Origin of the sequence: Streptomyces sp. NK08204 (assembly GCF_020400585.1) — a bacterium.
Lineage (GTDB): Bacteria > Actinomycetota > Actinomycetes > Streptomycetales > Streptomycetaceae > Streptomyces.
In genome coordinates, this window is the sequence record NZ_JAINVF010000003.1 from 169,283 (window position 1) to 282,230 (window position 112,948).

The 112,948-nt window shown below is 71.4% G+C and carries 107 protein-coding genes and 2 riboswitches (2 of these 109 cut by a window edge); of the genes, 61 read left to right on the top strand and 46 right to left on the bottom strand.

Annotation, left to right across the window (positions count from 1 at the left end; translation table 11 throughout):
* The 4 genes from lpdA to K7G59_RS06555 form a co-directional block, all read right to left on the bottom strand.
* Positions 1-844, bottom strand: partial view of a dihydrolipoyl dehydrogenase gene (lpdA, locus tag K7G59_RS06540; protein WP_225831029.1) — the 5' portion only. It extends 545 nt beyond the left edge of the window; 844 of the gene's 1,389 nt are visible here — the first part of the coding sequence; its start codon is at positions 842-844; its stop codon lies off the left edge, out of view.
* A gap of 273 nt (positions 845-1,117) precedes the next feature.
* Positions 1,118-2,671 (bottom strand): leucyl aminopeptidase, encoded by a 1,554-nt coding sequence (locus K7G59_RS06545; RefSeq protein WP_225831031.1) that lies wholly within the window; start codon positions 2,669-2,671, stop codon positions 1,118-1,120.
* Between the two features lie 747 nt (positions 2,672-3,418).
* Complete coding sequence (locus K7G59_RS06550) at positions 3,419-4,027, bottom strand: RDD family protein (protein ID WP_225831033.1); 609 nt, start codon at positions 4,025-4,027, stop codon at positions 3,419-3,421.
* A gap of 47 nt (positions 4,028-4,074) precedes the next feature.
* A complete protein-coding gene (locus K7G59_RS06555; RefSeq protein WP_225831035.1) occupies positions 4,075-4,881 on the bottom strand; it encodes an adenosylcobinamide-GDP ribazoletransferase in 807 nt (268 codons plus the stop codon).
* Positions 4,882-4,942: 61 nt separating this feature from the next.
* Here K7G59_RS06555 and K7G59_RS06560 point away from each other — a divergent pair, with 61 nt between their 5' ends.
* On the top strand, positions 4,943-5,707 hold the full coding sequence (locus tag K7G59_RS06560) for a hypothetical protein (RefSeq protein WP_225831037.1): 765 nt from the start codon (positions 4,943-4,945) through the stop codon (positions 5,705-5,707).
* Here the strand turns inward: K7G59_RS06560 and K7G59_RS06565 are convergent.
* From K7G59_RS06565 to cobT, 3 genes are all read right to left on the bottom strand, one after another.
* Positions 5,647-6,405 carry a hypothetical protein gene (locus tag K7G59_RS06565; RefSeq protein WP_225831039.1) on the bottom strand — a complete coding sequence of 253 codons (759 nt, stop codon included), beginning with the start codon at positions 6,403-6,405 and terminating at the stop codon, positions 5,647-5,649. The genes K7G59_RS06560 and K7G59_RS06565 overlap by 61 nt on opposite strands.
* A 10-nt stretch (positions 6,406-6,415) precedes the next feature.
* Complete coding sequence (locus K7G59_RS06570) at positions 6,416-8,212, bottom strand: phosphatidylglycerol lysyltransferase domain-containing protein (protein ID WP_225831041.1); 1,797 nt, start codon at positions 8,210-8,212, stop codon at positions 6,416-6,418.
* Positions 8,213-8,292: 80 nt separating this feature from the next.
* Complete coding sequence (gene cobT / locus K7G59_RS06575) at positions 8,293-9,426, bottom strand: nicotinate-nucleotide--dimethylbenzimidazole phosphoribosyltransferase (protein ID WP_225831043.1); 1,134 nt, start codon at positions 9,424-9,426, stop codon at positions 8,293-8,295.
* 133 nt (positions 9,427-9,559) lie between these two features.
* On the opposite strand from cobT, the gene K7G59_RS06580 reads away from it, so the two are divergent.
* Entirely contained in the window at positions 9,560-10,540 is a 981-nt protein-coding gene (locus K7G59_RS06580; protein ID WP_225831045.1) for a class I SAM-dependent methyltransferase, read from the top strand.
* A gap of 191 nt (positions 10,541-10,731) precedes the next feature.
* Here K7G59_RS06580 and K7G59_RS06585 read toward each other — a convergent pair whose 3' ends face one another.
* Positions 10,732-11,934, bottom strand: a complete 1,203-nt coding sequence (locus K7G59_RS06585) for a bifunctional adenosylcobinamide kinase/adenosylcobinamide-phosphate guanylyltransferase (protein WP_225831047.1) — start codon at positions 11,932-11,934, stop codon at positions 10,732-10,734.
* A 90-nt stretch (positions 11,935-12,024) separates the two neighbouring features.
* Here K7G59_RS06585 and K7G59_RS06590 point away from each other — a divergent pair, with 90 nt between their 5' ends.
* Entirely contained in the window at positions 12,025-12,234 is a 210-nt protein-coding gene (locus K7G59_RS06590) for a hypothetical protein (RefSeq protein WP_225831049.1), read from the top strand.
* 104 nt (positions 12,235-12,338) lie between these two features.
* Here the strand turns inward: K7G59_RS06590 and K7G59_RS06595 are convergent, their stop codons facing one another.
* The 3 genes from K7G59_RS06595 to K7G59_RS06605 form a co-directional block, all read right to left on the bottom strand.
* Entirely contained in the window at positions 12,339-13,448 is a 1,110-nt protein-coding gene (locus K7G59_RS06595; protein WP_225831051.1) for a S1C family serine protease, read from the bottom strand.
* Positions 13,449-13,504: 56 nt separating this feature from the next.
* On the bottom strand, positions 13,505-14,242 hold the full coding sequence (locus tag K7G59_RS06600) for a methyltransferase domain-containing protein (protein ID WP_225831513.1): 738 nt from the start codon (positions 14,240-14,242) through the stop codon (positions 13,505-13,507).
* 83 nt (positions 14,243-14,325) lie between these two features.
* On the bottom strand, positions 14,326-14,952 hold the full coding sequence (locus K7G59_RS06605) for a DUF3043 domain-containing protein (protein ID WP_225831053.1): 627 nt from the start codon (positions 14,950-14,952) through the stop codon (positions 14,326-14,328).
* 246 nt (positions 14,953-15,198) lie between these two features.
* Here K7G59_RS06605 and K7G59_RS06610 point away from each other — a divergent pair, with 246 nt between their 5' ends.
* The 13 genes from K7G59_RS06610 (at position 15,199) to K7G59_RS06670 (ending at position 28,506) form a co-directional block, all read left to right on the top strand.
* Positions 15,199-15,990 carry a PspA/IM30 family protein gene (locus K7G59_RS06610; protein ID WP_225831055.1) on the top strand — a complete coding sequence of 264 codons (792 nt, stop codon included), beginning with the start codon at positions 15,199-15,201 and terminating at the stop codon, positions 15,988-15,990.
* Between the two features lie 33 nt (positions 15,991-16,023).
* A complete protein-coding gene (locus tag K7G59_RS06615) occupies positions 16,024-16,302 on the top strand; it encodes a hypothetical protein (protein WP_225831057.1) in 279 nt (92 codons plus the stop codon).
* Between the two features lie 131 nt (positions 16,303-16,433).
* Positions 16,434-17,666: a sensor histidine kinase gene (locus K7G59_RS06620; RefSeq protein ID WP_225831059.1), complete on the top strand. Its 1,233-nt coding sequence runs from the start codon at positions 16,434-16,436 to the stop codon at positions 17,664-17,666.
* Entirely contained in the window at positions 17,663-18,349 is a 687-nt protein-coding gene (locus tag K7G59_RS06625; RefSeq protein WP_225831061.1) for a response regulator transcription factor, read from the top strand. The genes K7G59_RS06620 and K7G59_RS06625 overlap by 4 nt, the downstream gene beginning before the upstream one ends.
* A gap of 254 nt (positions 18,350-18,603) precedes the next feature.
* Entirely contained in the window at positions 18,604-19,839 is a 1,236-nt protein-coding gene (locus K7G59_RS06630; RefSeq protein ID WP_225831064.1) for a cytochrome P450, read from the top strand.
* Between the two features lie 97 nt (positions 19,840-19,936).
* Entirely contained in the window at positions 19,937-21,262 is a 1,326-nt protein-coding gene (locus tag K7G59_RS06635) for a cytochrome P450 (protein ID WP_225831065.1), read from the top strand.
* Positions 21,259-22,326: a polyprenyl synthetase family protein gene (locus tag K7G59_RS06640; protein WP_225831068.1), complete on the top strand. Its 1,068-nt coding sequence runs from the start codon at positions 21,259-21,261 to the stop codon at positions 22,324-22,326. The genes K7G59_RS06635 and K7G59_RS06640 overlap by 4 nt, the downstream gene beginning before the upstream one ends.
* Before the next feature lie 8 nt (positions 22,327-22,334).
* Positions 22,335-23,426, top strand: coding sequence for a terpene synthase family protein (locus tag K7G59_RS06645; RefSeq protein WP_225831070.1), 1,092 nt, complete (start codon positions 22,335-22,337; stop codon positions 23,424-23,426).
* Positions 23,423-24,787, top strand: coding sequence for a cytochrome P450 (locus K7G59_RS06650; protein WP_225831072.1), 1,365 nt, complete (start codon positions 23,423-23,425; stop codon positions 24,785-24,787). Before K7G59_RS06645 ends, K7G59_RS06650 begins: the two co-directional genes overlap by 4 nt.
* Entirely contained in the window at positions 24,787-25,017 is a 231-nt protein-coding gene (locus tag K7G59_RS06655) for a ferredoxin (protein WP_374114194.1), read from the top strand. Before K7G59_RS06650 ends, K7G59_RS06655 begins: the two co-directional genes overlap by 1 nt.
* 212 nt (positions 25,018-25,229) lie before the next feature.
* A complete protein-coding gene (locus K7G59_RS06660; RefSeq protein ID WP_225831074.1) occupies positions 25,230-25,844 on the top strand; it encodes a response regulator transcription factor in 615 nt (204 codons plus the stop codon).
* Between the two features lie 218 nt (positions 25,845-26,062).
* Positions 26,063-27,304 carry a hypothetical protein gene (locus tag K7G59_RS06665; RefSeq protein ID WP_225831076.1) on the top strand — a complete coding sequence of 414 codons (1,242 nt, stop codon included), beginning with the start codon at positions 26,063-26,065 and terminating at the stop codon, positions 27,302-27,304.
* Positions 27,301-28,506 carry a cytochrome P450 gene (locus K7G59_RS06670; protein ID WP_225831078.1) on the top strand — a complete coding sequence of 402 codons (1,206 nt, stop codon included), beginning with the start codon at positions 27,301-27,303 and terminating at the stop codon, positions 28,504-28,506. Before K7G59_RS06665 ends, K7G59_RS06670 begins: the two co-directional genes overlap by 4 nt.
* Before the next feature lie 64 nt (positions 28,507-28,570).
* Here the strand turns inward: K7G59_RS06670 and K7G59_RS06675 are convergent, their stop codons facing one another.
* Positions 28,571-29,326, bottom strand: a complete 756-nt coding sequence (locus K7G59_RS06675) for an SDR family NAD(P)-dependent oxidoreductase (protein WP_225831080.1) — start codon at positions 29,324-29,326, stop codon at positions 28,571-28,573.
* Here K7G59_RS06675 and K7G59_RS06680 point away from each other — a divergent pair.
* Positions 29,325-30,461 (top strand): 3-oxoacyl-ACP synthase III family protein, encoded by a 1,137-nt coding sequence (locus tag K7G59_RS06680; RefSeq protein WP_225831082.1) that lies wholly within the window; start codon positions 29,325-29,327, stop codon positions 30,459-30,461. The two genes, K7G59_RS06675 and K7G59_RS06680, sit on opposite strands and share 2 nt — an antisense overlap.
* Positions 30,458-31,246 (top strand): SDR family oxidoreductase, encoded by a 789-nt coding sequence (locus K7G59_RS06685; RefSeq protein WP_225831084.1) that lies wholly within the window; start codon positions 30,458-30,460, stop codon positions 31,244-31,246. Before K7G59_RS06680 ends, K7G59_RS06685 begins: the two co-directional genes overlap by 4 nt.
* 62 nt (positions 31,247-31,308) lie before the next feature.
* Here the strand turns inward: K7G59_RS06685 and nadA are convergent, their stop codons facing one another.
* Positions 31,309-32,493, bottom strand: coding sequence for a quinolinate synthase NadA (nadA, locus tag K7G59_RS06690; RefSeq protein WP_225831086.1), 1,185 nt, complete (start codon positions 32,491-32,493; stop codon positions 31,309-31,311).
* A gap of 274 nt (positions 32,494-32,767) precedes the next feature.
* Here nadA and K7G59_RS06695 point away from each other — a divergent pair, with 274 nt between their 5' ends.
* A complete protein-coding gene (locus tag K7G59_RS06695) occupies positions 32,768-33,124 on the top strand; it encodes an iron-sulfur cluster assembly accessory protein (protein WP_028422454.1) in 357 nt (118 codons plus the stop codon).
* Between the two features lie 83 nt (positions 33,125-33,207).
* On the opposite strand, the gene K7G59_RS06700 is transcribed toward K7G59_RS06695, so the two are convergent.
* The gene (locus K7G59_RS06700) at positions 33,208-34,749 is read right to left on the bottom strand and encodes a hypothetical protein (protein WP_225831088.1); all 1,542 of its coding nucleotides are present in this window, start codon (positions 34,747-34,749) and stop codon (positions 33,208-33,210) included.
* 98 nt (positions 34,750-34,847) lie between these two features.
* On the bottom strand, positions 34,848-35,057 hold the full coding sequence (locus K7G59_RS06705) for a hypothetical protein (RefSeq protein WP_225831091.1): 210 nt from the start codon (positions 35,055-35,057) through the stop codon (positions 34,848-34,850).
* Between the two features lie 131 nt (positions 35,058-35,188).
* Between K7G59_RS06705 and K7G59_RS06710 the strand changes: the two genes are divergently transcribed.
* The gene (locus K7G59_RS06710) at positions 35,189-36,163 is read left to right on the top strand and encodes a carbohydrate kinase family protein (protein WP_225831093.1); all 975 of its coding nucleotides are present in this window, start codon (positions 35,189-35,191) and stop codon (positions 36,161-36,163) included.
* Between the two features lie 24 nt (positions 36,164-36,187).
* On the opposite strand, the gene K7G59_RS06715 is transcribed toward K7G59_RS06710, so the two are convergent.
* The gene (locus K7G59_RS06715) at positions 36,188-37,564 is read right to left on the bottom strand and encodes a cysteine desulfurase/sulfurtransferase TusA family protein (protein WP_225831095.1); all 1,377 of its coding nucleotides are present in this window, start codon (positions 37,562-37,564) and stop codon (positions 36,188-36,190) included.
* Between the two features lie 369 nt (positions 37,565-37,933).
* Here K7G59_RS06715 and coxB point away from each other — a divergent pair, with 369 nt between their 5' ends.
* From coxB to K7G59_RS06735, 4 genes are all read left to right on the top strand, one after another.
* Positions 37,934-38,896 (top strand): cytochrome c oxidase subunit II, encoded by a 963-nt coding sequence (coxB, locus tag K7G59_RS06720; protein WP_225831098.1) that lies wholly within the window; start codon positions 37,934-37,936, stop codon positions 38,894-38,896.
* Entirely contained in the window at positions 38,893-40,623 is a 1,731-nt protein-coding gene (ctaD, locus tag K7G59_RS06725; RefSeq protein WP_225831101.1) for a cytochrome c oxidase subunit I, read from the top strand. The genes coxB and ctaD overlap by 4 nt, the downstream gene beginning before the upstream one ends.
* Positions 40,620-41,018 (top strand): cytochrome c oxidase subunit 4, encoded by a 399-nt coding sequence (locus K7G59_RS06730; protein ID WP_225831103.1) that lies wholly within the window; start codon positions 40,620-40,622, stop codon positions 41,016-41,018. Before ctaD ends, K7G59_RS06730 begins: the two co-directional genes overlap by 4 nt.
* 210 nt (positions 41,019-41,228) lie before the next feature.
* On the top strand, positions 41,229-42,488 hold the full coding sequence (locus K7G59_RS06735; RefSeq protein ID WP_225831105.1) for an Ig-like domain-containing protein: 1,260 nt from the start codon (positions 41,229-41,231) through the stop codon (positions 42,486-42,488).
* Positions 42,489-42,566: 78 nt separating this feature from the next.
* On the opposite strand, the gene K7G59_RS06740 is transcribed toward K7G59_RS06735, so the two are convergent.
* Positions 42,567-42,968 carry a hypothetical protein gene (locus tag K7G59_RS06740; RefSeq protein WP_225831107.1) on the bottom strand — a complete coding sequence of 134 codons (402 nt, stop codon included), beginning with the start codon at positions 42,966-42,968 and terminating at the stop codon, positions 42,567-42,569.
* Positions 42,969-43,113: 145 nt separating this feature from the next.
* Between K7G59_RS06740 and K7G59_RS06745 the strand changes: the two genes are divergently transcribed.
* The 6 genes from K7G59_RS06745 (at position 43,114) to K7G59_RS06770 (ending at position 50,211) form a co-directional block, all read left to right on the top strand.
* Positions 43,114-43,734, top strand: coding sequence for a heme-copper oxidase subunit III (locus K7G59_RS06745; protein WP_225831109.1), 621 nt, complete (start codon positions 43,114-43,116; stop codon positions 43,732-43,734).
* Positions 43,735-43,809: 75 nt separating this feature from the next.
* Positions 43,810-44,622 carry a c-type cytochrome gene (locus tag K7G59_RS06750; protein ID WP_225831111.1) on the top strand — a complete coding sequence of 271 codons (813 nt, stop codon included), beginning with the start codon at positions 43,810-43,812 and terminating at the stop codon, positions 44,620-44,622.
* Positions 44,619-45,677: a ubiquinol-cytochrome c reductase iron-sulfur subunit gene (locus K7G59_RS06755; protein WP_225831113.1), complete on the top strand. Its 1,059-nt coding sequence runs from the start codon at positions 44,619-44,621 to the stop codon at positions 45,675-45,677. Before K7G59_RS06750 ends, K7G59_RS06755 begins: the two co-directional genes overlap by 4 nt.
* Positions 45,674-47,308 carry a ubiquinol-cytochrome c reductase cytochrome b subunit gene (locus tag K7G59_RS06760; RefSeq protein WP_225831115.1) on the top strand — a complete coding sequence of 545 codons (1,635 nt, stop codon included), beginning with the start codon at positions 45,674-45,676 and terminating at the stop codon, positions 47,306-47,308. Before K7G59_RS06755 ends, K7G59_RS06760 begins: the two co-directional genes overlap by 4 nt.
* Before the next feature lie 122 nt (positions 47,309-47,430).
* Complete coding sequence (gene trpD / locus K7G59_RS06765) at positions 47,431-48,495, top strand: anthranilate phosphoribosyltransferase (RefSeq protein WP_225831117.1); 1,065 nt, start codon at positions 47,431-47,433, stop codon at positions 48,493-48,495.
* A gap of 83 nt (positions 48,496-48,578) precedes the next feature.
* Positions 48,579-48,695, top strand: a riboswitch (SAM riboswitch).
* A gap of 148 nt (positions 48,696-48,843) precedes the next feature.
* Entirely contained in the window at positions 48,844-50,211 is a 1,368-nt protein-coding gene (locus K7G59_RS06770) for an aminotransferase class V-fold PLP-dependent enzyme (protein ID WP_225831119.1), read from the top strand.
* A 5-nt stretch (positions 50,212-50,216) separates the two neighbouring features.
* On the opposite strand, the gene K7G59_RS06775 is transcribed toward K7G59_RS06770, so the two are convergent.
* From K7G59_RS06775 to K7G59_RS06785, 3 genes are read right to left on the bottom strand one after another with little or no spacing between them, the layout of a single operon-like run.
* Positions 50,217-50,498, bottom strand: a complete 282-nt coding sequence (locus K7G59_RS06775; protein WP_225831121.1) for an Lrp/AsnC family transcriptional regulator — start codon at positions 50,496-50,498, stop codon at positions 50,217-50,219.
* A gap of 40 nt (positions 50,499-50,538) precedes the next feature.
* Positions 50,539-51,825: a hypothetical protein gene (locus K7G59_RS06780; protein WP_225831123.1), complete on the bottom strand. Its 1,287-nt coding sequence runs from the start codon at positions 51,823-51,825 to the stop codon at positions 50,539-50,541.
* Positions 51,822-52,526 carry a TetR/AcrR family transcriptional regulator gene (locus K7G59_RS06785; protein WP_225831124.1) on the bottom strand — a complete coding sequence of 235 codons (705 nt, stop codon included), beginning with the start codon at positions 52,524-52,526 and terminating at the stop codon, positions 51,822-51,824. The genes K7G59_RS06780 and K7G59_RS06785 overlap by 4 nt, the downstream gene beginning before the upstream one ends.
* A gap of 119 nt (positions 52,527-52,645) precedes the next feature.
* Here K7G59_RS06785 and K7G59_RS06790 point away from each other — a divergent pair, with 119 nt between their 5' ends.
* Positions 52,646-53,836: a cytochrome P450 gene (locus K7G59_RS06790; protein WP_225831126.1), complete on the top strand. Its 1,191-nt coding sequence runs from the start codon at positions 52,646-52,648 to the stop codon at positions 53,834-53,836.
* A gap of 109 nt (positions 53,837-53,945) precedes the next feature.
* Here the strand turns inward: K7G59_RS06790 and K7G59_RS06795 are convergent, their stop codons facing one another.
* The 5 genes from K7G59_RS06795 to K7G59_RS06815 all read right to left on the bottom strand — a co-directional run bounded on the left by K7G59_RS06795 (position 53,946) and on the right by K7G59_RS06815 (position 59,930).
* Complete coding sequence (locus tag K7G59_RS06795; RefSeq protein WP_225831128.1) at positions 53,946-55,304, bottom strand: cytochrome P450; 1,359 nt, start codon at positions 55,302-55,304, stop codon at positions 53,946-53,948.
* 74 nt (positions 55,305-55,378) lie between these two features.
* Entirely contained in the window at positions 55,379-56,737 is a 1,359-nt protein-coding gene (locus K7G59_RS06800) for a cytochrome P450 (protein ID WP_225831130.1), read from the bottom strand.
* 11 nt (positions 56,738-56,748) lie between these two features.
* Positions 56,749-57,654 carry a hypothetical protein gene (locus K7G59_RS06805; protein WP_225831132.1) on the bottom strand — a complete coding sequence of 302 codons (906 nt, stop codon included), beginning with the start codon at positions 57,652-57,654 and terminating at the stop codon, positions 56,749-56,751.
* Entirely contained in the window at positions 57,651-58,718 is a 1,068-nt protein-coding gene (locus tag K7G59_RS06810; RefSeq protein WP_225831135.1) for a polyprenyl synthetase family protein, read from the bottom strand. Before K7G59_RS06810 ends, K7G59_RS06805 begins: the two co-directional genes overlap by 4 nt.
* A gap of 237 nt (positions 58,719-58,955) precedes the next feature.
* Positions 58,956-59,930, bottom strand: coding sequence for a cytochrome P450 (locus K7G59_RS06815; RefSeq protein WP_225831137.1), 975 nt, complete (start codon positions 59,928-59,930; stop codon positions 58,956-58,958).
* A 431-nt stretch (positions 59,931-60,361) separates the two neighbouring features.
* Here K7G59_RS06815 and K7G59_RS06820 point away from each other — a divergent pair, with 431 nt between their 5' ends.
* Positions 60,362-61,513 carry an acyl-CoA dehydrogenase family protein gene (locus K7G59_RS06820; protein ID WP_225831139.1) on the top strand — a complete coding sequence of 384 codons (1,152 nt, stop codon included), beginning with the start codon at positions 60,362-60,364 and terminating at the stop codon, positions 61,511-61,513.
* 146 nt (positions 61,514-61,659) lie between these two features.
* Here the strand turns inward: K7G59_RS06820 and K7G59_RS06825 are convergent, their stop codons facing one another.
* Positions 61,660-62,391, bottom strand: coding sequence for a rhomboid family intramembrane serine protease (locus K7G59_RS06825; RefSeq protein ID WP_225831141.1), 732 nt, complete (start codon positions 62,389-62,391; stop codon positions 61,660-61,662).
* 163 nt (positions 62,392-62,554) lie between these two features.
* Here K7G59_RS06825 and K7G59_RS06830 point away from each other — a divergent pair, with 163 nt between their 5' ends.
* The 5 genes from K7G59_RS06830 to K7G59_RS06850 all read left to right on the top strand — a co-directional run bounded on the left by K7G59_RS06830 (position 62,555) and on the right by K7G59_RS06850 (position 67,950).
* The gene (locus K7G59_RS06830) at positions 62,555-62,794 is read left to right on the top strand and encodes a hypothetical protein (RefSeq protein WP_225831517.1); all 240 of its coding nucleotides are present in this window, start codon (positions 62,555-62,557) and stop codon (positions 62,792-62,794) included.
* A 38-nt stretch (positions 62,795-62,832) separates the two neighbouring features.
* Positions 62,833-64,176: an NYN domain-containing protein gene (locus K7G59_RS06835; RefSeq protein ID WP_225831142.1), complete on the top strand. Its 1,344-nt coding sequence runs from the start codon at positions 62,833-62,835 to the stop codon at positions 64,174-64,176.
* A 223-nt stretch (positions 64,177-64,399) separates the two neighbouring features.
* Complete coding sequence (locus K7G59_RS06840) at positions 64,400-65,440, top strand: C40 family peptidase (RefSeq protein ID WP_225831144.1); 1,041 nt, start codon at positions 64,400-64,402, stop codon at positions 65,438-65,440.
* A gap of 240 nt (positions 65,441-65,680) precedes the next feature.
* Positions 65,681-66,718: an NlpC/P60 family protein gene (locus K7G59_RS06845; protein ID WP_225831145.1), complete on the top strand. Its 1,038-nt coding sequence runs from the start codon at positions 65,681-65,683 to the stop codon at positions 66,716-66,718.
* Between the two features lie 29 nt (positions 66,719-66,747).
* Positions 66,748-67,950 (top strand): hypothetical protein, encoded by a 1,203-nt coding sequence (locus K7G59_RS06850; protein WP_225831147.1) that lies wholly within the window; start codon positions 66,748-66,750, stop codon positions 67,948-67,950.
* Here K7G59_RS06850 and K7G59_RS06855 read toward each other — a convergent pair.
* Complete coding sequence (locus tag K7G59_RS06855) at positions 67,931-68,464, bottom strand: PadR family transcriptional regulator (RefSeq protein ID WP_225831149.1); 534 nt, start codon at positions 68,462-68,464, stop codon at positions 67,931-67,933. The two genes, K7G59_RS06850 and K7G59_RS06855, sit on opposite strands and share 20 nt — an antisense overlap.
* Positions 68,465-68,553: 89 nt before the next feature.
* On the opposite strand from K7G59_RS06855, the gene K7G59_RS06860 reads away from it, so the two are divergent.
* Entirely contained in the window at positions 68,554-69,873 is a 1,320-nt protein-coding gene (locus K7G59_RS06860; RefSeq protein WP_225831151.1) for an MATE family efflux transporter, read from the top strand.
* On the opposite strand, the gene K7G59_RS06865 is transcribed toward K7G59_RS06860, so the two are convergent.
* Positions 69,837-71,069 carry a glycosyltransferase 87 family protein gene (locus K7G59_RS06865; protein WP_225831153.1) on the bottom strand — a complete coding sequence of 411 codons (1,233 nt, stop codon included), beginning with the start codon at positions 71,067-71,069 and terminating at the stop codon, positions 69,837-69,839. The two genes, K7G59_RS06860 and K7G59_RS06865, sit on opposite strands and share 37 nt — an antisense overlap.
* A 282-nt stretch (positions 71,070-71,351) precedes the next feature.
* Here K7G59_RS06865 and K7G59_RS06870 point away from each other — a divergent pair, with 282 nt between their 5' ends.
* Positions 71,352-72,494 (top strand): glycosyltransferase family 4 protein, encoded by a 1,143-nt coding sequence (locus K7G59_RS06870; RefSeq protein WP_225831155.1) that lies wholly within the window; start codon positions 71,352-71,354, stop codon positions 72,492-72,494.
* A gap of 443 nt (positions 72,495-72,937) precedes the next feature.
* Here the strand turns inward: K7G59_RS06870 and K7G59_RS06875 are convergent, their stop codons facing one another.
* On the bottom strand, positions 72,938-74,734 hold the full coding sequence (locus K7G59_RS06875; protein ID WP_225831156.1) for a long-chain fatty acid--CoA ligase: 1,797 nt from the start codon (positions 74,732-74,734) through the stop codon (positions 72,938-72,940).
* A 307-nt stretch (positions 74,735-75,041) separates the two neighbouring features.
* Between K7G59_RS06875 and K7G59_RS06880 the strand changes: the two genes are divergently transcribed.
* From K7G59_RS06880 to K7G59_RS06905, 6 genes are all read left to right on the top strand, one after another.
* Positions 75,042-75,839, top strand: coding sequence for a metallophosphoesterase (locus K7G59_RS06880; RefSeq protein WP_225831158.1), 798 nt, complete (start codon positions 75,042-75,044; stop codon positions 75,837-75,839).
* 98 nt (positions 75,840-75,937) lie between these two features.
* Positions 75,938-76,378, top strand: a complete 441-nt coding sequence (locus K7G59_RS06885; protein WP_225831160.1) for an SRPBCC family protein — start codon at positions 75,938-75,940, stop codon at positions 76,376-76,378.
* Between the two features lie 32 nt (positions 76,379-76,410).
* Positions 76,411-77,583, top strand: a complete 1,173-nt coding sequence (locus K7G59_RS06890; protein ID WP_225831161.1) for an ArsA family ATPase — start codon at positions 76,411-76,413, stop codon at positions 77,581-77,583.
* A 57-nt stretch (positions 77,584-77,640) separates the two neighbouring features.
* On the top strand, positions 77,641-78,165 hold the full coding sequence (locus tag K7G59_RS06895) for a DUF5304 domain-containing protein (protein WP_225831164.1): 525 nt from the start codon (positions 77,641-77,643) through the stop codon (positions 78,163-78,165).
* Between the two features lie 66 nt (positions 78,166-78,231).
* Positions 78,232-79,185: an ROK family glucokinase gene (locus K7G59_RS06900; protein ID WP_225831166.1), complete on the top strand. Its 954-nt coding sequence runs from the start codon at positions 78,232-78,234 to the stop codon at positions 79,183-79,185.
* A 69-nt stretch (positions 79,186-79,254) separates the two neighbouring features.
* The gene (locus K7G59_RS06905; protein ID WP_225831168.1) at positions 79,255-79,998 is read left to right on the top strand and encodes an endonuclease/exonuclease/phosphatase family protein; all 744 of its coding nucleotides are present in this window, start codon (positions 79,255-79,257) and stop codon (positions 79,996-79,998) included.
* 9 nt (positions 79,999-80,007) lie between these two features.
* On the opposite strand, the gene K7G59_RS06910 is transcribed toward K7G59_RS06905, so the two are convergent.
* Both K7G59_RS06910 and K7G59_RS06915 read right to left on the bottom strand, forming a co-directional pair.
* Positions 80,008-80,583 (bottom strand): hypothetical protein, encoded by a 576-nt coding sequence (locus tag K7G59_RS06910; RefSeq protein WP_225831169.1) that lies wholly within the window; start codon positions 80,581-80,583, stop codon positions 80,008-80,010.
* Positions 80,576-81,361 carry a carboxylesterase gene (locus K7G59_RS06915; RefSeq protein WP_225831170.1) on the bottom strand — a complete coding sequence of 262 codons (786 nt, stop codon included), beginning with the start codon at positions 81,359-81,361 and terminating at the stop codon, positions 80,576-80,578. The genes K7G59_RS06910 and K7G59_RS06915 overlap by 8 nt, the downstream gene beginning before the upstream one ends.
* Positions 81,362-81,478: 117 nt before the next feature.
* Between K7G59_RS06915 and K7G59_RS06920 the strand changes: the two genes are divergently transcribed.
* The 4 genes from K7G59_RS06920 (at position 81,479) to K7G59_RS06935 (ending at position 85,281) form a co-directional block, all read left to right on the top strand.
* Positions 81,479-82,210 (top strand): 1-acyl-sn-glycerol-3-phosphate acyltransferase, encoded by a 732-nt coding sequence (locus tag K7G59_RS06920; RefSeq protein ID WP_225831519.1) that lies wholly within the window; start codon positions 81,479-81,481, stop codon positions 82,208-82,210.
* Between the two features lie 30 nt (positions 82,211-82,240).
* On the top strand, positions 82,241-83,467 hold the full coding sequence (gene macS, locus K7G59_RS06925; RefSeq protein WP_225831171.1) for a MacS family sensor histidine kinase: 1,227 nt from the start codon (positions 82,241-82,243) through the stop codon (positions 83,465-83,467).
* A complete protein-coding gene (locus K7G59_RS06930; RefSeq protein ID WP_225831172.1) occupies positions 83,464-84,141 on the top strand; it encodes a response regulator transcription factor in 678 nt (225 codons plus the stop codon). Before macS ends, K7G59_RS06930 begins: the two co-directional genes overlap by 4 nt.
* 111 nt (positions 84,142-84,252) lie before the next feature.
* Positions 84,253-85,281: a 6-phosphofructokinase gene (locus K7G59_RS06935; protein WP_225831173.1), complete on the top strand. Its 1,029-nt coding sequence runs from the start codon at positions 84,253-84,255 to the stop codon at positions 85,279-85,281.
* 16 nt (positions 85,282-85,297) lie between these two features.
* Here the strand turns inward: K7G59_RS06935 and K7G59_RS06940 are convergent, their stop codons facing one another.
* The gene (locus tag K7G59_RS06940; RefSeq protein WP_225831174.1) at positions 85,298-87,238 is read right to left on the bottom strand and encodes an anthranilate synthase family protein; all 1,941 of its coding nucleotides are present in this window, start codon (positions 87,236-87,238) and stop codon (positions 85,298-85,300) included.
* A 92-nt stretch (positions 87,239-87,330) separates the two neighbouring features.
* Positions 87,331-87,387 (bottom strand): trp operon leader peptide, encoded by a 57-nt coding sequence (locus K7G59_RS35265; protein ID WP_225831521.1) that lies wholly within the window; start codon positions 87,385-87,387, stop codon positions 87,331-87,333.
* Positions 87,388-87,492: 105 nt separating this feature from the next.
* On the opposite strand from K7G59_RS35265, the gene K7G59_RS06950 reads away from it, so the two are divergent.
* Together K7G59_RS06950 and K7G59_RS06955 are read left to right on the top strand one after the other, a co-directional pair.
* Entirely contained in the window at positions 87,493-88,845 is a 1,353-nt protein-coding gene (locus K7G59_RS06950; RefSeq protein ID WP_225831175.1) for a class II 3-deoxy-7-phosphoheptulonate synthase, read from the top strand.
* 119 nt (positions 88,846-88,964) lie between these two features.
* Positions 88,965-89,189 carry a bacterioferritin-associated ferredoxin gene (locus K7G59_RS06955; protein WP_225831176.1) on the top strand — a complete coding sequence of 75 codons (225 nt, stop codon included), beginning with the start codon at positions 88,965-88,967 and terminating at the stop codon, positions 89,187-89,189.
* On the opposite strand, the gene bfr is transcribed toward K7G59_RS06955, so the two are convergent.
* On the bottom strand, positions 89,186-89,665 hold the full coding sequence (gene bfr / locus K7G59_RS06960) for a bacterioferritin (RefSeq protein WP_225831177.1): 480 nt from the start codon (positions 89,663-89,665) through the stop codon (positions 89,186-89,188). The genes K7G59_RS06955 and bfr overlap by 4 nt on opposite strands.
* A gap of 174 nt (positions 89,666-89,839) precedes the next feature.
* On the opposite strand from bfr, the gene K7G59_RS06965 reads away from it, so the two are divergent.
* A complete protein-coding gene (locus tag K7G59_RS06965; RefSeq protein ID WP_225831178.1) occupies positions 89,840-90,472 on the top strand; it encodes a sulfite oxidase-like oxidoreductase in 633 nt (210 codons plus the stop codon).
* Positions 90,473-90,490: 18 nt separating this feature from the next.
* Here K7G59_RS06965 and K7G59_RS06970 read toward each other — a convergent pair whose 3' ends face one another.
* The 6 genes from K7G59_RS06970 to thiO form a co-directional block, all read right to left on the bottom strand.
* Positions 90,491-91,057: a DUF4396 domain-containing protein gene (locus K7G59_RS06970; protein WP_374114195.1), complete on the bottom strand. Its 567-nt coding sequence runs from the start codon at positions 91,055-91,057 to the stop codon at positions 90,491-90,493.
* Between the two features lie 76 nt (positions 91,058-91,133).
* Positions 91,134-92,048 carry a deoxyribonuclease IV gene (locus K7G59_RS06975; protein ID WP_225831179.1) on the bottom strand — a complete coding sequence of 305 codons (915 nt, stop codon included), beginning with the start codon at positions 92,046-92,048 and terminating at the stop codon, positions 91,134-91,136.
* A gap of 34 nt (positions 92,049-92,082) precedes the next feature.
* Positions 92,083-93,999, bottom strand: a complete 1,917-nt coding sequence (gene pknB / locus K7G59_RS06980) for a Stk1 family PASTA domain-containing Ser/Thr kinase (protein ID WP_225831180.1) — start codon at positions 93,997-93,999, stop codon at positions 92,083-92,085.
* 133 nt (positions 94,000-94,132) lie between these two features.
* Complete coding sequence (locus tag K7G59_RS06985) at positions 94,133-94,927, bottom strand: thiazole synthase (protein WP_225831181.1); 795 nt, start codon at positions 94,925-94,927, stop codon at positions 94,133-94,135.
* 3 nt (positions 94,928-94,930) lie between these two features.
* Positions 94,931-95,143: a sulfur carrier protein ThiS gene (gene thiS, locus K7G59_RS06990; RefSeq protein WP_225831182.1), complete on the bottom strand. Its 213-nt coding sequence runs from the start codon at positions 95,141-95,143 to the stop codon at positions 94,931-94,933.
* Positions 95,140-96,300 carry a glycine oxidase ThiO gene (gene thiO / locus K7G59_RS06995; protein WP_225831183.1) on the bottom strand — a complete coding sequence of 387 codons (1,161 nt, stop codon included), beginning with the start codon at positions 96,298-96,300 and terminating at the stop codon, positions 95,140-95,142. The genes thiS and thiO overlap by 4 nt, the downstream gene beginning before the upstream one ends.
* Positions 96,298-96,408, bottom strand: a riboswitch (TPP riboswitch). It overlaps the preceding gene by 3 nt.
* A 67-nt stretch (positions 96,409-96,475) precedes the next feature.
* Here thiO and K7G59_RS07000 point away from each other — a divergent pair.
* From K7G59_RS07000 to K7G59_RS07020, 5 genes are all read left to right on the top strand, one after another.
* Complete coding sequence (locus K7G59_RS07000; protein WP_225831184.1) at positions 96,476-97,732, top strand: NAD(P)/FAD-dependent oxidoreductase; 1,257 nt, start codon at positions 96,476-96,478, stop codon at positions 97,730-97,732.
* A gap of 98 nt (positions 97,733-97,830) precedes the next feature.
* Positions 97,831-98,196: an Rv2175c family DNA-binding protein gene (locus K7G59_RS07005; protein WP_225831185.1), complete on the top strand. Its 366-nt coding sequence runs from the start codon at positions 97,831-97,833 to the stop codon at positions 98,194-98,196.
* Between the two features lie 90 nt (positions 98,197-98,286).
* Positions 98,287-98,937: a thiamine phosphate synthase gene (thiE, locus tag K7G59_RS07010; protein WP_225831186.1), complete on the top strand. Its 651-nt coding sequence runs from the start codon at positions 98,287-98,289 to the stop codon at positions 98,935-98,937.
* Positions 98,938-99,056: 119 nt separating this feature from the next.
* A complete protein-coding gene (gene metF, locus K7G59_RS07015; RefSeq protein WP_225831187.1) occupies positions 99,057-99,980 on the top strand; it encodes a methylenetetrahydrofolate reductase [NAD(P)H] in 924 nt (307 codons plus the stop codon).
* Positions 99,981-100,036: 56 nt separating this feature from the next.
* Positions 100,037-100,975, top strand: coding sequence for a hypothetical protein (locus tag K7G59_RS07020; protein WP_225831189.1), 939 nt, complete (start codon positions 100,037-100,039; stop codon positions 100,973-100,975).
* Positions 100,976-100,988: 13 nt separating this feature from the next.
* On the opposite strand, the gene K7G59_RS07025 is transcribed toward K7G59_RS07020, so the two are convergent.
* Positions 100,989-102,500: an NAD(P)/FAD-dependent oxidoreductase gene (locus K7G59_RS07025; RefSeq protein WP_225831191.1), complete on the bottom strand. Its 1,512-nt coding sequence runs from the start codon at positions 102,498-102,500 to the stop codon at positions 100,989-100,991.
* A 340-nt stretch (positions 102,501-102,840) separates the two neighbouring features.
* Positions 102,841-103,470 (bottom strand): TetR/AcrR family transcriptional regulator, encoded by a 630-nt coding sequence (locus K7G59_RS07030; RefSeq protein ID WP_225831193.1) that lies wholly within the window; start codon positions 103,468-103,470, stop codon positions 102,841-102,843.
* 427 nt (positions 103,471-103,897) lie between these two features.
* Here K7G59_RS07030 and K7G59_RS07035 point away from each other — a divergent pair, with 427 nt between their 5' ends.
* From K7G59_RS07035 to K7G59_RS07045, 3 genes are all read left to right on the top strand, one after another.
* Positions 103,898-104,470, top strand: coding sequence for an SAV_6107 family HEPN domain-containing protein (locus K7G59_RS07035; RefSeq protein ID WP_225831195.1), 573 nt, complete (start codon positions 103,898-103,900; stop codon positions 104,468-104,470).
* 99 nt (positions 104,471-104,569) lie between these two features.
* Positions 104,570-105,394 (top strand): methyltransferase, encoded by an 825-nt coding sequence (locus K7G59_RS07040; RefSeq protein WP_225831197.1) that lies wholly within the window; start codon positions 104,570-104,572, stop codon positions 105,392-105,394.
* A 251-nt stretch (positions 105,395-105,645) separates the two neighbouring features.
* The gene (locus K7G59_RS07045; protein ID WP_225831199.1) at positions 105,646-106,029 is read left to right on the top strand and encodes a DUF3040 domain-containing protein; all 384 of its coding nucleotides are present in this window, start codon (positions 105,646-105,648) and stop codon (positions 106,027-106,029) included.
* Between the two features lie 484 nt (positions 106,030-106,513).
* Here K7G59_RS07045 and K7G59_RS07050 read toward each other — a convergent pair whose 3' ends face one another.
* The 4 genes from K7G59_RS07050 to K7G59_RS07065 all read right to left on the bottom strand — a co-directional run bounded on the left by K7G59_RS07050 (position 106,514) and on the right by K7G59_RS07065 (position 112,213).
* Complete coding sequence (locus tag K7G59_RS07050; RefSeq protein WP_225831201.1) at positions 106,514-108,910, bottom strand: DUF3488 and transglutaminase-like domain-containing protein; 2,397 nt, start codon at positions 108,908-108,910, stop codon at positions 106,514-106,516.
* A 142-nt stretch (positions 108,911-109,052) separates the two neighbouring features.
* Positions 109,053-110,429, bottom strand: a complete 1,377-nt coding sequence (locus K7G59_RS07055; RefSeq protein ID WP_225831203.1) for a DUF58 domain-containing protein — start codon at positions 110,427-110,429, stop codon at positions 109,053-109,055.
* Entirely contained in the window at positions 110,429-111,460 is a 1,032-nt protein-coding gene (locus K7G59_RS07060) for a MoxR family ATPase (protein ID WP_225831205.1), read from the bottom strand. The genes K7G59_RS07055 and K7G59_RS07060 overlap by 1 nt, the downstream gene beginning before the upstream one ends.
* A 204-nt stretch (positions 111,461-111,664) precedes the next feature.
* A complete protein-coding gene (locus K7G59_RS07065; RefSeq protein WP_225831208.1) occupies positions 111,665-112,213 on the bottom strand; it encodes a carbonic anhydrase in 549 nt (182 codons plus the stop codon).
* Positions 112,214-112,567: 354 nt separating this feature from the next.
* Here K7G59_RS07065 and rsmH point away from each other — a divergent pair, with 354 nt between their 5' ends.
* A protein-coding gene (gene rsmH, locus K7G59_RS07070; RefSeq protein WP_225831210.1) for a 16S rRNA (cytosine(1402)-N(4))-methyltransferase RsmH crosses the window boundary here: on the top strand, positions 112,568-112,948 show its beginning. 576 nt of this gene lie beyond the right edge of the window; only the first 381 of its 957 coding nucleotides appear in the window; its start codon is at positions 112,568-112,570; the stop codon falls past the right edge of the window.

Consider the following 112,948-nt stretch of genomic DNA (forward strand, 5'->3'; position numbering starts at 1 on the left):
CGACCCCGGCCTCCTCGTAGCCCAGGCCCTGGGAGACCGGCCCGCGGCCGACGGCGACGAGGAGGATCTCCGCCTCGAACTCCTTGCCGTCCGCCAGGGTGACCTTCACGCCGTCCTGGGTGTACTCGGCCTTCTGGAAGAAGGTGCCGAGGTTGAACTTGATCCCGCGCTTGCGGAACGCGCGCTCGAGGAGCTTCGAGCTGTTCTCGTCCTCGACCGGGACGAGGTGCTTCAGGCCCTCGATGACCGTGACGTCGGCACCGAAGGACTTCCACGCCGAGGCGAACTCGACGCCGATGACACCGCCGCCCAGGATGATCGCGGACTTCGGCACGCGGTCCAGGACGAGGGCGTGGTCGGAGGAGATGATGCGGTTGCCGTCGATCTCCAGGCCCGGCAGCGACTTCGGCACGGAGCCGGTCGCCAGCAGAACGTGGCGGCCCTGGATGCGCTGGCCGTTCACGTCCACGGAGGTGGGGGAGGACAGCCGGCCCTCACCCTCGATGTACGTCACCTTCCGGGACGCGATGAGGCCCTGCAGACCCTTGTAGAGGCCCGAGATCACGTCGTCCTTGTACTTGTGGACGGCCGGGACGTCGATGCCCTCGAAGGTCGCCTTGACACCGAACTGCTCGCTCTCGCGGGCCTGGTCGGCGATCTCGCCCGCGTGCAGCAGGGCCTTGGTGGGGATGCAACCCCGGTGCAGGCAGGTGCCGCCGACCTTGTCCTTCTCGATCAGGGCGACGTCCAGGCCCAGCTGAGCCCCGCGCAGGGCCGCGGCGTAACCACCGCTACCACCGCCGAGGATCACTAGGTCGAAAACGGTGCTGGCGTCGTTCGCCACGTCACGTCCTCCATGCATGTGCGCCGTGAGCCGGTCTCCGATGACCGGCAGGCGGCTGGTGTCCGGCCGCTTGATGCTTCGGCCCTTCGGTGGGGCCCTGTCCTGCCGGGCTCCATCTTTGCACTTGTCGGACGGGATCGAGACGCCGGGCTGGTGTGTGAGACGTCCCACGTTCCCCTGGAACGGACAGGGCCGGGGCGCGGGGAGCTGCGCGACCAGCCCCCGCGCCCCGGCAGCCGCCGTCCTACGGAACGGACCGCGTTCCCGGGCGGCTCAGCCCAGGTCACCCTCGGCCGTCAACTCCGCCAGCCGGACCAGCGTCCGCACCGCGGAACCCGTGCCGCCCTTCGGTGTGTACCCGAACGGGCCGCCCTCGTTGAACGCGGGGCCCGCGATGTCGAGGTGTGCCCAGGTGATGCCCTCGCCGACGAACTCGCGCAGGAACAGACCGGCGACCAGGCCGCCGCCCATCCGCTCGCCCATGTTCGCGATGTCGGCGACGGTGGAGTCCATGCCCTTGCGCAGGTGCTCCGGCAGCGGCATCGGCCAGGCCGGCTCGCCGACCTCCTCGGCCGCCTCGTACACCGCGGTGCGGAACGCGTCGTCGTTGGCCATGACCCCGAAGGTCCGGCTGCCCAGCGCCAGCATCATCGCGCCGGTCAGCGTCGCGACGTCCACGATCGCGTCCGGCTTCTCCAGCGAGGCCGCCCACAGCGCGTCGGCCAGGACAAGCCGGCCCTCGGCGTCGGTGTTGAGCACCTCGACCGTCTTGCCGCTGTACATGCGCAGCACGTCACCGGGGCGGGTGGCGCTGCCGGACGGCATGTTCTCCGCCAGCGCGAGCCAGCCGGTGACATTGACCTCCAGGCCGAGGCGGGCGGCGGCGACCACCGCGGCGAACACGGCGGCGGCGCCGCTCATGTCGCACTTCATCGTCTCGTTGTGCCCGGCCGGCTTCAGGGAGATGCCGCCCGAGTCGTAGGTGATGCCCTTGCCGACGAAGGCGAGGTGCTTCTCCGCCTTCGGGTGCGTGTACGACAGCTTCACCAGGCGCGGGGCCGCCGCCGAGCCGCCGCCGACGCCGAGGATGCCGCCGTAGCCGCCCTTGGCCAGGGCCTTCTCGTCGAGCACCTGCACCTTGATGCCGTGCTCCTTGGCCGCGGTCTGGGCGACGGCGGCGAACGCCTGCGGGTCGAGGTCGTTCGGCGGCATGTTGATCAGGTCGCGGGCGCGGTTCAGCTCCTCGCCGACCGCGACGGCGCGGGCGACGGCGGCCTTGTGGGCCGCGTCCCGCGGCTTGCCGCCGAGCAGCGTGGCCTCGGCGAGCGGCGCCTTGCCGTTCTTGCCCTTGCCGTTCTTGCCGTTCTTGCCGTTCTCCTTGTACTGGTCGAAGGAGTACGCGCCGAGCAGCACGCCCTCGCCGATCGCGCCGATGGCGCCGGGGCCGTCGACGGGCAGGGCGAACGCGGCCTTCTTGCACCCGACGAGGGCCCGGGCGGCGACGCCGGCCGCCTTGCGCAGCGCCTCGGCGTCGTAGCCGGCGTCACCGTCCTCGGCGGCCTCGTCGTCCGGCTCCGCGCCCAGGCCGACCGCCAGCACGAGCGGCGCCTTGAAGCCGGCCGGTGCGGGCAGCTTCGTCAGCTCGCCCTCGGCACCCGAGGCACCGAGGGTCTCCAGGACGCCGGCCAGCTTGCCGTCGTACGCGTTGTCCACGGCTTCGGCGCCAGGGGCGACGACGGGACCCTTGGCGCCCTTGACGACGCCGATGACGATCGCGTCGGCCCGGAGGCCGGGCGCCGCGGCGGTGCTGAGAGTCAGAGCAGTCACGGTGGTGAATTCTCGCTTCCGATGTGAAGTTGCTGTGGCCGAAGTGGTGTGGGTCGACCGGGCCCGAGAGCCGACCCTAGGTCCAGGCCTGGGGGCGTGTGGCACCGGGGCCTTCACCGTGTCGGCGAACACCCGGGACGAGACTACGCGCGTACGCCCGTTCGCTCATTCCTGCGGGCGTTCACCTGTCCTTGGCGTCGTCGCAACTTCCGCCCCCGGCGCACCGGTTGCCTGCGTCACAGTCGCCACGTTCCGATGGCCCACCGCCCGCCGACACATGTTTTCCACCGGTTGCGCGCGGGTTCACCCCCGGGACCCGTGGCTCACCGTGCGCACCGCTGGTGAGCGGCCACCGTCACCGCGACGGGCGGGACTGATCGGCCTGGGGCTCGCCGCGCCCGGCGCCGGAGCGGCGAAACGAGCCGCGTACCGACCTCGGAGTGCTGGTGGCCGACGACGGCGGCAGTCCGGCCGACGCGATCAGACGCCGTCCGCGCTCCGGCACGGCACCGCGCCTGGTACGGAACCCAGGGTTGCTTCTACGGCCCAGTGGCCTCGGGCACCGGCGACTTCCGGTACTACGGACGGCTGTCCACGGCGGCCCGGACCCTCGGCTGCGGCACCGCCGCCTTCCACCACGGCACCCTGCCGCACCCCGCGTACGCGGCGCTCGCCGGCCTCCTGGTCGCCTTCGAGGGTCCCTGGACGACGTACCCGCGCACCCCAGCGGTGCCCCGGCACGGGCACTCAGCCCTGGGGCGCGCTGCCCCACGGAGTGGATCCGGCCCGCTGAAACGCCCCCTCGACGCAGGTGCCGGCCAGCCGGTCCGCGAGGGAGCGGCGGCCGGGCAGGACGACCGTCAGCGCATTGCCGAGGAACAGCAGCACCGCCGCCGCCCACACCAGCACCGAGAGCACGAGCCGGCCCTCGATCAGCAGCACACAGGCCAGGGCGTAGACGGCGACGTCGGCGGCGGTGGTGACGGCGGCCCGGCGCAGGGCGTGGCGGGACAGCCGCGGGGTGACCCGCAGGCCGAGCAGGCCCTTGCCGAGGGTGCGGCCGAGCAGGCCGAGACAGGCCCACTGGTAGAGGAACGTCACCACGACCAGCGCCCCGAAGGCCTCCTCCACGTCCAGCACCGCCTTGTCCCACAGCGACAGACCGAGCGCCTCGGAGGCGTCGACGACATCGCCGCGCGAGGTCAGCAGGTCCAAGCCGCCCCTCGTCGCCAGCTCCGGCACATCGGTGACGAGGGCGGTGATCCGGTGGAAGGTGAACACGGCGAGCAGCCAGGCCACCGCCACCACCAGCCCGAAGTCGATCAACCAGGCCACGGCACGGCGCAGCTTGAGCACGGAAGTCCCCCGATCCCACCCGTCTTGTCCGTGTACGGCGGAGGATCCTAACGGCCGAAGGAGAGCACCACCAGCGCGGTCGTCGCGGCCGTCTCCGCGAGGGCGCCGAAGACGTCACCGGTGACCCCGCCGAAGCGGCGCGTGCAGTGCCCGAGGAGGAGTTCGGCCGCGCCGATCGCGCCGACCACGGCGAACGCGGCGCGCGCGCTCTCGAACCCGCCGGAGCAGGCGCCAGCCGCCCCGGCCGCTGCGACCACCGCCCCCGCCACGGCCAGCGCCGCGCCCCGGGGCACCACCCCGGCGACCGCCGCGCCCAGCCCCTCCGGGCGCGCCGCGGGCACTCCGGTGCGGGCGGCCAGGGTCAGCGCGAGCCGGGCGGCGGCCGCCGAGACGACGGCGGCCAGCGCGCCCCGCGCCCACGAGTCGCCGTACGCCCGCGCCAGCGCGGCCACCTGGGCCAGCACCACGAGGACGAGGGCGAGCACCCCGAACGGGCCGATGTCCGACTGCTTCATGATCCGCAGCGCGTCCTCGGCGGGCTTGCCGCTGCCCAGTCCGTCAGCGGTGTCCGCGAGCCCGTCCAGGTGCAGGCCACGGGTGAGCACGGCCGGTACGGCGGCGGAGGCGACGGCGGCGAGCAGCGGACCGGCGCCCAGGAAGAGCAGCAGCAGCCCGGCGCCGGCCGCACAGCCGCCCACGACCACTCCGGCCACCGGCGCGCCCAGCATGCCGCCGCGCGCGGCCTCCCGGTCCCAGCGGCGCACCGGGACGGGCAGCACGGTGAGCGTGCCGAAGGCGAAGCGCAGGCCGTCGAGGAGCGAGGCAGAACGCGAGGTCGAAGGGGTCTCGGTCACCGGCGCAGGGTACCGGGCGGTGCGCAGTGCCCCTCCCCGCCCCCGGGGATAAAGTGCGCACATGGGGCACTGGTTGCAGCGGAACATCGTCGAGCCGGGCAAGCTGCCCCTGCTGCTCGCCCTCGCCGCCTTCATGCTCACCTTCCTGGTCACCCGGGTCATCACGCGGCTGATCCGGGCCGGCAAGGGGCCGTTCGGGAACGTCAAAGCGGGCGGGCTGCACATCCACCATGTCGTCCCCGGAGTCGTGCTCACCATCGTGGGCGGCTTCGGTGCCGTCGCCTCCGGCCGGCATGGTCCCGGCGGGGCCGTCGCCGCCGTCTTCTTCGGCATGGGGGCGGGTCTCGTCCTGGACGAGTTCGCGCTGATCCTGCACCTGGACGACGTCTACTGGAGCGAGGAGGGCCGCAAGAGCGTCGAGGTGGTCGTGCTCACCGCCGCCCTCGTCGGTCTGCTGCTCGCGGGGTTCGCCCCGTTCGGCGTCAACGACCTGTCCCAGGAGGAACTCCAGAGCCGCGGCACGGTCATCGGCGACATCGCCGCGAACTTCGTCTTCGCGGTCGTCGCGCTGAGCAAGGGAAAGACCCGCCTGGCCGTCTTCGGGGTGGTCGTGCCCCTCATCGCCCTCGTCGGCGCCGTCCGGCTGGCCCGCCCGGGCTCCCCGTGGGCCCGCCGCTTCTACGGCCGCCGCCCCCGCGCCCGCGCCCGGGCCGTCCTGCGGGCCTACCGCCACGACCTCCGGTGGGCCGGGCCGAGGCGCGCCTTTCAGGACTGGATCGGCGGCAAACCCGACCCGCGCCCGGCGCCCCCGTCCCTCCGCAGGTGACCGATCCGCGGCTGGTGCCCGTAGGGGTACCGGTACCGGTGGCGACATCGGTGGCGGTGCCGCACCGCCACCGCCAGGCACAGGGTGCCCACGGCCATCAGCGCGGCCAGGTGCTCCTTGCCCGCCAGGTTCTCCTTCACCAGCACCTCGACCACCATGGCCGACGTCACCGCACCCGCCGTGACGTAGGCGCCGTACCACCAGCCCAGGAACACCGCGAGACCCACCACGGCCGCCGACGGGCCCGTGTCCACCACCTGCGCGTCCGTCCCGGGCAGCCCGAAGGGGGCGTGCGGGCCGAGCGCGATGCCGACGCGCGCGTACAGCGTCCCGGTGAGCGTGGCGACGTACCCGATGGCCAGCGTCCGCCACCAGCCCAGGCACACCTCGGCGATCCCGAACACGAACAGGATCTGCGCCAGCGCGCCCCACACCGGCAGATCCAGCGCCGGGACGAACAGCGACAGGGGAGTGCGCAGCAGGGCCAGCACCAGCGGGTCCTCGGCCCGTACGGCGCCCAGGTCCTGCACGGCCCGGTAGCCCCAGGGCTGGTTCTGCACGAAGTGCAGCAGCGCCGTCAGGACCACCACCGTGATCGTCATCGGGACCGCACGCGGGCCCCGTTTCGCCAGGGGCTCGCGCACGGTGACGTACAGCAGCCCCCACTCGGCGCGGGCCCACCGGGCGAGCGTCCTCATCGGGCGTCCCTCATCTGTGCGTGTCCAGGTGCCTGCGGTGCAGCCACTTCGGCAGGCCCGGCGCCTCCAGGAACCCCTCGGCGCGGGCCGACGCGAGGCCGATGCGCGGCAGGTCCGCGCTCTTCTCGAAGAGCAGGAACCGCGGCTCCCAGATGGGCCGGTACTTGGCGTTGGCGCGGTACAGCGACTCGATCTGCCACCACCGCGAGAAGAAGCTGAGCAGTGACCGCCACAGCCTGAGCACCGGACCGGCACCGAGGCGCGCGCCGCGTTCGAAGACCGACCTGAACATCGCGAAGTTCAGGGAGACCTGCGTGATCCCGATCTCCTGGGCCCGGCGCAGCAGTTCGATGACCATGAACTCCATCAGCCCGTTGTCGGAGTCCCGGTCGCGCCGCATGAGGTCCAGCGACAGCCCGTGCGGTCCCCACGGCACGAAGGACAGCAGCGCGCGCAGCCGGCCCTCGGCGTCCGCGCACTCCAGCATCACGCACTGTCCGTCCTCGGGATCCCCGAGCCGCCCCAGCGCCATGCTGAAGCCCCGCTCGGTCGCGCCGTCCCGCCAGTCGTCCGCACGCTCGACGAGATACGCCATCCTGTCCGCGGGGATGTGCTCGTGCCGCCGGATCCGCACCTCGTACCCGGCCCGCTTCACCCGGTTGTACGCCTGCCGGACGGTACGCATCGCCCGCCCCTCCAGCGTGAACTCGGCCACCTCCACGATCGCCTCGTCGCCCAGCTCCAGGGCGTCCAGACCGTGCCGGGCGTAGACGGTCCCGGCCTCCTCGCTCGCCCCCATCACCGCCGGGATCCATCCGTGCGCCCGCGCCTGTGCGAGCCACGGCGCGATCGCCCCCGGCCATGCCTCCGGATCCCCGATCGGGTCCCCGGAGGCGAGGCTGACCCCGCCGACGACGCGATAGGCGACCGCCGCCTTCCCGGTCGGCGACCACACCACGCTCTTCTCCCGGCGCAGCGCGAAATAGCCGAGCGAGTCCCGGTCGCCGTGCCGCCCCAGCAGCTCCCGCAGCCGCTTCTCGTCGTCCTCGGTGAGCGGGTCGACGGCGCGCCGGGAGCGGAACGCGGCGTAGAGCACGGCGAGGACGAGGGCCGTGCTGAGCACGTTGATCGCCACATTGGCCCAGTTGGGCGGGTCGATCCCCGGGAAGCGGGACTCCTCGGCGGCCACCGACACCAGCCGCAGGGTGCCGTAGTGCCAGCGCTCCAGGAAGGTCGAACGGCCCGCGTCCGGCGCCTGGTTGGTGACCGTCACCAGCAGCCCCGCCAGCAGCGAGGCGAGCAGTCCGCCGCCGACGGCGACGGACGCGGCGAGTCGCGGGTTGGACCGGTCGCCCTTGGCGTAGAACTCCTGGCGGCCGACGAGCAGCGCGCCGACGAAGGCGGCCGTCAGCGCCAGCGAGATCCAGTTCTGCGCGTACTGCCGGATCTCCGGGAAGGCCATGGCGAACGCGAACAGGGCGAGGAAGGCCCCGCTGAGCACGAGGTTGAGAATCCACGCGGCCCGCTTCCTGCGCCGCATGGTGATCGCCAGGAACGCGGTGAACACACCGGAGGCGAAGCCGGCCGTCAGCAGATACGGCGTGAAGAAGTTCTCCTGGTTGTGCCGGCGCACGTCCTGGCCCAGCGAGACCCATGCCGCGCTGAGGAAGTTGACGAAGGCGACGGCCCGCAGGTACCAGACGGCGACGGCGGCGGCTCGCCGGGAGGCCCCGCCGCGCCGCCGCCGTCGCTCACTCGACCGTTCAGGTTCGGCTCGCTGTTCCACGGCATTTCGGGCATCTCCCATAGGGGAGGATCATATGGGTGCCCTTCTCCCGAACGGTGCTAATTGCCCGGCGGGCCTTGCCGGGACAGCGCACCGCCCGGTTACTCCTGCTCGGTCTCCGGCTTCCGCTCGGTCTCCGGTTCCTGCTCGGCCTCCGGCTCCTTCTCGGTCTCCGGCTCCTTGCCGGTCTCCGGCTTCTCCGGCAGTTCCGCCGCCAACGCGGCGGCGGCCCGCACCAGCGGCAGCGCCAGCAGCGCGCCGACGCCCTCGCCGACCTTCACGCCCTGGTCCAGCAGCGGCTCCAGGGCCATCCGGTCCAGCGCCTTGGCCTGACCCGGCTCCCCGCTGTCGTGCCCGGCGAGCCACCAGTCCGGTGCCCGGAACGCCACCCGCTGCCCGACCAGCGCGCACGCGGCGGCCACCACCCCGTCGAGGATCACCGGCAGCTTCCGTACCGCACACTGCAACAGGAACCCGGTCATCGCGGTCAGATCCGCCCCGCCGACCGTCGCCAGCAGCTGCAACTGGTCCCCGAGCACCGGCCGCGCCCGGCGCAGCGCGTCCCGGATCGCGGCGCACTTGCGCATCCACGTCAGGTCGTCGATCGCGAGCCCGCCCCGCCCGGTCACCACGGACGCGTCGGTCCCGCACAGCCCCGCGACCAGCACCGCCGCCGCCGTCGTCCCGCCCACGCTCACGTCGCCGAGCACCACCAGGTCGGTCCCCGAGTCGGCCTCCTCGTCGGCGATCGCGACACCCGCCCGGAACGCCGCCTCGGCCTCCTCCAGGGTCAGCGCGTCCTCGATGTCGATACGACCGCTGCCGCGCCGCACCCGGTGCCGTACGACATCCTCCGGAAAGGCGTCCGGCGCACAGTCCACGGCCATGTCCACCACCCGCACGGGCACTTCGAGCCGCCGCGCGAGCACCGCCACCGGGCTGCCGCCCTCCAGCACGGCGCGCACCAGCTGCCCGGCGCTGCCCGCGGGCCGCGCGGAGACGTCGAGGGAGGCGATGCCGTGGTCACCGGCGAAGAGGACCACCCGCGGACGTTCAACGGGCCGTACCGGTACGGCGCCCTGCGCGGCGGAGAGCCACTCGCCGAGTTCGTCGAGGCGCCCGAGCGACCCGGGCGGCACCATCTGGCGCGCCCGCCGGGTCTCGGCGTCACGGCGCACGCCCCCGTCCGGGCGCTCGATCAGATCGGTGAAGTCGTCCAGATTAAGCCTGCTCATTCGCCGAACAGTACCGGGCGGTGGACGGCCGTCTCCGCGCACATCGCCACCACACCCGCACGATGTCTTTGCACCCGGGGCGGGTATCCCATACGTTCCGCTTTGCAGCGGAATGTCGCACAGGGAGCCGCCCATGCCCCCCTCGCCCTCCACGCCCTCCGCCCCGCAGGCCGCCGACCCGTTGTACGAGCCGCGCCGCGAGGACTGTCCCTGGTGCGGCTCCGGGCGCCTGCGCACCCGGCGGCGCGGCTCCGACCCCGGCCGGCGCGACCCGGGGTCGCTCGCGCTGGACGAGTGCGGCGACTGCGGGCACGCCTTCCGGAACCCCCGGCTCACGACACAGGGGCTCGCCCTACGCCTCCGGGACCTCCCCGAGGGCCACCCGGAGGACTTCGCCGAACGCCTCCTGCGCGCGGGGGAGGTGCGCCGCCGGCACCGGGCCGCGGCCCGCGCGGTCCTGCCCCTGTGCGAGCCCGAGAGCTGGCTGGACATCGGCACCGGGTACGCCCGCTTCCCCGAGACGGCGAAGGAGGTCTTCGCCTACACCTCCTTCGACGGCCTGGACCCCACCGGACGCGTCGAGGAGGCCCGGCTGGCGGGACGCGTCGAAGAGGCCCACCGCGGCCGGCTCACCGACCCCGGGGTGCGGGCCCGGCTGCACTCCCGCTACGACGTCGTGAGCATGTTCCACCACCTGGAGCACGCCCCTGACCCGCGTGCGGAACTGCACGCGGCCCTCGGCGCGCTGCGCCCCGGCGGGCACCTCCTCGTCGACGTTCCCGACCCGCACAGTGCGTTCGCGACGCTGCTGGGCCCGTGGTGGCCGCCCCACGGCCGGCCGAGCCACCTGCACCTGATGCCGCTGGACAACCTCCACGCGGAACTGAAGACCCAGGGCTGCACGATCGTCACCACCGACCGCAGGGCCGCGCACCTCCCCTACGACCTCTCGGCGGCCCTCTTTCTGGCGCTGGCCCACACCCACCGCGCCGTACGCACGACGGCGGCCCCGGCCCTGGCCGCGGCCGCAGCACTGGACCGCAGCCTGGCCCCGCTCCTGCGCCGCACCCGCTTCTCGAACGCGTACCGGGTCATCGCCCGCAAGCCGGCATAGCCGCCGCCGGCCGCCGCTGGCTGCCGCGGCGGCACCGCGCCGTCGCCGCCGAGCGGCCCCTGCCCGGCACCGCGGCACCGGGCGCCTGTCCGGCGTCGCGGCACCGGGCGCCTGTCCGGCGTCGCGGCACCGGGCGTCTGTGGCGTCGCGGCACCGGGCGCCTGCCCGCCACCGCGGCACCGGGCGTCCGCTCAGCCCCGGAGCACCAGCGCCTGACCCGCCACCACCAGCAGCACCTGCTCGCACTCCGCCGCGAACGCCGCGTTCAACCGGCCCAGTTCGTCCCGGAACCGCCGCCCGGAAGGCGTCGTCGGCACGATGCCCGAGCCCACCTCGTTGGACACGGCGACGACGGTCCGCCGAGTCGTCCGCACGGCCTCCGTCAGCTCCCGCACCCGCACCCGCAGCGCCTTCTCCCCGCCGCCCGCCCACTCCGCGTCGTCCCACGCCCCCACGGCGTCCATGGCGTCCGCCAGCCACAGCGACAGGCAGTCGACCAGCAGCGGCGGCCCGTCCTCGGCCAGCAGCGGCACCAGGTCGGTCGTCTCCGCCGTATGCCACGACCCCGGCCGCCGCTCCTGGTGCGCGGCCACCCGCTGCGCCCACTCGGCGTCCCCGCTGCGCGTCCCCCCGGTCGCCGCGTACAGCACGTCCGGGAAGGCCTCCAGGCGCCGCTCGGCCTCCACCGACTTCCCCGAGCGCGCCCCGCCCAGCACCAGTGTCCGCCGCGGCACGTCCGGCACCTCCTCGTACGCGCCCACCACCAGGGTGGTGCCGTCCGCCACCGCTCGTGCCCCGGCCGCCGCCAGCCGCCGCTGCAACTCCCTTCCCTGCGGCACGTCGTGGTCCAGGTGGACGGCCACGACGTCCGTCGTCGCCGTCAGGGAACCCACCGCGCGCAGCCGGGCCAGCGCGTCCGGGCGGCCCACGACATCGGCGAGGACCATGTGGTACGTCTCCGCGCGTGCCTCCTCCAGACCGGCCGGCGACCCGCCCGGCGGCAGGTACAGCAACCGCTGCCCGTCCGGTCCGGTCACCGCGTACCCGGTGCCGCCCGCGTCCATCGGCACGGCCCGTACCCGATGCCCCGTCAGCAGCGCCAACTCCCGCCCGTCCGGCACCCGCCCCGGCTGCGGCAGCCCGGCCGGCACCTCCACCGCGGGTCCCTCGTGCGGATGCGACAGCAGTACCTGCGCCACCCCGCCCAGCGAATGCCCGGCCCGCGCCGCCGCGAACGCCACGCCGGGCGTGAGGTCGAGCAGCAGCGCCCCGTCCACCAGCACCGCGGTCGACGCCCGCGCGTGGGGCCCGAGCGTCGTCGCGCAGACGGCGCAGGGGCAGTCGGGGCGGGGCAGTCCCGCCGGGGCTCCGGTACCGAGCAGAGTGATTTCCACGAACCGATTTTCACTCGTTTTCAACTGTCCCTGCAGGTCTTGCGCATCCGACTAGGCTCTCAGCAGGCGTTGGATCACAAGGAGGCCCACATGACGGCATGGACGTGGCGGTTCGAGAAGGCCGACGGGACGGAGGTCCAACCCGCGGTGCAGCCGGAGGAGTTCACTACGCAGGGGGACGCCGAGTCCTGGATCGGGGAGCAGTGGAAGGCGCTGCTGGAGGGCGGCGCGGACCAGGTGCGGCTGTTCGAGGACGGCACCGAGATCTACGGCCCGATGAGCCTGCACGCCGATGCGTAGGGCCCGGCCGGGCGCGTGGCGCCGAGCGGGCGTGTGAGGGCCTGACGGGGCCGACGGGGGTGAGGAGGAGGGCCGGGTGCCCCCTCCTCACTGCTCGCCCGGCGTCACTGCTCGCCCAGCGTCACCTGCACCGTCTTGGTGCCGCCGTTGCGCTGGAACGTCACCGAGGTCCGCTGCCCCGGCCGGTCCGCCGCCAGCGCCTCGGAGAGGGAGGTGAGGGTGGTGATGGGGTGGTCGCCGAGCCCGGTGATGATGTCCCCGGGCCGCATCCCCGCCCGGTCGGCCGCGCCGCCGCTCTTCACCTCGACCACGGCCACCCCGGCCGGCCGGTAGCTGTCGTCCACGACCGTCCGCGCGGTGATGCCGAGCGCGGCCCGCCCCGAGTCGACGACCTTGCCCTTCTTGACGATCTGACCGGCGATCGTCCTCACCGTCGACGCCGGGATGGCGAACCCGATGCCGGCCGCGCTGCTGCCGAGGCCGGGGTCGGTCGCGGCCAGTGTCGGGATGCCGATGACCTGCCCGGCCAGGTCGACCAGGGCGCCGCCGCTGTTGCCGGGGTTGACGGCGGCCGACGTCTGCACCATGTTCGCGATGGTGGCGCCCGTACCTCCGTCGGTGCTGGTCTCGCTGACGGTCCGTCCGGTCGCGGAGACGATGCCCTCGGTCACGCTGGACGACAGCCCGAGCGGCGAGCCCATGGCCAGTACGATCTGGCCGACCTCCACCTTCTCGGAGTTCCCGAACACCGCCGGCCGCAGCCCGGCCGGGACCTTGTCCAGCTTGACCACCGCGAGATCCTGCTCGGGGTAGGAGTACACCAGGCTCGCGGTGAACGGCTCCTCGCTGTTGGCCGTGGTGACCTTGAAGGTCTTCTCCGCCCCCACCACGTGCGCGTTGGTGACGATGTGCCCCTTGCCGTCGTACACCACCCCGGAACCCAGCTCGTTGCTCGTCTGGATCTGCACGACCGACGGCAGGGCCTCCTTGATCACCTTCAGGTACTGGCTCTGCAGGTCGCTCGCGGCCATCGGCACGGCCGGCTGGGTCGTCTTCGGGGAGGACTGCCGGGCCGGGGTCGCGGAGGTGCAGCCGGCGGCGAGGGCCGCGCAGCACACGAGCGCGGCGGCCCCGGCGACCCCGCGCGGTGCACGGGTGACCTTCCGTGGGGCACGGGTGACCTTCCGTGGGGCTCGGGCAGGGGAAGCGTCCATGTCCCGAGTCTCACCGCAGAGTGATCGACCGGCCCGCGGTGTTCCCCTGAACGGGCTCAGCCACGCACCCCGCACAGATGCAGCAGCGCGGCCACCCGCCGGTAGGGGTCCGTGCGGCCGGCACGCTCCTCGGCGGCCAGCAGGGTCTCCAGGCAGGCGGGGAGCGGCGCGTCGTCCGGTGACGTGTCGGTGAAGACCCGTACGCCGTACCAGGCGTGCAGCGGGGCCCCGATGCCGTCGAGCGTGGCCGTGAGGGTGGCCAGCCGCTCGGCGCGCACGTCCGGGCCCACGCGGACGGGGGTCTCCCCGTCCGCGTCCGTGCGGGAATGGGGGACACAGGCGGCGGTGCCGAAGCCTGCCAGGGCGCCCGCCCAGTCCCCGGACAGGCCGGGCCGCATCGCGAGCGCGTCGCCGTTGCGCACGAGGAGGGACAGCAGCCCGCCGGGGGCGAGCACCCGGGCCAGACCGGCCACCAGCGCGTCGGGCTCCTCGACGTACATCAGGACGCCGTGGCACAACACCACGTCGAAGCTGCCGGGCAGGAAGTGCACCCCCGTGTCCCGCCCGTCGCTCTGCACCAGCCGCACCCGCTCGCGGATCCCCTCCGGCTCACGGGCCAGAGCCGCACGCGCGGCGGCGATCATCGTCGCGTCCTGCTCGACGCCCGTCACCTGGTGGCCGAGCCGGGCCAGCCGCAGTGCCTGCGTGCCCCGGCCCATGCCCACGTCGAGCACCCGCAGCCGCTGCCCGACCGGGAACCGCGCGGCTATCTGCTCGTCCAGCTGCCGGGCCACCAGCTCCTGCCGCACGACATCACGCAGCCCGCCCAGCCCGTCCAGCCACGCACCGGCCGCGCCGCCCGTGAAAGCGTCTGTGCTCAGGGCCGCTCTCCGCGCTTGACCTGTGGCTTCGGCAGCCGGAGCCGGCGCATCTGGAGGGAACGCATCAGGGCGTAGGCGACCGCGCCCTTCCTCTCCCGGTCCGGGAAGCGCTCGGCCAGCCGCTTCTTCAGCCGGAAGCCGCTGACGGCCGCGTCGAGCACGATCAGCACGATCACGATCAGCCACATCAGCAGCGCGATCGTCTGCACCTGCGGCACCCGCACCACGGTCAGCACGAGGATCACCACGGCGAGCGGCAGGAAGAACTCCGCCACGTTGAACCGCGCGTCGACCCAGTCCCGGGCGAACTTGCGGACCGGGCCCTTGTCACGGAGCGGCAGATAGCGCTCGTCGCCCCCGGCCAGCGCAAGGCGCTGGCGCTGTAGCTCCAGGCGGCGCTCCTCACGCTGACGCTTCGCGGCCTCCTTGCGGTTCGCCGGCGTCACGGCGAGGCTGCGGCGCTGAGATTGGGCCTCACTGCGCTTGGGCGTGGGCCTGCCCTTCTTGGCCTGCGGGTCACGGGGCTGCTTGGAGTCGGTCACCACCGCCTTGTCGGCGGGGGCCTTCTCTTCCTTGGCACGGCTACGGAACACAAAACCCAAGGGTACGGGCTGCACCGGCATGGACCCCAGCCGACCGGGGAACGATCCGGCAACACCGGACGTCTGTAGGGGGACAGAGGGGACGTTCCGGCAAGGGGACCGCAGGGGATCACCTACTCCCTGGGCCGGAGCGGCGCCGTTCGTAGTCGTCCTCGGGGATGAGCGCATCACTCCCCGAACAGTGCGGTAATGGAGGCAGGGCCCGTACTGTGGTCCTGTCGCAGGATCTGTGAGCTGGAGTCCGTCAGAAGGGGGCGCGCGAAGCCCATGAGCGGTGTCATGAAGCGTATGGGGATGATCTTCCGCGCGAAGGCGAACAAGGCCCTTGACCGGGCCGAGGACCCGCGCGAGACCCTGGATTACTCGTACCAGAAGCAGCTGGAGCTGCTCCAGAAGGTGCGCCGCGGCGTGGCCGACGTGGCCACCTCCCGCAAGCGCCTGGAGCTCCAGCTCAACCAGCTGCAGTCGCAGTCCTCCAAGCTGGAGGAACAGGGCCGCAAGGCACTGGCGCTGGGCCGCGAGGACCTGGCCCGCGAGGCGCTGAGCCGGCGCGCCGCCCTCCAGCAGCAGGTGACCGACCTGGAGACGCAGCACACGACCCTCCAGGGCGAGGAGGAGAAGCTCACCCTGGCCGCCCAGCGCCTGCAGGCCAAGGTGGACGCCTTCCGCACGAAGAAGGAGACCATCAAGGCCACCTACACCGCCGCCCAGGCCCAGACCCGCATCGGCGAGGCGTTCTCCGGCATCTCCGAGGAGATGGGCGACGTCGGCCTCGCCATCCAGCGGGCCGAGGACAAGACCGCCCAGCTCCAGGCCCGGGCCGGCGCCATCGACGAGCTGCTCGCCTCCGGCGCCCTGGACGACCCCTCCGGCATGGCCAAGGACGACATCCAGGCCGAGCTGGACCGCCTCTCCGGTGGTACGGATGTAGAGCTGGAGCTGCAGCGCATGAAGGCCGAGCTGGCCGGAGGCGCGCCGCAGCAGGCCATCGAGGGCGGCACCGGCCGGACGCAGTCCCAGCAGCAGCCGCAGGACACCCCGCGCTTCGACAAGCAGTAGCCCGGCGCCGGGACGCGAGCCGAGGAGGCCGACGTGATCGTTCGGATCATGGGGGAAGGCCAGGTGAGACTGGACGACGCCCACTTCGCCGAGCTGAACGAGCTGGACGACGAGCTGCTGGAGGAGGTGGAGAGCGGCGACGAGGACGCCTTCCGGCGCACACTCGGCACGCTCCTGGACGCCGTCCGGCGCCTGGGCACCCCCCTGCCGGACGAGGCTCTGGAACCCTCCGAACTGATCCTCCCGGCCCCCGACGCCTCGCTGGAGGAGGTCCGGGAGATGCTGGGCGACGAAGGACTGATCCCCGGGTAGCGACTCCCCGGCTCACCACCGGCCGGGGACGGACAGCCCGGCCGGCACCAGAGGCCCGGGCTCCTCGCGGGCCGACCGGCGGGGGGGCAACAGCCCCCCGGGCAGCCTCCCAGGCCTTACTGTCGAGGACCGTGAGCACACTCGAAAGAGCCCGGTGCGGCCTGACGGCCCACCCGGCGGCACTGAACGTGGCCGTCGCCGCGGGCGTCCTCGTGTGCATGGTGGCCGGATCCTTCGTGGATCCCCGGGGCGAGAACGGCGTCACCTGGGGCGTACGCACCCCCGATGCGCTCAGCCTCCTGCTGATGGCCGTCGGCGCCGCGGCGCTCGTCTTCCGCCATCGCGCGCCCAAGGCGGTCCTCGCCGTCACCGGCACGGTCTCCGTCGTCGAGTGCGTCACCGGCGACCCACGCGCCCCGGTCGCCATGTCCGCGGTCGTCGCCCTGTACACGGTCGCCTCGACCACCGACCGCACCACCACCCTCCGGATCGGCCTGCCCACCATGACCGTGCTGACGGGCGCCGCCATGCTGGGCGGCCCGCTGCCCTGGTACGCCCAGGAGAACCTCGGTGTGCTCGCCTGGACCGGCATCGGCGCCACCGCAGGGGACGCCGTGCGCAGCCGCCGGGCGGTCGTCCAGGCCATGCGGGAGCGCGCCGAACGCGCCGAACGCACCCGCGAGGAGGAGGCGCGCCGCCGGGTCGCCGAGGAGCGGCTGCGCATCGCGCGTGATCTGCACGACGTCGTCGCCCACCACATCGCCCTGGTCAACGTGCAGGCCGGGGTCGCCGCCCACATCATGGACAAGCGGCCCGACCAGGCCAAGGAAGCCCTCGGCCACGTCCGCGAGGCCAGCCGCTCCGCGCTGAACGAACTCCGGGCCACCGTCGGCCTGCTCCGCCAGTCCGGCGACCCCGCGGCCCCCACCGAACCGGCCCCGGGCCTCGCCCGCCTGGAGGAACTCGTCGGCACCTTCCGCAGCGCGGGCCTGCCCGTGGAGGTGGTCCGCGCCGACCAGGGAACCGAACTCCCGGCCGCCGTCGACCTGGCCGCCTACCGGATCATCCAGGAGGCCCTGACCAATGTGCGCAAGCACGCGGGCCCGGAGGCGAAGGCCGAGGTCAGCGTCATACACGTCGGACCGGACATCGAGGTCACGGTCCTGGACGACGGCTCGAACGACCGCCCGGAGCCCGTGACCGCCCCCGAGGCCGGCGGCGGTCACGGGCTGCTCGGCATGCGGGAGCGGGTCGCCGCCCTCGGCGGCACCCTGACCACCGGGCCCCGGTTCGGCGGCGGTTTCCGCGTCCATGCGATCCTGCCGGTCAAGACCCGCACGACGGCCTCGGGGGAGCCCGTATGACGATCCGCGTTCTCCTCGCCGACGACCAGGCGTTACTGCGCAGCGCGTTCAGGGTGCTGGTCGACTCCGAGCCGGACATGGAGGTGGTCGGGGAGGCCTCCGACGGTGCCGGGGCGGTCCGCCTGGCCAAGGAGCAGGGCGCGGACGTCGTCCTCATGGACATCCGGATGCCCGGTACCGACGGTCTCGCCGCCACCCGCCTGATCAGCGCCGACCCGTCCCTCGGCCACGTCCGCGTGCTGATTCTGACCACGTTCGAGGTCGACGACTACGTCGTCGAGGCGCTGCGCGCGGGAGCCTCCGGCTTCCTCGGCAAGGGCAGCGAACCGGAGGAACTGCTCAACGCCATCCGGGTCGTCGCGGCCGGCGAGGCCCTGCTCTCCCCGGCCGCCACCAAGGGCCTGATCGCCCGCTTCCTCGCCCGGGGCGGCGACGGCGACGGCGACGGCCGCAACCCCGCCCGCTCCGCCCGGCTCGGCGCGCTCACCGGCCGCGAGCGCGAGGTCCTCGTCCAGGTCGCCGGCGGCCATTCCAACGACGAGATCGCCGAGCGCCTGGAGGTCAGCCCGCTGACGGTGAAGACCCACGTCAACCGGGCCATGGGCAAGCTCGGCGCCCGGGACCGGGCACAACTCGTCGTCATCGCATACGAGTCGGGACTGGTACGCCCGCGGCTGGACTGACCTCTCCGACTGACCTCCTCCGCCCGAACCGCGCGCGCGGAAGCGGGCGTTGCTCGCGGAAAGGTGCGCCGTCCCCTGGACCGGCGACCAGGCAGGCGTACCTCCTCGTCTTTGGCCGGGCATACGGATCCTGGCCTCTGGGCGGAAGACAAACCCACAGTCGGTCGGTGATCATTGAGTCCGATCGTGCGGGCGCAGCCTGCCGCCTCCGGCGGAAACGGCGAACGCCCGAAAACAGGAGGACAGCGCTTCCCATGTCGCACGAAACTTCCGCCGCAGAGCTCTTCGACCCCATGTCCCCGGAGTACACCGCGTGCCCGTACGCGGCGTTCGCGCGTGCCCGAAAGGAACAGCCGGTCGCCCACCAGACCGCGCTGGACGAATGGATCGTCACCGGACGCGCGGAGATCGAGGCCGTCCAGCGGGACCACGAGCACTTCACGAGCCGGTACAACCTCGACGGCTCCTATCCCTTCTGCCCCGAGGCGAAGGCGATCCTGGACGACTCCCTGTTCTTCCGGGTCGCCCTCTACAACGTGGACCCGCCGGCCCACACCCGGTTCCGCAACCTGATCAGCGAGTACTTCACCCCGCGCGCCCTGCGGCGCCGTGAGGAGTCGATCCGGGCGATAGCCAAGCGGCTCGTCGCCGGCATCGCGGCGAAGGAAGGCTGCGACCTCCTCAAGGAGTTCGCCTACCCGCTTCCGATGACGGTGATCTGCGACATCATCGGCATCCCGGAGGAGGACCGGGCCACGGTCAAGCAGTGGAACAACGAGTGGCTCGCCCTGCAGGTCGTCCCGCTGCCGCCGGAGCAGCAGGTGCACTGCGCCGGCAACGTGGTCGCCTACGAGAAGTACGTCCTCGGCCTGCTCGAGCAGCGCCGGCAGGAGCCCGCCGACGACCTGCTCACCGAACTGGTGCGGGCCGCCGCCGCGGACGACCCGGTGTGCACGGTCGAGGACGCCGTGGTCGCCCTGCGCGTGATGATCGCGGCAGGCCACGAGACCACCACCAACCTGATCTCCAACGCGGTCCACCAGCTGCTGAGCGAGCGCGAGTTGTGGGAGCAGCTCGTCAAGAACCCGGACCTCGTCGGCGCCGCCGTGGAAGAGGCCCTGCGTTTCGACTCCTCGGTGATGGGCGCGCCCCGCGTCGCCACCAAGCCCCTGCGGGTCGGTGACACCGAGGTCCCCGAAGGAGCCCGGCTGCGCGTGATGTTCGCCGCCGCGGGACGCGACCCGGAGTGGGTCGACGACCCGGACACCTTCCGCCTCGACCGGCAGGGCCCGCCGCGTCACCTCGGCTTCGGCCACGGCATCCACTTCTGTGTGGGCGCCTCCCTCGCCCGCCTGGAGTCCAGGATCGCCCTGGAGACGCTGGTGGAGGCGCTGCCCGGACTGCGCCTCGCGGACGGCTTCGAACCCCGCTACCTGCCTGGTGGCTTCGTCTTCAGGGGTCTCGCCGAGCTGCCCGTCACCTGGTCCTGATCCACGTCCGGCGTCTGGTTCAACCCCCCGTAACCCCCCTAGCACGGAGGCAAGAAGAACCATGGCACTCGCGACCGTTGTACCGTCAGTTCCTCCTATGCCGGGGCGTGTTCCGTTCGCGGGGCACGCCGTGCAGATGTTCCGCAACCCGCTCCGGTTCTTCCAGAACGTAAGTGAGCAGGGCGGCCTGGTGCGGATCTGGCTCGGCACCAAACAGGCCTATGTGGTCAGCGACCACGACATGCTGTACGACATTCTCGTCCGCAAGGCCAAGTCCTTCGAGAAGGGAATGCAGTTCGACCAGGCGCGTCCGCTGCTGGGCAACGGAATCCTGCTGTCCGAGGGCGACTTCCACCGCAGGCAGCGCCTGCTCATGCAGCCGGCCTTCCACCACGAGAAGATCGCCACCTATGTCGACGTGATGCGCGAGTCGGCGAGCGACGTGTTCGGCGCCTGGCGGGACGGCCAGCGCGTCGGCATGTACAACATGTTCTACGAACTCGCCGTGCGCATCGTCATCAAGGCGCTGTTCTCCACCGACATGGTGGAACAGGACGTGGCCGAGGTCTACAAGTCCATGCCGATCGTGATTTCCGGTGTGGAGAAGCGCGCGGCCATTCCGCCCGGCCTGCTCGACCGCGTTCCCAACAAGTCGAGCCGGGAGTTCCACGGCGCGATCGGCCGGCTCTACTCGATGGGCCGGCGCATCATCGCCGACTACCGGGCCAAGGACAAGGGCATCGGCGAGCGGCCGGACGACCTGATGAACCTCCTCTTCACCGCGCGTGACGAGGGAAACAAGTCGATGACCGACAAGCAGATCCAGGACGAGTTCATGACGCTCCTGACGGCGGGGTCCGAGACCACGCCGAGCGCCATGAGCTGGACCTGCATGCTGCTCGGCCGCCACCCCGAGGTGCAGCGCCGGATGCAGGAGGAGATCGACGAGGTGGTCGGGGACCGCCCGGTCCAGGCCGCCGACCTGCGCTCGCTGGACTACACCCGGCGCGTCATCCAGGAGGCGCTGCGGCTGTACCCGCCGGTGTGGGCGCTGGGCCGCAAGTGCGTGAAGGACACCGAACTCGGCGGTCACCAGATCCCGGCCGGCACCGAGGTCCTGTACTCCATCTACGCCGTCCACCACGACCCGAAGGTGTACGACAACCCGGAGGCCTTCGACCCGGACCGCTGGCTGCCCGAGCGGGCCAAGGGGGTGCCGCGCAGCGCGTTCATGCCGTTCGGCGCGGGCGTGCGCAACTGCATCGGCGAGTCCTTCTCCTGGTTCGAGACCCAGACCGTCCTGTCGACCCTGCTGCAGCACTGGTCCGTGCAGCCCGTCACCGGCGAGCCGGTGAGGCCGATCGCCATGGGTGCCCTCGTCCCCGGGGAGCTGCCCATGAAGGTCGTCAGGCGCGACAAGTGACCCTCACCGACGCGCTGACGGAGAACGCGACGGTCACCGCCCGGATCGACCGGAGCCTCGGCACCTTCCTCCGGCAGCGGATCGCCGAGGAGAGCGACCCCGCGGCCGGCCAGGTGCTGGCGCTCCTGCGGGACTTCATCCTGAACGGCGGCAAGCGGATCCGCCCCCTGTTCTGCTACTGGGGCTGGCGCGGGGCCGGCGGATCCGCGGACGACACCGACGTCATCGAAGTGGCCACCGCGCTGGAGCTGTTCCACGCCGCGGCCCTGATCCACGACGACATCGTCGACGACAGCGATCTGCGGCGCGGCCGGCCCACCGTCCACCTGTCCCTCGACAAGTGGCACACCGAACAGGGCTGGCAGGGTGAGAGCCGGGCGTTCGGGCAGCACGGCGCGCTGCTCGCCGGGGACGCCTGTCTGGTCTGGTCGGAGGAGATCTTCCACAACAGCCCCCTCGTGATCCGGGGGGAGCGGGCCCGGCGGCTGTTCGCCCGGCTGCGCACCTCGGCGCTGTACGGGGAGTTCCTCGACCTCGTCGGCGAGGCACGGGGCGGCCGGCTCTCCGACGCGCTCAAGATCGTCCGGTACAAGACAGCGAGCTACACCATCCGTTACCCCCTGCAGATCGGCGGCGCCCTGGCCGGAGCGGACGAGGCGCTGCTCGCGGCCTACGACACCTTCGGGCTGCTGCTGGGTGAGGCGTTCCAGCTGCGCGACGACGTGATCGGTCTGTTCGGCGCCCCCGAACTGACCGGCAAGGAGCCGCTCGACGACGCCCGCAAGGGCAAGCCGACCGCGCTCATCACGGTCGCCCGGAAACTGGCGGACCCCGCGCAGCACGCCCGGCTCGACCTGCTCTACGGATCCGAGCGGCTCGGCCTCGACGACCTCGCCGAACTGCGGGACGTGGTCCGCGCGACAGGGGCGCCCACCGTCATCGAGCGGATGATCGGTGAGCGGCACGCCGGAGCGGTCCAGGCCCTGCGCGGCGCCGGTCTGCAGCCCGCCGCGCAGACCGAGCTGGAGTCACTGGCAGCGGCATGCGTGCATCGTGAAAGGTGAATGACCGGATGTCGACCATACCCAAGCCGTTCCTGGACGGCACGGAAATCTATCTCCCCGAGTTCCCCTACCTGTTGCCGGCGTGCAGTCACCCGCAGACGGAGGACATCCGGCGGGAGTCGGACGCCTGGGTCCGCGAGACCATGGGCTTCGCCATGGACGACCCCGGGCAGATGGACCTCCTCCTGGAGGAGACCGCCTCCCTGTGGACCTGCCTGGTGCTGCCCACGGCCCGCGAGGACCGCCTGCGCCACCTGTGCAAGTACACCGAGTACCTCTCGGTGTTCGACAACGCGATGGTGGACCGCGACAGGATCGGCAAGGATCCGGCCGCGGCCAAGGAGCTGTTCGTCCTGCTGGCGGGCATCCTCGACGAGCGCGCCGACGGCACCGGCATGTGGGGCTCGGTGCTGCAAGGGCTGTGGAAGGAGATGCGCGCCGGCATGCCGGACACGGTGTGGGACCGGTTCCTCGCGGAGGTCCGGCGCTTCCTCGCCGGCTGCGTCCACGAGATCACCTCCCGCGCCGAGGACCGGGTCTTCGACTACGACACCTACATCGATATCCGCAAGGACAGTGTTGGCATGGGCATGTACTTCGTGCTCGGCGAGTACGGGCTCGGCATCGACCTGACCGAGGACCTCCGGTGCCATGCCGCACTGCGCGAGATCATCGACATCGCGCTGGTCCACATCATGCTCACCAACGACATGTTCTCCTTCCGGGCCGAGGCGATGATGGACGACTACGTCAACGCCCTGTCGGTGCTGCGGCTGAGCGAGGGACTCGGTCTCCAGGAGGGCGTGGACCGCCTGTTCGCCCTCATCGACGGCAAGCGGGCCGAGTTCATGACGGCCAGGGCGGCCATCGAGGCGAGCGAACTGGGCCGCCGCGAGGACATCCGCGCCTATCTGGACGCGCTGTGGCACATGATGGCCGGCAACCTGCAGTGGTCGTACCTGACGTCCCGTTACAACGGGACGGGGCACCGCTGGAACGGTGTGCGCTCCGGGGTGCTCACCCTGCACCTGGACCGCACCGTCTACAGCGACCGCGCCTACTGCCGGCTGGCAGCGTCGACCTCGGAGGCCTGCGCGTGAGCGTCTCCTACACGACCGCGCCCGGCCGGGTGCCCGGACTCGGCCACGCGGTGGCGCTGATGCGCAGCCCGCTGCGCTTCCTGACCTCGCTGCGCACCCACGGCGACCTGGTCCGGGTGGACCTGGGCCCGATGCCCGCGCTGTTCGTGACCTCGCCGCCGCTCATCCACACCCTGCTCACGGACCGCAAGGACCTGCTCGACAAGGGCCGGTTCTACGACAAGGTCCGGCCGCTCACCGGCAACGGCGTGATCCACGCCTACGGCGACGAACACCGCCGCCAGCAGGCCATGATCAAGCCCTCGTTCCACCGCGACGAGATCAGCCGGTACGTCGAGGTGATGCGCGAGGTCACCGAGGAGAAGACCGCCCACTGGCAGGCCGGCGCCGAGATCCCGGTGGACCTGGCCATGCGGGACATCACCTTCAACATCCTGGCCCGCACCATGTTCGGCTCCGTCGTGGACCGGGCGGCGCACGAGGAGCTGGCGGCCATCCTGCCCACGGTGCTCGAGGCCATCATGTGGCGCACGGTGTCGCCGGGCGACCTGCTGGAGAAGCTGCCGCTGCCCATGAACCGCCGCTTCGACACGGCCTTCGCGCAGCTGCGCGAGGTGATCAGCCGCGTCATGCTGGCCTACCGGCAGGGCGGCGCCGAACCCGGCAAGGCGGGCATGCTGTCCATGCTCCTGGCGGCCCGCGACCCGGAGACCGGCCGCCCGATGTCCGACGAGGAGCTGTGCAACCAGATCGTCTCGGTCACCATGGCCGGATCAGAGACCGCCGCCACCGCCCTGGCCTGGCTCTTCTACGAGCTGGCCCGGCACCCGCACATCGAGGAGCGGGTGCGCTCGGAGGTCCTGGAGGTCGTCGGCGAACGGGACTTCGAGATGGCCGACGTCGGCGGTCTGCCGTACAACCGGCGGGTGCTGCAGGAGCTGATGCGGGTGCGGCAGCCGATCCTCGTCATCTCCCGGCGCGCCGTACGGGACTTCCCGCTCGGCGGCGGCCAGGTGAGGGCCGGCACCGAGCTGTTCTACAGCCCGTACGCCGTGCACCGCTACCCGGACCTCTTCCCCGATCCCCTGCGCTTCGACCCGGACCGCTGGCTGGAGCGGCCGGTCGCGAGTCTTCCCAAGGGCGCCTACACACCGTTCGGCGCGGGGCCCCGGCACTGTGTCGGCGAGCCGTTCGCCTGGGCGATGATGCACGTGGTGCTGGGCACGATCATCCGCCGCTGGCAGCTGACGCTCGCCGACGGAACCAAGGTCAAGGAGATGCCGTGGGCCACGGTCAACCCCAATCACATGCCCATGACGGTGACGCCGGTCCGGCGCCGGGAGCCGGTGCCTTGCCCGTGATGCTGCGTGTCACCGTCGACCACGAGCGCTGCTGCGGCTCGGGCATGTGCGCCCTGAGCGCGCCGGAGATCTTCGACCAACGGGACACGGACGGCAGAGTGGTGCTTCTGGAACAACTTGTGCCACCGGGCAGCAATGAACTGGTCAGGATCGCGTCGGACAACTGTCCTTGCAGGGCTATTTCCGTGACCGACACGGCAATGCCCGGGCATCGGGAGAACAGTGAATGAAAGTAAACACTGTGACGATGTGATTCGGTCGAGGTGGCTTAACTCTTGTGTGACGCATGGGGATTCGATTAGCCTGCCTGAGTTGTCGGTATCGAGGTAGGGGGACCCCATTGCCGGTCAGTCTCACGGGCAGTACTCGATTCGATTCCATACGGAACCCGATCAATGTCATGGTTTGCGACAGTCATCCGCACGCACGATTCGGTTTAAAAATGCTGCTTTCTCAGGACCCGGGTATTTCCGTGGTCGCCGAAGCGGCAGACGAACGACAGGCGGTGCAGCGGGTCGCCGAATGCCGGCCCGATGTCGTCCTGCTGGAGGCGGGGCTGACCGAACTGGTCCAGGAGCTGGACCGGGCCGTCCCCAACCCCCCGGCCGCCGTGGTCTACGGCATCGAAGCGATGACCCCCGAGCGCCTGGCCGACCTGGTCAGAGGCAATGTGCGCGGGGTCGTCCACCGGGCGGCGGCCCACGACGACGTCATCCACGCCGTCCACGCGGTCCTGCACGACGGCGGCTTCGCCTCCCCGGAACTCACCGGCTGCCTGCTCCAGGCCGTCAGGGCGGGCTCCATGCCCCTCGGTGTCGACCACCGCTTCCGGGAACTGCTCACCGAACGCGAGAACGGCGTCCTCAGCCTGCTCTGCCAGGGACTGTCCAACAAGGCCATCGCGGCGGCCCTGTGCGTCACCGAGAAGACCGTCAAGTTCCATGTCTCCAATGTGCTCGCCAAGTCCGGTGTCAGCACGAGAGCCCAGCTCATCGCGGCCATGGGTTCCTTCACCACGGCGCACGGCCGCCACTCCCTCGGGGCGCAGAGCGCCTGACCCCTCCGAGGCGTGCGCAACCCTGGTCGATGGTCCAGGTCCCCACTCGGCGAGCCCGGCCCGGAGGCGGGCTCGCGGACCTGGTTCTTGGGCGGAAGACACCCGCGCTGACGTCCGGAAATACTGGAGTCACGCGTTCTGTGGAAATTCTCTTCGAATCTATTCGGAACGCCGGCACGCGGTATTTGCTGGACGGATCCGATGGGAATGAGTGCTTGATGTCACGGCTGCGGTATCTGGATCCCAGCGAGGCATATCACGCGTTTGTCGACTGGTCCGGTTCTTATTCGATAGCGGTCGCCGGCGCCCTGGACCCGGGCCGGCTCATCCATGCCTTCGAGGCGCTGTGCCATGCGGTTCCGCTGCTGACCGGGAATCTCGGAAGGGATGAGAACGGCTACTTCTTCCGAATCCCGCCCGGCCGGCTGCCCGAAGTGGCCCTGCGGGAGACCGACGGCACCCCCGAGGACGAGGAGGCCGTCTACCTGGCCGAGATGGCACGACCCCTGGACTCCACCAGGGAGCTGTGCCGACTCGTTCTCGTGCGCCGCGAGCACAGCGCGCGCATCATCCTCGTCCTGCACCACAGCATGATCGACGGGCGCGGCGGCGTCACCCTGCTGGAGAAGCTGTGCCGCAACTACACCGCGCTCACCGAGGGCAGGACACCGCCCTACGCCGGCCCCGAGGCTCCCGCCCAGCGGTCCGCCGAGACCCTGCTGAAGGACCGCCACACGGCCGGTGTCGTGGCGAGCGCCGTGGACCGCGACGCGCTGTGCGCGGCCCTGGCCGCGACGCCCGGTCCACAGCCGCTGCGGGTCGTGCCCCAGCGGCTGAGGCTCGACGCCGGGGACACCGCGCTGCTGCGCGACGCGTTGCGCGCCGACTCCTTCTCCGTACACGGCTTCGTGGCGGGCGCGGCGACCGTGGCCGTCCGTGACGGCCGCCCCGGCACCCACGCCCTGGACCTGGTGTGCGGCTGCCCGGTGGACCTGCGCAACCGGACCGAACCGCCGGTGACCGTCGAGGAGTCCACCAACTTCGTCAGCGGCGTCGAGACGGCCGTCTCCGTGCCGCGCGGCGCCGACCCGACCGCGGTCGGCCGGGTCATCAAGGAGCGGCTCGACAAGGCCATCGACGACGGCGAGGCCGAGCGCGCCATCCTCCAGGCCGGCCAGTTCACCGCCAGCGAACCCCTCTCCGTCGATCTCGTCGTCACCAATCTCGGGCCCATCCCCGAGTTCACCGCACCGCGGGGTCTGCGTGTCACGGACTTCCGCGGCTACACCACGACCACCATGCACGGCCTGCTGCTGTTCGTCGTCACCTCGTACGACGGCCGGCTGAGCATCGAGATCACCTCGCCCGAGGGCCTGCTCTCCGCAGCGGAGCGCACGGCGCTCGCGGAGCGCACCGCGGAACTGCTTCGCGCCCGCACCACGAAACAGGAGCGCCCATGACCCGGCAGGAAACCACACCACCCCGTATCCCCACGGCACGAGTCCATCCGCTGGATCCCCCGCCGGAGCTGTCCGAGATGCGCGGGCGCTGCCCGCTGGCCCCGCTCACCTACGCGGACGGACACCAGGGCTGGATCGTCACCAGCCACCTGCTGGCCCGGCAGGTGCTGTCCGACTCCCGGTTCAGCTCGAATCCGCGTATCCGGCACTCCGCGGTGCACGACGTCCTGGGCGACGGCCAGCCGCCCGAGGAGGACGTGCCCGGCATGTTCGTCGGCATGGACCCGCCCGAGCACACCAAGTACCGGCGGCTGCTCACCGGTGAGCTGAGCACCCGCCGGATGCGGGAGATGGAACCGAAGATCGCCGCGGTCGCGCACGAGCTGATCGACCGGATGCAGGCGGACGGCGCGGACGGCGCGGACCTCGTCACCGGGTTCGCCATGCCGCTGCCCTCCCGCGTCATCTGCGATCTGCTGGGAATCCGGTACGCCGACTGGCGGGACATCCAGCCGGTCTCCGAGAAGATGCTGCGCATCGACTCCTCCGCCGCCGAGGTGAAGGAGTGCTACCGCATCATCTTCGAATTCCTTGCGAATGTCGTGGGGCTCAAGCAGAAAGAGCCCGGCGACGATCTGCTGAGCGGGCTCGTGCAATCGGCGGAACTCTCCGACGTGGAACTCACCAGCGTGGCGTTCCAGCTTTTCACCGCGGGCCACGAGACCACCGCGAACATGTTCTCGCTGGGCACCTACACCCTGCTGACCCACCCGGAACAGCTCGCCGCCCTGCGCGCCGACGCCGGGCTGATGAACAGCACCGTCGAGGAACTCCTGCGCTACCTGACCGTCATCCAGTTCGGCATCTCGCGCGGCGCGGCCGAGGACGTGGAGCTGGGCGGGCAGACCGTGCGCGCCGGGCAGACCGTCACCGTGTCGCTGCCCGCCGCCAACCGGGATCCCCAGCGCTTCACGGAGCCCGACCGCTTCGACATCAGGCGCGTGCCCTCCGGCAATGTGGCCTTCGGCTTCGGCGTGCACCAGTGTGTGGCCCAGCAACTGGCCCGCGCCGAGCTGCGGATCGGCTTCCAGGTGCTGCTCGACCGGCTGCCCGGGCTGCGTCTGGCGGTCCCGGCGGACCAGGTGCGGATGCGGGACGGAGCCATCGTCTACGGCTGCCAGGAACTGCCGGTCGCATGGTGAGAGCTGCACGGCGCGCGGGGCCCGTCGATGCCCACCCCGCGCGCCGTGCGAACCGCCGGCCGGTTCAGCGGGGCGGCAGCCGCAGACCGCCGTCGAGCCGGATCGTCTCCCCGTTGATCATGGGGTTGCGGAGGATGTGCAGCACCAGCTCCGCGAACTCCTCCGCCCCTCCCCACCTGCGCGGATGAGGCACCAGCCCGGCCAGTTCGGCCTTCTTGCCGGCGGGCAGGACATCGGCCGCCGGGGTGTCGAACAGCCCCGGCGCCACGGTGACCACGCGGATCAGCAACGGACCGAGATCCCGGGCCAGCGGCAGGGTCATCCCGGCCACCCCGGCCTTGGAGGCGGCGTAGGCGGCCTGCCCGATCTGGCCGTCGAACGCGGCGATGGAGGCGGTGTTGACGATGACTCCCCGTTCTGCGGCGACCGGCTCGTTGGCCGCCATCGCATCGGCGGCCAGGCGGACGACGTTGAAGGTGCCGACGAGATTGGCCTCGACCACCTCGGTGAACTCCTTCAGGGAGTGCGGACCGGAGCGGCTCACCACCCGGGCCGCGTGTGCGCGGCCCGCGCAGTTCACCACGGCCCGCAGCGCTCCCCGGTCCACCGCGGCCTCGACGGCACGCTGCACATCGCCCGCGACAGCGACGTCCCCGGGCACGAACACCGCCTCGGCGCCCAGCCGGGCCACCGCCTCCTCCCCCCGCTCCCGTGAGCGGCCCAGCAGCACCGGCCGCATGCCGTCGGCCAGCAGCCGCTGTGCGGTCGCGAGACCCAGACCCGAGGTTCCGCCGGTGATGAGTGCAACGGCACGAGACATGAGGACCTTTCCTGGAACGGAGCCGAAAACCGCAGGATTATTCAATCGTGAGCGACCGGGCAATAAAAGGCAAGACTTTCCGGAAAGGGGTGTGCGGACGGTGTGGAATACTGCTCAGATTTCCGTGGGGATTCGGTCGGTAGGGCGTTTTGTGCCCGATCTCGAGATATCGAACGAAGAAGTCGTCGCCCGTTTCGACACCAGTGACGAATGGATTCGGACCAAGCTGGGAATCACCTCGCGCCGGGTGGCCCGGCCAGGCCAGCTGACCTCGGACCTCGCGGTCGGGGCACTCCAGGACGCCTGCGCCCGCGCGAACATCGCCCCCGAGAGCCTGGATCTCGTCATCTGCTGCACCGGCACCCCGGACCACATGCTGCCCGCCATGGCCGCGGCCGTGCTGCGCAAGGCCGGCCTGTTCGACATCAGAGGGTTCGACGTCAACGCGGGCGGCTGCGCGGGCGGGGTCTTCGCGCTCGACGTCGGTGTGAAGTACATCCGCTCCGGGGAGTACAGCCGGGTCGCCGTCGTCATCGCCGACACGGTCGCCCAGTGCCTGGACCCGGAGGACCGCACCGGGCACGCCATCTTCGGTGACGGCGCGGGCTGCTACCTGCTGGAGGCGTGCCGGGACGGACAGGGCGTCGGGCCCACGCTGATGCGCACCAAACCGGAGCTGTACTACACGGCCTTCACGGAGCGTCAGGGCCCGCCCGAGGGGCTGCCCAACCGCTTCAGCGGGCCCAACTACATGCGCATGGACGGCGGGGGAGTACGCGACTTCGCCCTGGACGTCATCCCGGACTTCGCCGAGCAGGTCGTCAAGGCGGCCGGCACCACGCTGGACGACGTCGGACTGATCATCTCCCACCAGGCCAACCCGACCCTGCTGCGCAGGCTGATCCGCGAACTCGGCCAGCCGGAGAGCAAGACCGTCGTCGTGGCGGACCGGCTCGGCAACACCAGCGGGTCCAGCGTGGTCCTGGCCCTGTGGGAAGCGGTCGAGTCGGGGCGGCTGTCTCCCGGCGACGAGGTCCTGCTGGTGTCCTTCGGCTCGGGCATGAGCTACGGCGGCACGGTGCTGCGCTGGTGCGCGCCGGAGGACTTCGGCGCCGGCCACAGGGACGCCGCGTGAGCCGGCCGGGACGCGGGGGACAGGAGGAGGTCACCCTCGTCACGGGCGCCTCGCGGGGTATCGGGCGGGCCGTGGCCCGCACCCTCGCCCGGCGCGGTGGCCATGTGGTGATCAACTACAAGCAGGACAAGGACGCCGCCGAGAGCGCCCTGGAGGAGGTGGAGAAGGCGGGGGGACAGGGCAGCCTGTGCCGGGCCGACGTGGAGGACCCCGAGCGGATCGCGGAGCTGTTCGCCTTCGTGGAGCGGCGGTACGGCAGGCTGGACCACCTGGTCGCCAACGCGGCGGCGGGCCCCGCGAGGACCGTCGACCAGGTGGAACTGCGCCACCTCGCGCGCAGCCACGCCATGAACTCCCAGTCCTTCGTGGTCGCCGCCCAGCACGCCGTCCGGCTCATGGACCGCGGGGGCCGGATCGTGGCCGTCTCGTCACTGGCCGCCGGGCGTGCCATCCCCGGATACGCGGCCATCGGCGCGCAGAAGGCGGCCCTGGAGGCCTGGGCCCGCTACTTCGCGGCCGAGCTGGCGCCCCGCGGCGTCAACGTCAACGTGGTGACCGGCGGCATGATCACCACAGACTCCCTGGGCCACTACCTGGCGGCCACCGGGCTGACCGCCGACGACATCGTCCCGCACATTCCCAAGGGCCGGCCCGGCTCGCCCCAGGAGGTCGCCGACGCCGTCGACTTCCTGCTGTCGCCCGCCGCCGAGTACATCACGGGCCAGAATCTGGTGGTCGACGGCGGCCTGAGCATCTCGGCGCCGTTCTGCGGTCACCCGGGCTGAATCCCGGCCCCCGGGCCGGCCCGAAGGCCGGCCCGGGGTGCCGCGGTTCCGCGGCGCCGGGGTTACGGCAGGGCCAGCATGCGCTCCAGCGCCAGCTTGGCGAACGCCTCGGTCTCCTTGTCGACCTCGATGCGGTTGACCAGCTTGCCCTCGGCGAGGGACTCCAGGGCCCAGACCAGGTGGGGGAGGTCGATGCGGTTCATGGTGGAGCAGAAGCAGACCGTCTTGTCGAGGAAGACGATCTCCTTGCCCTCGGGCGCGAAACGGTTCGCCAGGCGGCGCACCAGGTTCAGCTCCGTGCCGATGGCCCACTTCGAGCCGGCCGGGGCCGCTTCGAGGGCCTTGATGATGTACTCGGTCGAGCCGACGTAGTCCGCCGCGGCCACGACCTCGTGCCGGCACTCGGGGTGCACGAGGACGTTCACGCCCGGGATGCGTTCGCGCACGTCGTTGACCGAGTCCAGGTTGAAGCGGCCGTGGACCGAGCAGTGCCCGCGCCACAGGATCATCTTCGCGGCCCGCAGCTCCTCGGCGGTCAGCCCGCCGTTCGGCTTGTGCGGGTTGTAGACGACGCAGTCCTCCAAGGACATGCCCATGTCCCGCACCGCGGTGTTGCGGCCCAGGTGCTGGTCGGGCAGGAACAGCACCTTCTCGCCCTGCTCGAAGGCCCAGTCCAGGGCGCGCCTGGCGTTGGACGAGGTGCAGATGGTGCCGCCGTGCTTGCCGGTGAAGGCCTTGATGTCGGCGGAGGAGTTCATGTACGAGACCGGCACGACCTGCTCGGCGATGCCCGCCTCGGTCAGCACGTCCCAGCACTCGGCGACCTGCTCGGCCGTCGCCATGTCCGCCATGGAGCAGCCCGCGGCGAGGTCGGGCAGGACCACCTTCTGCTCGTCGGACGTCAGGATGTCCGCCGACTCGGCCATGAAGTGCACACCGCAGAAGACGATGTACTCGGCCTCCGGGCGCGCCGCCGCGTCCCGGGCCAGCTTGAAGGAGTCGCCCGTGACGTCGGCGAACTGGATGACCTCGTCGCGCTGGTAGTGGTGGCCGAGCACGAAGACCTTGTCGCCGAGCTTCTCCTTGGCGGCACGGGCGCGCGCGACCAGGTCGGGGTCGGACGGCGAGGGCAGGTCGCCGGGGCACTCGACGCCTCGCTCGCTCTTCGGGTCGGCCTCGCGACCGAGCAGCAGCAGGGCGAGCGGAGTCGGCTGCACGTCGAGGTCCTGGGTCTGGGCGGTGGTCACGACACGCACCCTTTCTACTTTTCGTCTAACTGACGCTATCTATCATAACTGCTTCACGTCAGTTTGACGATGTCCATTGCGTCGATGTGACATGAATCCCCCCGACCGTCCGTCGATGGCGCTCCCGGGCCGCTGTGCACCCCGTCCGGCATGTGCGAGCATGAAAAACGAAGCAAGAGCGCGACCGCGCGATGGCACGGCCCGGAATGAATCCGCGGAAGCGCCGGTTGCACACGTCGGCAAGCAGTCTCCGTACAACCCGGGAGAGATGTAGATGTCCGTATCGGACGAGACCACCACCGTCACCGACGGCATCATCCTGACCGACGCCGCCGCGGCCAAGGTCAAGGCCCTGCTCGACCAGGAAGGCCGTGACGACCTGGCGCTCCGCGTCGCCGTTCAGCCCGGCGGCTGCTCCGGCCTGCGCTACCAGCTCTTCTTCGACGAGCGCTCCCTCGACGGCGACGTGGAGAAGGACTTCGGTGGGGTCAAGGTCGTCACCGACCGCATGAGCGCTCCGTACCTGGGCGGCGCCACCATCGACTTCGTGGACACGATCGAGAAGCAGGGCTTCACGATCGACAACCCGAACGCGACCGGCTCCTGCGCCTGCGGCGACTCCTTCAGCTGAGCCGCCCACGGCAAGACGGAAAAGGCGGCGGTCCCGCGAAGGGACCGCCGCCTTTTCCGTGTGCACCGGTGTCCGGCCGGCCGCTAGCGTGCCGCCCCCGGCGCCTGCGGCCGCAGCGCCCCCGGCTTCGTCCTCGGGATCTGGCTGCCGTCCACACCGGCCACCTGCCGCCCGCCGAGCGGCGCGTCCAGCCGCACGGTCCGCACGTAGAACTCGGCCATCGCCACGCAGATCGTGTCCGGACGGGATGCCTCGGTGACCTTGACGGTCACCCGGTCGGCGCTCTCCTTCGCCGAGACCCGGTAGTCGGCGCACACCCCGCCCGAGAAACTCACGGTCAGCTCCCGGCCGTCGGCGGTGTAGCCGTCCACCTTCACGTCCTGCTTCACCTCGCGCGTCTTCGGCCCATGTGTCTTCGGCCCATGTGTCTTCGGCCCATGTGTCCTCGGCCCGTGTGTCCTCGACCCGTGCGTCTTCGGCGCCAGGTACGTCGGATCGAGGGCCGGATACGTCACCGTGGACGCACCCGCCGCCCCGGTCCCCGGCTCCCGCACCTCGAACAGCCAGGACGGCACGAGTGTCTGCCGTCCGCGGACCAGGTGCGCGGCCAGCCCGAACACCGCCTTGCCGACCGTGACGGTGGAGGCCGCGGGAGCACCGGACGCTCCCGTGGACGCGCCGCACGGCTGCTCCAGCCGGTTCTTCAGCGGCACGGGACGGGCGCAGCCGCCGATCCCCATCCGGTGGCCGCCCCTCGGGGTGGCGTTCATCAGCTCCAGCGTCTTCTTGGCGCCCAGGACCGGATACGTGTCACCCTTCACCGGCGCCTCCAGCAGGCCGTGGCCGCCGACCACCTCACCCCGCCCGTCCACGGTCAGCCCGGTCGTCCAGCCGTACGTGGGCAGCCCGTCCACCACCGGATCGGCGTCGACCACACGCCGGGCGCCCATGACCCGGCTCGCATCGATCTTCGCGTCGTCCTGCCCCAGGGCCTTCAGCACGGGCGCCGCCGCCTTCCGCGCCGCCGCCACGCTCACCGTGCCGCCCGCCGGGCTGGCCGGGTCGTGCGTGCAGACGGTGACCTTCCGGCAGTTGTCGGTGCCGGGCGCGTACCGGCTGTACGTCCAGCTGCCGGGCGCGTCCCGGTTCACCTGAAGGGCCGGCCCGAACCCGTCCCGGCCGCCCCCGACCCGCCAGACCCCGCCCTCGGCCACCGGCGTCCCCGCGACACCGAGCGCCTTGGCCAGCCGGGCCACCGCGGCCCGGCCGACCTCGCCGCCGGGCGTGTACACGGGCGCCGAACCCGGCCCCTGCGGCAGCGCACCCCCGGCCACGTACGTCACGCCGTACGGAGCACCGGGCACCCAGCCGTCCAGCGTGAGCGGCGGGGGAGTGACGCCGTCCCCCGGCGCCGAGTGGTTCGCACGGCCGTTCCCGCCGTCGTCCGCGGCGACGTACGCGCCGCCGCCGCCGACCAGCAGCACGGCCGCAGCGACCGCGACGACGGCCGCCGAGGAGCGGCGCCGGGACCGTCCGCCCGCGCCCTCGCCCGGGTCACCGTCCTGCGGGGCCGCACCCTCCGCCGTTCCGGTCACGTCGTCGTCCCCGGGTCGCTCGCTGTTCACCGCATCACTCCTCGCCTGGGTCGTGTCCCGCCCCGTCACGGGGGACGGCGATGGGACGCGGCCGGGGAGCGCGCGGTTCCCGGGGAGGATCCCCCGCGTCAGTCGCCGTAGTCCGACATGGCGTCCAGCAGCCGGGCCGAGCGGGCCGGCACGGTCACCCCATGGATCAGCGAAGGCGGCACCGACCGGGACTCGGCGTGCTCGGGCACCGCCCAGTGCGGGGCCATCCGGGCGCAGTCGACGCGCAGCGAGGCGAGATCGTCCTCGCGGTCGGCCGGAGCGGGGGAGTGGACGTTGAGGTTCGTCATGTCCGAACCGTAGACACGCTTGGGCCTGCGAAGAAAGATCTACTATCGGGTAGTTTCACCGGCTTCAGCAGCCCCAGCCGAACGGGTAGCGTGAACTGTCAACCCCGCCTCCCCGCAGGAGAATGTCCGCCGTGCGCATCGCAGTCACCGGCTCCATCGCAACCGATCACCTCATGACCTTCCCCGGCCGCTTCGCCGACCAGTTCGTCGCGGATCAGCTGCACACGGTCTCGCTCTCCTTCCTGGTCGACAACCTGGACGTGCGCCGGGGCGGTGTCGGCGCGAACATCGCCTTCGGCATGGGCCAGCTCGGAAGCGAGCCGATCCTGGTCGGCGCCGCCGGCTTCGACTTCGACGAGTACCGGGCCTGGCTCGACCGGCACGGCGTGGACACCGAGTCGGTCCGCATCTCCGAGACCCTGCACACCGCCCGCTTCGTGTGCACCACCGACGCCGACCACAACCAGATCGGCTCCTTCTACACCGGCGCCATGAGCGAGGCCCGGCAGATCGAGCTGAAGACCGTCGCCGACCGCGTGGGCGGCCTCGACCTGGTCCTGATCGGCGCCGACGACCCCGAGGCGATGCTGCGCCACACCGAGGAGTGCCGCTCCCGGAACATCCCCTTCGCCGCCGACTTCTCCCAGCAGATCGCCCGCATGGAGGGCGAGGAGATCCGGATCCTGCTCGACGGCGCGACCTACCTCTTCTCCAACGAGTACGAGAAGGGCCTCATCGAGTCCAAGACCGGCCTGAGCGACGCCGAGATCCTGGCCAGGGTCGGCCACCGCGTCACCACGCTCGGCGCGCGGGGCGTGCGCATCGAGCGGGCCGGCGACGACCCGATCGAGGTCGGCTGCCCCGACGAGGAGCGCAAGGCCGACCCCACCGGCGTCGGCGACGCCTTCCGCGCCGGCTTCCTGTCGGGCCTGGCCTGGGGCGTCTCGCTGGAGCGCGCGGCACAGGTCGGCTGCATGCTGGCGACGCTCGTCATCGAGACGGTGGGCACGCAGGAGTACCAGCTGCGGCGGGCGCACTTCATGGACCGGTTCACCAAGGCGTACGGGGACGACGCCGCGCAGGAGGTCCGGGCGCACCTCGGCTGAGCCCGGTCGCGGCCGGCCCGCCGATCAGCTCACCCGGCGCACCACGTACGCCGTGCCCCGTGGGGCCGGTTCCTCTCCGACGTACTCCTGCCCCCGCATCTCGCACCACGCCGGGATGTCCAGCCGGGCCGCCTCGTCGTCGGAGAGGACGCGTACCGTGCCGCCCACCGGCACGTCCCCGATCACCTTGGCCAGCTCGATGACCGGGATCGGACAGCGCTTGCCCAGGGAGTCGACGACCAGCTCCCGCGACCGTACGACCGTCGCGGGCGTCGGCGCGCCCAGCTTCTCCCGGACCCCGGCCACCGTCCCCGGCAGCACGTCCAGGAACCGCTCCACGTCCTCCTCGTCCACTCCCGCCGGCAGCGACACCCGTACGTTCCCCTCGCTCAGCACCCCCATCGCCTTCAGCACATGGCTGGGCGTCAGCGTGCTGCTCGTGCAGGACGAGCCGGACGAGACGGAGAAGCCCTCCCGGTCCAGCTCGTGCAGCAGCGCCTCTCCGTCGACGTAGAGGCAGGAGAACGTGACGATCCCGGGCAGCCGGTGCCCGGGGGCGCCCACGACCTCCACGTCCGGCACCAGCTCCGGCACCCGCGCCCGGATCCGCGCCGTCAGCTCCCGGAGCCGCAGTGCCTCCTGGGCCGCCTCGGCGCGCACCGCCCGCAGCGACGCCACGGCCGCCACGATGGCCGGAAGGTTCTCGAAACCGGGGGCGCGCCCCGACTCCCGTTCGTCAACCGGCCCTTGGGCCGCGAACCGTACGCCCTTGCGTACGACGAGCAGCCCGACCCCGGACGGCCCTCCCCACTTGTGCGCGCTGGCCGCGAGCAACGACCAGTCACCCTCGACCGGGCCCCACCCCAGCGACTGCGCCGCGTCCACCAGCAGCGGCACCCCGGCCGCCCGGCACGCCCCGGCCACCTCGGCCACCGGCTGCACGGTGCCCACCTCGTGATTGGCCGACTGCAGACAGGCCAGCGCGGTGTCCGGCCGCAGCGCGGCGGCGTAGGCCGACGGATCCACCGTTCCCGTCCGGTCGACGCCCACTCGGGTGACCGTGCCACCGGCGGCCTCATGCGCTTCGGCGGAATGGAGTACGGAGGAGTGCTCGACCGATGACACGATCAGGTGACGCCCGACCCGCCGCCGACCCGCCAACGCCCCGGCGATCCCCGTGTGCACGGCCCTGGTCCCGGAGGAGGTGAACACCACCTCGTCGGCCCGGCACCCCACAGCCTCGGCAGCGGCCTCCCGAGCCGCGTCGAGCAGCATCCGGGCCTTTCGCCCCTCCCGGTAGAGCCGGGCGGGATCGGCCCACCCTTCGTCCAGGGAGGCCAACAGCGCCTGACGGGCGACGGGATGAAGGGGAGCGGCGGAAGCAGCATCGAAGTAGGCCACACCACAACGGTAGAACCTGCGTACGCTGCAATCCCGCCCGGGGCGCGGGGCGGTGTCCGACACGAGGCCCCGCCGCGGTGGGGGTACCTCCCCGCCCGAACGACGTCGAGAGCCCGGGGGAGCGAAGCCCCGCAACCCCCCGCACCCGCAGCACAAACCGCGACAACCCGAGCTATTGGGCGCCCATTCCCACCCTTAAGGAGGGACCGGCGGCGCGTATGCCCCCCTCCCCGCGAACCGCCGAAAGGCGTCGGCTAGGGTTTGGTCCGCATAAACATCCAAACCCCTGCCCGACGCAGGGCGGCGACCGACCAGCGAGAAGGCAGGCCGCAGCCAACCGCGCGGGCGAGACTCTCGGGAAGGCGCTACGTGAGTCCCAACGGCTCCGACCGCTCGCCGCGGCGCCCGATGCGGCGGAAGCTGCTGCAGGCACTGACCGCGGGCCTGGTCCTGGCGACCGCAACCGGTTGCACATACAAGGACTTCCCCCGCCTTGGCATGCCCACCCCGACCACGGAAGAGGCTCCGCGGATCCTCTCCCTGTGGCAGGGCTCCTGGGCTGCCGCGCTCGCCACCGGCGTGCTGGTGTGGGGCCTGATCCTGTGGAGCATCATCTTCCACCGGCGCAGCCGAACCAAGGTCGAGGTCCCCCGGCAGACCCGGTACAACATGCCGATCGAGGCCCTCTACACGGTGGTCCCGATCATCATCATCTCGGTGCTCTTCTACTTCACGGCCCGGGACGAGTCGAAGCTGCTCAGCCTCACCGACAAGAAGCCCGACGTCACGGTCAACGTGGTCGGCTTCCAGTGGAGCTGGGGCTTCAACTACATCGAGAACGTCCCCGGTTCCACGGGCGACGCCAAGTCCGACAAGAACCTGGCCGCCATTCCGGACCGGTTCCTGAAGGAGTTCCCGGCGAACGCCGGTGGCGTCTACGACGTCGGCACGCCGGGCACGCGGAACCCGCAGACCGGCAACCCCGGTCCGACGCTGTGGCTCCCCAAGGGCAAGACGGTCCGCTTCATCCTCACCTCGCGTGACGTCATCCACTCGTTCTGGGTGGTGCCGTTCCTGATGAAGCAGGACGTCATCCCGGGCCACACCAACGCCTTCCAGGTGACCCCCAACCGTGAGGGCACCTTCCTCGGCAAGTGCGCGGAGCTGTGCGGTGTCGACCACTCCCGGATGCTGTTCAACGTGAAGGTCGTCTCCCCCCAGCGTTACGAGCAGCACCTCAAGGACCTCGCCAAGAAGGGGCAGACCGGTTACATTCCCGCCGGCATCGCGCAGACGAGCCACGAGAAGAACCGGGAGACGAACAACCTGTGAGCATCCTCAACGAACCCCAGGGTGCCGCCGCAGCTGAGGACTCGTACGAGAACGAGCTGCCGGTCAGGCGCAAGCAGCCCGGCAATGTCGTGGTGAAGTGGCTGACGACCACCGACCACAAGACGATCGGAACGCTGTACCTCGTCACGTCGTTCGCGTTCTTCCTGATCGGCGGCGTGATGGCGCTGCTCATGCGCGCCGAGCTGGCCCGTCCGGGCCTGCAGATCATGTCGAACGAGCAGTTCAACCAGGCGTTCACGATGCACGGCACCGTGATGCTGCTGATGTTCGCGACGCCGCTGTTCGCGGGCTTCGCGAACTGGATCATGCCGCTGCAGATCGGTGCGCCGGACGTGGCGTTCCCGCGGCTGAACATGTTCGCCTACTGGCTGTACCTGTTCGGCTCGACGATCGCGGTGGGCGGCTTCGTCACCCCGCAGGGTGCGGCCGACTTCGGCTGGTTCGCCTACTCCCCGCTGTCGGACGCGGTCCGCAGCCCGGGTGTCGGCGCCGACATGTGGATCATGGGTCTGGCCTTCTCCGGCTTCGGCACGATCCTCGGCTCGGTCAACTTCATCACCACGATCATCTGCATGCGCGCCCCGGGCATGACCATGTTCCGCATGCCGGTGTTCACCTGGAACGTGCTGCTGACCGGTGTTCTGGTCCTGCTCGCCTTCCCGGTGCTGGCCGCCGCGCTGTTCGCCCTGGAGGCGGACCGCAAGTTCGGCGCCCATGTATTCGACCCGGCCAACGGTGGCGCACTGTTGTGGCAACACCTCTTCTGGTTCTTCGGCCACCCAGAGGTGTACATCATCGCCCTGCCGTTCTTCGGCATCATCAGTGAGGTCATCCCGGTCTTCAGCCGCCGTCCGATCTTCGGCTACATGAACCTGATCGCGGCCACCATCGCGATTGCGGGTCTGTCGGTGACCGTGTGGGCGCACCACATGTACGTCACCGGTGGCGTGCTGCTGCCGTTCTTCTCCTTCATGACCTTCCTGATCGCGGTCCCGACCGGCGTGAAGATCTTCAACTGGATCGGCACCATGTGGAAGGGCTCCCTGTCCTTCGAGACGCCGATGCTGTGGGCGATGGGCTTCCTCATCACCTTCACCTTCGGTGGTCTGACCGGTGTCATCCTGGCCTCGCCGCCGATGGACTTCCACATCTCCGACTCGTACTTCGTGGTGGCCCACTTCCACTACGTGGTCTTCGGTACGGTCGTGTTCGCGATGTTCTCCGGCTTCCACTTCTGGTGGCCGAAGATGACCGGCAAGATGCTGGACGAGCGCCTCGGCAAGATCACCTTCTGGACGCTGTTCTTCGGCTTCCACGGCACCTTCCTGGTCCAGCACTGGCTGGGTGCCGAGGGCATGCCGCGTCGTTACGCCGACTACCTGGCGGCCGACGGCTTCACCGCCCTGAACACGGTCTCCACGATCAGCTCCTTCGTGCTCGGCATGTCGCTCCTGCCGTTCCTCTACAACGTGTGGAAGACGGCCAAGTACGGCAAGCCGGTCGGCGTGGACGACCCGTGGGGCTACGGCCGCTCCCTCGAGTGGGCGACCTCCTGCCCGCCGCCGCGGCACAACTTCCTCACCCTGCCGCGGATCCGCAGCGAATCCCCGGCGTTCGACCTGCACCACCCGCAGCTGGCTGTGCTCGAGCAGCAGGCCTTCGCCGGTGAAAGCGCACTCTCGGGCGGCAAGGAGGCCGGCAAGTGAAGATCCAGGGCCGGATGTTCTTGTGGCTGAGCGTCTTCCTCCTCATCATGGCCACCGCCTATGGCGTGTGGTCGAAGGAGCCGGCCGGTACCACGGCGCTCTTCCTGGCCTTCGGCCTGCTCGTCATGGTCGGCTTCTACCTGGGCTTCACGGCCCGGCGGGTCGACGCGGGCGCGCAGGACGACAAGGAGGCCGACGTCGCGGACGACGCGGGCGAGCTGGGCTTCTTCAGCCCGCACAGCTGGCAGCCGCTCATGCTGGGCTTCGGCGGTGCGATCGCCTTCCTCAGCATCGCGGTCGGCTGGTGGCTGATCTACTTCTCGGCCCCGTTCATCCTGATCGGCCTGTTCGGCTGGGTGTTCGAGTACTACCACGGTGAGAACCGCACCCAGTAACAGGTGACATGCGCCGAGCGCACGAGAGCCCGGACACTCCGTCAGGAGGGTCCGGGCTCTCGCCGTTCCCCGGTCGTCGCCGTTCCCCGGTCTTTTCCCCGGTCTTCGCCGTGCGCCGGCCACGCTCCGGTCCGCCTTTTGCCGCGGTGTCTGTCCCTCGTATGGGTTACCTGCCGCGCTTATAGGGTCAACGCCTCATAGCGTGATCATATGAACCATTCTCCGCGGACCCGCACCGTCGTCAGCTGCACCCTGCTGGTGACCGCCCTCGGCGCGGGCGTCACCGCTTGCGGTTCGGACGGCAAATCCCTGTCGGCCAAGCCGTACGACGCAGCGGACCAGATCTCCTTCAACGGCCCCACCGGTGCGGGGAAGCGAGCCGACCCGGACAAGCCGCTGGAGGTCACCGTCAAGGGTGATGGGCGTATCACGGACGTCACCGCCCAGGACGCCACGGGGCGCTACGTGGCGGGCGAACTCTCCGCCGACGGCAGCCGGTGGCACAGCATCTCCCCGCTGGCCGCCAACGCCCACTACACCGTCCGGGTGAGCACGGAGGACGAGGACGGCGCGCCGGGTCGTAAGGTCATCAGCTTCGACACCAGCAAGCCGACCGTCCAGAAGCGCCTGAACATCACGTTCGGGCCGGACGCGGGCGAGTACGGCGTCGGACAGCCCGTCACCGCCCAACTCGACCAGGACGTCAAGGGCAAGGCGCAGCGGGCCATCGTGGAACGCGCCCTGCGGGTGGACTCCACGCCGGCCGTGCAGGGCTCCTGGTACTGGGTGAGCGACAAGGAACTCCACTACCGCCCCAAGGAGTACTGGCCCGCCCACGCCACCATCCAGGTGCACAGCAACCTGGACGGCGTCAAGATCAGCGACCGGCTGTGGGGCGGTGCGTCCAAGCCGCTGAAGCTGACCACGGGCGACAAGATCGTGGCCCTCACGGACGCCGGATCGCACCAGATGAAGGTCTACAAGAACGACGAGCAGATCAAACAGATCCCCATCACCACCGGCAAGCCCGGCTTCGAGACCCGCAACGGCGTCAAGGTCGTCCTGTCCAAGCAGTACTTCGTACGCATGCGCGGCACCACGATCGGCATCTCCGCGAACAGCTCGGACTCGTACGACCTGAACGTCTACTACGCCGCCCGGGTCACCTGGTCAGGCGAGTACGTGCACGCTGCACCCTGGTCCGTGGGCGCCCAGGGCTACGAGAACGTCAGCCACGGCTGCACCGGCATGAGCACCAGCAACGCCGCATGGTTCTTCGACACCATCCACGAGGGCGACATCGTCAAGGTCGTCAACTCCAACGGCAACGACATGGAGCCCTTCGGCAACGGCTTCGGCGACTGGAACGTCGACTGGAACAAGTGGCGGGCCGGCAGCGCCCTCACCAACGGCACACCGGCCGGCCCGGCCTCCCAGGACGCGGTACGCCTCAAGCCGGCAGCTCTGTAACCCCCCAGGGGCGCGGGGGACTGCGCGAGCAACCCGACACACGTCGGCGCTCGCGCACGGACCCGTGCGCCCGCGCTGCTAGGCGCTCAGCAGCCTCTCCCGGCGGAGCAGGGAAGCAAGGGCCGAGGCGAACTCCACAGGCTCCACAGGCAACGTCACCGCCGCGTCGGCGCGGCTCCACGTGGCGAGCCACGCATCCTGCGGCCGCCCGATGAGCAGCAGCACCGGCGGGCAGTTGAAGACCTCGTCCTTGATCTGCCGGCACATGCCCATGCCCCCCATCGGCACGGCTTCGCCGTCCAGGACGCAGACGTCGATGCCGCCCTTCTCCAGCTCCCGGAGGACGGCGGCCGGAGTCGCGCACTCCACGAACTCCACCTGGGGCACGTCCGGAGCGGGCCTGCGCCCGGTGGCCAGGCGTACCTGTTCGCGGGTGTTGGAGTCGTCGCTGTAGACCAGCACGGTGGCGGTCGGCTGCATTGTTCCTCCGGGACGTCAGCGTCTACGGACAGGGCCGTTCGGTGCGGATGTTACTCCCATGAACACCACGTCAACACCGGTTCGGACGGCAGCAACACTCCGAACGGCACCCCCCGGAGTGAGGGCGGGATAAGCGACCGACATAATGTCGGTCGTGGCGACAGCAACGACAGTAGAAACCGGGCACGCGCACCCGTCGGTCAACCGGCCGAACCTCACCAGCGTCGGAACCATCATCTGGCTGAGTTCCGAGCTGATGTTCTTCGCGGCCCTCTTTGCGATGTACTTCACCCTTCGATCGGTGACCGGACCGGATCACTGGAAGCACATGGCCGACGCGCTCAATGTGCCCTTCTCCGCGACGAACACCACGATCCTCGTGCTCTCCTCCCTCACCTGTCAGCTCGGCGTGTTCGCTGCCGAGCGCGGTGACGTGAAGAAGCTCCGTGGCTGGTTCATCCTCACCTTCGTCATGGGCGCGATCTTCATCGGCGGTCAGATCTACGAGTACACCTCGCTGGTGAAGGACGAGGGCATCTCGCTCTCCTCCGACCCGTACGGCTCGGTGTTCTACCTGACCACCGGCTTCCACGGCCTGCACGTGACGGGCGGTCTGATCGCCTTCCTGCTGGTCCTCGGCCGTACCTACATGGCCAAGAGGTTCACCCACGAGCAGGCGACCGCCGCCATCGTCGTGTCCTACTACTGGCACTTCGTCGACGTGGTCTGGATCGGCCTCTTCGCCACGATCTACCTGATCAAGTAAGTCGGCGGGCCGCCAGACGGCCACCGATCCATTCCCGAAGCATCGACGCAGAAGATCCTGACACCGGGGTAATCCGTGAAAAAGCTCTCCGCACGACGACGCCATCCGCTGGCGGCGGTCGTCGTCCTACTCCTTGCGCTGGCGGCCACTGGGGGGCTGTACGCCGCGTTCGCACCCGCGGGCAAGGCACAGGCCGACACCTCCGCCCAGTCCCTGACCATCAAGGAGGGCAAGAAGCTCTACCAGGTCGGCTGCGCCAGCTGCCACGGCACCGGTGGCCAGGGCTCCTCCGACGGACCGAGCCTGGTCGGCGTGGGCGCCGCGGCCGTCGACTTCCAGGTCGGCACCGGCCGTATGCCCGCGGCCACCTCGCAGGGGGCCCAGGTCCCGCGCAAGAAGACCGTCTACACGCAGGCCCAGATCGACCAGCTCGCCGCGTACATCGCCTCGCTGGGCGCCGGCCCGAGCGTGCCGACGAAGGCGCAGTACGGCCCGGACGGCGCGGACATCGCCAAGGGCGGCGAACTGTTCCGTACCAACTGCGCGCAGTGTCACAACTTCACGGGCAAGGGCGGTGCCCTCACCAAGGGCAAGTTCGCTCCGAGCCTTGAGGGTGTCGAGCCCAAGCACATCTACGAGGCCATGCAGACCGGCCCGCAGAACATGCCGTCCTTCCCCGACACCACGCTGTCGTCGAAGAACAAGAAGGACATCATCGCGTACCTGAACGCGGTCAACGGCGACAAGACGGAGAACCCCGGCGGTCTGGAGCTGGGCGGCCTGGGGCCGGTCAGTGAGGGTCTGTTCGCCTGGATCTTCGGCCTCGGCGCACTGATCGCGGTGTGCGTGTGGATCGCCGCCCGGACCGCAAAGGCCAAGAAGTCATGAGTAGCCAAGACATTCCAGAAGAGAACCTGCCCGCTGAGCAGGACCACGCGCACGCCGCGGTAAGCGTCGCGGACGAGCAGAACCCCTTCGCGGACCCGGGCCTGCCGCCTCATGAGCACCGGATCCAGGACATCGACGAGCGGGCCGCCAAGCGGTCCGAGCGCACCGTCGCCATGCTGTTCACGCTGGCGATGATCGGCACCGTCGGCTTCATCGCCGCGTACGTCGGCATCCCGAAGGACAAGGCGATCTTCGTCTTTCCGATCGGCCACGTCAGCGCGATGAACTTCGCGCTGGGCCTGACCCTCGGCCTGTCGCTGTTCTGCACCGGCGCGGCTGCGGTCCACTGGTCCCGCACGCTGATGTCCGACGTGGAGATGGCCGACGAGCGGCACGCGATCGAGGCCGAGCCGGATGTCCGGGCCAAGGTCCTCGCGGACTTCAAGCAGGGCGCCCAGGAGTCGGGTCTCGGCCGGCGCAAGCTGCTGCGCAACACGATGTTCGGTGCGCTGACCATGGTTCCGCTGGCCGGTGTCGTGCTGCTGCGCGACCTCGGTCCGCTGCCCGGCACCTCCCTGCGCCACACGCTGTGGGCGAAGGGCAAGCTGCTGGTCAACATGAACACCAACCAGCCGCTGCGTCCCGAGGACGTTCAGGTCGGCTCGCTCACCTTCGCCAAGCCCGAGGGCCTGGAGGAGACGGACGAGGACTTCCAGAACCAGATCGCGAAGGCGGCCCTGATGATCGTCCGGCTGCAGCCGGACAACATCAAGGACAAGCGGGAACTCGACTGGTCGCACGAGGGCATCGTCGCCTTCTCGAAGATCTGCACCCATGTCGGTTGCCCGATCTCGCTGTACGAGCAGCAGACGCACCACGTGCTGTGCCCGTGCCACCAGTCCACCTTCGACCTTTCCGACGGGGCCCGTGTGATCTTCGGTCCCGCCGGTCACGCCCTGCCGCAGCTGCGCATCGGCGTGAACGACGAGGGTTACCTCCAGGCCCTCGGTGACTTCGAGTCGCCGGTCGGTCCTGCATTCTGGGAGCGCGGATGAGTACTACCACCACTGAAGGGTCCTCGCGCGGGAAGGCCCCGGCCGGCGAGCGCCTCGCCGACTGGGCCGACGGCCGCGTCGGGGTCTACACCCTGGCCCGCACCAACCTGCGGAAGATCTTCCCCGACCACTGGTCGTTCATGTTGGGTGAGGTCTGCCTCTACAGCTTCACCATCATCATCCTGACGGGCGTCTACCTGACGCTGTTCTTCCACCCGTCGATGAACGAGGTGGTCTACCACGGCTCGTACGTGCCGCTGCAGGGTCAGATGATGTCGGAGGCGTTCAGCTCTACGCTGCACATCTCCTTCGACGTGCGCGGTGGTCTGCTCGTCCGGCAGATCCACCACTGGGCCGCGCTGATCTTCCTGGCCGGCATGTTCGTGCACATGATGCGCGTGTTCTTCACGGGCGCGTTCCGCAAGCCGCGTGAGATCAACTGGCTGTTCGGCTTCACGCTGTTCTTCCTGGGCATGTTCACCGGCTTCACCGGCTACTCGCTCCCGGACGACCTGCTCTCCGGCACCGGTGTCCGCTTCATGGAGGGCGCGATCCTGTCCGTGCCGATCGTCGGCACGTACCTGTCGTACTTCCTCTTCGGCGGAGAGTTCCCGGGCCACGACTTCGTGGCGCGGTTCTACTCGATCCACATCCTGCTGCTGCCGGGCATCATGCTCGGTCTCGTGGTGGCGCACCTGATCCTGGTCTTCTACCACAAGCACACGCAGTTCGCGGGTCCCGGCCGGACCGAGAACAACGTCGTCGGCATGCCGCTGATGCCGGTCTACGCGGCCAAGGCCGGAGGCTTCTTCTTCCTGGTCTTCGGTCTCGTCGCGCTGATCGCCGCGGTCGCGCAGATCAACCCGATCTGGGCGATGGGCCCCTACCGTCCGGACCAGGTGTCCACCGGCGCCCAGCCCGACTGGTACATGGGCTTCGCCGAGGGCCTGATCCGCTTCATGCCGGGCTGGGAGATCAACCTGTGGGGCCACACGCTCGTCCTGGGCGTGTTCATCCCGCTGGTCCTCTTCCCGCTGGTCCTGGCGGCGATCGCGGTCTACCCGTTCATCGAGTCCTGGGTCACCGGCGACAAGCGCGAGCACCACATCCTGGACCGCCCGCGCAACGCGCCGACGCGCACCGCCTTCGGTGTCGCCTGGGTCACGATCTACATGATCACGCTGGTCGGCGGTGGCAACGACCTGTGGGCCACCCACTTCCACCTGTCGATCAACGCCGTCACCTGGTTCGTCCGGATCGGCTTCTTCGTCGGCCCGATCATCGCCTTCGTCGCCACCAAGCGGATCTGCCTCGGTCTGCAGCGCCGCGACCGCGAGAAGGTGCTGCACGGCCGCGAGACCGGCATCATCAAGCGCCTGCCGCACGGTGAGTTCATCGAGGTGCACGAGCCGCTCAGCCAGGAGCAGCTGCACACCCTCACCGCGCATGAGCAGTACAAGCCGCTCGCGCTCGCCCCGGCGGTCGACGCGAACGGTCTCCCGCGCAAGGTGACGGGCTCCGAGAAGCTGCGCGTCAAGCTCAGCAACGCCTACTACGGCGAGGAGAACCAGATCTCGAAGCCCACTGTCGAGGAGTACAAGGAGATCACGAGCGGCCACGGCCACCACTGATCCCCGCGTCGCCACGCCACGGTGGAAGGGCCCCGTCCGCAACCCGGACGGGGCCCTTCGCCGTGCTCGGCGCTGGATAGGGTGGGGGTACGACATCGCAGGATCTGAACCAGGAGCGGCTGATGAGAGCTGTGACCCCCGCTGGAGGCGACAACGCGGCGGGCCGTTCCTGGCCCGTCCTGCTGAACGGCCTGCTCGACGGCCGGGACCTGAGTGCCGACGACACCGCGTGGGCCATGGACCGGATCATGAGCGGTGAGGCGACCGACGCGCAGATCGCCGGGTTCGCCGTGGCACTGAGGGCCAAGGGCCAGACGGTGCAGGAGATCACCGGCCTGGTCCGGACGATGTACGAGCACGCGAACGTGATCGAGGTGCCCGGCCGGACGGTCGACATCGTCGGCACGGGCGGCGACGGAGCGAAGACGGTGAACATCTCCACGATGTCCTCCCTCGTCGTGGCCGGCACGGGCGCGAAGGTCGTCAAGCACGGCAACCGGGCCGCGTCCTCCGCATCGGGGTCGTCGGACGTCCTGGAGCGGCTGGGCGTCAACCTCGACCTCACCCCGAAGCGGGTGGCGGAGGTCGCGGAGGCGGCCGGCATCACCTTCTGCTTCGCGGTGAAGTTCCACCCGGCACTGCGCCACGTGGGAGCGGCCCGCGGACAGCTGGGAATCCGGACCGTGTTCAACCTGCTCGGCCCGCTGACCAATCCGGCGAAGGTCAAGGCACAGGCCGTCGGCGTCGCCGTCGCCCGGGAGGCCCCGATCGTCGCGGGGGTGCTCGCCGAGCGCGGCAACTCCTCCCTGGTCTTCCGCGGTGACGACGGCCTCGACGAGCTGACCACCACCTCCACCTCGCACGTCTGGGTCGTCCGGGACGGCAAGGTCGTCGAGCAGCCCTTCGACCCGCGGGACGTGGGCATCGAACTGGCCCCGGTGGAGGCGCTGCGCGGCGGGGACCCGGTGTACAACGCGGAGGTCGCCCGGCGGCTGCTGGACGGCGAGCGGGGCCCGGTGCGCGACGCCGTCCTGCTGAACTCGGCGGCGGCCCTGGTCGCCCTGGACCCGACGGACGCGTCGCTGGCCGAGCAGATCCGGGCCGGGATGGCGAAGGCCGCGCAGTCCATCGACTCGGGCGCGGCCAAGCGGACGCTGGAGCGCTGGGTGGCGGCGAGCAACGCCTAGCCTTCGCCGAGTGCCGCGCGTGTCGTCCCGCGATCCGGATACGGGTTGCGGGACGACGATCATTTCAGTACGTTCCTGTACCAGGTCATGAGTGACAGTCATGAGGCCCCGGCCGACTGTCCGGCAACCCTCCGTCCGTGGCGGGGTGCCCCGGGTGAGGACCAGGCCGTAGGCAGCGAGGTCTACGGCAAGCGCGGACCCCTCGCACGCTTTCGAAAGTGTGGGGCCAGGGGTCCTGGTCGTCGAGGGAGTCTTCCGTGAGCAAGCGAATGCGCTAGGGCCGGCAGAGCCCCGCTTCCGCGCACCCTTTTTCTTTCTCTTCTCGCCTGTCTCTCACGGGAGTTCGTCATGTCCGTGTCCACTGCTGCCGCCGACCGTTGCGTTCGTTCCCCGCTGCCCGTTCTGGGCCGTGATGTCACCGTCCCGCTCGTCACGGGCGGCGAGGTCGCCTACGCCGCGCTCGACTACGCGGCCAGCGCGCCCGCCCTCCAGCGCGTCTGGGACGACGTGGCGGCCTATGCGCCGTACTACGGCAGCGTGCACCGCGGCGCCGGCTACCTCTCCCAGCTCTCCACCGACCTGTTCGAGAACGCCCGTGGGACGGTCGCCGAGTTCCTCGACTGCCGTGAGGGCGACCAGGTGGTCTTCACCCGGTCGACCACGGACTCCCTGAACCTCCTGGCCCGCGCCCTCCCCGCCGACTGCCAGGTCTTCGTCTTCGAGACCGAGCACCACGCCTCCCTGCTGCCCTGGCAGACCGCGCGGGTCACCTGCCTCGACGCCCCGCGCACCCCCCAGCAGGCCGTGCGGACCCTGGAGCGGGCCCTCGCCGACCGCGACCCCTACGGCCCGGCCCTGGTCTGCGTCACCGGCGCCTCCAACGTCACCGGCGAGCTGTGGCCGGTCCGCGAGCTGGCCGCCGCCGCCCACGCCCATGGCGCCCGGATCGTCCTCGACGCCGCCCAGCTGGCCCCCCACCACCCGGTGAGCGTCCGTGACCTCGACGTCGACTGGGTCGCCTTCTCCGGGCACAAGCTGTACGCCCCCTTCGGCTCCGGCGTCCTCGCCGGCCGCGCCGACTGGCTGCGCGCGGCCGAGCCGTACCTCGCGGGCGGCGGCGCCAGCCGCAGGGTCACCCGGCGCGAGGACGGGGGAGTGGCCGTGGAGTGGCACGAGAGCGCCGCCCGGCACGAGGCCGGCTCCCCGAACGTGATCGGTGCCTACTCCATCGCGTCGGCCTGCAAGGCCCTCACCGAGGCCGGCTGGGACACCCTGGTCGCCCGCGAGCAGCACCTGATCGCCACGGTCCGCGAGGGCCTCGCCGAGGTCCCCGAGGTGAGGATCCTCTCCCTCTTCGGCGACGACGCCCCGCGTGTCGGGGTGATCTCGTTCGTCGTCGAGGGCTGGAACAGCTCCCACTTCGCCGCCGCGCTCTCCGCCGAGTACGGCATCGGCGTCCGCGACGGCCTGTTCTGCGCCCACCCGCTCGTGCGCACTCTGCTGGGAGGCGACCCGCAGAGCCCGGGCGAGTGCGGCGCTCCGGAAGCCGCGCCCGGCGAGAAGTCCCTCAACGCGATCCGCGTGAGCTTCGGCGCGGGCACCCCGGACGAGCACGTGGAGCGCTTCGTGGGCGCTGTACGGGAACTCGTCCGGGACGGCGCCAAGTGGCAGTACCGCACGGAGGACGGCCGCTGCGTCCCGGCGGTGCAGCGGTGAGCCTTCTAGTTGTCCAGGCCGATCGCGAACGCGGCTTCCAGGTCGTGCTGGGAGTAGGTGCGGAACGCCACGTGCGTGTCGGTGGCCTCCACGCCCGGGATCTTGCTGATGCGGCCGGGGATGACCTCGGCGAGGTCCTCGTGCTGCTGCACCCGGACCATGGCGATCAGGTCGTAGGTACCGGTGACCGAGAAGACCTCGCTGACGCTGTCCAGCGCAGCGATCTGTTCCGCGATCTCGGGGATCCGGTCCACGCTGGTCTTGATCAGAACGATCGCGGTGATCACGGCTGTTTGTCTCCCTCGGGTGCCGGAGCCGGTGCGGCTCTCACTCTATGGCCAGATCCGTGAGGGTGGCATGCAGGGTTTCGCGCAGCCGCCGCATCTGCTCCGGGCCGTACGTCCAGGTGTCGTACTCGTTCTGCACGAGCAGCCGGCCGCCGAAGCTGGCGACGCCGGTCTTGGGCGGCATGCCCGGCGCGTTGGCCGTACCACCGAAACGGAGAAGTTCCATGTGCTCCGGGACGGGGTGCGCGGGGATCCGCCCCACATTGGAGATGCCGTAGCTGACGACCGGGACGGGCACCGCGATGCCTCGCGCGCCCGCCCTGAGCGCGGCGAGCAGGAAGCGTTCCGGGTCGCGCCGGGCCAGGGCGCCGGCGACCTGGTCGGCCACCGTCCGGCCGACGGTCTCCGGCAGGTCGTCGTGCCCGACGGCCAGCGTGGTCTGGAGCCCGGTGATGCAGTTGAGCACGGTGCTCAGGGGCAGTTCGGGGGTCAGCCGGGTGCGCAGGTCGACACCGTGCCCGCAGGTCAGCGTCAACGGCCCGTGCTTTGGCGCCAGCTGCGCGCGCACGGCGGTCAGCACCAGCCCCGTGACGAGGCTGTTGACGGTGACCCCGCGGGTCCGGGCGGCCGCCACCACGGCTTGAGTGGTCTCGGGGCCGAACTCCAGCCGGTCGACGGCGAAGCGGCGCGTCGCGGCCGGGCGGCCGGGGCGCCCCACGCCCTCGGTGGGCAGGGTGGCGGGTTTGGCCTCGGCGCCGGCGCCCTGCGCGATGGCGTCCACCAGGGCGTCGATCTCGGCGTCCGGGAAGCTGCCCGCCAGCCGGGTGTCGATCGCCGGAGACAGCTCCTCACGCCGCTCGGGGGCGGGATCCGCGCCGGCCGCCAGCGCGGTGTAGTACCGCCAGAACTCGTCGAGCAGGGCGAAGGCCGAGCGGCCGTCGGCGATGCCGTGGTGGATGCCGAGCACCACCTGACTGCGCTCGCCGTCGGTGAGTAGCCAGGCGTGCACCAGACTCTCGGTCCAGTCGGGCCGTGAGTTGATCAGCTCGGCGTAGGTCTCCTCGATGCCGTCGAGGACGGTGAGCGGCGGCTCGATCCGGTCCCGGACCCGCAGCAGCAGGCCCTCCTCACCGGAGGTCACCTCGCAGCGGAGGATCGGATGGTGCTCGGTGAGCAGGACGAGCGCGCGCCTCATCAGTGCCGGATCCGGGCGGCCCCGCACCAGGGACTCGACGAACTCGGGCATGTCGTACAGCGGGAGGCCCGCGGGCCCCAGATCCAGGAAGTAGACGCTCTCGAAGGGAGATACAGGGCGCTGGCGCGTCATGGTGTGGAGGTCTCCGATGTCGGTGGGTGAGCGGGTGGCTCCCCCCGTGCGGGTGTGCGCGGGGCGGCGCCGAGACGGTGCAGAGCTGCGTCGAACTGCTCCGGCCGCAGCGAGGCAGCGGGCAACGGGCGGGCGGCGGCAGGGCGCAGGCCGTCCAGCAGCAGGGCCAGGTGACGGCGCCAGGAGTCCGGCGCGGCGGGCGCGGCCCGGCCCAGCGCCGCCAGCAGGAACAACAGGTCCTCGATGGTGAGGTCGGCCCGGATCGTCCGCTGTTCCTGGCCGCGGCGCAGCAGAGTCTCCAGTGTGCGGCGGTTCTCCTCGCGCAGGGCGTCGAGCGTGGGCACGCCCTGGATGGCGGTGGTCAGCAGGTCGCCCGCGCCCCGGTCGGCGGCCAGCAGCGCGAAGACGCGGTCCAGGTAGGCGGTGAGGCCGCTCCAGGCGTCGGCGTGGTCCCGGGTCCGGCGGGCCATGTGCAGGATCGGGAGGAGCGCGTCGTGGAAGACGGTCTCGATCAGTTCGGTGCGGTCGCTGAAGTGACGGTAGAGCGTGGCGTTGCCGACCCCGGCCCGGCGGGCGATGTCGTCCAGCGGGGCGTCCACTCCGCGTTCGGCGTAGATCTCACGGGCGGCGGCGATCAACATGTCGCGATTACGGCGCGCGTCGCTGCGCCGGGGGGTTCGCCGATGCTCGCTGCTGACCATGGGCGGCACCATAACACCAACCGTGGACCAGTCCCCGTTTCCGCTGCTACTGTCGCACCGTCAAACGGGGGGCGTTCCCCGTTTGTGCGTGTCCGGCTCGTTCGAAGCGAGGAACTCTTTTGTCCACGACCGACTTTGAGGATCTGTCAGCGCTCGGCCAGGAATTCGTCGACAACCCTTATCCGGTGTACGAGCGGATGCGCGCCCAAGGCCCGGTGCACCGGGTGCGGACCGCCGCGTCGGGAGAGTTCTGGCTCGTCGTGGGCCATGCCGAGGGGCGGGCCGCCCTGGCCGACCGGCGGCTGTCCAACGACATCAGGCACTCGGCCGCCTGGGAGGACGACGGCGGCAACTCCATCGGTCTCAACATGGTGCAGACGGACCCCCCGCAGCACACCCGGCTGCGGGGACTGGTGGCCAAGGACTTCACACCCGGGCGCATCGAGGCACTGCGCCCCAAGGTTCAGCGGATCGCGGACGAACTCGTGGACGCCATGCTGCCGCTGGGCCGCGCGGACCTGGTCGAGGCGTTCGCGCTGCCCTTGCCGCTGGCCGTCATCTGCGAACTCCTCGGCGTGCCCGCGACCGACCGCAAGACCTTTCACGACTGGTACCTGGAGAGCACCGACTTCACCCGGCCGGAGACCGCCGCGGCCGCGGCCCAGGCCATGACGGGCTACCTCGCCGAGCTGATCGCCGCCAAGCAGCGGGAGCCCGGCGATGACCTGCTCAGCGCGCTGGCCGGGAGCATGGGCGAGGAGGAGGACCGGCTCTCCTTCGAGGAGATGCTGGGCATGGCCTTCCTGCTGCTGGTGGCCGGCTACGAGACGGCGGCCAACCTGCTGTCCAGCGGCACCCTCGCCCTGCTGCGCCACCCGGACCAGTTGGCCGCCCTGCGCGCCGACTGGTCGCTGCTGGAGAACGCCGTGGAGGAGATGCTCCGTTACGACGGACCGGTGGAGACCACGGCGTTCCGCTACGCCAAGGAGCGCATGGAGCTGGGCGGCACCGCGATCGAGGCCGGGGACTCCGTGGCCGTCGTCCTGGCCGCCGCCTCGCGCGACCCCCGGCGGTTCGACCAGGCCGACCGCTTCGACATCCGCCGGGACGCCCGCGGGCACATGGCGTTCGGCTACGGCATCCACCACTGCCTGGGGGCGCCGCTGGCCCGTATGCAGGGCGCCATCGCCTTCCGCACCCTGCTGGAGCGGTGCCCCGGACTGACCCTGGACGCCGAGCCCGAGGCTCTCGCCTGGCGTCCCAGTCTGATGCTGCGCGGACTGCACCAGCTGCCCGTCACGTTCGGCTGAGCGGCCCTCGGCACGGGGCGGGCAGCGACGCCCCCGCCTCGCCGACCGGCCCCGCCTCGCCGACCGGCCCTGCCTCGCCGCCCGGCCGCGCCCGTCGCGGCCGGGCCGGTCAGCGGGGTTCCGGCACCATGGGCAGCCGCCCGGCGGTCAGGCTCATCTCGGCGCGGGGCGAGACGGTGGTGCCCGGTACCGGCCGCAGTCGCCAGTGGGAGGCGAGTGTGGCCAGCGCCAGCGTGGCCTCCGTCATGCCGAAGACGTCACCGATGCACTTGCGGCTGCCCGCGCCGAACGGAAGGTACGAACCCCGGGCGACGTCCTGGGCCCGTTCGGGAAGCCACCGGTCCGGGTCGAAGGCGTGCGGGCGCGCAAAGAGCTCCGGGATGCGGTGGACGACGTAGGGGCTGATCAGCACGTCCGCGCCGGCGGGCAGGGGGTGCCCGGCCAGTTCGGTGGGTTCGGTGGTCATCCTGGTGTACATCCAGGCCGGCGGGTACAGCCGCAGGGTCTCGGTGAAGATCCGCTGGGTGTGGACGAGCTTCGGTATGTCGGCGTACTCCGGGATCCGGCCGCCCAGCACCTCGTCGACCTCGGCGTGCAGCCGCGCCTCGGCCTCGGGGTGGGTCGCCAGCAGATGCCAGGCCCAGGTCAGGGCGCTCGCCGTGGTCTCCACACCGGCCAGCAGCAGCGTCATGACCTGGTCGTGCACCTCCTGGTCGGTCATCGCGCCGCCGTTCTCCTCGTCCCGCGCGGCGAGCAGCGCCGACAGCAGGTCGCCGCGGTCCTCGCCGGATCGCCGGTAGTCCCGCACGATGCCGTCGATGAGGGTGTGCAGCCGGGCGAGCGCCGCGTCGAACTCACGGTTGGCGGTGATCGGCAGCCTGGCCAGCAGCCCGGTGGGGTCCATCGCGCGGCGGAACGCGCCGCGCACCATGACGGGCAGGCTGCGCTGGATCTCGGCCACCGAGTGCGGTGCCATCTCGGTCGAGAACAGCGCGCGGGCCGTCACCCGTGCGGTCAGCGCCTGCATCGCGTCGGCGACGTCCACCGGTCTGCCCGCCCGCCAGGTCCGCGCGTGTGCCGCGCACTCCTCGTGCATCACCTCCGCGTACGCCGCGATGCGCGCGGTGTGGAAGACCGGCTGGACCATGCGCCGCTGCCGCCGGTGGTCGGCCCAGTCGGAGGTGATCAGCCCGTTGCCCAGGATGGGGCGGGCCTTCTCCTTCACCGGACCCCCGGTGTCGTAGACCCGGGCGTTGCGCAGCACGTGCTGCACCAGCTCCGGATGGCAGGGCAGATAGGCGGGCTTGAGGCCGAGGCGCAGCTCCACCAGGTCACCCACCGCGGGCAGCGAGGCCAGGAATTCCAGCGGACGGCGTGCCAGGTGGTGCGCGTGGCCCACCAGCGGAAGCCCGCCGGGCGCCTTGGCGACCCGCCAACTGCGCCTGTTCGTATCGGAATCGGTCTTCATGCCGGATGTGCCCTCCGAAGGCGGTACGGACGGAAAGGAGCGAGCAGGACGGAGCAGCCGGGGGAAACAGGGGGTCAGCGGCGTTCCAGCACCATGGGCAGCGGGCCCGCCTCCAGGGTGGCCTTCGGCTCCGGGCGCAGCCGGGATCCGGGCACCGGCCGCAGCCGCCAGCGTGCGGCAACGGTCGCCACGATCAGCGCGGTCTCGGTGAGCGCGAGGACGTCACCGATGCACTTGTGGCTGCCCGCGCCGAAGGGCAGCAGCGCCCCGCGCGGCACCTGCGCGGCCCGTGCGTCTTCCCAACGCCCCGCGTCGAAGGTCTCGGGGTCGGGGAAGAGAGCGGGGTTGTGGTGCAGGGCGTAGGCGCTGTAGAGGATCATCGTCCCGGCGGGGATCAGCCGGCCACCGAGTTCGGCCTCCTGCGCGGTGACCCGCATCGCCATCCAGGACGGCGGGTACAGGCGCAATGCCTCGGTGATCACGTTGCGGGTGTACGGCAGCGCGGGCAGGTCGTCGTAGACCGGTGTGCGCCCTGCCAGCGCCGTGTCCACCTCGGCGTGCACCCGCTTCTCCACCTCGGGCAGCGTGCCCATCAGATGGAAGACGAAGGCCAGGGTGGAGGCGGTGGTCTCGCTGCCGGCGACCAGGAAGGTGACGACCTGGTCGAGGACCTGGCCATCGTCGAGCTTCGCCCCGGTCTCGGGGTGCTCCGCCCGCAGCAGGGTCGACAGCAGATCGCCGTGGTCCGCGTCGGACCCGCGCCGCGCGGCGATCATGTCCGCCACGATCTGCCGCAGCCGTGCGTTGGCGTGGTCATAGGCACGGTTTCCCGGGGTGGGAAGTCTCTCCATGATGCCCAGCGGGGCGACGGTGCGCTTGTAGATGCCGTGCGAGACGACCTGCAGGCAGCGCCGGGCCTCTTCGACGGTGTTCTCGTCGAGTCCGGTGGAGAACAGGGTGCGCGCCGCGACCCGCATGAGCAGGGCATGCATGGCGTCGCTGATGTCCCGGGTCTGCCCGTCCTGCCAGGCGTCGGTGACGGTGCGGGTGTCCTCGGCCACGGCCGTCGTGTAGGCGGCGATCTTCGTCGTGTGGAAGGCGGGCTGGATCAGCCGCCGCTGGAAGCGGTGCTCGTCGCCGCGGGACACCGACAGGCTGTTGCCGAGCAACTGCCGTGCCTTGTCGAAGACTCCGCCCTTGTCGAAGATGCGCGGATTGAGCAGCACGTGCCGGACCAGCTCGGGGTGCGCGGCCAGGTAGGCCCGGCTGGGACCGAGCCGGACCTCGACCAGGTCACCGTGTGCGGGCAGCGAGGCGAGGAACTCCAGCGGGCGGCGCCACAGCGCGGGCACGTGTCCCAGCAGGGGCAGGGCGCCGGGGGCGGTGCCGATCCGCCAGGATCGGTCCGTCGTGGGCGGTTTGGTGGCTGGCATACCGGCGGCCCCTACTGGATCTGCGAGTTGACGTCGTTCACCGGGGCCTGGTAGCGCCGGTCCCGCGTGGTCCACACGAAGTTGCCCTGGATGAGGTCCAGCAGCACGTCCCGGGAGACGTCGTCGAACGCCTTGATGCACTCCATGTCCTCGGCCATGTCGTCGAGGCGGTCCTGGAAGAAGCGCCGGAAGTCCATTTCGTCGGCCATGTCGCACAACCGGAAGCAGTTGGTGATCTGACCGAGGGCGTGCTCGCGGTCGTAGGAGTAGAAGTCGTTGACGATGGCCAGTCCCCGGGTGGTCATCCGGGCGGCGAGGCCCGTCTTGGAGTGCTCGGTCAGCTCCCGGTGCCGGTAGATCGGGTACGACATCCGCATCCAGAAGTCCACCCCGACGTCGGTGACGCGGAAGCGGAAGTACTGCTCGGGCGAGGTTCCGCAGAGCACCTTCTTGAGCCGGGAGTCGCGGAACATGTGGTCGCTGGTGACGAAGGCACGGGCACCCTCGTAGGCGAACTCCGCGTCCTCGGGGGAGTAGTACCGCTCGCACACTTCGCGCAGCTGGGGCAGGAAGAGATCGAAGTCGTGCAGGGCGGCGTCCATGTCGTCCCACACGAAGGTCACGCAGTTGAGCACACAGACGGCCTTGAACGCCTCCATGTCCTTGATGTGGCGGGCGCTCTGCGACCATCGCACGACATCCATGTAGGAGATCCAGCGCTTGTCGGAGACGCTCTTGCCCAGCGGGGCGACCGCGCGGTTGCAGGCGTCGATGACCTCGCGCAGCTCGGCGTCGGTCATCGGTATCTTCTGCGCCTCGTGTCCGACGTGCCGGTCGAAGAGGGCGGCGAAACGGTCGGTGCACTCCTGCCAGTAGCGGGCCGTGCCCGCCGGAGCGGTGCTGATGGGGGCGGTCATGAGTTCCTCCGGGTGGCCGTGACAGCGAGGTGCTTGAGGGCGGTGACCGCGTCGGCGGTGAAGGGAGCGGTGTCCAGGGCCTCGAGGGCCTGCCGGTAACGGTCGTCGATCATGCGCTCGACGGCGTCCCGCGCACCGGTGACCGCGAACAGCGCGCGGACCTCCTCGGCGCCGGCCTCATCCAGGCCGGGGTCGCCGATCAGCGTGCGCAGCCGCGCGCGCTGCGCCGCGTCGCCCGCGCGCAGGGCGAGTGCGACCAGGGTCGTGTTCTTACCGGCCCGCAGGTCGTCCAGGCGTGACTTGCCGGTGTCGCGTACGTTTCCGTACACCCCCAGCAGGTCGTCGCGGAGCTGGAAGGCCTCGCCCAGGGGCAGGGCGAACGCCGTGCAGGCGGCCAGGGTCTTGGCGTCGGCACCCGCGAGTGCGGCACCGATGTGCAGGGGACGTTCGACGGTGTACTTGGCGGTCTTGTAGCGGTTGACGGTCAGCGTGGCCTCGACGTCGTCGGTCAGCTCACCGGTTGCCCGGAGGTCCAGGTACTGCCCCAGCATCACCTCGGTGCGCATCTCGGTGAGGAGCGGCATGACCGCAGCCGACTGTGCGGCGGTGAGGTCCGCCATGTGCAGCAGGTGGTCCGACCAGGCGAAGGCCAGGTCACCGAGCAGCACTGCGGCGCCGAGCCCGAATCGCTCGGTACGGTCGTCGCCGCGTTTTCCGGCGAGTATCCGGTGGATGGTGGGACGACCGCGCCGGGTTTCGCTGCCGTCCATGATGTCGTCGTGGATGAGGGCGAACGCGTGAAACATCTCGAGTGAGGCGGCCACGCGTACGACTGCCGCCAGGCCGGTCTCGCCGCCGGCCGCCTGCCATCCCATGACGGTGAGTACCGGGCGAATTCTCTTGCCGCCCGCCATGAACTCCTGGAGCAATTGCACGAACATGGCCATCTGGGGATCGCCGGAACTTTCTCTCCGGAACTCCAGGAAATCCATGAGAACGCTGTCGACGGAGTCCTTGGCGAAGCTCGGATCAAGTATTCCGGGAGATATTGTCTGTGTGCTCATATTTCTGTGCTTCATCCCCACTCGTAGGTCCGGGTCGAACCGCTCCAGGCACACGAAGGCGTTCGTACGGAAAGGCGTGCACATATGCGGATGCGTCGTACGCGTACACGGATACGCGGATACGCCAGGGAGGCACGTACGGACGGATATGTACGGACGGATATGTACGGACGGGACGCCGGACGCTGCAGAAAACCGCCGGCGAGTCTGCGCGGCGGACGGGAGGCCGGGCCGACGTCAGGAGAGGAGGTCGACGCGGAGTTCGCTGAGCCCCCGGATGTTGACCTGTGGACGCCAGACGACGTCCTCGCTGCTGAGTCTGATGTCACGGTGGCGGCGCAGCAGCTCGGTGAAGACGGCCCGGGCCTCGGCCCTCGCGAGCAGGGCCCCGATGCAGTAGTGGGGGCCGCCACCGAAGGACAGCGGACGCACGTCCTGGCGCCGCAGGTCGAGGCGGTCCGGGTCCGGGTAGCGCAGCGGGTCGCGGTTCGCGGCACCGAGCAGGATCATCACCTTGGAGCCGGCCGGGATCGTGCTGCCCTCGACCTCGACCTCGCGGGTGGTGATGCGAGCCACCAGCTGGATGGGTGCGTCGTAGCGGAGCAGTTCGTCGATGCCGTCCTCGACGAGGCCGGCGTCCTCCCGCAGGGCACGCAGCTGATCGGGATGGCGCAGCAGGGCGAGCATGCCGTTGCCGATGAGGTTGACGGTCGTCTCGTGACCGCCCATGAAGAACATCATGACATTGGCGATCACCTCTTCGTCGGAGAGCTTCTCGCCGTCGAACCTTGCCATCAGCAGCCGGGAGAGGATGTCGTTCTGCGGGTCCGCGCGCCGCTTCTGCAGGTGTTCGGCGATATAGGCACCGAATTCCTCGGCGGCGCCGTTCATGGCCCGGCGGGTGGTCTCGTCGACGGCCGGGTCGATGACGTGGCCCAGGGCGTCGGTCCACTTGCGGCACAGGTCGCGGTCCTCCACCGGAAGGCCGCCGAGGCCGCAGAAGACGGTCACCGGCACCAGTGCCGCGAGCGACCCGATGAGGTCGACGCCCTCTCCGTCGCCCATGTCGTCCATGATCCGATGGACGATGCCGGTGATGCGGGGGGCCGTCTCACGGATGGCCCTGGCGGTGAACAGCGGGTTGGCCAGGCCGCGCAGCCGACGGTGCGCCTGGCCGTCCCGCATGAGCATCCAGCTGCGGGCGGCGCGCACGATCGGGCTGTCCTCTCCGCCCCGTTGTGCGGCCCATCGGGGATCAAGCGGATATTCGCTGGACAACCCGGGATTTCGTATGAGTGATGCGACTGCGCTGTATCCCGAAACAACCCAATGGCCGTAGGGCGTCCGGTGGACAGGTTCCACGTCCCGAAGCTGTTTGTAGAGCGGGTAAGGATCGGTCCGCAATCGCGGGTCACGAGCATTGAACAAAGGTTTACTGCGCGTTGGCTCCATGCCTGTCTCCCCCGTGAAAATCGGCAGGCGGGACCGCTGGCCGCATGCGGTGGTCGCGGACCCGGCGACCGAATAGTAGGCACAGGCCGACCGTGCATGACAAGGCCTTCTGCCCTGGACAGGGTCCTCAACCCCGTATTAGCGTCGAGCCGTTGGCCGGACACCGACCAGAACTTCAAGGGGGAAGAGCGGTGCGACGCACTGTTTTTCAGGATGAGCATGAGGCGTTCCGCGCGGTGGTGCGGGACCTGATCGAGACAGAGGTCGTACCCGCCTATTCCGAATGGGAAACGGCCGGTCGGGTCCCACGTGACTTTTATCTCAGACTGGGAAAGCTCGGCATCTTCGGGTTCGGTATCCCGGAAGAGTTCGGCGGCAGTGGCGAAAAGAGCTTCAAGTTCAACGCCGTCATCGCCGAGGAGTGCGCCAGGGCCGGAGTCACCTTCGGAGGCGCCAGCGCGCATCTGGCGCTTCCGGCCACTCTGGTGAAGTACACGACGCCGGAGCAGAAGCAGCGCTGGCTGCCGGGGTTCGTCACCGGTGAGCTGATGACGGCCATTGCGATCACCGAGCCGGGGGCCGGCTCCGACGTCGCCGGTCTGCGTACGACCGCCGAGCTGTCCGAGGACGGCACCCACTACGTGCTCAACGGGGCCAAGGCCTTCGTCTCCGGGGGTGCCCAGGCCGATCTGGTGCTCGTCGCCTGCCGCACCTCTGCCGGCGGTTCCGACCGGCGCGGTGGCATGTCCCTGCTCGCCGTGGACACCCGGGCCCCGGGCGTGGCGGTCGACTCGGAGCTGGTCACGCTCGGCCTGCGGTCCTCCGACATCGTCGGCATGACCTTCACCGATGTCCGGGTTCCGGTCGGTGACCTGGTGGGCGGGCCGGGTGAGGCCTTCGCCTGTCTGGCCGACATCTTCCCGCAGGAACGCCTGGGCATCGCCGTCGGCGCGTACGCACACGCCGCCGCCGCGGTCCACCTCGCCACCGAGCACGTCCGCGAGCGCACCGCCTTCGGCAAGCCGGTCGCCGCCTTCCAGAACACCAAGTTCGTGCTCGCCGACTGCAAGGTCACGGTGAACGCCCTGCAGGCGGTCGTCGACCAGGCCCTGGAGGCCTTCGACGCCGGCGAGCTGACCGCGGAGGAGGCGGCCGCGACCAAGCTGTACTGCACGGAGACGGCGGTCCGGGTGCTCGACAAGTGCCTGCAGTTGCACGGCGGCCTCGGCTTCACGATGGACAGCCCCATCGCCCGTCTGTACGCCGACAACCGCGCGAGCCGGATCTTCGGCGGTACGAGCGAGATCATGCGCACGATCGTCGCCAAGTCCATGGGCCTGTGAGCCACCGGACGCACGGCGAACGCGGAAGACGCGTGGGAGACGCCGTACAGGGCCGTATAAGAAGGAGACACACGGCATAAGCAGGAGACGCACAGCAGAGGGGTGTCCGCCGAGGCGGGCGCCCCTCCGTCGTGTCCGGCGGCCCCTCACCCGCCGGACTCCGGCACCGTCCCCGGGCTGCGCCGCCCGTAGCGCACCCAGGCGTAACCGAAGCCCAGCCCGAACCCCACCAGGTGCGCCAGATACGCCACCCCCGGCCCCTGAGTGGAACGTCCCGCCGCCGCCCACTGCAGTGCCGCCCAGAACGGCAGCACCACCCACGCGGGCAACCGCAGCGGCAGGAAGAACAGGAAGGGGAGCAGACTGGTGACGCGGGCGCGCGGGAACAGGTAAAGGCATGCGCCGAGGACCGCCGAGATCGCCCCCGAGGCGCCGACCAGCGACTGCTCGGAGGCGGCGTTGGCGGCTGCGTACCCCAGCAGGGCCAGGTATCCGCAGCCGACGTAGAACAGGGTGAACTCGACCCGGCCCATCCGTTCCTCGGTCACCGCGCCGAAGACGAAGAGGAACAGCATGTTGCCGAGCAGATGCACCCAGCTGCCGTGCACGAACAGCGCCGTGGCCGGGGTGAGGGCCTCCCGGGCCGGTCCGTCGAACAGCCGGGCCGGGACCACGCCCCAGTGCCGGAAGTACGCCCGCTGCGCGGCCACCAGCGCGTCCCCGGTGCCGTACGTTCCGATGAGCCCGGAGGCCGGGCCCAGTATGAAGATCAGGGCGCACAGGGCGATGAGGCCGTACGTCATCGGTGCCGAGGTGCTCCGGACGGCCCGGACGGCTCTGAGAGTCCGGCCGACCGCCGCGCTCCGGTTGCTGATCATGAATACAGAGCATGACGTAACCGGATGCATGCTGACAGACCGCCTCGCCGTCATGGACGGACGGGCGGCGGGGACCCGCCAGGCCGTAGGGTACGAGCCACACGCGTCGGGCATCGGCGCGGAGCGAGACGAGCACCACAACAACAAGGAAGCGACAGGCACGATGACGGTTCCCCTGCCGACCGCCACGACGCGATGGCGTTGCGTCCTCTGCGGCAACCTCACCCGGTTCGACGTGACCCGCTCGTCGAAGGTCGTCGAGTACGTCCACCTCGATCTGGCCGGTGAGCCGACGGTGGAGGAACGCCAGGTGGTCAGTGAGACCATCGAGTCGGTGCGCTGCCGCTGGTGCAACGCGGTGGACCAGGTGGAACTCGTGGATCGGCCGGGTGCCGGCTCCTGAGAGGGAGACGGCCCCGTACAGGTAGTGGGGTGTGACGGATGGTGGAGACCGCAGGCGGGGGGCCGGGCGACGGCACCGCTGAGGTGCTTGACCGTCCGCTGCCCGAAGGCGTGCGCCGCCGGGTGGTGCAGATCGTCTCCGACGGCTTCGGCGCGCTGACGATGGCGGAACTGCCGACCCAGCTCAGGCAGTACGCCCGCTTCGCCCCGAACCGGCGGGCCAAGTTCGCCGGGAACGCGATGGCCGCGGCCCTGGAGACCGATCCGCTGTTCCGCCAGCGGATCGGCGAGAAGTTCAAGGAGGCGCAGCCGGAACTCGTCGGCGCCCTCGAATCCGGCTCCCCGCCCCCGGCCGCGGACCCGCTCGACGTGGCGGCTGCCGTCTACGTGCTGCGCCCGGCGGGCTGGGCGAAGCTCGTGAACGCGGCCGGGGAGGAGGCCCTGCGCGCGGACGCCGAGCGCGCCGACGAGGAGAGCCGGGCCGAGCTGGAGCGGCTGCGCGAGGAACTGGCGCACGCCCGCGAGCAGACCCGGGCGGAGACCGAGCGGCTGCGCGCCGAACTGGAGTCGGCGAAGAAGGAAGCCGAATCGCTTCACCGCAAGCTGCGCGCCGCGCTCAGCGACGTCAAGCGCGGGGAGGCCGCGCTGCGCAAGATGCAGAGCGAGACCGAGGCCGTGCGGGCCGAGGGGCAGGCGCAGGTGTCGGCCGCCGAGAGCGAGACCCGGCGGCTCAAGGCCCGCCTCGGCGAGGCGGAGGCCGCGCTGGAGGCCACCCGCCGGGCGGCCCGTGAGGGCCGCAGTGTGGAGGACATGCGGGTACGGCTGCTGCTGGACACCCTGCTGGACGCCACCCAGGGCCTGCGCCGGGAACTGGCCCTGCCGCCGGTGTCCGTGCGCCCGGCCGAGACGGTCGACGCGGTCGAACCGGGGCGGATGACCCCGAAGGACATCGCGGCGCGCGCCCTGTCCGAGAACGACCCCGCGATCCTCGACCAGTTGCTCGCGCTGCCCCAGGCGCATCTGGTGGTCGACGGCTACAACGTCACCAAGACCGGCTACCCGCAGATGCCGCTGGAGAAGCAGCGGTTGCGGCTGCTCGGCCAGCTCTCGGCGCTCGCCGCGCAGACCGGCGCCGAGGTGACCTGTGTCTTCGACGGCGCCGAACTGGCCGCGCCGGTGCTGCTCGCGCCGCCGCGCGGAGTGCGGGTGCTGTTCTCCAAGCCGGGGGTGTCCGCGGACGAGCTGATCCGGCAGCTGGTGCGGGCCGAGCCGCCGGGCCGCCCCGTCATCGTCGCCTCCACCGACCGTGAGGTGGCCGACGGGGTCGCGCGGGCCGGTGCCCGGCCGGTCGCCTCTGCGGTGCTTCTGAAGCGACTGTCCTGAAGGTCCAATGGGCACAGGTAATGCCCGAATTGGAACTGAATCGACCGAAGCGTTACGCAACGTAGTGTCAATCGGGCATCACTGCATGTGCGTTGTGTGCAAAGAATGCATTGAGTGACGAGCTTTTTTGCTGCGGGGATTTGATCTGATCACGATGGGGTCACTAGGGTCTGAGCTCGAACCTCCGAACGGGTGATCACTCACAAGAAGGAGTTCGCCTTCCGTGGCGTCCCACCGTCGACCCAAGCAGCCGAGCCGCACGCGTGTCACCGTGCTGACCACAGCAGCCGCCGCTGCCGTCGCACTGAGTGCGAACGCCGCCAACGCCGCTCCGAGTGAGAAGCTCACCAAGGACGAGGTCAAGGCCAAGGTCGACAAGCTCTACGAGCAGGCGGAACAGGCCACCGAGAAGTACGACGGGGCCAAGGAGAAGCAGCGGAAGCTGCAGAAGGAAATCTCCACGATCCAGGACAACGTCGCCCGCGGCCAGGAGGACCTCAACAAGCTGCGTGACGGCCTGGGTTCGCTGGCCAGCGCCCAGTACCGCTCCGGCGGCATCGACCCCTCGGTCCAGCTCTTCCTGTCGTCCAACCCGGACGACTACCTCGACAAGGCCTCCACGCTCGACCAGTTGAGCAGCCAGCAGGTCGAGGCCCTGAAGAAGATCCAGGACAAACAGCGTGAACTCGCCCAGGAGCGGGCGGAGGCCACCGAGAAGCTCAAGGACCTCGCCGCCACCCGCACCGAGCTGGGCAAGAAGAAGAAGGAAGTCCAGGCCAAGCTCGCCGAGGCGCAGAAGCTGCTCAACTCCCTGACTGCCAAGGAGAAGGCGCAGCTCGCCGCCGAGCAGGAGCGCGCCAACCGCTCCTCCAGCCAGCGCGTGCACCTCGGTGACACCCCGCCCTCCTCCGGCCGTGCCGCAGCCGCGTTCGCCGCCGCCCAGAGCAAGCTCGGCTCGCCGTACGTCTACGGCGCCTCCGGCCCCTCCTCCTTCGACTGCTCGGGCCTGACCTCCTGGGCCTACGCCCAGGCCGGCGTCTCCATACCGCGCACCTCCCAGGCCCAGGCCAACATAGGCACCCGCATCTACTCGGTGAGCGACCTCAAGGTCGGCGACCTGGTCTTCTTCTTCAACGACATCCACCACGTCGGCCTCTACGCGGGCAACGGCCAGATCCTGCACGCGCCGCGCACCGGGACGGTCGTCCGCTACGAGTCGATGGACACCATCGGCGGTCCGTTCATGTTCGGCGTCCGCGTCTGACCCTCCGCGCGACACGGACACGGTGGCGCCCGAACGGGCGAATCCCGGCAACCGGAAGTGACTGCGCGCCCCGCTCATGACCTGCGTCAGCGGCGGGGCGTCACGTTGTGTTGCCGCCGAGGTCTTTGGCCGCCCCCCTTCCGCACGGCTACTGTCTGCCGCGTTTCCCGGTGCCGGGGCCTGTGAGTCCCAGGCGCCGGGGAGCGGTACCTGTCGTCAGCGGAAGGACGTTGGCTTCCCGTGGGCTCCCATCGCCGCCTTGCATCCTCCGGGTTCGACCGGGGCGCCGTCACTCTTTGCGTGCTGACGGCAGCCGCCGGCGCGCTCGGCGCCGTACCGGCCGTCGCCGCGCCGCACGGGAACACCCGTGCCGAGGTGGACCGCCTCTACGAGCAGGCCGAGCGGGCGACCGAGGCGTACGACAAGGAAGCCGAGCGGGCCGGCGCGCTGCGCCGCCGGGTGCGTGACGCCCAGGACCACCTCGCCCGCCAGCAGCAGCGCGTCAACACCATGCGGGAGCAGCTCGGTTCGCTGGCCGGTGCGCAGTACCGCTCCGGCGGCATCGATCCGGCCGTCGCCCTGCTGCTGTCCGCAGACCCCGACGACTACCTGGAGAAGGCAGCCACCCTCGACCACGTCGACGCCCTCCAGGCCTCCCGCCTCAAGGAGTTGCGGTCCGCGCTGCGCGAACTCGCCCAGGAACGCGCCGAGGCCGCCGGGGAACTCGCCGAACTGGAGCGCAGCCGCAAGACGGTCGCCGTGCACAAGCGGACGGTGGAGCGGAAGCTCGCCAGGGCACGGGAGTTGCTCAACGCCATGCCCGCCGCCGACCGCGCCGCCTGGGACCGCGCCTCCCGCGGCAGCCGCGGTGGCCCGCCCGGCCTCACCGGCGCCGTCGCCCCCGACACCCCCGTCGCCCCCGAAGCCCCCGATGCCCGCGCCGCCGCCGCGGTCGCCGCCGCCCGCTCCGCCCTCGGCCGCCCCTATGTGTGGGGCGCGAGCGGCCCCTCCGCCTTCGACTGCTCGGGCCTGATGCAGTGGTCGTACGCGCACGCCGGCATCCACCTGCCGCGCACCTCGATGGAACAGCGGTACGCCGGGCACCAGATCCCGCTCTCCCAGGCCCGCCCCGGTGACCTGGTGGTCTACCGCTCCGACGCCAGCCATGTGGCGATGTACGTCGGCAACGGCCAGGTCATCCACGCGCCCCACCCGGGGGCCCCGGTGCGCTACGACCCGGTCGGGATGATGCCCATCTCCTCCGTCACCCGTCCCTGAGCCGGGCCCGCGCGCCGTACGATCGGAAAATGGCTGTTCGCACACGGGCGCGGCGGGCGTGGCGCACCGCGGTGGCGGGGGTCTGTCTGCTGCTCGTGCCGCCCCTTGCCGGATGCGGCGGGCAGCGGGCGGACGGTTCGGCGCGGGCACAGGTGCAGCGGGTGCTGGACCGCCGGTCGGCCGCGCTGCTGCACCACGACGAGGCGGCGTACGCCGTGACCGGCACCCGGACCGGGTACACCCGGCTGCGCGCGCTCCCGCTGTCCGCCTGGAGCTACCGCGTCACCGGCCTGCACGGCACCGGCTCCGGCGCCACCGCCGAGGCCGAACTGCGCTTCTCCGTCGCGGGCTACGACCGGGTCCCGGTCAGCACCCGCCGCACCCTCACCCTGAGCCGCACCGTCGACGGGAAGTGGTACGTCACCGCGGACCGGCCCGCGCCCAAGGCCGGGCAGCAGCTGTGGGACCAGGGCACGGTCACCGCGGTCCGGGGCGCGCACAGCCTGGTCCTCGGTTCCGGGCAGTCCGCCGCACGCCTGCGCGGGTACGCGCGGCTCGCCGACCGTGCGGTGCCGGCCGTGTCCCGCCGGTGGGGCGAGGGCTGGAGCCGGCGGGTCGTCCTGCTCGTGCCCCGGTCGCTGCAGGGCATGGCGGGCCTGCTCGGCGCGCCCGCCGCCGACTACCGGGGCATCGCCGCGGTCACCACCGGTGAGGCGGGCGGCTCGGGAACGGCCCCCGCGGACCGGGTGATCGTCAACCCGGACGCGTACGGCGGTCTCGGCGCCGTCGGCAAACAGGTCGTGATCACCCACGAGACGACCCATGTGGCCACCCGGGCACAGACCACCGGCGCCACACCGCTGTGGCTCTCCGAGGGGTACGCCGACTGGATCGGCTACCTGGACACCTCCCGCGCCCCCACCGACATCGCGCCGGAACTCGCCCACGCCGTCGAGGACGGCCATGTCCCCTCGGCGCTCCCGCCCGACCGGGACTTCGGCTTCAGCGGCGACCCGACCCGGCTCGCCGAGGCCTACGAGAGCGGCTGGCTGGCCTGCCGGATGATCGCCGACCAGTGGGGCGAGCCCCGGCTCGGCGCCTTCTACCGGGCCGTCGGCGGCCACAAGGAGCGGGCGGGAGCGGTCGCGGGGGCGCTGGAGAAGGTGCTCGGCATCACGCCGGGGGTGTTCGCCGCACGGTGGCGGGAGTACGTCAGGACTCAGCTCGGCTGAGCGTGCCGATGGCCTCGCGCAGCCAGGCCCGTTCGGCCTCCCCGGTTGCGCGGGCCACCCGCAGCATGCCCTCGCGGAACAGGTTCCCGGCCTCCTCCGCGCGCACCGGCGTGCCGTCCCGGTAGAAGAAGCTCGCCGGAGTCTGCAGGAACTCCAGCCGACGGCGCAGCACCGTGGCCTGTTCCGCGCGGTCGGGCAGGTGGTGCAGGAAGGCGAGGACCGTGTTGAAGCGGACCTGGTCGGTGATCTCGGCCGGCTTGGGATGGCGCAGCCGCTCCAGCAGCTCCGCGCGGCCCTGCCCGGTGAGCGACAGCACCCGGCGCGGGGCGGCGCCGGCCCCCTCCTCGGTGTGCTGGTCGAGCTTCCCGGCGGCGACGAGCCGGTTGATGGCCGGGTACAGAGCGCCGTCACTGACCGGGCGGACATGACCGCTGAGCGCCTTGATGCGCTCCTTCAGCTCGTACCCGTGCAGCGGCTCCTCGGCGAGGAAACCGAGGATCGACAGCTCCAGCACGCGAATTCCTCCTTGGCAGGGGGCGGAACACCATGATAGCTCTTATCGAGCTATCTCGAATCGAGGTATTCGCCATCAGGGGGTCTCCCGTGAACGCTCACCGCCGACAGCTGCTCTCGCTCGCCCACCCCGTCTACCTCTCCCTCCTCGCCTCGGTCGCCTCCGGCATCATCAACACCGTCTGGGTCTCCCGGCTCGGCGCTCCCGCCGTCGCCGCCGTGGCCGTCGCGACCAACACCGAGAACGTGCTGCTCGGCGTCGCCCTCGTCTTCGCCTCCGGTACGACCGTGCTGGTCGCCCACGCCCGGGGAGCCCGCGATCCCGGTGCCGTGCAGGCCGCCGTACGCGGGGGACGGGCCCTGTTCGCGCTGGTCACCCCGGCGGTCGTGGCCGCCGGGGTGCTGCTGCGCGAGCCGCTGGCCCGCCTGGTGCTCGGAGGCCAGGACGCGACGGCCCTCCACCTGGCGACCGCCTACTTCGCGATCTCCCTGCCCGGCATGGCCGTCTTCTTCGCCCAGCAGCTCGTCGACGGCATCCTCAAGGGCACCGGCGACACCCGCACTCCCATGCGGCTCGCCCTGCTGGCCAACGGGCTGATCCTGCTCTGCGACCCCGTCCTGATCCACCTCTGCGGCGTCCGGGGCGCTGCCGCCTGCACGGTGCTGTGCCGCGGCGCGGCCCTCGTGGCGGGGCTGCGCGCGCTGAACCGGAACACCTGGCTGCGCAGGGCCGCCGCCGCGGCGCCGGCGGAGTCCGTCGGCGCGGCCCTGCGCCGGACGCTGCGCACCGGGCTGCCCATGTCCGCCGACTTCACCGTGCGCCAGGGCGGCGCCCTGGTGCTGGTGGCGATCGTGGCACGGCTCGGGGTGGCCGCGGTGGCCGCCTACGCGATCGCCTACAAGGTCCTGTACGTCGCCACCATGGCCTTCTACTCGGTACGGCAGGCCGCCGCGATCCACACCGCGCACACCCGGGGTGCGGGCCACGACCGGCGCCGGGAGATCGGACGGCAGGCAGTGCTGGTCTCCGGGACGCTGGGGCTCGCGGCGGCGGCCCTGTCCGCCGCCACCGCCCCCTGGATCATGGCCGCCTTCGGCGCCGGGCCCGCCGTCGCCCACCAGGGCGTGCTGTTCCTGCGCTGCGTGGGCCCCTACCTGCTGCTGATGGCGTGCTTCATCGCGCTCGGCGGCGTCTTCGAGGGCAGCGGGTCCGCGTCCGCGCTGCTGCGGGTCACCCTGCTCGGCACCGCCGTCCAGCTCGCCCTCGCCCGAGCCCTGTCCGGCGTCGGCCTGCCCGGCATCTGCCTGGCGATGGCCCTCGCGATGGCCGTGCAGAGCGGGGCCGTTGCGGTGCTGGTGCGCCGCGGCCGGCGTCAGGAGGAGGCCGAGGTCTTCGTACCGGCCGCCTGACGGGGCGACGGCAGTGCCGCAAGGGGCGGGACGGTGGAGCGCCACAGCGAGCGCGCGGCCGTGAGCACGGCGGTGAGCAACAGGCCGTTGCGCACGAACAGCAGTGTGACGCCGTACCCGTCGCTCATCACCACGTGCGAGAAGCCGAGCGGGAACTCCAGGACCGTCACGAAGGACGCCACGACCACCATGAGCGCGGGCGCGGTCATACCGCTCGCCCGGAAGCACAGGCAGACGGCGGCCAGGCCGATCAGCCACACCAGGTACTGCGGGCTGATCACGCGGCTGGTGACCGTGAACAGCAGCACCGCCGTGAACGCCGCGTCCGCGACGGACTGCGCGGTGAACCGGGTCGCGCGCAGCCGCCACAGCAGCAGCCAGCCGAACGCGACCCCGGTCAGCGCCAGCGCGAGGGAGCTGACCAGGTGGACGTGCGGGCCGAGGAACTCGATCGACCCGTAGTTGAGCAGCACCTGGCCCCGCCAGCCGAAGTGCCGGGCCACGTGGAAGACCAGGGCGCCCAGTGACTCCACCTCGGTGCCCCGGTCCCGCTGGAAGGTGAGGAAGGCGAACGCGCCCGGCATGGACACCGAGAACAGGGCCGCGCACCCGGCGGCCGTGACCAGCGCCGACCCCCACGCCCGTCGTGGCCGGGCACCCGCCAGCAGCAGCGCCGGCCACACCTTCAGCAGTGCCCCGAGTCCGGCCAGCGCGCCCAGTACCCGCGGCCGGCGGGCGCCCGCGAGCAGCGCCGCCACGGCGAGCGCGGTCACCATCACGTCGTAGCGGGCGTAGACCGTGGGGCCGAGCAGCGGCAGGCCCGCCACCCACACCCAGGTGCCGCGCGGGCAGCGGCCGGGCCGGGTGCTCGCGCGGACCAGCAGGCAGAGCACGGCCGCGTCGGCGAGGAAGGCCAGGACGAAGAAGGCGTGCGGGTAGGACAGGAACGGCAGCGCGGCGGGGGAGAGGATCGCGAGGGCGGCGGCGGGCGGGTACTGCCAGGTCACGTCGTCCAGCGGGAACGTTCCGTGGCGCAGCGTCTCGTACCAGCCCTGGTAGATCACCGACACGTCCGAGGTGACGTCCGGACCCGGGAAGACGTACACCCGGAAGACGAACAGCAGCAGCACCGCTCGGGTGACGCCCCAGGTCCCGAGCAGCCCTGCCAGGGACCGCCCGGCACCCCTCGTCCCCACGTGATCCCCTGCCGTTCGATTCCCGCTTCGATTTCCGCGTCGCGGGAACATGATGGCGTGCCCATGAGCCCCCGTGCCACAGTCCAGGCGGCGTATGCCGCAGGCCGGGGCGCATACGGCAGGTCGGGGCGAATGCCGCAGGTCAGGGCGTATGTTGCAGGTCAGGGCGTATGTTGCAGGCTCGGCAGCGTCTGCGCGTGCTCGGCGCCGCGTCGGGCAAGCGCATGCCGCGGACCCGGCGGCCCATGGCGGCCGGGCGGCGATTGGGTAGGGTCGGCGGCGATGCACAAGACCCTCATCGTCACCAACGACTTCCCGCCCCGGCCGGGCGGCATCCAGGCGTTCCTGCACAACATGGCCCTCCGCCTGGACCCCGGACAGCTCGTCGTGTACGCCTCCACCTGGAAGCGGAGCCGGGAGGGAGTCGAGGCCACGGCCGCCTTCGACGCCGAGCAGCCCTTCACCGTCGTACGCGACCGCACGACCATGCTGCTGCCCACCCCGCAGGCCACCCGGCGGGCGGTCGGACTGCTGCGCGAGCACGGCTGCACCTCGGTGTGGTTCGGAGCCGCCGCGCCGCTCGGTCTCATGGCCCCCGCGCTGCGGGCGGCCGGGGCGAAGCGGCTCGTGGCGACCACCCACGGGCACGAGGCCGGCTGGGCCCAGCTGCCCGCGGCACGCCGACTGCTGCGCCGGATAGGGGAGTCGACGGACACGATCACCTATCTGGGCGAGTACACCCGCTCCCGCATCGCCACCGCGCTCACCTCGCGGGCGGCCGGCCGGATGGTGCAGCTGCCGCCCGGCGTCGACGAGAAGACCTTCCACCCCGGCTCCGGCGGCGAGGAGGTGCGCGCACGACTCGGCCTCACCGACCGGCCGGTCGTGGTGTGCGTCTCGCGTCTCGTCCCGCGCAAGGGGCAGGACACCCTCATCCGGGCCATGCCCCGCATCCTCGCCGCCGAGCCGGACACCGTGCTGCTCGTCGTCGGCGGCGGGCCGTACGAGCGGGACCTGCGCCGGCTGGCCCGTGAGACGGGCGTGGCGGGCTCGGTCCGCTTCACCGGCGCCGTGCCCTGGGCGGAGCTGCCCGCGCACTACGGCGCCGGCGACGTCTTCGCCATGCCGTGCCGCACCCGGCGCGGGGGCCTCGACGTCGAGGGCCTCGGCATCGTCTACCTGGAGGCCTCCGCCACCGGGCTGCCGGTCGTCGCGGGCGACTCCGGCGGCGCGCCCGACGCGGTGCTGGACGGCGAGACCGGCTGGGTCGTGCGGGGCGACCGCGTCGAGGACACCGCCGACCGGGTCGTCGTCCTTCTCAGGGACCAGGAGCTGCGGCGCCGGATGGGGGAGCGGGGCAGGCAGTGGGTGGAGGAGAAGTGGCGCTGGGACCTCTTGGCGGAGAAGTTGAAGGAGCTGCTCTAGGGCGTATTTCGAAAGTAGCGTCGTCCGCCCGAAGGGCGGGGCCCGCGGCGTCTGGTGCGGTGCATCGCAAGGCGGAGGGTCGTCCGCGTACTGGGCGTACGCGGACGATCCCGACAACGCGGCGAGGTGCCGTGCCAGGCGTCGCGAGCCAGGCGGGACTTTCGAAGCACGCCCTAGCCGGAAGGAGATGATCCGGCGGTGCCGCGCGTACAGGGAAGCGGGCTGACGCGGCGTCAACTGACGGTGCGTCATGTTCTCGGCTTCAGCCGCTCGGCGACCGCGTACCGGGTCGGGCGACCGACGAGCGCAGCCGTGTGCGGGGACGCGCGCGGCGGTACGTCACCGACGGCTCCCCCGTGCCCGGTCCGATCGTGCTCGCCGAACGCACGAGGGCGCGGTGTCCTCGTGGAGGACACCGCGCCATGAGCACGTGCGAGGGGTGACTACTTCGCGTAGATCGCCTCGATCTCGTCCGCGTAGTCCTTCGCCACCACGTTCCGCTTGAGCTTCAGCGACGGGGTGAGGTGACCCGAATCCTCCGTGAACTGGGAGGGCAGGACGCGGAACTTCCGCACCGATTCCGCCTTCGACACCGCGGCGTTGCCGTCGTCGACGGCCGCCTGGACCGCCGCGAGCAGATCCGGGTCCTCGCGCAGCGACGCCGCGGTGGAGCCCGCCGGCTTGCCGTGCTCGGCCGCCCAACGGCCCAGGAACTCCTCGTCGAGGGTGACCAGCGCGCCCACGAACGGCCGCCCGTCGCCCACCACCATGCACTCCGCGACCAGCGCGTGCGCCCGGATCCGGTCCTCGATCACCGCCGGGGCCACGTTCTTGCCGCCCGCGGTGACGATGATCTCCTTCTTCCGGCCGGTGATCCGCAGATAGCCGTCCTCGTCGAGGGTGCCGATGTCACCGGTGTGGAACCAGCCGTCGGCCAGCGCCTCCGCCGTCGCACCGGGGTTGTTCCAGTACTCCTTGAACAGGTGCTCACCGTGCAGCAGCACCTCGCCGTCGTCCGCTATCCGCACCACCGAGCCGGGCAGCGGCTGGCCGACCGTGCCGATCTTCTGCCGGTCCCACGGGTTGAACGCGGTCGCCGCGCAGGACTCGGTCAGGCCGTAGCCCTCCAGCACCGTGAAGCCGATGCCCCGGAAGAAGTGGCCGAGCCGCTCGCCCAGCGGGGCGCCGCCGGAGATGGCGTACTCGCCCCGGCCGCCGAGGACCGCGCGCAGCTTGCTGAAGACCAGCTTGTCGAACACCTTGTGCTTGATCTTCAGGCCGATGGACGGGCCCGCCGGGGTGTCCAGCGCCCTGCTGTAGGCGATCGCGGTGTCCGCGGCCCTGTCGAAGACCGCGCCCTTGCCGTCCGCCTGCGCCTTCGCGCGGGCCGAGTTGTAGACCTTCTCGAAGACGCGCGGGACACCGAGGATCAGCGTCGGCCGGAAGGCGGCCAGCTCGTCGGTGAGGTTCTTGATGTCCGGGACGCAGCCGAGCTTGATCGGCGCCATCATCGGCGCGACCTGCACCAGCCGCCCGAAGACATGCGCGAGCGGCAGGAAGAGCAGCACCGAGCACTCGCCGGTGCGGAACAGCGGACGCAGCCGCTCCACGACGTTCCCGCACTCGGCGAAGAAGCTGCGGTGGGTGAGCACACAGCCCTTCGGGCGCCCGGTCGTGCCGCTCGTGTAGACGATGGTCGCCGGGTCGTCGGCCCTGGCGATCGAACTGCGCTCCTCGACGGTCGCCTCGGAGACGTCCTGCCCGAGCCGCCCCAGCTCCGCCACGCCCCCGGCCTCGATCTGCCAGACGTGCTTGAGGGCGGGCAGCGTCTCCCGAACCGACTCCACGGCCGCCGCGTGCGTGTCCAGCTCCACGATGCAGGCCGTGGCCCCCGAGTCGGACAGGATCCACTGCACCTGCTCCGGCGAGCTGGTCTCGTACACCGGCACGGTGACCGCGCCCGCGCTCCAGATCGCGAAGTCCAGCAGAGTCCACTCGTAGCGGGTGCGCGACATCAGGCCCACCCGGTCGCCCGGCTGCACTCCGGCCGCGATCAGACCCTTGGCGGCGGTGTGCACCTCGGCCAGGAACTCGCGCGCCGTCACGTCCTGCCAGGTGCCGCCCGCCTTACGGGCGATGACGGCGACGTCGGGATGCTGCGCGGCGTTTCTGCGGACGATGTCGGTCAGGTTGCCGTCCGCAGGGACCTCGTACAAAGCGGGAAGGCTGAACTCGCGCAAGACTGCTGCTCCTCACAGGGCGCCGACGCCACGACACTGTGTGATGCGACGGTGCGGTCCAAGGCTCGGGCGGTGCTCCTGGACTCACATGCGATGAACATGTTGAAAACCAGAGCACGACTGGACGGCCCGGACGTTACCGGTCGGTATGGCTTTCCCGACAGGGGGTCCCGGCGAGATGTTCGCTGCGTCACACACGGCATGGCGTTCTTCAGCGCACAGTAGTCCACGCCTTTCCGGACCGGCGAGTAACGCAGCCAGGAGCGCCACTGTTCATGCATCTCGCACACGCCTACGCTTGATCGCCATGGCATCCACACGCTCCGGGAACCGAAGGACCCGCGTCCACGTGGTCAGCGACGTGCACGGCAACGCCCGCGACCTGGCCCGCGCCGGCGACGGCGCCGACGCACTGATCTGCCTCGGCGACCTCGTCCTCTACCTGGACTACGCCGACCACTCCCGCGGGATCTTCCCCGACCTGTTCGGCAAGGAGAACGCCGACCGCATCGTCCAGCTGCGCACCGCCCGGCGCTTCGAGGAGGCCCGCGAGTTCGGCGCCCGGCTGTGGGCGGGTATCGGGGCTGACCGGGCCGCCGTCATCGAGAAGGCGGTGCGCAAGCAGTACACCGAGATGTTCGCCGCGTTCCCGACCCCGACGTACGCCACCTACGGCAATGTCGACATGCCGCCCCTGTGGCGCGAGTACGCCGGCCCCGGCACCACCGTCCTGGACGGCGAGCGGATCGAGATCGGCGGCTGGACCTTCGGCTTCATCGGCGGCGGACTGCGCACCCCGATGCGGACGCCGTACGAGATCGACGACGAGGAGTACGCGGCGAAGATCGAGGCGGTCGGCGAGGTCGACGTGCTGTGCACACACATCCCGCCAGAGGTCCCCGAGCTGGTCTACGACACCGTCGCGCGCCGCTTCGAGCGCGGCAGCCGCGCCCTGCTGGCCGCGATCCGCCGCACGCGCCCCCGCTACTCCCTCTTCGGCCACGTCCACCAGCCGCTCGCCCGGCGGATGCGGATCGGCGCGACCGAGTGCGTGAACGTGGGGCACTTCGCGGGGACGGGGCGGCCCTGGGCACTGGAATGGTGACGCAGCGCCGACACAGACGCGGTGAAGGCGGCAGGTCGGGGGCGCGGTAGCCTTCACGCTGCACAGATATCGGGTCCGCGTCTGGAGGAGCCACGGCGATGGCGGAACACACCAGTTCGAGCATCACGATCGAGGCGGCTCCGGCCGACGTCATGGCGGTGATCGCCGACTTCGCCCGCTACCCGGACTGGACCGGCGAGGTGAAGGAGGCGGAGGTCCTCGCCACCGACGGGCAGGGCCGCGCCGAACAGGTCCGCCTCGTCATGGACGCCGGTGCCATCAAGGACGACCAGACCCTCGCCTACACCTGGACCGGCGAGGACGAGGTCTCCTGGACCCTGGTGAAGTCCCAGATGCTGCGTTCCCTGGACGGCTCCTATCTCCTGAAGCCGGCGGGCACGGGCGCGACCGAGGTCACCTACCAGCTCACCGTCGACGTCAAGATCCCGATGCTCGGCATGATCAAGCGCAAGGCGGAGAAGGTCATCATCGACCGGGCGCTGGCGGGTCTGAAGAAGCGGGTCGAGTCGGGCCGCTAGGGTCTGCCGCGCGGGTATTACCGTTCACCCTCATGCGCACCATCCTGATCACCGGCCCCGGCGGCAGCGGACGTACGACGCTGGCCGCCGCCACCGCGCTGCACGCCGCCCGTGAGGGCACCCGCACCCTCGTCCTGAGTGCCGACCGCACCGACACGCTGGGGGCAGCGCTGGGCACCGGGACAGGAGCGACCCCCACCGAGATCACCCCGCACCTCACCGCCTGGCGCCCGGACGCGGCCGACCGGTTCCGCGAGGATCTCACCGCCTTCCAGACCCGCGCCGCGGGCGTCCTCGACCTGCTCGGCGCGGCCCGCCTGGACGCCGAGGAGGTCACCCCGCTGCCCGGCGCCGAGGAGCTGTCCTTCCTGCGCGCCCTGCGCGACGCCGCCCTCTGCGAGCGCTACGACCTCCTCGTCGTCGATCTCCCGCCCCTCCCGCAGGCCCTCCCCCTGCTCGCCCTCCCCGAGGAGCTGCGCCGCTATCTGCGCCGCCTGCTCCCGCCCGAGCGGCAGGCGGCCCGCGCCCTGCGCCCCGTCCTCGGCCGGCTGGCCGGCGTGCCCATGCCCGCCGAGTGGCTGTACGAGACGGCGGCCCGCTGGGACCTCGAACTGGCCGCCGTGCAGGCCGTCCTCACCGACCCGGACACCGTCGTACGGCTCGTCGCCGACCCCGGCCCGGCCGGCACCGACGCCGTCCGCGACGCCGCCCTCGGCCTCGCCCTGCGCGCCCTGCCCGTCGAAGCCCTGCTCGCCAACCGCGTCCTGCCCGACAGCGTCCCGGACACCTGGCTCGCCGGACTCCTGGCCCAGCAGCGCAAGGCGATCGCCGACTGGCAGCAGACGTACGACGTCCACGCCGTCCCCCACCTGGGCCGCGACCCGCACGGCACCGACGACCTCGGCGCGCTCTGCGTGCCCGGCGTCAACTCCGTGCCCGCCCCGGTCGAGTGGCCCGTCACCGACCGGATCGCCGAGGACGGCGTGCTGGTCTGGAACATCCCGCTGTCCGGCGCGGTACGCGACGAACTCGACCTCGTCCGGCGCGGCGACGAACTCGTGATCACCGCCGGCCCCTTCCGCCGCATCGTCGGGCTGCCGTCGGCGCTGCGCCGCTGCACGGTCGCCGGAGCCGCCCTCCGCGAGGGCGTACTGAGCATCCGGTTCGCGCCGGATCCCGACCTGTGGCCCGGGTCCGGACGGTGAAGCGCGTACGCCCGTTCGGGTAACGTCGAAGGTGCGAACCGTAGTCAGGAGTCCGCCATGAGCGAAGAGCGTCCCGCACCCGACCCCTTCGAAGAGCAGATGGGGGTTCCCCCTGCTGGAGCGCAGTCGGAAGCCTGGGGGAGGGCGACCGACGCCGACGCCTGGGCCACGGCCTGCGCCGAGGACCTCGCCGCCGAGAAGGCCCGCCGCCGCGCCGAGCAGGGGCCACCCCCCGGCTCAGCCGCCGAGGAGCTGAAGAAACTCGTGGACACGGTGGCCGACAAGCTGTCCAGCCTGCAGTCCCCGTTCCTCGCGGCCCTCGCCGGACCCGTCGCCCAGCAGGCGGTGCGGCAGGTCGTCCAGCAGGCCAAGGCAGCCGTGGAGCCCGTCATAGAGCGCAACCCGGACGTCTTCGACCATCTGGCCACGGCCGGCACCGAGCTGCTCGCCGCCTACCGCTCCGCCGTCCAGGGCCAGGAGCAGCGCTGGACCGCCGGCACGGCGGGCCCGACGGACGACCGGAGCGAGGGTCGCGACCCCGGCGAGGACAGTGGTCCGGGGCAACGCATCGACTTGGACTGAAACCCTTTCACGCCAGGGCCTCGGGTACGGTTGGCGGTAGCGGGGCTCGACCGAACTGAGGGATTCATGGGACTCACCATCGGCGTCGACATCGGCGGCACCAAGATCGCGGCCGGCGTGGTCGACGAGGACGGCAACATCCTCTCGACCTTCAAGGTGCCGACCCCCACCACACCCGAGGCCATCGTGGACGCCATCGCCTCGGCGGTGGAGGGCGCGCGCGCCGGGCACGAGATCGTCGGTGTGGGCATCGGTGCGGCCGGTTACGTCAACCGGCAGCGCTCCACCGTCTACTTCGCACCCAACATCGACTGGCGCCAGGAGCCGCTCAAGGAGAAGGTCGAGGCCCGCGTGGGCCTGCCGGTCGTGGTCGAGAACGACGCCAACGCAGCCGCCTGGGGCGAGTACAAGTTCGGCGCCGGCAAGGGCCACCGCAACGTCATCTGCATCACCCTCGGCACCGGCCTCGGCGGCGGCATCATCATCGGCAACAAGCTGCGCCGCGGCCACTTCGGCGTGGCCGCCGAGTTCGGGCACATCCGCATGGTCCCGGACGGTCTGCTGTGCGGTTGCGGCTCCCAGGGCTGCTGGGAGCAGTACGCCTCCGGCCGCGCTCTCGTCCGCTACGCCAAGCAGCGCGCCAACGCCACCCCCGAGAACGCGGAACTGCTGCTCGCCCTGGGCGACGGCACCCCGGACGGTATCGAGGGCAAGCACATCTCCATGGCCGCCCGCCAGGGCGACCCGGTCGCCGTGGACTCCTACCGTGAGCTGGCCCGCTGGGCCGGTGCGGGCCTGGCCGACCTGGCCTCCCTCTTCGACCCGTCCGCGTTCATCGTCGGCGGCGGCCTCTCCGACGAGGGCGAACTGGTCCTCGACCCGATCCGCAAGTCGTACAAGCGCTGGCTCGTCGGCGGCAACTGGCGCCCGGTGGCCGACGTGATCGCGGCCCGGCTGGGCAACAAGGCGGGCCTCGTCGGCGCGGCCGACCTGGCCCGGGAACCCGACCCGATCATGTAGCGCGTTGGCTGTGACGGTGCCCGCCGCGTCCGGTCCCGGGACGGCGGGCACCGTCGTATCTTGACCGTCATGCCGCTGCCCGACTCCGCCACGCAACCCGACGGTTCCGCCGTCGTCCGCGTCCTGAGCTACAACATCCGCTCGATGCGCGACGACACGCATGCCCTCGCCCGGATCATCACCGCCTGCGCCCCCGACCTGGTACTCGTCCAGGAGGCCCCCCGCTTCTTCCGCTGGCGCAAGAAACTGGCCCACCTCGCAGCCTCCTGTGACCTGCTCGTCCTCACCGGCGGAGGCACCGCCGCGGGACCGGCGGTCCTGTGCAACCTCCGCACCACCGTCGAGCGCACGCAGGACGTCCTCCTCCCGCTCACCCCCGGTCTGCACCGCCGCGGCTTCGCCACGGCCGTCGTGCGGATCGGCGGCGCCCGCCTCGGCGTCCTCAGCTGTCACCTCAGCCTCGACCGGAACGAGCGGTACGAGCAGGGCGGCATGCTCCTCGACCGGCTCGCCGGAATGGGCGTGGACCACGCCGTCGCGGGCGGCGATCTCAACGAGGGCCCCGACGGCCGTACCTTCCGCCGCGTCGCCGCACACCTCCAGGACTGCCGGGCCACGGCCCCCTGGGGCGGCGAGAACACCTGGGTCCGGACCGCCCCCCACAGCCGTATCGACGCGATCTTCGCCACGAAGGGCATCGAGGTGCTCGGCTGCGGTGTCCCCCTCGACCTGCCCGGCGTCACACGGACAGATCTGAGGGCGGCCACGGACCACCTCCCGGTCCTGGCCGCCCTCAGAATCCCGGCCGCCTAGAACCGGCTCTCAGACCACCGCACCCCGCCCCGGATCGTCGTTCTCGTCGTCGTCCGTCCGCATCCGCGCCACCAGCGTCACGAAGCCGCCGACGAAGCCGCCGATGCCGAGGGTCGCCAGCCACCAGCTCATCTCCCAGCCGAGCAGCACGGCCAGCAGGAGCAGCACGGGCCCGCCGACGACACCCAGCCAGGCGAACCTGGCGGTGGTGTCGGCGGTCGGCAGCGGCGGCGGCTCGGGCGGTACGAAATGCCCCTCGTCGTCCTCGTCGAAGTCGTCCTCGGACGGCTCGGCCACCGTGAAGTCGCGCGGTCCGACACCGGGTGCGAACGACACCGAGCTGCCCAGCGGCCGGGCGGGCGACTCCTCCGCGGAGTCGGCGGATTCGTCGGAGTCAGCGGAGTCGGCAGGGTACTTCTCCAGCAGCGCCAGATCCTCGACCGGCCTGAACGGCCTGGCACCCGGCGGGTCCGGCGGCTCCTCGCCGTACCCGGCGACGATGGCCCGCCACGCGGCCTCCTCGTCGAAGGGCGCCCCCTGCTCGTCCGGCTCGCGGTCCCCGCGGTCGGACTCGTGCTCAGCCACCTGCGGCCGTCCCTTCCTTGGCCTTGCCGACACCAGGTGCGAGCCGGGCGACGAAGGTGAGGCTCTCCTCGAAGATCCGGTCCGCATCGTGGTCCAACGTCGCCACGTGGTAGCTCTGTTCCAGCACGATCTCCGTCACGTCCATGGACGACACCCGGCTCAGCACGCGGATCGGGTCGGCCGGCGGGACGACGTGGTCCTGGGCGCTGCGCAGCACCAGCAGCGGCTGGGTGACCTGGGGCAGCTCGCCGTCAAGGCGGCGCAGGAACTGCCGCAGGGAGTGTGCCGCGTGCAGCGGCACCCGGTCGTAACCCAGCTCCGCCGCGCCCGCCTTGGCGATGTCACTGGCGATGCCCGTCGTCGTGCGCACCAGGTGCCGGGCCACCGGAAGGGCGTACGCCGACAGGCCGTGCACCCGGTTCGCCGGGTTGACGACCACCACACCGCTGACCCGCTCGCCGTGCCGGGCCGCCAGCCGGAGGGCGAGCGCGCCGCCCATCGACAGGCCCGCGACGAACACGTGGGAACAGCGCTCGCCCAGCAGGCGCAGCTCGCGGTCCACTTCCGCGTACCAGTCCTGCCAGCCGGTGACCTGCATGTCCTGCCAGCGGGTGCCGTGCCCGGGCAGCAGGGGCAGCGACACGGTCAGGCCGCGGGCCGCGTGGTGCTCCGCCCAGGGGCGCAGCGACTGGGGCGAGCCGGTGAAGCCGTGACAGAGGAGGATCCCCGCCTCTCCGCCCTCATGGCGGTACGGCTCGGCTCCGGGGAGAAGTGGCATGTGCTTCACCGTACGCGACCGCACCGACACCGACCAGGGTCGTCGGGTCCTTTGTCGGTGCGCCGGGTTATGGTCTGAGCGACGGAAACAGGAGGCATACGGGTGTTGTACGGCACGATGAAGGTCGCCATCGGAGGGCCGCTGAAGGTTGCCTTCAGACCCTGGGTGGAGGGCCTGGAGAACATACCGGCCGAGGGCCCCGCCATCCTGGCGAGCAATCACCTGTCGTTCTCGGACTCCTTCTTCCTGCCCGCGGTCCTCGACCGCAAGGTCACCTTCATCGCGAAGGCCGAGTACTTCACCACCCCGGGCGTCAAGGGCCGCCTGACCGCCGCCTTCTTCAAGGGCGTCGGACAGCTCCCGGTGGACCGCTCCGGGGCGCGCGGCGCCGGCGAGGCGGCGATCAGGAGCGGCATAGAGGTGCTGGAGCGCGGCGAGCTGTTCGGGATCTACCCCGAGGGCACCCGCTCGCCCGACGGCCGCCTGTACCGGGGCAAGCCCGGCGGTCTCGCGCGCGTGGCGCTCGCCACCGGCGCACCGGTCATCCCCGTGGCCATGATCGACACCGAGAAGATCCAGCCGCCCGGCAAGGTCGTGCCGAAGCTGATGCGGCCCGGCATCCGCATCGGCAAGCCGCTGGACTTCACCCGCTACCAGGGCATGGAGCACGACCGGTTCGTGCTGCGCGCGGTGACCGACGAGGTCATGTACGAGATCATGAAGCTCTCCGGCCAGGAATACGTCGACATCTACGCGACCGCCGCCAAGCGGCAGATCGCGGAGGCGGCGAAGGCTGCCCGGGAGGCGGAGAAGACCGCCAAGGAGGCGGCGAGGAAGGCCGAGGGCTAGCGGGGGAGTCCGGGGGAACGGGGGGGTGCGGTGACCAGGCGCGAGCGCGTGACGAGGATGTCCGTCGAGCAGCCCCTGTGGCGTGCGCTCGCCGGGTACCGCGTGCTGACGATGCTGTACGCCGTCGGCCTCTTCGCCTCCGCGTACGAGATGTTCGTACGCCCCTGGATCGCCGTCGGCTACTACGCGGTCCTGGTCGTCTGGACCCTGGCCACGCTGCCCAGGGTCACGAGCGCCGCGCACTGCACCCGGCGCTTCCTCGCCGCCGACCTGATCGTCGCGCTCACCGGCATCCTCCTCACCCCGGCCGCCGCCTCCCACGCGCGCATCGTGGCGGGCGGCCCGACACTGCCGTCGATCTGGACGGCCGGCTCGGTCCTCGCCTTCGCGCTCAAGGGCGGCTGGCGCTGGGCGGCGCTCGCCTCGACGCCGGTCGCCATCGCCAACGTCGTCCAGCGCGGCACCCCGAGCCGCGAGACCGTGCACGCCGTCCTGCTGGTGTGGATCGCCTCCCTCGCCATCGGCTACGTCGTGGAGGTCGCCCGCGCCTCCGAGCGCACCCTCGCGCGCGCCCTGGAGATCGAGGCCGCGACCCGGGAGCGGGAGCGGCTGGCCCGGGACATCCACGACAGCGTGCTGCAGGTGCTGGCGATGGTGAAACGCCGCGGCACGGCCCTCGGCGGGGAGGCGGCCGAACTGGGCCGGCTGGCCGGCGAACAGGAGGTGGCGCTGCGCACGCTGGTCACCGGCGCCCTGGTGCCGGTCCCCCGGGTGTCGCAGGACGACGCCGGGACCGGCGCGGCCGTCCGCGCGGTCGAGGAGCCGGACGACGACGGCCCGCTCGACCTGCGCTCCCTGCTCGCCCCGTACGCGGGCGCCCGGGTGAGCCTGGCCGAGCCCGGCGCGCCGGTGCCGCTGCCACGGGCCGCCGCCCGGGAGCTGGCCGCGGCGGTCGGGGCCGCCCTGGACAACGTGGGCCGGCACGCGGGGCAGGAGGCCCGCGCCTGGATCCTGGTCGAGGACGAGCCCGACGAGATCGTGGTCACCGTCCGGGACGACGGCCCCGGCATCCCCGAGGGCCGGCTCGCCCAGGCCGAGGGCGAGGGCCGGCTCGGGGTGGCCCAGTCGATCCGGGGGCGGCTGCGCGACCTGGGCGGCAGCGCCGAGCTGATCTCGGTCCCCGGGCAGGGCACGGAAGTCGAGTTGAAGGTACCCAAGGGCGCCGCACGGGCGCGGGGGAGGGCACAGAAGCGATGAGCGAGCAGCAGGACCCGATCAAGGTCATGGTGGTGGACGACCACCCCATGTGGCGCGACGCGGTCGCCCGGGACCTGTCCGAGTCCGGCTTCGAGGTGGTCGCCACCGCCGGCGACGGTGAGCAAGCGGTGCGCCGCGCCAAGGCCGCCGGACCCGACGTCCTCGTGCTGGACCTCAACCTGCCCGTCAAGCCCGGCGTCCAGGTGTGCAAGGAACTGGTCGCCCACAACCCCGCGCTGCGCGTCCTCGTGCTGTCCGCGAGCGGCGAGCACGCCGACGTCCTGGAGGCGGTGAAGTCCGGCGCGACCGGCTACCTGCTGAAGTCGGCCTCGACCGGGGAACTGCTGGACGCGGTGCGCCGTACCGCCGTCGGCGACCCGGTGTTCACCCCGGGCCTGGCCGGTCTGGTCCTCGGCGAGTACCGCCGCCTGGCCAGCGAACCCGCACCCGCCCCCGACACCGACGAGCCGGGGGCACCGCGGCTGACGGACCGCGAGACGGAGGTGCTGCGCCTGGTCGCCAAGGGCCTGAGCTACAAGCAGATCGCCGAACGCCTCGTCATCTCCCACCGCACGGTCCAGAACCACGTCCAGAACACCCTCGGCAAGCTGCAGTTGCACAACAGGGTGGAGCTGGTGCGGTACGCCATCGAGCGCGGGCTCGACGACGAGTAAACCAACCGCTTCGCATTTCACCGGAATTGCCCTGCCCGCCTCTCACTGTGTGACGCAGAGCACCACTAGCGTGACTCTCCGTCAGGCAAGCGCGGGTGAAGGGACATTTCCATGCGGGTCGGAGTACTGACCGGAGGCGGCGACTGCCCCGGGCTCAACGCCGTCATCCGGGGCATCGTCCGCAAGGGCGTACAGGAGTACGGACACGACTTCGTCGGCTTCCGGGACGGCTGGCGCGGCCCCCTCGAGGGCGACAGCATCCGGCTCGACATCCCCGCGGTGCGCGGCATCCTGCCCCGCGGCGGCACCATCCTCGGCTCCTCGCGGACCAACCCCCTCCAGCAGGAGAACGGCATCCGCCGCATCAAGGAGAACCTCGCCAAGCTGGAGGTCGAGGCCCTCGTCACGATCGGCGGCGAGGACACCCTCGGGGTGGCCGCCCGGCTGGCCGACGAGTACGGCGTGCCGTGCGTCGGCGTGCCGAAGACCATCGACAACGACCTGTCCGCCACCGACTACACCTTCGGTTTCGACACCGCCGTCAACATCGCCACCGAGGCCATCGACCGCCTGCACACCACCGCCGAGTCCCACATGCGGGTCCTGGTCGTGGAGGTGATGGGCCGGCACGCCGGCTGGATCGCCGTCCACTCGGGCCTGGCCGGCGGCGCCAACGTGATCCTCATCCCCGAGCACCGCTTCGACGTCGAGCAGGTGTGCGCCTGGGTGACCTCCCGGTTCAAGGCGTCGTACGCGCCGATCGTGGTCGTCGCCGAGGGAGCCATGCCGAAGGACGGGAACATGGTCCTCAAGGACGAGTCGCTGGACTCCTTCGGGCACGTCCGGCTGTCCGGGGTCGGCGAGTGGCTGGCCAAGGAGATCGAGAAGCGCACCGGCAAGGAGGCGCGCACCACGGTCCTCGGCCATGTCCAGCGCGGCGGCACCCCGAGCGCCTTCGACCGCTGGCTCGCCACCCGCTTCGGACTGCATGCCATCGACTGCGTCCACGAGGGCGACTTCGGCAAGATGGTCGCCCTGCGCGGCACCGACGTCGTCCGCGTCCCCCTCGCCGAGGCCACGGCCAGGCTGAAGACGGTGGACGCCAAGCTGTACCAGGAGGTCGGGGTGTTCTTCGGCTGACGGCAGCCGCGGACGGCTACGACGGCTGCACGGTCGTACGGCGCAGCTGACCGACGAGCTCCCGTACGACCGCGGCCCCGTTCAGGGTCAGGACCGACTCGGGGTGGAACTGCACGCCGGCGAAGCCCGGGCCCCGGATCGCGTGCACCTCGCCGTTCGCGGCCCGGCTCACCTCCACCCCGTGCTCCGCCAGCTCCTGGGTCGCCTCCTCGTCGCAGTGCGCCACGAAGCTGTTGTAGAAGCCGACGGTCTCCGCCCGCCCGAACAGGTCGATCGTGGTCTGCTCCCCCTGGCGGGGGACCTCCTTGCGTACGATCTCCAGCCCCAGCTCCGCCGCGATCAGCTCGTGCCCCAGGCACACCCCGAGCACGCCCTGCACGGGGCTCCCCCCTGCTCGAGCGAGGAGGATCACCTCGGCGGCGAGCGCGCGCAGGAACCGCATCTTCGGGTCGGCGAGATCCGACGGGTCGCCCGGCCCGGGGCCGAGCACGACCGGGCCCTCGTGCGCGAGCACGGCCGCCCGCAGCCCCGGCTCGTCGTAGCGCCGGACGGTCACCTCCAGGCCGCCCGAACGCAGCACGTGCGCCAGCATCGCGGTGAAGGTGTCCTCGCCGTCGACGACGAGGGCGTGGCCGTCCAGATCCGCGGCGCGCTCCTGCATCCGCAGCCAGAACGGCGCCAGCCCCGAGCGGCGCCCGTCCAGCGCGGCCCGCACCCGGGGGTCGTCGGCCAGCCGGGGCCGCGCCTGTTCCCTGCGCGGCCGGGCGGGCCGTACCCCGAGGGCCGCCAGCACGCCTGCCGCCTTCGCATGGGTCTCCGCCACCTCGCCCGCCGGGTCCGAGCCGCGCACCAGCGTCGCCCCGACCGGGACCCGCAGCCGCCCGTAGGCGGTGATGTCGGCGGTGCGGATCAGGATGGGGGAGTCCAGGGTCTGCCCGCCCGCGGATCCTTCCCGCCCGTCATCCGCGTACCGCCCGAGCAGCGCCAGCGCTCCGCCGTAATATCCGCGTCCCCCGGACTCGTACCGCTCGATCACCCGGCAGGCGTTCTGCACCGGCGACCCGGTGACCGTGGCAGCGAACAGGGTCTCCTTCAGCACCTCCCGCGCATCCAGGGAGGACTTCCCGCGCAGCTCGTACTCGGTGTGCGCGAGGTGGGCCATCTCCTTCAGCCGGGGCCCGACGACGACCCCGCCCATGTCGCCGACGGTGCACATCATCTTCAGTTCCTCGTCGACGACCATCGACAGTTCCTCGATCTCCTTGCCGTCGGCGAGGAAGTCCAGGAGGTGCTCCGCGGTCGGCCCCCCGGCGGGGTAGCGGTAGGTTCCGCTGATCGGGTTCATGACGACGGTCCCGCCGGTCATCCGCACGTGCACCTCCGGGCTGGCACCGACCAGCGTCCGGCCACCCGCCTGCCGCGGCCCCTCGGGCCCGCCGCGGTCTCCGGTGTGCACCACGAACGTCCAGTACGCGCCCCGCTCGCCCTCCAGCAGCCGCCGGAACAGTGCGAGGGCGTCGGCCCGGGAGAACCCGGGGATCCGCCCCTCGTACGTCCGCCGGATCACGAAGTTCGCGCCCTCGCCCCGGCCGATCTCCTCGCGCAGCACCCGGCCGACGATCTCCCCGTACTCCTCGTCGCCGACGTCGAAGCCGCCGCCCTCGACCCGCACCTCGTGTCCGGGCAGCGCCTCGACGGCCTCGGCGAGCGGGATCTCGTAGGACTCCTCGGGCGTCAGTACCAGCAGCGGGGTGCCGTCGTCACGGACGTCGAAGCCGCGCTCACGGATCTGCCGGAACGGGATGAGTGCGAGGCCCTCGTCGGGCAGCTCGGCCAGCCGGTCGTGGGTGGTCACCGGGCCGAGCAGCACCTCCACCGTGCTCTCGTCCCGGCCGGGCGTGCGGCGGTGGAGCAGGGCGAAGGGGCGGGGGTCGTGCAGCAGCTGTGCCAGGTCCATGGTTCCTCTTCTGCGGGTGAGGAGGAACGGCCCCGGGAAACACCGAAGGCCGCCCCTCGGGCGGCCTTCGCGGAGTCCTGTGTGCGCGCGATTCAGTGGGCCGCCGAAGAAGCGGTCCACCACCAGTTCCGGGAAGAAGGCGCGAACATGCGACGAACCCTACCGCACCGCCGGAACGTCCACGGGGCGACCGTTCCGTCTCACCCATCGAGCCACACCGAACTCATCCGGCTCGACCCCGTACTGTTTAGAGCGTGACCGTGAACGCTAAGACCAGCCCGAGCGCTGGCAACACCTGGCGAGACCTGCCCGCGGCGCAGCAGCCCGAGTACCCCGACGCTGAGGCTCTGCGAGCAGTGATCGCGGACCTCGAGTCGTATCCGCCGCTCGTCTTCGCGGGCGAGTGTGACCAGCTGCGTGCCCGTATGGCGGCCGTCGCCAAGGGAGAGGCGTTCCTCCTCCAGGGCGGCGACTGCGCCGAGGCCTTCGACGCGGTGTCCGCCGACCACATCCGCAACAAGCTCAAGACGCTGCTCCAGATGGGTGCCGTCCTGACGTACGCGGCCTCGGTGCCCGTGGTGAAGGTGGGCCGCATCGCCGGGCAGTACTCCAAGCCCCGCTCCAAGCCGACCGAGACCCGCGACGGCGTGACCCTCCCGGTGTACCGGGGCGACTCCGTCAACGGATTCGACTTCACCGAGGCGTCCCGCATCCCGGACCCCGAGCGGCTGAAGCAGATGTACCACGCTTCGGCGTCCACGCTGAACCTGGTGCGCGCCTTCACCACCGGTGGCTATGCCGACCTGCGCCAGGTGCACGCCTGGAACCAGGACTTCGTGAGGACCTCGCCGTCGGGCCAGCGCTACGAGCAGCTCGCCCGCGAGATCGACAACGCGCTGCACTTCATGCGGGCCTGCGGGACCGACCCGGAGGAGTTCAAGACCGTCGAGTTCTACTCCTCCCACGAGGCGCTGCTGCTGGACTACGAGTCCGCCCTGACCCGGGTCGACTCGCGCACCGGCCGGCTGTACGACGTCTCGGCGCACATGGTGTGGATCGGTGAGCGCACCCGTCAACTGGACCACGCGCACATCGAGTTCGCCTCGAAGATCCGCAACCCGATCGGCATCAAGCTCGGTCCGGCCACCACGGCCGAGGAGGCGCTGCAGTACATCGACCGCCTCGACCCCGACCGGGAGCCGGGCCGGCTGACCTTCATCGTCCGCATGGGCGCCGACAAGATCCGCGACAGGCTCCCCGAGCTGGTGGAGAAGGTCACGGCGTCCGGCGCGACGGTGGCCTGGGTGACCGACCCGATGCACGGCAACACCTTCGAGGCGGCCTCCGGGCACAAGACGCGCCGCTTCGACGACGTGCTGGACGAGGTCAAGGGCTTCTTCGAGGTCCACAAGGCTCTCGGCACCCACCCGGGCGGCATCCACGTGGAGCTGACCGGCGACGACGTCACCGAGTGCGTGGGCGGCGGCGACGAGATCTTCGTCGACGACCTGCACCAGCGTTACGAGACGGCCTGCGACCCGCGCCTGAACCGCAGCCAGTCGCTGGACCTGGCGTTCCTCGTGGCGGAGATGTACCGGGACCAGTAAACCGGTCCGGAGCTGACGATCTGGGGCGCGGATCACACCCGATCCGCGCCCCGGCCCACTTTTGCGGCTTCTGACCAACGGGTAAGGTTAGGTTAGCCTCACCGACCAAGGGGAACCGCGTGTACGTCTGCAGCTGCTTCGGCATCACCGAGGACCAGGTCCAGCAGCATGCGCAGGACGGCGCCTGCACCCCCCGTCAGATAGCCTCCGCCTGCAAGGCCGGCACGGACTGCGGTTCGTGCGTGCGCCGGATCCAGGCGCTCCTGGGCCGCGGCGCCTGCCCGCGCCGTGAGCCGGCCGACCGCGGCCGGCCGGTGCTGTCGGAACTGGGCGAGGCCGCCTAGCTCTCCGGCTGCTCGACCAGCTGCGCGATGTAGAGCGCCTCGCCGAGCTTCTCCAGCAGGTCGAGCTGGGTGTCGAGATAGTCGATGTGGTGCTCCTCGTCGGCGAGGATGTCCTCGAAGATGTTCGCGGACGTGATGTCGCCCTTCTCGCGCATCACCTTGATGCCTCGCCGGAGCCGGTCGATCGCCTCCACCTCGACCTGCCGGTCGGCCTCGAACATCTCCCTCACGGTCTGCCCGACCCGCACGTGGAACAGCCGCTGGTAGTTGGGCAGCCCCTCCAGGAGCAGGATGCGGTCGGTGAGCACCTCCGCGTGCTTCATCTCGTCGAAGGACTCGTGCCGCGTGTACTTGGCGAGCTTCGGCCACCCGAAGTTCTCCTGCATCTTCGAGTGCAGGAAGTACTGGTTGATCGCGGTCAGCTCGCCGGTGAGCTGCTCGTTGAGGAACTCGAGGACCTCGGGGTCGCCCTGCATCGCGGCGGCTCCTTCCACACGGGGGACGGGGGGAGTGTGCGGCGGCATGATTGCACCAGAGGAGAAGATCGTCCAGTAAGTGCGCACTTAGTGCGTACGTGCTGACTTGGTGGAGATTGTCCGATTAAGGGAGGGTGGTCAAGGGCACTGCCCGGGGTCTGTCAGGATGGAGACATGGGTCATCCGGTGGAGCGCGAGTCTGGAGCAACGGCAGGGCCCGAGCTTCCGCCGGGGCAGCGGTACCAGCGTGGCTGGCCCGTCACGCACTACGGGCCCGTGCCGAAGTTCCGGCCCGAGCGCTGGGAGTTCCGGGTCTTCGGCGCCACCGCCGACGGTGACAAGCACACGTGGAACCACGAGGAGTTCACCGCCCTGCCCTACACCACCGTCGTCGCCGACCTGCACTGCGTGACGAAGTTCAGCATGGTCGGCGCGGAGTGGGGCGGCATTCCGGCCCGTACGATCCTGGAGCTGGCCCCGCCGGCGCCCGGGGTCAGTCATGTGATGGTGTGGGCGGAGTACGGCTTCAGCTCGAACCTCCGCCTGTCGGACTTCGCCTCCGACCGTACGATCTTCGCCACCCACAAGGACGGCGAACTCCTCACCGCCGAGCACGGCTTCCCGGTGCGCCTGATCGTGCCCCACCTGTACGCCTGGAAGGGGCCCAAGTGGGTGCGGGGCGTGGAGTACATGACGGCCGACCGCCGCGGTTTCTGGGAGGAGCGCGGCTACCACAACATCGGCGACCCCTGGAGGGAACAGCGGTACTCCTACCAGGAAGAGCCCGGGGACGGCCCCGAGCTCTGACGCCTCCTGGCGTGCCGGTCAGTGGTGGTACCGGTGCACCACCGCGTGGCCCTTGCCGCGCTCGATCGTCCACTTGTTGACCGGGGTGGTCACCACGAAGGCGAGCACGAGCGAGACCGCCATGGAGATCCAGAACAACGCGTCGTCCAGCATGGCGTCCATCGCGGACGGCCAGACCGTGATCACCCCGTTGTCGATCAGCTCCATCACCGCGATGGACAGGGTGTCCGCGGCCAGCGCCACGCGCAGGGCCGTACGGAAGTCGACGCCGGCCTTCAGCACGCCGCGCAGGGTGAGCGAGTAGCCGAAGAAGAAGGCCAGGGCGATCGCCAGCACCGTCGACGCCACGTTGCCCCAGCCGAGCGCCGTGGCGATGACCATGCCGAGCACCTCGCCGATGGCGCACCCGGTGAGGCAGTGCAGGGTGGCCCGGGCGGCCATGGCCCAGCCGGTCGTGCCGGTCGTGCCGGTCGAGCCGGTGTGGTCGTGGTGCCCGGCATGGCTGTGTGCCGTGTGTTGCGCGTGGCTGTGTGCCGCGTGTTCCGCGTGGGTGTGTGTCGCGTGGCTGTGGCCCGAGTGGTCCATGGAATCCCCCTGTGCCGAGTGGCGTTTCCTCCGACTCACTGAACCGTATACCCCCCAGGGGTATTCCGCCAGGCTCCTAGATGTCGCGCAGTTTCTTCAGCCGCTCCACGTCCGCCGCATGCCCCTCCTTGCCGCCCGGCGTCTCGATGACCAACGGCACGCCGGCCGTCGCCGGATGGGTCATGAGGGCGCGGAAGGGGTCCTCGCCGATGTGACCGTCGCCGATGTTCTCGTGCCGGTCCTTGTGCGCGCCGACCACGTCCTTGGAGTCGTTGGCGTGGATCAGCCTCAGCCGCCCCTCGCCGACCGTGTCCACCAGCAGATCCAGCGTCTGGTGCATACCGCTCGGCCCCGTCAGGTCGTGCCCGGCGGCGAAGATGTGGCAGGTGTCCAGGCATACGCCGAGTCTGGGATGGGCGTCCAGCGCCTCGAAGTACGGCCCGAAGTCCCAGGTGCGCGAACACAGGGAGGCGCCCTGGCCGGCGGTCGACTCCAGCAGCAGGAACGGGTCGTCGTCGTGGGTCAGCTCGTCCAGCAGCGGCAGCAGACGCTCGCGCACCTGCCGCAGCGCCGCCTCCCGCGTCCGGCCGCCGGTCGCGCTGCCGGTGTGCACGACCACGCCGAGCGCGCCGATCTCCCGCCCGCGCCGCAGCGAGTGCCGCAGCGACTGCACCGAGCGCTCCACCGTCGCCTCGGTGTGCGAGCCGAAGTTGATCAGATACGGAGCGTGCACGTACACCGGGATCGACTCCTCGGCACACGCCTGCCGGAACGCCTCGTCCTGCCGCGGATTCCCGGCCGGGGTCGCCCAGCCGCGCGGGTTGGCGACGAAGACCTGCACGGCCTCGGCCTTCAGGTCGCGGGCGTAGGCCAGCCCCACGGAGTGCAGCCCGCCGGCCACCGGGACATGGCCGCCGACGGGATTGCGCGGAAGGGACGAGGGGACGGACGAGGGGACGGACGAGGGGAGGGACGCCTGCTTCTGAGTCACCCGTTCAGGGTGTCATGACGGCGAAGTCGGCAGGTCAGCGGATCGTGATCGTGATGGTCGACCCCTTGGGCGCCCGCTCGCCGCCGTCCACCGACTGCTTCTTCACGGTGTCCCCGAACAGCCCCAGCAGCCCGCGGTCCTCGTCGACCTTGAAGCCCGCGGCCTCCAGTGTCCTCTTCGCGTCGTCCACACCGGACCCGACCACGTCCGGCACCTCGACCATCTCCGGGCCCTTGGAGATCGTCAGCGTCACCGTGTCGCCCTCGGCGGCCTGGCTGCCGTCGCCCGGGGACTGCCGGGCCACCATGCCCTTGTCGTACTCCGAGTTGACCTGCTGGGCGGCGATCTTCACCTTCAGCCCCGCCTCGGTCAGTGTCTGCCGGGCGCTGTCCACGTCGTCGCCGGTGACGTCCGGCACGTCGATCGGGCTGCCCTTGCTCACGACGATCGCGATCGCCGCACCGGCGTGCCGCTTGGTGCCCGCCTGCGGAGTCGTACGGATCACGGAACCCCGGCCGACGTCCTCGCTGAACTCCCGGGTGACCATGCCCGGCTCCAGTCCGTCCGCCTTCAGCAGGGCGCGCGCCTTGTCCAGCGGCCGGCCCGCGAGGTCGGGCACGTTCACCGTCTCCGGGCCGAGCGAGACGGTCAGCGTCACCGAGTCGTGGTCCCGGATCCGGGCGCCCGGCGCCGGGTCGGTGCTGATCACGTGGCCGCGCTGGACCGTGTCGTCGTAGGCGCGCCTGACGCCGACGTCCAGCCCGGCCTTCTGCAGCCGCTCCCTGGCCTGCGCCTCGGTCTTGGACAGCAGCGGCGGCACCTTCGTGAACTGGCCGGAGTTGATGTACCAGACCCCGGCACCCACGCCGCACAGCACCAGCACGGCGGCGATCACCGTCAGCAGCAGCCGCCGGGACCTGCGCGGGGGAACGGGCGGTGCCTGGAGCCGACTGGTGTGCTGCACGACCGCCCGGGCGGAGTCCTCCTCCTCGTCGACGGGCAGCGGGCGGGGCACCGTCAGCGAGCGCGGGATCACGCTCGTGCGGTCCTCGGCCATGTCGCGCTCGGCGGACAGCGCCTGCGGCGGCAGCGCGTCCAGCTGCTCGTCCGTGAGCCCCGCACGGGCCTCACGCACCTGCGCCAGCAGCGCCACCGCGTCCGACGGCCGGATGTCCGGGTTGCGTGCGGTCGCCGAGGCGACCAGCTCGTCCAGCCCGTACGGCAGCCCCGGCACGAGCGCGGAGGGCGGGGGCACGTCCTCGTTGATGTGCCGGTAGAGCACCTGCGCGGGGGAGTCGCCGGGATGCGGCTTCTCGCCGGTCAGTATCTCGTACAGGACGACACCGCACGCGTACACGTCCACGCGCGGGTCGGTGGTGCCCTGCTCGATCTGCTCGGGCGCGAGGTAGGAGACGGTGCCGAGGACGACGCCGGTCGTACTGGTCACCGTGTCCACGGACCGCACCAGCCCGAAGTCGGCGACCTTGACCCGCCCGTCGTCCCCTATCAGCACGTTCTCGGGCTTCATGTCCCGGTGCACGAACCCGGCACGGTGCGCGGCACCGAGCGCGGCGAGCACCGGTTCGAGGATGTCCAGCGCGGCCCGGGGCTGCAGCGCCCCGCGCTCGCGCAGCACGTCCCGCAGGGTGCACCCGGCGACGTACTCCATCGCCAGGTACACGTACGACCCGTCGGTGCCCTGGTCGAAGACCTGCACCACGTTGGGGTGGGCGAGCCGCGCGACCGACTTCGCCTCCCGGATGAACCGCTCGACGAAGGCGGCGTCGGCCGCGAGCGTCGGGTGCATCACCTTCAGCGCCAGGACGCGGTCCAGGCGGGTGTCCAGGGCCCGGTAGACCGTGGCCATCCCGCCGACCGCGATCCGCGCGTCGACGCGATAACGGCCGTCGAGCACCTGCCCGACGAGAGGGTCCTGAAGGGTCGTATCCACACAGGCGAGTCTACGAGGACCGACCGACAGCGCCGCGGCTGCGGGCTCCCCGGCAGCAGTACTGAAGCCGACCTGTGACGCTTCCCCCACCACTCGTCGCCACGCGGCACGGACCCTCGACGCACCCGGCCGTTCAGAACGCGGGCCGCTCCGGGTCGAGCACCGCCAGGCCCTCCGCGGGAGAGGACGCCTGGGCGAGATACCTCCGCGGAATCCGCCCCGCCAGCCGCGCCAACCGCCCCGCGTGCACCGCGTGCCTCATCGCGCCGGCCATCAGCTCCGGCTCCTGCGCCCGCGTCACCGCGGAGGCGAGCATCACCCCGGCGCACCCCAGCTCCATCGCCAGCGCCACGTCGGACGCCGTACCGGCCCCCGCGTCCAGGATCACCGGTACGCGCGCCTGCTCCACGATCAGCTGGAAGTTGTGCGGGTTGCGGATGCCGAGCCCGGAGCCGATCGGCGAGCCCAGCGGCATGACCGCGGCACAGCCCACGTCCTCCAGCTTCCGCGCGAGGACCGGGTCGTCGTTGGTGTACGGCAGCACTGTGAACCCGTCGTCGACCAGCGTCTCCGCGGCCTCCAGCAGCTCCACCGGGTCCGGCAGCAGCGTCCGCTCGTCGGCGATGACCTCCAGCTTGATCAGGTCCGTGCCCAGCGCCTCCCGGGCCAGCCGGGCGGTCAGCACGGCCTCCCCGGCGGTGAAACAGCCCGCCGTGTTCGGCAGCACCTGGATGCCCAGCTTCTCCAGCACCGACAGCACCGAGCCGTGCACCTCGGGATTGACCCGCCGCATCGCGACCGTGGTCAGCTCCGTGCCGGAGGCGACCAGCGCCCGCTCCAGCACCTCCAGGCTCGGCGCCCCGCCGGTGCCCATGATCAGCCGGGACGAGTAGGACGTACCGCCGAGGACGAAGACATCGTCGGCCATGGGTCAGCCTCCTTGTACGGCGGTGAGGACTTCCACCCGGTCACCCTCGAAGAGGGCGGTGGTCGTCCACTGCGCGCGCGGGACGACGGTCTCGTTGACGGCGGCGGCCACTCCGGAGGGCGCCGTGACGAGGGACCGTACGAGGGTGTCGAGAGCGGTGCCCGGGGCGATCTCCCGGCGCTCCCCGTTGACGCAGACGGTGACGGACGGGTTCATGCGGGCTGCTCCATGAGTACGGTGCCGAAGCGCTGCGGCGTGAACGGGCGGGCCTCCTCGGGCAGCTCCCCGCCGACCAGCACCTGGGCCATCACGTCCCCGGTGACCGGCGTGAGCAGCACACCGTTGCGGTAGTGCCCGGTGGTCAGCAGCAACCCCGCCAGACCGGACGGGCCCAGCAGCGGCGCGTTGTCGGGGGAGCCGGGGCGCAGCCCCGCCCGGGTCTCGGTGAGCGGGAGTTCGGTGATGCCGGGGACCAACTCGTGCGCGTCGCGCAGCAGCTCGTACACGCCTCCCGCGGTGACCGTCGTGTCCCAGCCCAGCTCCTCGCTGGTGGCGCCGACGACCAGTTCGCCGTTCTCCCGGGGCACCAGGTACACATGACTGCCGCGCACCATGGCCCGCACGGTCCGGCTCAGGAACGGCGCGAACCGCTGCGGCACGGTCAGCCGCAGCACCTGCCCCTTCACCGGCCGTACCGGCGGCAGCAGTTCCGGCGGCACGCCCCTGAGCCGTCCGCTCAGGCTTCCGGCGGCGAGCACCACCTGGTCCGCGCGCAGTTCGGTGCCGTCCGCGGTGGTGACACCGACGGCCCGGTCCCGTACGACGTCCAGGCGCTCGGCCCACGCGCGGTGGAACACCACACCGGCCCGCTCGCACGCCGCCACCAGGGCCGCCGCGAGCCGGCGCGGGTCGATCTGGTGGTCGCCGTCGACACGCAGCCCGCCGCGCACGCCGGGCGCCAGCAGCGGCTCCAGGCGCCGGCACTCCCGGCCCGACAGCCACTGCGACTCCAGGCCGCAGCGCTGCTGGAGGGCGTGCAGTTCGCGCAGGTGGGCCCGGTCGTCGGCGTCGAGCGCGACCGCGAGGGTGCCGCAGCGGCGGTAGCCGAGGTCATGGCCGGTCAGTTCGGTCAGCTCGGCCGCGAAGTCCGGGTAGCGGCGGGCGGACTCCAGGTTCAGGGCGAGCAAGGTCTCCTCGCCGTAGTGCAGTTCGCTGACCGCGGCCAGCATCCCGGCCGCGACCCGCGCGGCCCCGCCGCCGGGTTCGGGGTCCAGTACGGCCGTGGCGAGCCCGCGCTGCGCGGCGCGCCAGGCCGTGACCAGGCCGATGATGCCGCCCCCGATGACGAGGACGTCGGACGTACGTGACGACATGGGCGTCCAGCCCCTCCCTTCGCCGGCATGACCCGGATCAGGTTCGTACGGTCGGAGGCCGCCTGCCTCCCTCTCAGCCCGGTGCGCCGGGCTCCCGCGAGTGCGTGTACGAGGGCCACCCTAGCCCGCGGGGCCGCGCCCTTGTAAGGGAGCCTCCGGCCACTATGGTGATCGGGTGAGTGAGCAGACACCGCAACAGGGCACGTCACAGGGCACCTCGCAGGGCTTGTCGCAGGGACGGCGCGTGGTCGTCGTCGGCGCGGGCATGGCCGGGGTGCAGACCGCGGTCGCGCTGCGGGAGCAGGGCTTCACGGGCACCGTGACCGTGCTCGGCGCCGAACCCCACCAGCCGTACGACCGGCCGCCGTTGTCCAAGGCCGTGCTGCTCGGCAAGGCCGAGGGCTCCGCCTTCGAGGTGGACTTCGAGTCGCTCGGCGTCGAACTGCGGCTGGGCTGCGAGGCACTGGGCGTGCGCCCCGCCGAGCACGAACTGGACACCGAGGCCGGACCCGTCCCCTACGACGTGCTGGTCCTCGCCACCGGCGCCGAACCGATCGCGCTGCCGGGCAGCGAGGGTGTCCCGGGCGTGCATCTGCTGCGCACTCTGGACGACGCCGAGCGGCTGCGGCCCGTACTGGTCCGGCAGCACGACGTCGTGGTCGTCGGGGCGGGCTGGATCGGCGCCGAGTTCACCACCGCGGCCCGGGAGGCCGGCTGCGTGGTGACCGTCGTGGAGGCCGCCGACCGGCCGCTCGCGGGTGCCCTGCCCGCCGAGGTCGCCGCGCCCATGACCGCCTGGTACGCCGACGCGGGCGCGGATCTGCGCACCCACGCGCGCGTGGACCACCTCGAGCCCGGCGCGGTCGTGCTCGCCGACGGCACCCGGCTGCCCGCCGACGCCGTCGTGGTCGGCATCGGGGCCCGGCCTGCCACCGGCTGGCTGGCCGGCTCCGGGATCGAACTGGGGGCGCAGGGCGAGGTCCTGGCCGACGACCACCTGCGTACCTCCGTGGCGGACATCTACGCCGTCGGCGACTGCGCCTCCTTCCCTTCGGCCCGCTACGGCGAGCGGATGCTCGTCCATCACTGGGACAACGCTCTGCAGGGTCCGCGCACGGTCGCCGCGAACATCCTCGGCGAGGCGTCCGCCGTCTACGACCCCGTGCCGTACTTCTGGTCCGAGCAGTTCGGGCGTTTCGTCCAGTACGCCGGGCATCACGCCGGGGCCGACCGCACGGTGTGGCGCGGCGATCCGGCGGGCCCGGCCTGGGCGGTGTGCTGGCTGCGCGAGGACCGCCTGATCGCGGTGCTCGCCGTGGGCCGTCCACGCGACCTCGCCCAGGGCCGCCGTCTGATCGAGGCGGGCCGCCGGATGGACCCGAACGCCCTGGCCGACCCGGCCCGCCCCCTGAAGAACGCCACGGCGGACTGATCGGCACCCAGGGACAGCACCCCCGAAGGGGCGTCGTCGGCACCCTGGCGGAGTGCCTCGGTTTCCGAGTGTCAGTGAGGGATGGCAGGCTGGTTTCCGTGACCGAGATTGACGCAAAGATCGATGCTCTCGTCCCCGCCTGGCTCACCCTCCCCGACATCGCCGAAATGCTCGATGTCGAGGTGACGCGCGTGCGGCAGCTGGTCAAGGAGGGCCAGCTCATCGCCGTACGCCGTGGTGAGAACAAGGCGCTGCACGTCCCCGCCGCCTTCATCGACGGGGACAAGGTCGTCAAGGGCCTGTCCGGGACCCTGACGCTGCTGAGGGACGACGGCTTCACGGTCGAAGAGATGATCGAGTGGCTCTTCACCCCCGACCCGACCCTGCCCGGCACCCCCGCACAGGCCCTGAGCGAGAATCGCGGCACGGAGGTGAAGCGCCGCGCCCAGGCGCTCGCCGTCTGAACCGACCCGCACCAGGGGTGGCGTACGGGCTCCGGCCGGTACGCCACCCGCTCGCCCGCCCATGACACCGACGACGGGGGACCCCCACGCATGTCCGACACCGCCCGCGGCAGGCTCGCCGACGCCCGCCTCTACCTGTGCACCGACGCCCGCAGACGGCAGGGCGACCTCGCCGACTTCCTGGACGCGGTGCTGGCCGGCGGTGTCGACATCGTGCAGCTGCGCGACAAGGGCATGGAGGCCGGTGAGGAGCTGGAGCACCTGAAGGTGTTCGCGGACGCCTGCGCCCGGCACGGCAAACTGCTCGCGGTCAACGACCGGGCGGACGTCGCCCACGCGGCCGGCGCCGCCGTGCTCCACCTCGGCCAGGGCGACCTGCCCGTCCCCGCGGCCCGCGCGATCCTCGGCGAAGAGGTTCTGATCGGCCGCTCCACCCATGCCGAGTCCGAGGCCGCCGCGGCCGCCGTCCAGGAGGGCGTGGACTACTTCTGCACCGGCCCGTGCTGGCCCACCCCGACCAAGCCCGGCCGCCACGCCCCCGGCCTCGACCTGGTCCGGTACACCGCTGCCCTGGGCACCGACCGCCCCTGGTTCGCCATCGGCGGCATCGACCTCGGCAACCTGGACCAGGTGCTGGACGCCGGTGCCCGCCGGGTGGTCGTGGTCCGCGCGCTCACCGAGGCCGAGGACCCGGAGGCCGCCGCGGCGGAGTTCGCCAAGCGCCTGCGGGACGCCGGATAGGGCTCCGCCGCGCGTCCGGCTGGACACTTCCTGTCCAAGGGGTGGACAGGAAGTGGGCAAATCCGGCAAATCCCCGGGGTTTGGTTGGGGGACCGTCCACCCCTGGCTAACCTGCGGGTATGGCCCTCGGAACCGCATCCACCAGGACTGATCGCGCGCGTACCGTGCGTGACATCCTCGCCACCGGCAAGACGACATACTCGTTCGAGTTCTCCGCGCCGAAGACTGCCAAGGGCGAGAAGAGCCTGTGGAGCGCGCTGCGGAGGGTCGAGGCCGTGGCCCCCGACTTCGTCTCCGTCACCTACGGCGCCGGCGGTACCACCCGTACGACCACCGTCAAGGAGACCCAGCAGATCGTCGTGGAAACGACGCTCACGCCGGTCGCCCACCTCACCGCCGTCGACCACTCCATCGCCGAGCTGCGCAACATCATCGGCCAGTACGCGGACGCCGGTATCCGCAACATGCTCGCCGTGCGCGGCGACCCGCCCGGCGACCCGATGGGCCAGTGGGTCCCGCATCCCAAGGGCCTGACGTACGCGGCGGAACTCGTCCGGCTCATCAAGGAGGCGGGGGACTTCTGCGTGGGTGTCGCCGCGTTCCCGGAGATGCACCCGCGCTCCACCGAGTGGGACACCGACGTCGCCCACTTCGTGGACAAGTGCCGCGCGGGCGCCGACTACGCCATCACGCAGATGTTCTTCCAGCCGGAGTCCTACCTCCGGCTGCGTGACCGGGTCGTGGCCGCCGGCTGCGACACCCCGGTCATCCCCGAGGTGCTGCCGGTCACCAGTGTGAGGATGCTGGAGCGGCTGCCCAAGCTCAGCAACGCCCATTTCCCGGACGCCCTGAAAGAGCGGATCCTCACAGCCAAGGACGATCCGGCGGCGGTACGCTCCATCGGTATCGAGTTCGCCACGGAGTTCTGCGCACGGCTGCTGGCCGAGGGAGTGCCCGGTCTGCACTTCATCACGCTCAACAACTCCACGGCACCGCTGGAAATCTACGAGAACCTGGGCCTGCACCACCCCCCGCAGGCCTAGACCGGCCGCACGGCGATGCGACACACTGCGGAGCGGCCACTGGGAGAGGGGCGTACATGGGCTGGGCGGTCCTCTACATAGCGTTCGGCGTCGTCGCACTGTGGTTGCTCGGCGAGGTGCTGCTGCAGTACAAGGCGCGACTGCGCTGGCGGCTGCTCGCCTTCGCCGGCTTCCTCGGTGTCGTGCTGGGCGTGCTGATGCCGTCCGTCGTCGTCATCGGCGCGGGTGCGATCGCGTTCGCGGTCGGCCAGACCTACGTCACGCTGTCCTTCCGCCGCGGCTTCGCCGAGGGCTGGGCGGTCAAGCGGCCCGACGCCGAGGAGGAGGGCCGCGGCAGCAAGCGCCGCCGCGGCAGGGCGGACCGGCACGACCCGGCCCTCGACGTCTTCGACGAGGAGGCCGGGGCCGGGGAGGACGCGGACGGTCCCGCCCCCGGCGCGGAGCACGACGACCGCGGCTATCGCCCCGACGAGTACGACGACTACGACCGCGACGACGTCTTCACCCCGGCGCGGCCCCTCGAGCCCACCGCCGCCGAGACCACCGCCGTCTACGAGCCCCAGCCCCTCCCCGAGGACACCGGTTCCTACGGCGTCTACGGCGACACCGCCTACGCGGGCGCCCCCCAGCCCCAGGCCGCCGACCCGAACTACGCCTACGGCTACGCGGCATACCCGCAGGGGTACGGCTACGACACCGGCGGCGGCCAGCAGAGCTACGCCGGCTACACCGACCCCTACGCCGGGACCCAGAGCTACGACGGCGCCTCGTACAACGGCTACGGGCAGCAGCAGTACGGCCAGCAGGACTACGCCCAGGACCCGTACGCCACCGGCGGCTACGGCGAGACCCCGGCCGGCGGCGTCTGGGTACCGCAACAGCGCAGCGACGACACCTACGGCGGCGCGCTCCCGCAGGAGCAGCCGTACCCCTACCAGGGCCACGGGCAGCAGCCGCAGCCCGGCGCCGGGTACGACGAGCAGTACCGCTACTGACGCCCTGCCGCGCTCACTGCGAGCCGCGGAACCGGGGCCCCTCCACGATCAGCCCGGCCACCAGCGCACCCGACATCCCGGCATGGGGAAGGCCACCACCGGGGTGGGACCAGCCGCCGACCCGGTACAGACCGGGCAGGCGGGTGCTGTTCGACGGGTGCAGGAAACGGCCCTGGCCGGCGGCGAGGGAGGGAGCGGGCACGGACCCGAGGCGTACGCCGGTTTCGCTCTCCGTGTGCTCCGGGGTGCGCACCTCGTGCCACAGCAGGCGCTCTCGCAGCCCGGGTACCGCGGACCCGGCGGCTTCGAGGAGGAAGTCCGTGCAGCGCCGCACCGTGTCCTGCTGCTCCCAGCCGGCCTCCGCGGACACCACGGCGGACAGCACCACGGACTCGTGCGCGTCGTCCGGTCTGAGCGCCGGGTCGTCCGGGCGCAGGACGGTCACCGTGGGACACACGGGCCGGTCCCCGCCGGGCGAGGCCAGGAGGTCCAGCTCGGTCTCGGCGTCCGGGGCGTGGACGACCGTGCGGTGCACGGCCCCGTCCTCGCGCCCGCCGCGCAGGGCCAGCAGGACGGTGAACCGGGTGGCCAGGGGCGACCGCGGGGCGGCCCGGACGTCACCGTCCTCGTCCAGTGGACGCTCGGTCAGCGCCCGCAGCCGCGCCGGATCCACGTCCGCCACGACGTGGTCCGCCTCGGCCACCGTGCTGTCGGCGAGCTCCACGCCCGCCGCCCGGCCGTCCTTCTCCACGACCCCCGTGACCTCGGCACCGAAGACGAACTCGACCTTCCGTTCCAGGCACCGCTCGTACACCGCGCGGGCCAGCTCCCGGATGCCGCCACGGACGTACCAGGTGCCGAAGGCATGCTCCATGTACGGCAGCACGGCGGCGCTCGCCGGAGCGGTCCTTGGATCGAGGCCGTACGCGAGGACCTGGCTGTCCAGCAGGGCCGCCAGCCGCTCGTCGCGCAGCTCCCAGGCGCCGATCTCGGCCGTCGTGCTCGCCCGCCGGGTGCGCAGCAGACGCTTGTGCGGCACGGCCGGATACGGCTCGCGCTCCGCCAGCACCTGCCAGTTCGGCCACAGGGGCTCCTCCAGCAGCGGCCGGCGCGTGCGGTCCCAGGCCTCCCGGGCGCGCACCAGGAAGTCGCCCCAGCGCTGCCCGGCCCCGGCACCCAGCGCCTCGTCCAGCGCCGCGACGACACCCGCGCGCGAGGCGTTCGGCAGGGACACCTGGGAACCGTCGGCGAAGACGTGCCGGGAGGAGGGGTCCACCTGGACCAGCTCGACGCAGTCCTCCAGCGGCTCCTTGCCGGTCTTGAGGAACAGGTCGCGGTAGACCGCGGGCAGCGACAGCAGCCCCGGGCCGGTGTCGAAGGCGAACCCGTCCCGCTCGAAACGGCGCACCGCGCCGCCGTACGTCTCCGTGCGCTCGTACACCGTCACCCGGTGGCCCGCGACGGCCAGCCGGGCAGCCGCCGCCATCGCGCCCATCCCGGCGCCGATCACCGCAATCCGTGCCATGCCTGCGACTCTAGCGATCGCCACCGACCGTCCGGCACGCGGCCCGTCAGGGCACCGGCCGCGGTCCTGGGCACCCGGGCACGTCTGAGTAGCCGTACCTAGGGGGCGAGATGAGTACGCGCACGGATGGGGCGCGACCCGCGGGAACGGCAGAGTGGAGACACGGCAAGAGGCGCGGCCCGGCACCGCCGGCACGGGGCGGCGGAACGGCGCCCGCCTCCTGCGCGGGGGAGTACGGGGGAGTACGAGGGAGCGGAAAGGCGCCGGTCCGATGGCGACCGGCGCCTTTTCCGTGTCCGCCTCCCGGCCTTGTCCGGCCTCTCAGGCCTGTCCGGGGCTTTCAGCCCTTCCCGCTGACCCGGCCCTGGAGCAGCCGGGACAGCGCCGCGTGCACGTCGTCCAGGGAACGCTCCGGCTGGAAGGACTTCCAGTCCAGAGCCGCCACCAGGACCATGCCGACGAGCGCCGCCGCCGTCAGCTGCACGTCGATCTCGTCGCTGAACTCGCCCGCCGACACGCCCTCGCGCAGCACGCCCTCGACCACGGCGACGGCCTGCCGCCGCACCACCGTCAGCGTGGACTGCCAGGCGCGGTTGGTGCGCCACAGCTCGGCCACGTACAGCTGAGTGAAGGCCGGGTAGCGGTCGATGAAGACCAGGCCCGCGCGGACCATCGCGTCCAGGGCGTCGACCTTGGTGCCGCCCGCGCGTGCTGACTCCTCCGCCGCCGCCCGCAGGGAGGCGGTGAGCAGACTCACGCCGTGCCGCAGCAGCTCCTCGAAGAGGACCGACTTGCTCGCGAAGTTGTAGTAGACCGTGCCCTTCGCGACCCCGGCCCGCTCGGCGATCTCGTCCACCGTGGTGGCGGAGAAGCCCTGTTCCGCGATGAGCGTGACCGCCGCCTCGTAGAGCCTCTGCCGGGTGGCCTCACGGCGCGTGCTGCCGCCGGACGTGACGCTGCTGCTTTCCATGGTCCCGATTGTCACAGGTACGCGGGTGTGCGGGACTTGCGGGGGATCACAGGCTCAGCTCCGGCTGCAGCCGGTCCAGCGCCCGCACCTGGCGCCGGGCGGCCGACGCCGTCAGCGCCAGGGCGCCCGCCGTGAAGGCGGCCAGGGTCGGCGACACCGGCCACACCGGCCACACCGGCCACGCCGGCCATGTCGGTCATGTCGGCCACGGCGGCCAGGTGTCGCACCGCCGCCGTCCGCCTCGGCAGCCGGGCCTCGGCCACGGCCGCCGTCCCCTCGACGAACTTGAACTGACTGGTCAGTGCAAAAGCTACCCCGGAACCTTCGATCGAAGCAAAACCCCAGATCAGAACGGATTGTCAGTGCCATACCGCACGATGAGCGCATACGGCACCCGTGCCGTCACCCAGACGACAGGAGGTTCGTCATGGCCAACTCGTCCGCAGCCGCCCACCCGCGGCGCCGCGCCACCGGCCCTGCCCCCTCACTGACCGGCCCGGCGGGCGATGTCCACCCCGTGCTCCGTCGTGCCACGGCCCCGCCCGCCGCCCTCGACCTGCTCGCGAAGGCCCACGCCGGACTGGACGAGGCCGCCACTCTGCACACGCCGAACGAGCGCTATGCGACGGCCCACCTCGCCGCCCTGCGCACCGCCGCCGCCGTGCTCGCCGCCCGCGCGCGCCCCGAGACCTCCCCGCGCCGCCGGGCCCGCATCCGCAGCGCCTGGGAGGTGCTCCCCGAGATCGCCCCCGAGCTGACCGAGTGGAGCGCGCTGTTCGCATCCGGCGCCGCCCGCCGCGCCCGTGCCGAGGCGGGTATCCAGGGCGCGGCCCGGCAGCGGGACGCCGACGACCTCGTCCGGGACGTGGCGATGTTCCTGCGCATCGTGGAGCGGATGCTGCTCCTCCAGCCGGTCCTGCCACAACCCCGTCAGGACACCGGCGGGGCCGGCGTGCCGCCCGGCCCGAGAGCCCGCGGCGGCCTCCCGGACGCGGGCTGACCACCGGGAACCCGGCGCCGAGGTGACCGGGCCGGCGCCGGAGGCAATAGGGTGGAGGTCGCCGCCCGAAAGCTTCTGCCCGCCGAGAGGTCAACTGCCGTGTCGGACCCGATGCGCCCGCCCGTCTCCCACCAGCACACCCACACGGCGTCGCTGCGCTCCGACTCCCCCCGCCCCCGGGCCTCGCTCCGCACCGCCGTGGTGTGGGAGGTCCTCCAGGAAGCCCTCGACCGCCGGGTCAAGGCCACGGGGCGGGAGTCGCTGGACGTGCTCGACACCGGGGGCGGCAGCGGCAACTTCGCCGTTCCTCTCGCCCGGCTCGGCCACCGCGTCACCGTGGTCGACCCCAGCCCCAACGCCCTGTTCGCGCTGGAGCGCCGCGCCGCCGAGGCCGGCGTCGCCGACCGGGTCAAGGGCGTGCAGGGCGACGCCCACGGCCTGTTCGACGTGGTCGAGCGCGGCGGTTACGACGCCGTGCTGTGCCACGGCGTCCTGGAGTACGTGGACGACCCGGCCGAGGGCATCCGCAACGCGGTGGCCGCGCTGCGCCCGGAGGGTGTCCTCAGCCTGCTCGCCGCCGGTCTCGGCGGCGCTGTGCTCGCCCGCGCCCTCGCGGGCCACTTCACGGAGGCCAGGCAGGCCCTGGAGGATCCCGACGGGCGCTGGGGCAGCGGCGACCCGATGCCGCGCCGTTTCACCGCCGAGCAGCTCACCGCGCTGGTCGAGGGCACCGGGCTGGAGGTCGGCGCCGTGCACGGCGTACGCGTCTTCGCCGACCTCGTGCCCGGCGTCCTCGTCGACACCGAGCCCAGTGCCCTCGACGCCCTGCTGAGGCTGGAGGCCGCGGCGGCCGAGCTGCCCGCGTTCCATTCGGTGGCCACCCAGCTCCATGTGCTCGGCGAAAGGCCGGGGACCAGCCGCTGATCAGGGGCTGGGCGGCGGATGGAGTACGCCACAAGACCCCCGATCGAGGGGTTTGCGCCGTATGATCGAGCTACACCGCCCGGCATGACGGGTCGGCCGCCGGGGAATGGAAGCCTCAGCGACCGGGACGGTCATGGCGGAGCCCGGTTGGCCAATTGGCGTAGAGGGGCGGGTTTCACGGGGGCGATTCCCTGCCTATCCTGAAGGGACCCCCCGGGTCGCCCCGGCGACTGCACGATGAGGAGGACTCCGTGCCGCTCTCCGAGCACGAGCAGCGAATGCTTGAGCAGATGGAGCGAGCGCTGTACGCCGAAGACCCCAAGTTCGCGTCGGCGCTCGAGGGAACCGGGCTGCGTACGTACACCCGGCGGCGGGTCTACCAGGCGGTCGCAGGCTTCCTCGTGGGTATCGCGCTCCTGATGGTCGGGGTGATCGCCCAGCAGATCCTGGTGGGCGTGGTGGGCTTCCTCGTCATGCTCGGCTGCGCCGTACTGGCGGTCACCGGCTGGCGCAAGGCGCCCAAGCCGGGCGAGCAGCAGCCAGGCGTCGCTCGCCGCGGATCCAGGCCGAAGCGGTCCATGATGGACCGCATCGAGCAGCGCTGGCAGCGCCGCCGGGACGAGCAGGGCCGCTGACCGCTCCGCGCCACGCCGAGCGGGCCGCACATCCCACAGAACTCGGTGAAGGGTGACCACCAGCCGGTGGTCACCCTTCACCGCTTCCCGGGCCGTGGCGTCACCGCGCGCCTGCGGCAGGGCGCCGCGGGTGGGTACGGCAGGCCGCCCGAGGCGGCTCCGGACGGCGCGACCAGGTACGGTGCGCCGACCCACGTCCGTGTCGCTTCCGTCCAGCCGCAGGCTTCCCGTTCGCGCAGGCTTCCGGTTCACGCAGGCCTGCGGTCCGCAGGTCTCCGGTCCGCGCAGGTGCGCGGGGCGCGCGCCTGAAGGCCCGACGCTGCTGCGCGAGCCCGGCCCGGGCCCTCGGCGGGCAGTGGTGCTTGCCGAACAGCAGGCCGCCGTGATCATGAGCCAAGGCGGGCCGACGGCGTCCGTCGGACAGCTCGCAGGCGAACGGTTCGGCCGAGGAGGGCGTGCCCACGGGCGCACCCCCGGCGCTGCCTCAGCTCTGCTGCCCCGACGGCCTGCGCAGTGTAGGTCCGGCCGCGAAGAGGCGGGCCCTGAGCGCCCACCAGCGGGCCGAGACCGCCCACAGCAGCCGCACCGCCGAGCGCGGCGCGAACAGCGCCCGCAGCCGGGTCCCGGTGCTCACCGTGCCGCGCAGCCCCGCGATCACATGGCGCACGTCCTGCGCCAGGCCCGTCGCCGGGCGCGGCCGAGGCGCGTACAGCACCTGCTCGACCGCGTCCGCCACCCGGTGCACGGCCGCGCCCGCCGCCGGGTCGAGGTGCCCGAGCCGGACGATCCGGGCGGCTGCCTTGCGCGGTGTCTGCGACTCGTCCGGCGGGATGCCGTGGTCCCAGGCGCTGTCCGTCAGCTCCTGCCAGGCGGCCAGGGCGTGGTCCGCCGCGCCCTCCTCGGTCCGGGCGTGCGCGCCCAGCCGCAGCGACCGCACCCGCGCCCGCCACAGCATCGGCGCCAGCGGCAGCCCCAGCAGCGCCAGTACGGCCAGAGCGTCCAGCAGGTACCACCAGGGGCCCGAGCCGCCGCCACCGTGGTGCGGGGCCGCCGCCGCGGACGGGCTTTCACAGGCCTGCAGCTTGCGCAGCCGGGCCGTGCAGCCGTCGTCCGGCGAGGCCTGCGCCGAGGGCGCCGTGGCCGGCCCGTGGGACGGCAGCGTCTGCTCCGGCAGCGAGGTGCCGGGCGTCACCGACTGGGTGTACGACGGCACGGTGCCCCGGGTCGGGGTCGGCTCGAAACGGGTCCAGCCCACCCCCTGGAAGTACAGCTCGGGCCAGGCGTGCGCGTCCTTCAGGTTCACCGAGATCGAGCCGTCCGCCTGCGGCGTGCCGGGTGCGAAGCCCACCGCCACCCGGGCCGGGATGCCGAGCGTGCGGGCCATGGCCGCCATAGCGAAGGAGAAGTGGACGCAGAAGCCCTCCTTCTTCTCCAGGAAGTTCGCGATGGCCTTGGAGCCGTGGCCGACCGCCACCCGGGTGTCGTACCGGAAGCCGCCGTCGACCGAGAACCAGTCCTGCAGCTTGACCGCTTCGTCGTAGTGGCTCGTGGAGCCCGCGGTGACCTGCCTGGCGGTACGGGCCACCACCTTCGGCAGCGAGGACGGCACCTTGGTGTACTCACGCTTCAGGGCCTCGGGCGGCTCCGGCGCAGCGGCCAGCTGCTCGGCGGTCGGCTGCACGTCCAGGCTCGTCACCTGGTAGGTCGTGCCGCGCGTGCTCTGGCCGTGGTCGCCGACGAGCGTCATACCGACCGGCTCGTAGCGCCAGTCGCCGCCGATCCGCACCCGGCTCGGCGGGTACGGCATCGGCAGCCAGTCCTGCGCGTACCAGTCCGCCGCCGAGATCGTCGACGTCACCGTGGTGCGCTTGACGTCCGGGCTCAGACCGGTGGGCATGGGGAGGACCTCCGGCACGCCGACGATGTGCCGCTGGGACGGCTTCCAGGTGGTGCCGTCGAAAGAGTCCAGGGAGACGATCCGCAGATACAGGTCCGAGGTGTCGTTCGTACTGCTCTTCACGGACAACACCTGGCGGTCGTTGTCCACGTTCAGGCTGTCGCGCAGCGACACCAGCGGGTTGACCGCGGAGATCGTGCCTCCGTGGCCGTTGCCCGCTCCCACGCCGGTACGGGTGCCGTCCAGCAGCCCGCCGCTCATCGAGGGCAGGGCGAGCGGCACCACCAGGGCCACACCGAGGGCGACCGCGCCGATCCGGCGTCCCGCGCGCGCCGGGGCCACCGCGCCGCCCACCGCGCCGCCCACCGGCCGGCCCGGGGCGCGGGGCTCACCGCCGAAGATCCGGCCCCACTGCGCGAGCCGGTCCCGGCCCTCGGCGAGCAGCAGCATCAGATAGCCGGCCGCCGCGATCAGGAACCACAGCCAGTCGGCGGCGCCGTCGGACAGCCCGGCGGCCACCGAGTACAGCGCGAGCAGCGGCAGCCCGGCCGGGGCCGCTCCGCGGTAGGTGACCGCGAGCGTGTCCACCAGCAGGTGGATGACCAGGATGCCGCCGATCAGCATCAGCTTGATGCCGTCGGACAGGGGGGCCGGTATCGCGTACTTGCTGACGTCGTCCGAGCCCTGCTGCAACAGGTCGGCCAGGTGCCGGAAGGCGTCCGGCCCGGGGATCAGACCGACGACCGCCTGCTCCCGGGCGAAGGACAGGGTGAGCAGCACCAGGGCGGTCAGGGCCTGCGTGGCCACCGTCAGCGGCCGGGGCAGCGGCACCGCACGGGCCGCCGCGCCGACCCCGGTCTGCACGGCGACCAGCAGGATCGCCTGGAGCAGCCAGGACGGTCGGTCGACCAGGGGCAGCATCGCGCACGAGGCCATCAGCGTGGCCGCGGCGGCGCACAGCGTCAGTCGTGCCCGCCCGCTCATCCCAGTGCCCCCCGGCTCCCCAGTGCCCCCCGGCTCCCCAGTGTGTCCCGGCTCCCCAGTGTCTCCGTGCTTCCCGGTGTGTCCGGGCTCCCCGGTGTCTCCGTGCTTCCCGGTGTGTCCGGGCTCCCCGGTGCCCCCCGGCTCATCCCAGTGCCTCCCCGCTCATGGCCGCCAGGCCCGACCGTACCCGGTCCGCCTGCCGCCACAGATCGTCCAGCGAGGCGGCGCGCGGCACGCTCAGGGCCGTCCAGCCGGCCTCGCGCAGCATGCGCAGCCGCTCCGCGTGCCGGTCTCCCGGACCCGGTACGTCGGTGGCCTCCCGGACCCAGGTGCCGGGATCCAGCACGAAGGCGACGGCGCCACCGCTGCGCCGGCGCATCCGGGCGACCGTCGTGGCCTGCTCCTCGTCCAGATCGCCCAGGAAGGCGATCAGCAGCCCTTCGTTGCCGCCGCGCAGCACGTCGTACGCCCGGGACAGGCCCGTGCCGTCGGAGTGGTCGATCACCGCGAGGGTGTCCATCATCAGCCCGGCCGCGTCCGCGCCCTCCTGGCCGGTGCCCGAGAACCCGTCGGTGCCCCCGCCGGGCAACGCGCTGCCGTCGTCCGTCAGCAGGCGCACCGAGAAGCCCCGCTCGAGCATGTGCGCCAGGACCGAGGCGGTGCCGGAGACGGCCCACTCGAAGGCCGAGTCGGGGCCCGCGCCCGCGTAGGCGACACCCCGGGTGTCGAGCAGCACCGTGCAGTGCGAGCGCCGCGGCTGTTCCTCCCGGCGCACCATCAGCTCGCCGTGGCGCGCGGTGGACCGCCAGTGCACCCGGCGCAGATCGTCGCCGTAGCGGTACCCGCGCGGGATCACGTCGTCCTCGCCCGCCAGGGCCAGCGAGCGCTGCCGTCCGTCGCCGTACCCCTTGGCCTCGCCGCTGAACCGGACCGTGGCCAGCGGCTCCACGCGCGGGATGACGGTCAGAGTGTCGAAGTCCGAGAAGGAGCGGGTCAGTTCGCACATGCCGAACGGATCGGTCAGCCGCAGCTGCAACGGGCCCAGCGGATAGCGGCCCCGCAGGTCGGAGCGGACCCGGTAGGACACCTCGCGGCGCCCGCCAGGCTCCACCCGGTCCAGCACGAAACGAGGGCGTGGCCCGAGGACGTAGGGCACCTGGTCCTGGAGCATCAGCAGACCGGTGGGCAGCCGGGAGACGTTGTCGATCCGCAGGTGCACCCGGGCCTCGCTGCCGGCGGGCACGCGCGCCGGGGAGAGACGGCGGCTGCCGGCCACCCGGTAGCGCGTGCGGTACAGCACCGTCGCGCAGATCAGGGGCAGCGCGGACAGCAGCAGGCCGACCCGCAGCAGATCGCTCTGGCCCAGCACGTACGCGCAGACGGCCGCCGCGATGCCCGCGGCCAGGAAGGACCGTCCGCGGGTGGTCAGCCCCTCCAGAGCCGTGCGGACGGCGCCCGGCCGGCCCCGCTCGGCCTCCGGACGCCCCATGCCCCCGGCGTTCGTCCCCCCGGCGCTCATCACAGGCTCCGCGGCGGCTGCTGCGGATACTCCGGCACGCCCCGGCCGAGGCGGCTGTTCTGCTGGGATGCCGCGGGCACCGGGGTGCGCTGGAGGATCTCCAGCACCACCTGCTCGGCCGTACGGCGGTTCAGCTGGGCCTGGGCGGTGGGCAGCAGCCGATGGGCGAGGACGGCGACGGCGAGCGCCTGGATGTCGTCCGGCAGTGCGTACTCACGGCCGCAGAGTGCGGCGCACGCCTTCGCCGCGCGCAGCAGGTGCAGCGTCGCGCGCGGGGAGGCGCCGAGTCTGAGGTCGGGGTGCGTGCGTGTGGCGGCGACCAGGTCCACGGCGTACCGCCGCACCGGCTCGGCGACGTATACCGCGCGCACCGCCTCGATCAGTTTCACGATCTCGTGGGCGTGCGCCACCGGCTGGAGGTCCTCCAGCGGTGAGACGCCGCCGTGCACGTCCAGCATCTGCAGTTCGGCCTCGACGCTCGGGTAGCCGACGGAGACGCGGGCCATGAAGCGGTCGCGCTGGGCCTCGGGCAGCGGGTAGGTGCCCTCCATCTCGACCGGGTTCTGCGTGGCCACCACCATGAACGGGCTGGGCAGCTCGTAGGTCTGCCCGTCGATGGTGACCTGCCGCTCCTCCATGGACTCCAGCAGCGCGGACTGGGTCTTGGGGGAGGCGCGGTTGATCTCGTCGCCGATCACGATCTGCGCGAAGATCGCGCCCGGCTTGAACTCGAAGTCCCGGCGCTGCTGGTCCCAGATGGACACGCCGGTGATGTCCGAGGGAAGCAGGTCGGGCGTGAACTGGATGCGCCGCACCGAGCAGTCGATGGACCGCGCCAGCGCCTTGGCCAGCATCGTCTTGCCGACGCCGGGAACGTCCTCGATCAGCAGATGGCCCTCGGCGAGCAGCACGGTCAGCGCGAGCCGTACGACCTCGGGCTTGCCCTCGATCACGCCCTCCACCGAACCGCGTACCCGCTCCACCGTCGCGGTCAGATCAGTGAGGCTCGCTCGATCGTCATAGGTCGTCACCGGCCCTCCTCGGCCCCTTCATCCGGGCCGACGCTCTGCGTGCGATACCGGCCCACCCCGAAACACGGGCACCACGCGGAAATGGTTCCGCGTGCTGCCACACCCCGCATTCTTGCTGCCGTTACCGATTCGTGTCACTCGCCTGTGGACAACTGCCCGCAGGATGCCGGTTCCAGGGGTGTCGGGATGGGGTGGGCCCGGTCGTCAGGCCGGGTCGATCTCGCGCAGCAGACCCGTGTGCACGTCGAAGACGAAGCCGCGCACGTCCTGGGTGTGCAGCAGGAACGGCGAGGTCCGCACCCGCTGCATGGACTGGCGCACATCCTGGTCGACGTCCCGGAAGGACTCCACCGCCCAGGCCGGGCGCTGGCCGACCTCCATCTCCAGCTCGTGCCGGAAGTCCTCGGTGAGCGACTCCAGACCACAGCCGGTGTGGTGGATCAGGACGACGCTGCGGGTGCCCAGTGCCCGCTGGCTGATGGTCAGGGAACGGATCACGTCGTCGGTGACCACGCCGCCGGCATTGCGGATGGTGTGGCAGTCGCCCAGCTCCAGACCGAGTGCCGCGTGCAGGTCGAGCCGGGCGTCCATGCACGCCACCACGGCCACGTGCAGCACCGGACGGGCGTCCATGCCGGGGTCGGCGAAGTCCTGGGCGTACCGCTGATTGGCCTCAACGAGGCGGTTCGTCACACTGTCGCCGTTCGCTATGGCGCCTTCGGATCCAGTGGGAACTGCTGCAGAAGTCGTCATACCCATGACGGTACTGGTCACAGGCGGCATCAGTCCGCTGTGAGGGTGGACAAAGAACGTCATCGTGGCTTGTTGTGAGCTAACCCACACGGAGGGCAAACATGGTCCGGATGGGTGAATCCGTTCGAAGTGTGGTTCGCTCCGTGATGCGGTGCGCGACGCGCAGGCCGGTTGATTGACGGCGGGACGGGGTGGACTAAAGTGACGCGAAAGCGGGAGACGAGTCTCTCTCCGCTGCTGAAACCCCCGGAGACCCCGGCACACGCCCGGACCCGTCTCCTCGCGCGCGCGGCGCGTACGTACGGCTCGGGGGACCCGACGGTGCGTACGGCCCGCCGGAACTGAGAGGCCCCTTTGAGCCAGAGTCGACACGTCCCGGTGATGCTCCAGCGGTGCCTGGACCTGCTGGCTCCCGCCCTGGAGCGGCCGGGAGCGGTGGTCGTCGACTGCACCCTCGGCCTCGGCGGGCACAGCGAGGCGCTGCTGGCACGGTTCCCCGAGGCGCGGCTCATCGGCCTGGACCGGGACAAGGAGGCGCTGCGCCTGTCGGGTGAGCGGCTGGCCCCCTACGGCGAGCGCGCCACCCTCGTGCACGCCGTCTACGACGAGCTGCCCGACGTCCTCGACCGGCTCGGCATCGCGCGCGTACAGGGCGTCCTCTTCGACCTCGGGGTCTCCTCCATGCAACTGGACGAGGCCGGCCGCGGCTTCGCCTACGCCCAGGACGCGCCCCTG

Excerpts from the sequence above, each read along its gene's own strand:
- K7G59_RS06705 (WP_225831091.1), bottom strand. The coding sequence starts at position 35,057 with ATGACGAACCTCAACGTCCACTCCCCCGCTCCGGCCGACCGCGAGGAC.
- K7G59_RS06735 (WP_225831105.1), top strand. The coding sequence starts at position 41,229 with ATGAACCATTCTCCGCGGACCCGCACCGTCGTCAGCTGCACCCTGCTG.
- K7G59_RS06825 (WP_225831141.1), bottom strand. The coding sequence starts at position 62,391 with ATGATCAGCAACCGGAGCGCGGCGGTCGGCCGGACTCTCAGAGCCGTC.
- K7G59_RS06905 (WP_225831168.1), top strand. The coding sequence starts at position 79,255 with ATGCCGCTGCCCGACTCCGCCACGCAACCCGACGGTTCCGCCGTCGTC.
- K7G59_RS06655 (WP_374114194.1), top strand. The coding sequence starts at position 24,787 with ATGCTGCGTGTCACCGTCGACCACGAGCGCTGCTGCGGCTCGGGCATG.
- K7G59_RS06770 (WP_225831119.1), top strand. The coding sequence starts at position 48,844 with ATGTCCGTGTCCACTGCTGCCGCCGACCGTTGCGTTCGTTCCCCGCTG.
- K7G59_RS06570 (WP_225831041.1), bottom strand. The coding sequence starts at position 8,212 with ATGGGAGATGCCCGAAATGCCGTGGAACAGCGAGCCGAACCTGAACGG.
- K7G59_RS07055 (WP_225831203.1), bottom strand. The coding sequence starts at position 110,429 with ATGAGCGCCGGGGGGACGAACGCCGGGGGCATGGGGCGTCCGGAGGCC.
- K7G59_RS06605 (WP_225831053.1), bottom strand. The coding sequence starts at position 14,952 with ATGCCGGTGCAGCCCGTACCCTTGGGTTTTGTGTTCCGTAGCCGTGCC.
- K7G59_RS07020 (WP_225831189.1), top strand. The coding sequence starts at position 100,037 with ATGGGCTGGGCGGTCCTCTACATAGCGTTCGGCGTCGTCGCACTGTGG.
- metF (WP_225831187.1), top strand. The coding sequence starts at position 99,057 with ATGGCCCTCGGAACCGCATCCACCAGGACTGATCGCGCGCGTACCGTG.
- bfr (WP_225831177.1), bottom strand. The coding sequence starts at position 89,665 with ATGCAGGGCGACCCCGAGGTCCTCGAGTTCCTCAACGAGCAGCTCACC.
- K7G59_RS06890 (WP_225831161.1), top strand. The coding sequence starts at position 76,411 with ATGCGCACCATCCTGATCACCGGCCCCGGCGGCAGCGGACGTACGACG.
- K7G59_RS06580 (WP_225831045.1), top strand. The coding sequence starts at position 9,560 with ATGCCCCCCTCGCCCTCCACGCCCTCCGCCCCGCAGGCCGCCGACCCG.
- K7G59_RS07065 (WP_225831208.1), bottom strand. The coding sequence starts at position 112,213 with ATGACGACTTCTGCAGCAGTTCCCACTGGATCCGAAGGCGCCATAGCG.
- cobT (WP_225831043.1), bottom strand. The coding sequence starts at position 9,426 with ATGAGCAGGCTTAATCTGGACGACTTCACCGATCTGATCGAGCGCCCG.
- K7G59_RS06930 (WP_225831172.1), top strand. The coding sequence starts at position 83,464 with ATGAGCGAGCAGCAGGACCCGATCAAGGTCATGGTGGTGGACGACCAC.
- thiO (WP_225831183.1), bottom strand. The coding sequence starts at position 96,300 with ATGTCGTCACGTACGTCCGACGTCCTCGTCATCGGGGGCGGCATCATC.
- K7G59_RS06780 (WP_225831123.1), bottom strand. The coding sequence starts at position 51,825 with ATGACGCGCCAGCGCCCTGTATCTCCCTTCGAGAGCGTCTACTTCCTG.
- K7G59_RS07035 (WP_225831195.1), top strand. The coding sequence starts at position 103,898 with ATGGCCAACTCGTCCGCAGCCGCCCACCCGCGGCGCCGCGCCACCGGC.
- K7G59_RS06625 (WP_225831061.1), top strand. The coding sequence starts at position 17,663 with ATGACGATCCGCGTTCTCCTCGCCGACGACCAGGCGTTACTGCGCAGC.
- K7G59_RS07030 (WP_225831193.1), bottom strand. The coding sequence starts at position 103,470 with ATGGAAAGCAGCAGCGTCACGTCCGGCGGCAGCACGCGCCGTGAGGCC.
- K7G59_RS06965 (WP_225831178.1), top strand. The coding sequence starts at position 89,840 with ATGGGTCATCCGGTGGAGCGCGAGTCTGGAGCAACGGCAGGGCCCGAG.
- K7G59_RS06660 (WP_225831074.1), top strand. The coding sequence starts at position 25,230 with ATGCTGCTTTCTCAGGACCCGGGTATTTCCGTGGTCGCCGAAGCGGCA.
- K7G59_RS06565 (WP_225831039.1), bottom strand. The coding sequence starts at position 6,405 with ATGAGGACGCTCGCCCGGTGGGCCCGCGCCGAGTGGGGGCTGCTGTAC.
- K7G59_RS06755 (WP_225831113.1), top strand. The coding sequence starts at position 44,619 with ATGAGTAGCCAAGACATTCCAGAAGAGAACCTGCCCGCTGAGCAGGAC.
- trpD (WP_225831117.1), top strand. The coding sequence starts at position 47,431 with ATGAGAGCTGTGACCCCCGCTGGAGGCGACAACGCGGCGGGCCGTTCC.
- K7G59_RS06610 (WP_225831055.1), top strand. The coding sequence starts at position 15,199 with ATGAGCGGTGTCATGAAGCGTATGGGGATGATCTTCCGCGCGAAGGCG.
- K7G59_RS06760 (WP_225831115.1), top strand. The coding sequence starts at position 45,674 with ATGAGTACTACCACCACTGAAGGGTCCTCGCGCGGGAAGGCCCCGGCC.
- K7G59_RS06630 (WP_225831064.1), top strand. The coding sequence starts at position 18,604 with ATGTCGCACGAAACTTCCGCCGCAGAGCTCTTCGACCCCATGTCCCCG.
- K7G59_RS06920 (WP_225831519.1), top strand. The coding sequence starts at position 81,479 with ATGAAGGTCGCCATCGGAGGGCCGCTGAAGGTTGCCTTCAGACCCTGG.
- K7G59_RS06900 (WP_225831166.1), top strand. The coding sequence starts at position 78,232 with ATGGGACTCACCATCGGCGTCGACATCGGCGGCACCAAGATCGCGGCC.
- K7G59_RS06665 (WP_225831076.1), top strand. The coding sequence starts at position 26,063 with ATGTCACGGCTGCGGTATCTGGATCCCAGCGAGGCATATCACGCGTTT.
- K7G59_RS06850 (WP_225831147.1), top strand. The coding sequence starts at position 66,748 with ATGGCTGTTCGCACACGGGCGCGGCGGGCGTGGCGCACCGCGGTGGCG.
- K7G59_RS06590 (WP_225831049.1), top strand. The coding sequence starts at position 12,025 with ATGACGGCATGGACGTGGCGGTTCGAGAAGGCCGACGGGACGGAGGTC.
- K7G59_RS06885 (WP_225831160.1), top strand. The coding sequence starts at position 75,938 with ATGGCGGAACACACCAGTTCGAGCATCACGATCGAGGCGGCTCCGGCC.
- K7G59_RS06895 (WP_225831164.1), top strand. The coding sequence starts at position 77,641 with ATGAGCGAAGAGCGTCCCGCACCCGACCCCTTCGAAGAGCAGATGGGG.
- K7G59_RS06810 (WP_225831135.1), bottom strand. The coding sequence starts at position 58,718 with ATGAGCACACAGACAATATCTCCCGGAATACTTGATCCGAGCTTCGCC.
- K7G59_RS06675 (WP_225831080.1), bottom strand. The coding sequence starts at position 29,326 with ATGTCTCGTGCCGTTGCACTCATCACCGGCGGAACCTCGGGTCTGGGT.
- K7G59_RS07025 (WP_225831191.1), bottom strand. The coding sequence starts at position 102,500 with ATGGCACGGATTGCGGTGATCGGCGCCGGGATGGGCGCGATGGCGGCG.
- K7G59_RS06635 (WP_225831065.1), top strand. The coding sequence starts at position 19,937 with ATGCCGGGGCGTGTTCCGTTCGCGGGGCACGCCGTGCAGATGTTCCGC.
- K7G59_RS06670 (WP_225831078.1), top strand. The coding sequence starts at position 27,301 with ATGACCCGGCAGGAAACCACACCACCCCGTATCCCCACGGCACGAGTC.
- K7G59_RS06935 (WP_225831173.1), top strand. The coding sequence starts at position 84,253 with ATGCGGGTCGGAGTACTGACCGGAGGCGGCGACTGCCCCGGGCTCAAC.
- K7G59_RS06680 (WP_225831082.1), top strand. The coding sequence starts at position 29,325 with ATGAGGACCTTTCCTGGAACGGAGCCGAAAACCGCAGGATTATTCAAT.
- K7G59_RS06985 (WP_225831181.1), bottom strand. The coding sequence starts at position 94,927 with ATGGCCGACGATGTCTTCGTCCTCGGCGGTACGTCCTACTCGTCCCGG.
- K7G59_RS06695 (WP_028422454.1), top strand. The coding sequence starts at position 32,768 with ATGTCCGTATCGGACGAGACCACCACCGTCACCGACGGCATCATCCTG.
- K7G59_RS06870 (WP_225831155.1), top strand. The coding sequence starts at position 71,352 with ATGCACAAGACCCTCATCGTCACCAACGACTTCCCGCCCCGGCCGGGC.
- K7G59_RS06740 (WP_225831107.1), bottom strand. The coding sequence starts at position 42,968 with ATGCAGCCGACCGCCACCGTGCTGGTCTACAGCGACGACTCCAACACC.
- K7G59_RS06915 (WP_225831170.1), bottom strand. The coding sequence starts at position 81,361 with ATGCCACTTCTCCCCGGAGCCGAGCCGTACCGCCATGAGGGCGGAGAG.
- K7G59_RS06835 (WP_225831142.1), top strand. The coding sequence starts at position 62,833 with ATGGTGGAGACCGCAGGCGGGGGGCCGGGCGACGGCACCGCTGAGGTG.
- K7G59_RS06645 (WP_225831070.1), top strand. The coding sequence starts at position 22,335 with ATGTCGACCATACCCAAGCCGTTCCTGGACGGCACGGAAATCTATCTC.
- K7G59_RS06880 (WP_225831158.1), top strand. The coding sequence starts at position 75,042 with ATGGCATCCACACGCTCCGGGAACCGAAGGACCCGCGTCCACGTGGTC.
- K7G59_RS06830 (WP_225831517.1), top strand. The coding sequence starts at position 62,555 with ATGACGGTTCCCCTGCCGACCGCCACGACGCGATGGCGTTGCGTCCTC.
- thiE (WP_225831186.1), top strand. The coding sequence starts at position 98,287 with ATGTCCGACACCGCCCGCGGCAGGCTCGCCGACGCCCGCCTCTACCTG.
- K7G59_RS06745 (WP_225831109.1), top strand. The coding sequence starts at position 43,114 with ATGTCGGTCGTGGCGACAGCAACGACAGTAGAAACCGGGCACGCGCAC.
- K7G59_RS06595 (WP_225831051.1), bottom strand. The coding sequence starts at position 13,448 with ATGGACGCTTCCCCTGCCCGAGCCCCACGGAAGGTCACCCGTGCCCCA.
- K7G59_RS06970 (WP_374114195.1), bottom strand. The coding sequence starts at position 91,057 with ATGGACCACTCGGGCCACAGCCACGCGACACACACCCACGCGGAACAC.
- K7G59_RS06805 (WP_225831132.1), bottom strand. The coding sequence starts at position 57,654 with ATGACCGCCCCCATCAGCACCGCTCCGGCGGGCACGGCCCGCTACTGG.
- K7G59_RS06800 (WP_225831130.1), bottom strand. The coding sequence starts at position 56,737 with ATGCCAGCCACCAAACCGCCCACGACGGACCGATCCTGGCGGATCGGC.
- K7G59_RS06940 (WP_225831174.1), bottom strand. The coding sequence starts at position 87,238 with ATGGACCTGGCACAGCTGCTGCACGACCCCCGCCCCTTCGCCCTGCTC.
- K7G59_RS06560 (WP_225831037.1), top strand. The coding sequence starts at position 4,943 with ATGGGGCACTGGTTGCAGCGGAACATCGTCGAGCCGGGCAAGCTGCCC.
- K7G59_RS06785 (WP_225831124.1), bottom strand. The coding sequence starts at position 52,526 with ATGGTCAGCAGCGAGCATCGGCGAACCCCCCGGCGCAGCGACGCGCGC.
- K7G59_RS06795 (WP_225831128.1), bottom strand. The coding sequence starts at position 55,304 with ATGAAGACCGATTCCGATACGAACAGGCGCAGTTGGCGGGTCGCCAAG.
- K7G59_RS07050 (WP_225831201.1), bottom strand. The coding sequence starts at position 108,910 with ATGAGCGGGCGGGCACGACTGACGCTGTGCGCCGCCGCGGCCACGCTG.
- thiS (WP_225831182.1), bottom strand. The coding sequence starts at position 95,143 with ATGAACCCGTCCGTCACCGTCTGCGTCAACGGGGAGCGCCGGGAGATC.